A 115,343-nucleotide genomic window follows, 5' to 3' on the forward strand; every position below is an offset into this window, starting at 1 on the left:
CAAAATACCCGGGATGTTTTTACAGGCCGGATAAGGTGTTCACACCGCCATCCGGCATATATGCGCTGTTCTGCCGGATGACTATTCCCTCCGTATATTCCTAAATCGTTTTCCTGCTAACTAAAATATCGATCTCTGTCACAAAATAAATAATAACAATTGTATAACATTTCATTTACTAAAAAAGACAGTGAAAAGTACCGACGAGCTCGGGTGGATCTTTGGCGGGAGTATATTTCTAATGACTGAAAGCAGTGTAACTGTAAACGGGTCGCTGGCAAGCAGTGACACCCGTCGTCGCGTATGGGCAATTGTGGGGGCATCATCAGGGAATCTGGTCGAGTGGTTTGATTTCTATGTCTATTCCTTCTGCTCTCTCTACTTTGCGCACATCTTTTTTCCTTCGGGAAATACCACCACTCAGCTTTTACAGACAGCCGGGGTTTTCGCCGCAGGCTTCCTGATGCGTCCCATTGGCGGCTGGCTTTTTGGTCGGATTGCCGATAAGCATGGTCGTAAGAAATCAATGCTTCTCTCTGTTTGCATGATGTGTATGGGCTCGTTAGTCATTGCCTGCCTGCCGGGGTATGCCACGATCGGCACCTGGGCTCCGGCTCTTCTGCTGTTGGCTCGTCTGTTTCAGGGGCTGTCTGTTGGAGGAGAATACGGAACCAGTGCGACCTATATGAGTGAGGTAGCTGTTGAAGGCCGCAAAGGTTTTTACGCATCGTTCCAGTATGTCACTCTGATCGGCGGTCAGTTACTGGCACTGCTGGTTGTGGTTATCTTGCAGCAAACGCTGGAGGAATCTTCCCTCAGAGAATGGGGATGGCGTATTCCTTTTGCATTGGGCGCCGTACTGGCCGTTGTCGCGCTTTGGTTGCGTCGACAGTTGGATGAAACCTCAAAACAAGAAACCCGCGCGCTGAAAGAGGCTGGATCGCTCAAAGGACTATGGCGTAACCGTAAAGCGTTTATCATGGTACTGGGATTTACCGCTGCGGGCTCGCTGTGTTTCTATACCTTCACAACCTATATGCAGAAGTATCTGGTGAATACCGCTGGTATGCATGCCAATGTCGCCAGCGGAATCATGACGGCGGCGCTGTTTGTCTACATGCTAATTCAACCCCTGTTTGGCGCCCTTTCAGATAAAATCGGCCGACGGACATCAATGCTCTGCTTTGGCGCTCTGGCTGCGCTATTCACCGTACCTATTCTGTCAGCATTACAGAATGTCACGTCACCTTACGCAGCCTTTGGGTTGGTGATGTGCGCCCTGTTGATCGTGAGTTTCTACACCTCAATCAGTGGGATCCTGAAGGCGGAAATGTTTCCTGCCCAGGTGCGGGCATTGGGGGTAGGGCTTTCTTATGCGGTGGCGAATGCGCTGTTCGGCGGTTCTGCGGAATATGTTGCGCTGTCTCTGAAGTCCGTTGGTATGGAGACATCATTCTTCTGGTATGTGACCATTATGGCTATCGTGGCATTTCTGGTGTCGCTGATGCTGCACCGCAAGGGAAAAGGGTTACGTCTCTAGTTCCGCGCCATTTGCCAGACGGCGTAACCCGTGGTTGCGCCTGCGACATCCCAGGAGAAATCTTTCCAGCTCCAGCCGCTCCCTCCGGGGCGGCTGTCCCACATCTCTTTTGACGCACCGAGACTAATGGAGAACAGCAGCCCAACGGTTGCACTGCGATCGTGGCTCATTCCCTGATGCCGGGCATACTCATTCCCGGCGGCGGAAAGCATGGCTGATGCAATGAAGTGTTGCGCTTTATCCTGCCCGCTCCAGCTGTCATTGGACATATGGCTACAGCCTGAGAGCAACAACATGCCAAAAAGTATAAGGAAACGCACCGTGACCCTCACAGGAAAAACCCCGTCGCAGGGACGGGGCTTTTTGATTTACAGAATACGGCTGATTAATCTGTCGATTCGAATACGACGGAGTCTGCGGATGAGTTTACGGACTTTAACCGGATAGTCAGCGATGCTTTGTAGATCGCGGTAATGCTTAACAACCGTGGTGTGAGTGCGGATAAGCTCCAGCTCTTTCTCTCTCTGGGGAGCAAGTTCCTGTTTTGGATCGTGAATCAGAATTGCGTTTTCCAGATCCAGACGCCATGCTCGCGGGTTAAGGTTGTTCCCGGTGAGCAGCATCCACTTATCATCAACCCACATTCCTTTCAGGTGATAAGTATTGTCGTCATCTTTCCACAAACGCACTACGAGCTGATCGGTATTGACGTAATACTGCAAGCGGCTGAGGAAGCGACGCAGGTTAATCTCGTAGAGATAGGGAAGCGCGCCGATGATTTTAAACGGTTCATCCTCAGGGATATAAAAGTCGTTGGCGGTTTTATCACCCACGATAATCTCAACCTTTTTCCCTTCGCGCAGCAGTTGGATGATGTTGCGAACCAGCAGCGCAGGCAAGTTGAAATAAGGTGTGCAAATTGTGAGCTTATGCTCTGCGCAGGGCATAAGATGGAAAATGGTCTTGTTCAGCAGGCTCGATTTTCCCAGCCCAACCAGTGGTGTAACGGAAAGTTGCTCGTTGTCGGCATCGCCCTGGAAATGGTATGACGCATCGCGCAATTCCTGGCGATACAAACGAATGTCGTTTTTAATCTCCGGGCTTTTCGGACGCTGGGCACTGTCCAGGCGATTTACGCCGCGACCGTTAAGCAGATTCTGCGTGACCCACTCATACATGATGTCGGCCATCTTTGCATTACGAATCAACTGGTAACGATCATAACGATATTTATCATGCTGATGCAGATAGACGTCGTTCAGGCTGGCACCGCTGTAAAGGACGCTATCATCAATGATAAAGCCTTTAAAATGCAGTACGCCAAGCGCTTCACGCGTGTTAATCGGCACGCCGTAGACAGGAATATCGATGCCTGGGTTTTCTTGCGCCATTCGGCAATACCAGTCAGCGTTGGTATTAGACGCGGCTGCGCCAATACGTCCACGCTGAGCGCGATGCCAGTCGACAAGTACCCGAACATCCAGCTCAGGACGCTGCCGTTTAGCCTCATAGAGCGCGTCGAGTATGCCCTTGCCGCCGTCATCCTGTTCAAGATACAGGGCAATAATGCAAATACGCTGCGTCGCGCTGGCTATCTTCTCCAGCAGAGTCTCCCTGAAATTAGCGGGAGCATAAAAGAAATCTACATCATCAACTGGCTGAGAGATCTTAGGTAGTTGGGCAAGGTGTTGTTGATGTTTATTACGCTTAAATTTTGACAACATCACAGTGCATTTCTTCTCTGTTCATTGAAGGGTCCTCTGTGCTATGCAGACGACATAAGCGAGCAATGATAACACCAGTACCCGTTAAAGTGGTCAACATTTCCAGTACCTTACTCACGATTCCTCGTATTGGGCCAGATTCAGCGTCAGCCCAACAATCCCCTCTTCGAGCTGGATATCAACATCAAACCCGAGCTTTCGGGCCAGTGCCACCATGCCGCGATTGTTTGGCATCGTAATGCCATTCAGGCGTCTCAGTCCGTGATCTCGGGTATAAGCAATCAATTTTTCCATTAATCGCCGGCCTAATCCTAACCCTTTGAGATCTGAGCGAACCAGCACGGCAAATTCTGCATCAATGTTATCCGGGTCGGAGATAGCGCGCGTTACCCCGAGGATCTCTTCAGTTTGATCAATACGGCGCACGGCAACAAATGCCATTTCCCGATCGTAGTCGATCTGCGTCATGTTGGCTAAATCTTCATGAGTAAATTCATTGATCTCGCTAAAATAACGGTAATACAAATCCTCTTTTGTCACCTGAGAAATGAACTGCTGTAGATAAGGCTCATCTTCCGGCAGGATAGGGCGAAACAGGCAACGTTCGCCGTTTTTCATCTCAACCCACTCTTCAAGCTGCTGCGGATAGGGGCGAATAGCGAGTCGGCTCTCGTTGTCGCCATCATAAGGGGCGATATCCAGCGTGACGTCCAGCGCGGTAAACTCGCCAGCAGAAGCCAGCAAGGGATGGATATCCAGACGCTGAATTTCCGGGCAATCGACAATCAGGTTCGAGACCTGTACCAGCAGCTGGCTTAACCCTGTGATATCCAGCGGGCGTAGCGCGCTCCGGCCACGAATTTTTTTACTTTTGATTCCCTGAATAACCAAATAGCGCGCCAGATTCATGTTTAACGGCGGCAGCGCGACGACGGCCTGCTCTTCGGGTCGCCACTCTACGCCGCCTTCGCCAAGCATAATCAGCGGCCCAAAGACCGGGTCGTGTTCGACGACGACGCGAAGTTCCTGCGCGCCGGCACGGTTCGCCATACTCTGGACTAACAGACCGTGAATGCGCGCCTGAGGCCAGGCCATTTTTACACGATCGAAAATGGCATTCGCGGCTTGCTGAACTTCCGTTGCCGTGCGCAGATAGAGCATTACCCCCTGAACTTCCGATTTATGCGGAATATCCGGCGAACGCAGTTTTAACGCTACCGGGTAGCCAATTTGCTCGGCGATATGCACTGCTTCCGCGCTGTCGCCAGCAATCCAGGTGGGAAGCGTGTGTAACCCATACGCCTGCAGGATGGGCTGAACTTCATGGGTATCCAGCGATGTTGCGCCCTCTGCAATCGCCTGCTGTAACAGGTTATGCGCTTGAGCCGTGTCTGAGGTCAGGTTGCCTGGCAACACCGGGGTTTCCCGTAATTGCTTCTGGTTACGCCGGTATTCCACCATGTGCATAAAGGCAGTGATGGTGCCTTCCGGTGTTCGATAGGTAGGTAATCCCGCTTCACTGAACATTTTGCGGGCTTCCTGAGAGGAAAACTCGCCGCACCAGTTGGTGAGTAAGGTGACGAATTTCCCTCTGGGATGATGTTTTACCGCTTCAATGAGCGCGTGTGCGCTCTCGGTGCCTGGTGCGGCGGCGCTGGGTGAGTGGATCACCATCAGCGCATCAAAATCCTGGCTGGCGAGTAAGATATTCAGCGTTTTGACGTAGTGTTCACAGCTGGCATCATCACGCAAATCCAGCGGGTTGGCGATATCGACGTGAGCAGGTAGCGCTTCGCTTAGCTTAAGGCGGGTCTCTTCGCTCAGGGTGGCGAGCTTGCCGTTGCGCGACCACAGCTCATCCAGCGCCAGCGCGGCGGGCGCAGCGCCATTGCTGATGATCATCAACCTGTCGCCACGTAATGGCCGCATATGGCTCAGCGTTTCGACCGCCGAAAAGAGTTCGTGAGTATCCTGCACGCGTAAAAGCCCCGCACGCTGGATGGCGGCATCCCATGCCGGGTCCATGCCGACACTGGTATTTAACAAACGTTGCGCCGCTGGGCTGCGACCGCTTTTAATCACCAGAATGGGTTTATTTCGCGATGCGCTACGGGCGGCGGAGACAAAGCGTCGCGCGTCGCTCAGATGTTCGAGATAGAGCAAAATGGCGCTGGTTTTACTGTCGCGCGCCAGATAATCCAGCAGTTCATCAACATCAATGTCCAGACTGTCGCCAAGCGCGATAAAATAAGAAAAGCCCATCTCCCGTTGTTGCGCCCAGTCGAGAATCGTATTGGAGACGGCGGCGGATTGCGAAATAAACGCGAGTTTTCCACGTTTGATCGGAACCGGAGAGAAACTGGCGTTAAGCCCTTGCCAGGGGGCGAGTAAACCCAGGCTGTTTGGGCCGAGTAGTCGCATTTTATAGCGTTGGGCACATGCCAGAAGTTCAGCGTGCTGCGCTGCGGGCGCCGACAAAATAATGCAGGTTTTACAGCCTTTTTCCCCCAGCGCCTCCAGCAACGCGATATTACGGCTGGCGTTGGTGCACAGAACGGCGAGATCCGGTGTAAAAGGCAAACTGGCGACGTCGGGCCAGGCCAGGACGCCTAAGACGGCTTTCCATGCGGGCGTTACAGGTAATACCGGGCCATTAAAGCCTCCTGCCAGCAGGTTACGCATCATCAGGTAACCTGCGCGATTGGGCTTCATCGACGCCCCTAGCACCGCTATCGATTTTGGTCGCAGTAGTGCTTCCAGTCCTCTCTGACTCATGCCGGTCTCCCTTACGCAGAAGTGACCGAATGATTTTAAACGCTTTCTGCTGTTTCTGTTGTGACGCTTCCCTGATGTTGCGTTTTTCCTGCCATATAGCGCGTTTTAAAGCGTGAGAAGTGATCGCCTAAATGGGTTGCCGCAGCCGTGTCGCCCGCCAGATCCAGCAGCGCTATTGCCACTTCGGCAGTGCAATACTGCCCTTCGGCATGAACTTCTCGCAGGTGATAGGCGGAAAGACGCGATAAATCAACGGAAATAATCGGCAGGTTATCGAGATAAGGGCTTTTACGGAACATTTTGCGCGCTTCCGGCCAGGTGCCGTCGAGCATGATAAACAGCGGTGGTTTTCCGGCTGGTGGCGTGAAAATGACCTCGCGTTCTTCCCCGGCATAGGAGGCGGGGAATACGACCATCGGCTGATAATCCGGGTTGTTAACCAGATCGAGCAGCGCCTGCGGCGGTTCGGTACGCGACCATTGAAAGGCCGTTGTTTCCGGCAGAATATCGGCAATCAGACGCCCCGTATTGCTGGGTTTCATTGGCTCGGTATCAAACATCACCAGACAAAAACGGCTTGTCGCCTGAGAAGGCGAGAGGGTATCGCACAGGCAGAGTTTCAACGGGAGCAGACAGCGCTGACAGCGACGAATGCGGTTTCCTCTGGCAAGAAAAGGACGCGTGGCGCGTGCGAGGCGTTCGGCGCGTAACTGGAGAACAGCGTTATCAGTCATGGAAGAATACAGTGAAAAACGCTATTGTCGCAGAGGTGAAAACGGGGCACAAGATGCGCCCCGTGGAGATTACAGCGATTCGTTCAGCCAGCTGTCAAATGGCGCTTTAGGAACTGCGCCATTTAACATGTCGATGACTTCGCCGTTCTTAAAGATCATGATGGTCGGGATGCTGCGGATACCGAAACGGGCGCTGAGTTCACGTTCCGCTTCTGTGTTAACTTTCACAAAACGCACCTTACCGCTGCGCTCTTCCGCGACATCTTCAAAAATCGGGGCAAAGTTACGGCATGGGCCGCACCACGGCGCCCAGAAATCGACCACCACAGGGAGATCGTCTTTCAGCAGCTTATCCAGCGTTTCACCGGTCGCATTAATCACCTCTCCATCGAACAGGTCGTGACCACAGCGTCCACATTTTGCCGCATCCTGAATACGATCATCGGGAATGCGGTTGATTGCCTGGCAGCTGGTACAAACGGTATTCATAACTAACCTCTGGATGAGTAGGGTAGACTTTTCCGGCAATTACGCCGATATGTTTCCAATATGTTACATATTATCGATGAGACTGTTTTAAACAACAATGTGTTTTATTCAATGAGTACAATAGTCATTAGCTTTTAAATGAAATAATGGCTAACCGGGTGCACATCGGGTAATCTTCGCGCTTCGCGCAGCGCTGGTGGAGAAAAGCATGAACGATGAATTAAAGAACAAAAGCGGCAAGGTCAAAGTGATGTATGTCCGCAGTGATGATGACTCTGATAAACGCACCCATAACCCGCGTACCGGGAAAGGGGGAGGTCGTCCAGGAAAGTCTCGTACTGACGGTGGCCGTCGCCCCGCCCGCGATGCTCGTGATGAAAGAAGCGGTCAGATTCGCGATCGTAAACGTGAAGACTCACCGTGGCGTACCGTTTCCCGTGCGCCAGGCGATGACACGCCTGAGAAAGCCGATCACGGTGGAATCAGCGGTAAAAGTTTTATCGATCCTGAAGTTTTACGTCGCCAGCGTGCGGAAGAGACCCGTGTCTACGGCGAAAATGCCTGTCAGGCCCTGTTCCAGAGTCGCCCGGATGCGATTGTTCGCGCATGGTTCATTCAGAGCGTGACCCCTCGCTTTAAAGAAGCGTTACGCTGGATGGCGGCTAACCGCAAAGCGTACCACGTTGTGGATGAAGCTGAACTGGCGAAAGCCTCTGGAACTGAGCACCACGGCGGCGTTTGTTTCCTGATTAAAAAGCGTAACGGTACGACCGTTAAGCAGTGGGTAAGCCAGGCGGACGCGCAGGATTGCGTGCTGGCGCTGGAAGATGTGGCTAACCCGCACAACCTTGGCGGCATGATGCGTAGCTGTGCGCACTTTGGCGTAAAAGGTGTGGTGGTACAGGACGCGGCGCTTCTTGAATCCGGTGCGGCGATCCGTACGGCGGAAGGTGGCGCGGAGCATGTTCAGCCGATCACGGGCGACAGCATTGTGGATGTGCTGGATGATTTCCGTCAGGCGGGTTATACGATCGTCACCACGTCCAGCGATCAGGGCAAACCGTTGTTTAGTACGGCGCTGCCAGCGAGAATGGTGCTGGTGTTAGGGCGTGAGCTGGAGTCCCTGCCGGAAGCCGCGCGTGAACCTGGCGATCTGTGCGTGAAAATTGATGGCACCGGAAATGTTGAAAACCTCAACGTCTCTGTCGCAACCGGCGTATTGCTGGGCGAATGGTGGCGTCAGAATAAAGCATAATCAGGTGTAAGTGCCTGATGGCGCTGCGCTTATCAGGCCTACGGCAATGATTCGTAGGCCGGGTAAGGCGAAGCCGCCACCCGGCGCAAAGCAAAAACTTATTCGCTCTCTGCCGGTAATACCGGCATCCAGTCAATCGGCTTCTCGCCGTGCTGCTCCAGCCACTGATTCGCCAATACAAAATGGTTACAGCCAAAGAATCCCCGATGTGCCGACAACGGCGACGGATGCGGCGCTCTCAACACGTAATGGCGCTGGCGATCGATAATCGCCCCTTTCTTTTGTGCGTGCGAACCCCAGAGTAAAAAGACGACCCCTTCACGATGTTCGTTAACAAGGCTGATCACTTTGTCTGTAAAGGTTTCCCATCCCAGACTGGCGTGAGAATGCGCCTGGCCTGCGCGGACGGTCAGCACGGTATTTAATAACAATACCCCCTGACGCGCCCAGCTCTCCAGATACCCATGAGCAGGGCGGGTAAAGCTCGGTATGGACGTTTCCAGTTCTTTATACATGTTCAGCAGAGAAGGCGGTGTGGCAATACCCGGACGAACAGAAAACGCCAGACCATGCGCCTGCCCAGGGCCGTGATAAGGGTCTTGCCCCAGAATCACCACTTTGACATCACCGAGTTCAGTGAAGCGAAACGCGTTAAATACATCCTTCTGTGGAGGATAGACTGTCATTCCTGACTGACGTTCGCCCGCAACGGTATGAAGTGTGTTAACAAAATAGGGCTGCTGCTTCTCATCTGCCAGCACATCGTGCCAGGTTAAATCGGTGGCCATCTCGCTCTCCTGCGAATTTTTCAATCTGCATAGCTTAACTGCTTCTTTCTATGGTGCAAAATCGCGTGTGTCACAAACCCGGCTACCCCTTAAAGATAGTTGAAAATTTATGTAAAAAGTTTATGTGTGGACGTGGCGTAAGTTGATGTAAAACAATAAATTCCATGCAACACCCTCTTTGTGGTGTGGTTTTTATTGATTTAAATCAAAGAATCAAGGGTGTGTGAGGGGTATATATACACTCAAGCAACAATGGTTTTACCAATTGGCCGCGAACAGGCCGATCATAATCAAACACTTTTGCCGGGGAGGCATCACATGATTACAGGTATCCAGATTACTAAAGCCGCTAACGACGACCTGCTGAATTCTTTCTGGTTGCTGGACAGCGAAAAAGGCGAAGCACGTTGCATCGCAGCGAAAGCCGGTTTTGCCGAAGATGAAGTGGTTGCAGTGAACAAACTGGGTGAAATCGAATACCGTGAAATTCCGATGGAAGTAAAACCGGAAGTTCGCGTTGAAGGCGGTCAGCACCTGAACGTTAACGTTCTGCGTCGCGAAACGCTGGAAGATGCCGTTAAGCACCCGGAAAAATATCCGCAGCTGACCATCCGTGTTTCTGGCTATGCCGTGCGTTTTAACTCCCTGACGCCGGAACAGCAGCGCGACGTTATCGCTCGTACCTTTACTGAAAGCCTGTAAGGCTGACTGATAACATAAAAACGCCGGGTTAGCCCCGGCGTTTTTTTTACTCTTCGTTGGACTGCTTCTGCGCGTCCGTACCCGTACCAGCAGGCTTGCGGCGTTTACCAATGTTTTTGGTATCACGGTGACGTTTCTTCACGCGCGGCTTCTCTTTTTCTTGTTTTTTCTTCTCAGCACGTTTAGCCAGCACTTTCTTGGACGGCTTGCCGGTCAGTTTTTCGCTTGGCGCACGAGTGGTTGGACGCAATTCATCAATGACGCGCGCTTTCAGCGTCTCTTCAATATAGCGACCCACTTTTCCCAGCAGCAGATGGTCATGCGCTTCTACCAGGGAAATCGCCGTTCCTTTACGCCCTGCACGTCCGGTACGGCCGATACGGTGCAGATAGGTATCGCTGCTGCGTGGCATATCGAAGTTAAAAACATGGCTTACATCAGGGATATCAATCCCGCGAGCGGCGACGTCGGTTGCGATCAGCACGTTCACGCGGCCATCGGTCAGACGTTTGATCGCTTCGTTACGCTTACCCTGTACCATCTCGCCTTCGAGATAGCAGTTATTGATGCCTGCTTCGCGCAGCCAGCCTGCCAGCTCATGTACACGCTCACGTTTACGCACGAAGACGATAGAGCGGGTGGCTTCAGGTTGTTTTAACAGGTGTACCAGCAAAGCGGTTTTGTGCTGAATGTCATCGGCACGGTAGTACCATTGATGAATCTTTTTGCGTTCGCGGGTAGACGGGGTCGCTGAGACCTCGACCGGATCTTCCAGCAGACGTTCCGCAAAATCGTTAATCGCGCCGCCTTCCAGCGTAGCGGAGAACAGCATGGTCTGTTTGCGCCAGCGGGTTTCACCTGCGATATGCTCGATATCCTGGGCGAAGCCCATGTCCAGCATACGGTCGGCTTCATCAAGAATCAGCGTTTCAACCGCGCGGCAGTCAAAGTTTTCTTCTTTAATATATTGCAGCAGGCGACCCGTGGTGGCGACCACAATATCCTGGTTCTCGCTGAACACCTCGGCATGGTTCATATAAGCCACGCCGCCGGTGATTGTCGCAATATCCAGATGGGTGTGTTTCGCCAGTTCACGGGCGTGATCGGCAACCTGCATCGCCAGTTCGCGGGTCGGCGTAAGGATCAGAATACGCGGCGGACCGGATTTTTTACGCGGGAAGTCGAGCAGGTGCTGCAACGCTGGCAGCAGGTATGCCGCCGTTTTACCGGTGCCTGTCGGCGCAGAACCGAGTACATCACGTCCATCGAGCGCAGGCGGAATGGCGGCAGCCTGAATGGCGGTCGGGCGAGTAAAGCCTTTATCCTGGAGGGCATCCAGCAGGCTTTCATCGAGTTCAAGTTCGGAAAAAGTCGTTACAGTCATGTTCTACCTCTGTGTGGGGCGCTGATTATAGACGTTACGGCTGCAATCTTCATCTGTTTGTATGGATATCGCTTCTCAGGTATTGTTTTCACCCTACGCTATTGCCGTTTTTCCAGGAAGGTTGTTCTTTCATGTCCCAGTCTACATCCACACTTCGTCGTAATGGATTTACCTTTAAGCAGTTTTTCGTGGCGCACGATCGCTGCGCGATGAAAGTCGGTACTGATGGTATTTTATTGGGAGCATGGGCACCAGTCGCAGGCGTAACGCGGATCCTCGATATTGGTACCGGCAGCGGTCTGCTGGCGCTGATGTTGGCGCAGCGTACCGACGAAAGCGTCACCATTGATGCCGTTGAACTGGACAGCGAAGCGGCGACGCAGGCGCAGGAGAATATCGCCCACTCACCGTGGCCGCAGCGGATAACGGTGCATACGGAAGATGTCCGGCAGTGGGTGCCGCGCCAGACCGCGCGCTTTGATCTTATCATCAGTAACCCGCCTTATTATGAACAAGGGGTGGAATGCGCAACGCCGCAGCGAGAGCAGGCGCGTTATACCACCACGCTCGATCACGAAGCGTTACTTACCACTGCGGCTGACTGTATTACGGAAGAGGGATTTTTCTGCGTGGTGCTGCCGGAACAGACTGGCAACATCTTCACGCAGCAGGCGTTAAGCATGGGCTGGCATTTGCGTTTACGTACCGACGTAGCCGAAACGGAGTCGCGATTGCCTCATCGGGTACTGTTGGCATTTTCCCCGCGAACGGGGGAATGCTTTAGCGATCGCCTGGTGATTCGTGGGCCAGACCAGCTTTACTCTGAAGGGTACACGGCGCTGACCCAGGCGTTTTATTTGTTCATGTAAGCGTTGAGCGGCGAAAGCACCGACGGGCCGGATTCCGGCAGCAATGCGGGGTAATCCAGCGTATAGTGCAGGCCACGGCTCTCTTTACGCATCATCGCGCAGCGCACAATCAGTTCCGCGACCTGCACCAGGTTGCGCAGCTCCAGCAGATTATTCGATACGCGGAAGTTAGCGTAATATTCGTCGATTTCCTGTTGCAGCATCGTAATGCGTCGCAGGGCGCGCTCCAGACGTTTGGTGGTGCGCACAATGCCGACATAGTCCCACATAAACAGACGTAGCTCATGCCAGTTATGCTGGAGCACGACCAACTCATCCGGGTTTTCAACGCGACTTTCATCCCAGGCCGGAAGCGTGCTAACGCTACGGGCATACGGCATACGTCTGTCGATATCCTCTGCCGCTGACCAGCCATACACCAGACACTCCAACAGGGAATTGGACGCCATGCGATTCGCGCCGTGCAGGCCGGTATAGCTTACTTCGCCAATGGCATACAGACCGTCCACATCGGTTCGGCCAAAATCGTCGACCATCACGCCGCCGCAGGTGTAGTGGGCGGCAGGTACGACCGGAACCGGCTCTTTAGTCAGATCGATTCCCAACCCCAGCAATTTTTCATAAATCATTGGGAAGTGCTGACGCACAAATGCTTCCGGTTTATGGCTGATGTCGAGGAACATGCAGTCTGCGCCGAGACGCTTCATTTCGTGGTCAATGGCGCGAGCGACGATATCGCGCGGAGCCAGTTCGCCACGCTCATCAAAATCAGGCATAAAGCGCGTGCCGTCCGGGCGTTTGAGATGCGCCCCTTCGCCACGTAGCGCTTCCGTCAGCAGAAAGTTTCGTGCCTGAGGATGATACAGCGCGGTAGGGTGGAACTGATTAAATTCAAGATTCGCGACGCGGCACCCGGCGCGCCAGGCCATCGCGATACCGTCGCCGGAAGAGATATCCGGGTTGGTGGTGTACTGATACACTTTCGATGCCCCGCCTGTCGCCAGAACGACTGACTTCGCGTGGCATGTTTCGACCGATTCTTTATTCCGATTCCAGATCCAGGCGCCGACGACGCGGCGTGTTCCTGGCAGGCCGATTTTATCGGAGATGATCAGATCGACGGCGTTACTCCGCTCCAGTACGCGAATATTCGGATGGTTCTGTGCCTTGCTGACCAGGGTGGTTTCCACTTCTTTACCAGTGGCGTCAGCCGCATGCAGGATACGGCGATGACTATGGCCGCCTTCACGGGTCAGATGGTAGCTCTCTTCCCCGTTCGGTTGCACCTGGGTGTCAAATAATACACCCTGATCGATAAGCCACTGTACGCAAGAGCGGGCATTGCTGGCGACAAACTCCACCGCGTGGCGATCGCAAATACCGGCCCCGGCGATCAGCGTATCTTCAACATGCGAATCGATACTGTCCGTCTCGTCGAAAACGGCGGCAATGCCACCCTGAGCATAAAACGTTGAGCCTTCGCTCACCGGGCCTTTACTCAGGACTATCACCTGATGTTTTTCAGCCAGGCGCAGCGCCAGAGAGAGTCCGGCAGCACCGCTGCCAATAATCAGCACGTCACAGGAAAGTTCAGGAGTCGTAGTCATAGCATTTGTTTAATTTACTAAACAGTGTTTGGGCAGCATAGCACCATACTGCGCGATACAGCACGTTTTATTTTTGAATGTGTTGCAATGGCTAAACATTAAAGGAAAATTCAAGGGGAAGTAAAACAAAGAAAATATTTTGCGAAGCAGGCCGTTAGCGCCAGATTATGTGATGAAATAAAGTGGCTGTTGGGTTACTCTTCAAGCGGCTAAAAGGGCATTTCTATACAGATAGTGCGTTGTTCAGACTCTGTAGACTTATAATGAGAGATAATGATCTGTCTACAACATGACAAACAAAAACAGATGCGTAACGGAACTTTACGAAAAAGAGACACTCTAAGCTGTTGCTTGCTCATAGTGCAGTTTATGGAGTGGCGTTTCGAGAGCGCGTGGAAATTTGGTTTGGGGAGACTTTACCTCGGATGAGCGAGCAGTTAACGGACCAGGTCCTGGTTGAACGGGTCCAGAAGGGAGATCAGAAAGCCTTTAACTTACTGGTAGTGCGCTACCAGCATAAAGTGGCGAGCCTGGTTTCCCGCTATGTACCGTCGGGCGATGTTCCCGATGTGGTGCAAGAGTCATTTATTAAGGCCTATCGCGCGCTGGATTCTTTCCGGGGGGATAGCGCTTTTTATACCTGGTTGTACCGTATTGCCGTCAATACGGCGAAGAATTACCTGGTTGCTCAGGGACGCAGGCCGCCTTCCAGCGATGTTGATGCGATTGACGCAGAAAACTTCGAAAGTGGCGGCGCATTGAAAGAAATTTCGAACCCTGAGAACTTAATGTTGTCAGAAGAGCTGAGACAGATAGTTTTCCGAACTATTGAGTCCCTCCCCGAGGATTTACGCATGGCAATAACCTTGCGGGAGCTGGATGGCCTGAGCTATGAAGAGATAGCCGCTATCATGGATTGTCCGGTGGGTACGGTGCGTTCACGTATCTTCCGTGCGCGGGAAGCTATTGATAATAAAGTTCAACCGCTTATCAGGCGTTGACGATAGCGGGATACTGGAAAAGGTATTAGGCATGCAGAAAGAAAAACTTTCCGCTTTAATGGATGGCGAAACGCTGGACAGTGAGCTGCTGAAAAAACTGGCTCACGACCCGGAAATGCAAAAAACATGGGAGAGTTATCACCTGATCCGCGATTCCATGCGGGGTGATACCGCTGACGTTCTCCATTTCGATATTTCCGCCCGCGTAATGGCCGCCATCGAAAATGAGCCGGTACGCCAGACGGCGCCGCTGATTCCTGAGGCCCAGCCCGCACCGCACCAGTGGCAGAAAATGCCATTCTGGCAGAAAATGCGTCCGTGGGCGGCGCAGCTCACTCAAATGGGTGTGGCTGCATGCGTATCACTTGCAGTTATTGTTGGCGTCCAGCACTATAATGGACAATCTGAAACGTCCCAGCAGCCCGAAACGCCGGTATTCAATACATTACCGATGATGGGCAAAGCCAGTCCGGTGAGCCTGGGAGTACCTTCTGACGCGACGGCTAACGGCGGTCAGCAACAGCAGGTGCAGGAGCAGCGTCGTCGCATTAATGCCATGTTGCAGGATTACGAACTGCAACGCCGACTGCACTCCGAACAGCTTCAGTTTGAGCAGGCGCAAACACAGCAAGCCGCTGTACAGGTGCCAGGAATTCAAACTTTAGGAACGCAATCGCAGTAATGAAGCAACTTTGGTTTGCCATGTCACTTGTGGCGGGTAGCCTGTTCTTCTCTGTTAACGCCTCGGCCAATACTGCGTCCGGGGCGTTATTGCAGCAGATGAATCTGGCCAGCCAGTCACTGAATTACGAGCTGTCATTCGTCAGCATCAATAAACAAGGCGTTGAGTCTCTGCGTTATCGACATGCACGCCTGGACAATCGTCCTCTTGCACAACTGTTGCAAATGGATGGCCCGCGCCGGGAAGTGGTGCAGCGTGGTAACGAAATCAGCTACTTCGAACCCGGGCTCGAACCGTTCACCCTGAACGGCGACTATATTGTCGATTCTCTGCCGTCCCTTATCTATGCCGACTTTAAACGTCTTTCTCCCTGGTATGACTTTATTTCCGTAGGCCGCACCCGCATTGCCGACAGGCTGTGTGAAGTCATTCGTGTTGTCGCGCGCGACGGCACCCGTTACAGCTATATTGTATGGCTGGATACCGAAACAAAGCTGCCGATGCGGGTGGATCTCCTTGACCGGGATGGTGAAACGCTGGAGCAGTTCCGCGTGATTTCCTTCGCCGTGAATCAGGACGTCGGTAATAGCATGCAGATGCTGGCAAAAGCGAATTTGCCGCCATTGCTTTCTGTTCCTGTGGGGGAAAAGGCGAAGTTCAACTGGAGCCCGACGTGGTTGCCGCAAGGGTTTAGCGAAGTCTCCAGCAGCCGACGTCCGCTGCCTACAATGGATAATCTGCCTATCGAGTCACGCCTCTATTCTGACGGCCTGTTCAGTTTCTCTGTGAACGTGAATCGTGCGACGCAGAACAGCACCGATCAGATGCTGCGAACCGGGCGCAGAACGGTCAGCACCAGCGTACGTGAAAACGCTGAAATTACGATTGTCGGCGAACTTCCGCCGCAAACCGCGAAACGCATTGCGGACAATATTAAGTTCGGGGCGGCACAATGATTAAAGAGTGGGCGACCGTTGTCTCCTGGCAAAATGGCCAGGCACTGGTGAGCTGCGACGTCAAAGCATCGTGCAGCAGTTGCGCCTCACGGGCCGGATGCGGCAGTCGCGTGCTGAATAAACTCGGGCCGCAAACCACACATACCATTGTGGTGCCAAGTGCCGAACCGCTGACGCCTGGTCAAAAAGTGGAACTGGGCATTGCCGAAGGCAGCCTGCTGGGGTCAGCAATGCTGGTTTACCTGTCGCCGCTGGTTGGGCTGTTTATCTTCGCTGCGTTGTTCCAGGTACTGTTTGGTTCTGACATTGCCGCGTTGAGCGGCGCGGTGCTGGGCGGCGTCGGGGGTTTTCTGATTGCGCGCGGCTACTCGCGTAAACTGGCTGAACGTGAGGCCTGGCAGCCGGTCATTCTTAACGTTGCTCTCCCGCCTGGTCTGGTCCGCGTTGAAACACCATCTTCCGAAACGAACCCGTGATATTTTTGCCGGATGGCGGCTTCGCCTGATCCGGCCTGTGAACGATAAGCAGACCCCCAGGCCCGATAAGCTCGCGCCATCGGGCATCATGCCTCCCTTACGACGTTTTACATCAGAAAAGCGATGCCGTTTCCGGTTCCCGCTATCCTTGCTGTATGAACATTTCCTCGCCTCAGTGTTGTAGTGTAGAATGCGGCGTTTCAGTTAAACAGACGTTAAGCTCAGAACAGCGACTTCTAAGAGCCTGCTCAGGCAGGCGTAAGGCACAATAATTACTCTATATGAAGAACATACGTAACTTTTCGATCATTGCTCATATCGACCACGGTAAATCGACGCTGTCTGACCGCATTATCCAGATCTGCGGTGGCCTGTCTGACCGTGAAATGGAAGCGCAGGTTCTCGACTCAATGGATCTTGAGCGTGAGCGCGGTATTACTATCAAAGCGCAAAGCGTGACGCTGGATTACAAAGCGGCTGATGGTGAAACCTATCAACTGAACTTTATCGACACCCCAGGCCACGTTGACTTCTCATATGAAGTTTCCCGCTCACTGGCGGCGTGTGAAGGCGCACTGCTGGTGGTTGACGCCGGGCAGGGCGTCGAAGCGCAAACGCTGGCGAACTGCTATACCGCGATGGAAATGGATCTCGAAGTGGTGCCGGTTCTGAACAAGATTGACCTGCCAGCCGCCGATCCTGAGCGTGTGGCTGAAGAGATCGAAGACATTGTCGGCATTGATGCGACCGATGCCGTTCGCTGCTCGGCAAAAACCGGCGTAGGCGTACAGGATGTGCTGGAACGCCTGGTGCGCGATATCCCGCCGCCGGAAGGCGATCCAGAAGGCCCGCTGCAAGCGCTGATTATCGACTCCTGGTTCGATAACTACCTCGGCGTAGTGTCGCTGGTGCGTATTAAAAACGGCACCATGCGTAAAGGCGACAAAGTCAAAGTGATGAGCACCGGGCAGGTTTATAACGCTGACCGTCTGGGGATCTTCACGCCGAAGCAGATTGACCGTACCGAACTGAAGTGCGGCGAGGTAGGCTGGCTGGTTTGCGCAATTAAAGACATTCATGGCGCCCCGGTTGGCGATACATTAACGCTGGCGCGTAACCCGGCAGAGAAAGCGCTGCCGGGCTTCAAAAAAGTGAAGCCGCAGGTATACGCCGGTCTGTTCCCGGTGAGTTCTGATGACTATGAGAACTTCAGGGATGCGCTCGGCAAGCTGAGCCTGAACGACGCCTCTCTGTTCTACGAGCCGGAAAGTTCAACCGCGCTGGGCTTCGGCTTCCGCTGTGGCTTCCTGGGTCTGCTGCACATGGAGATCATTCAGGAGCGTCTGGAACGTGAATACGATCTGGATCTGATCACCACCGCGCCGACCGTTGTGTACGAAGTGGAAACCACGGCGAAAGAGATTATCTATGTCGATAGCCCGTCCAAGCTGCCGCCGCTGAATAACATCTATGAACTGCGCGAGCCGATTGCCGAGTGTCATATGCTGCTGCCTCAGGCATACCTGGGCAACGTCATTACGCTGTGTGTCGAGAAGCGCGGCGTCCAGACCAACATGGTGTACCACGGTAACCAGGTGGCGCTGACTTATGAAATCCCGATGGCGGAAGTGGTGCTCGATTTCTTCGACCGCCTGAAATCAACGTCTCGTGGTTATGCGTCGCTGGATTATAACTTCAAGCGCTTCCAGGCGTCCGATATGGTGCGCGTCGACGTGCTGATCAACAACGAACGTGTCGATGCGCTGGCGCTGATCACTCACCGTGGTAATTCGCAGAGCCGTGGTCGTGAGCTGGTGGAGAAGATGAAAGAGCTGATCCCTCGTCAGCAGTTCGACATTGCGATTCAGGCAGCGATTGGCACGCATATTATTGCGCGTTCTACCGTGAAGCAGTTGCGTAAAAACGTTCTGGCCAAGTGTTACGGCGGTGATATCAGCCGTAAGAAAAAGCTGCTACAGAAACAGAAAGAAGGTAAGAAGCGAATGAAGCAGATCGGTAACGTCGAACTGCCTCAGGAAGCGTTCCTCGCCATTCTGCATGTCGGTAAAGACAGCAAATAATCCTAAGGAGTTGGCATGGCGAATATGTTTGCCCTGATTCTGGTGATTGCCACACTGGTGACGGGCATTTTATGGTGCGTTGATAAATTTATCTTCGCGCCAAAACGTCGGGAACGTCAGGCAGCGGCACAGGCCGCTGCGGGTGATTCACTGGATAAAGCCACGTTGAAAAAAGTGGCGCCTAAGCCGGGCTGGCTGGAAACAGGGGCTTCGGTTTTTCCGGTACTGGCGATTGTGCTGGTGGTGCGTTCATTTATCTATGAACCTTTCCAGATCCCGTCGGGTTCGATGATGCCGACGCTGTTAATCGGTGACTTTATTCTGGTGGAGAAATTCGCCTATGGAATTAAAGATCCGATTTACCAGAAAACGTTGATTGAAACGGGTCATCCGAAACGCGGTGATATCGTGGTCTTTAAATACCCGGAAGATCCGCGCCTGGACTACATTAAACGCGCTGTCGGCCTGCCGGGTGACAAAGTGACGTACGATCCGGTAGCCAAAGAGGTTACTGTACAGCCAGGGTGCCGTTCCGGTCAGGCGTGTGAAAACGCGCTGCCGGTGACTTACTCTGACGTTCAGCCCAGCGATTTCGTGCAGACCTTTGCCCGCCGTAATGGGGGAGAAGCCAGCAGTGGGTTCTTCGAAGTGCCGTTAAACGAAACGAAAGATAACGGCATTCGTCTGGCGGAGCGTAAAGAGACGCTGGGAGACGTAACCCACCGTATTCTGACCGTACCGATCGCGCAGGATCAGGCGGGGATGTATTACCGTCAGCCGGGGCAGCAACTGGCGACCTGGATCGTACCGCCAGGACAATACTTCATGATGGGTGATAACCGCGATAACAGCGCGGACAGCCGTTACTGGGGATTTGTACCGGAAGCGAATCTGGTTGGTAAAGCGACCGCGATCTGGATGAGTTTCGACAAACAGGAAGGTGAATGGCCGACCGGCGTACGCTTAAGCCGTATTGGTGGGATCCATTAATTTCTGATAATCGTTCATGTTGTCGTCATTGCGGCGACAACATGAATTATTTATTGGATAAATCTCCGCAGACTAACGACATCCCCTGTCGTTGTGTATAGAATATTCCCCCGAAGTTTTAGGTTGGCGCCGTCAGGTTGCCACGGCACACTAAACAGCGTTGGTTTCCTCAGGTCTGTTTCGTGTGCTGAATTGTTGACGCATTCATTTATTGGTATCGCATGAACCCCATCGTAATTAATCGGCTTCAACGGAAGCTGGGCTACACTTTTACTCATCAGGAGCTGTTGCAGCAGGCATTAACCCACCGCAGCGCCAGCAGTAAACACAATGAGCGTTTAGAATTTTTAGGCGACTCGATTTTGAGCTTTGTTATCGCCAACGCGCTTTATCACCGCTTCCCGCGTGTGGACGAAGGTGATATGAGCCGTATGCGCGCCACGCTGGTGCGCGGCAATACGCTGGCGGAATTGGCCCGTGAATTTGATCTGGGTGAATGCCTACGTTTAGGGCCAGGTGAACTGAAAAGCGGCGGCTACCGTCGTGAATCTATTCTGGCGGATACCGTAGAAGCGTTAATCGGCGGCGTTTTTCTCGACAGCGATATTCAAACCGTCGAGAAGTTGATCCTTAACTGGTATCAAACGCGCCTGAATGAAATCAGCCCGGGCGATAAACAAAAAGATCCGAAAACGCGTTTGCAGGAATATTTGCAGGGTCGTCATCTCCCGCTGCCGTCTTATCTGGTGGTGCAGGTGCGCGGCGAAGCACACGATCAGGAATTTACTATCCACTGCCAGGTCAGCGGCCTGAGTGAACCGGTGGTTGGCACGGGTTCGAGCCGTCGTAAGGCGGAGCAGGCTGCCGCCGAACAGGCGCTGAAAAAACTGGAGCTGGAATGAGCGAAGATAAAAGCTATTGCGGATTTATTGCCATCGTCGGACGTCCGAACGTAGGCAAATCCACCCTGTTGAACAAGCTGCTCGGACAGAAGATCTCGATCACGTCCCGTAAAGCGCAGACCACGCGTCACCGTATCGTCGGTATCCATACCGAAGGGGCGTACCAGGCTATCTATGTTGATACGCCGGGGCTGCACATGGAAGAAAAACGCGCCATCAACCGCCTGATGAACAAGGCGGCAAGCAGCTCGATTGGCGACGTTGAGCTGGTCATTTTTGTCGTGGAAGGCACCCGCTGGACGCCGGACGACGAGATGGTGCTGAATAAACTGCGCGACGGTAAAGCGCCGGTCATTCTGGCCGTTAACAAAGTGGATAACGTACAGGAAAAGGCCGATCTGCTGCCGCACCTGCAATTCCTGGCAAGCCAGATGAACTTCCTCGATATCGTGCCTGTTTCTGCGGAAACTGGCATGAACGTGGATACCATCGCTGGTATCGTGCGTAAGCACCTGCCGGAAGCGACTCATCACTTCCCGGAAGATTACATCACCGATCGTTCACAGCGCTTTATGGCGTCTGAAATCATCCGTGAAAAACTGATGCGTTTCCTCGGTGCCGAACTGCCGTATTCCGTAACCGTTGAGATTGAACGTTTCGTTTCTAACGAACGCGGCGGTTACGATATTAACGGCCTGATCCTCGTTGAGCGCGAAGGGCAGAAGAAGATGGTCATTGGCAACAAAGGGGCCAAAATCAAGACCATCGGTATCGAAGCGCGAAAAGACATGCAGGAAATGTTCGAAGCGCCGGTACACCTGGAACTGTGGGTGAAAGTGAAATCCGGCTGGGCCGATGATGAGCGTGCGCTGCGCAGTCTCGGTTATGTAGACGACCTCTGAGTTAGCACTACGTGGAAGGCTGGCAGAGAGCTTTCGTCCTGCATAGTCGCCCCTGGAGCGAAACCAGCCTGATGCTGGACGTCTTCACGGAAGAGTCGGGACGCGTGCGTCTGGTTGCCAAAGGCGCACGCTCTAAACGTTCCAGTCTGAAAGGCGCATTACAACCTTTTACGCCACTGTTGCTCCGCTTTGGCGGGCGCGGCGAGGTGAAAACCTTACGCAGCGCTGAAGCGGTCTCTCTGGCGCTCCCCTTAAGCGGCATCACGCTTTATAGCGGTTTGTACATCAACGAACTGCTTTCCCGCGTTCTGGAATACGAAACGCGCTTCTCTGAACTCTTTTTTGATTACCTGAACTGTATTCAGTCGCTGGCTGGCGCGACCGGTTCGCCCGAACCTGCGCTTCGCCGTTTCGAGCTCGCCCTGCTGGGGCATCTGGGCTACGGCGTGGATTTTCTGCATTGCGCAGGGAGCGGCGAGACGGTCGATGACTCCATGACCTACCGCTATCGCGAAGAGAAGGGATTCATGGCCAGCGTGGTCATTGATAACAGCACCTTTACCGGGCGGCATCTGAAAGCGCTGGATGCACGAGAATTTCCTGATGTTGATACGTTGCGCGCGGCGAAACGCTTTACCCGCATGGCGCTAAAGCCGTATCTTGGTGGTAAGCCGTTAAAAAGCCGGGAACTGTTTCGACAATTTATGCCGAAACGGCCAGGGCGGGCAGAAAATACGAATAATGATTAACGAGGATTGTCATGGCTGAATTACTGTTAGGCGTCAACATTGACCATATTGCCACTTTACGCAATGCGCGTGGTACTGCTTACCCGGACCCGGTACAGGCGGCGTTTATCGCCGAGCAGGCGGGGGCGGATGGTATAACCGTACACCTGCGCGAGGATCGTCGCCATATTACCGACCGTGATGTACGCATTTTGCGCCAGACGCTGGATACGCGTATGAATCTGGAAATGGCGGTGACTGAAGAGATGCTGGCGATTGCCGTTGAGACGAAGCCGCATTTTTGCTGCCTGGTGCCGGAAAAACGTCAGGAAGTGACCACCGAAGGCGGACTGGACGTCGCGGGTCAGCGTGACAAAATGCGTGATGCCTGCAAACGGCTGGCAGATGCAGGCATTCTGGTATCGCTGTTCATTGATGCCGATGAAGAACAGATTAAAGCCGCTGCGGACGTTGGCGCACCGTACATTGAAATCCATACTGGCTGTTATGCGGATGCCAAAACGGATGCTGAGCAAGCGCAGGAACTGGCGCGCATCGCCAAAGCGGCGACGTTTGCGGCAAGCCTGGGGCTGAAAGTGAACGCCGGTCATGGCCTGACCTATCACAATGTGCAGGCCATTGCCGCACTGCCGGAAATGCATGAACTGAACATCGGTCATGCCATTATTGGGCGGGCGGTCATGAGCGGCCTGAAAGAGGCGGTCTCCGAGATGAAACGCCTGATGCTGGAAGCGCGCGGCTAATGGCGATTCTGGGGTTAGGCACGGATATTGTGGAGATCGCCCGCATTGAGGCGGTGATCTCCCGTTCTGGAGAACGCCTGGCAAGACGCGTGCTTAGCGACAACGAATGGGCTATCTGGGAGACGCATCAGCAACCGGTGCGTTTTCTCGCCAAGCGTTTTGCGGTAAAAGAGGCGGCGGCAAAAGCGTTCGGCACCGGCATTCGCAACGGGCTGGCGTTCGATCAGTTTGAAGTGTTTAACGATGAGCTGGGTAAACCGCGTTTGCGTTTGTGGGGCGAGGCGTTGAAACTGGCGGAGAGGCTGGGCGTGGCGCATATGCATGTGACATTAGCGGATGAACGTCATTACGCCTGTGCGACGGTGATCATCGAAAGCTAGATTCGGGTCTTTGTAGGCCGGATAAGGCGTTTACGCCGCCATCCGGCCTGGTGTCATTCTATCAGGGTGGGTTACAGCTTATCCGCGTGATGCATCAGAACAAACTTATCCCACAGCTGTTCTTCCGTTTCGACATGCGCCGGGTCTTTGAGAATGGTATTGGGGATCGGGCACACCTTCTGGCAGGTCGGCGTTTCGTAATGGCCCACGCATTCGGTGCATTTGTCGCTGTTAATCTCGTAAATGCTGTCGCCCATTGAAATCGCCTCATTCGGGCATTCAGGCTCGCACATATCGCAATTGATACACTTTTTAGTGATTAACAGGGCCATCAGGAAACTCTCAAAACATCACAAACCGGGCGGGCATTATACGCGCATTCTTTGCTCAGACCAGTTTTTTTACCAGGGCCTCACTGTGGCGAATACGCTCCGGCGCGCGCCCCAAATCCTGCTGTACCAGCGCCATAAAGAGCAAATCCGTCAACATCGTCTGCGCATGCGTAGAGGAGATTGCGGCGCTGCGCGTGGCCTGCTCTTCGGCGATCGTATACAGGCAACGGGTGGCACGTTGTTGCAGGGCATTCGGTGTAAAGCCGGTGATCGCCAGAACCTTTCCCCCCACCCGCAACGTTTCATCCGCCGCCATATTCAACTCTCTGCGCTCGCCGCTATAGGAGATAGCCAGCAGGAGATCGTCCGGCGCCAGCGCCTGCACGGTGGCTAACAGTGCATGCATATCGTGTTCGGCGACGACATTGAATCCTATCTTCATCAGCTTCCAGGCGAAGTTCTGCGCCACCAGGCCCGATGTGCCAATACCGGTTATGACAACACGCCGGGCATTGCGCAGCATCATGACGCTTTCGAACAATTTCTCTTCACTGTTAACATCGAGCGTTGCGTGCATTGCGGCGACATTTTCCTCGATCAATTTTTCGCCGACAAGCCGCATCGGATCGTCGCCCCGGATCTGGTTATGTACCGGAATAGAGTGAGGATTTGGATTGCTGGCCAGCGCTTCGCTGATCGCCAGCTTCAGTGCCGGAAAGCCTTTAAAGCCCAGTTTCTGCGCGAATTTCACCACGCTGGACTGACTGACGCCCGCCTCGACGGCAAGCTGTTGTGAGCTGAGATGCCGTGTATCATCCGGCTGAGCAAGAATATAATCAGCAAGCTTTTTATCGCTTTGTGCGAGGTCCGGATAACGCTGACGTATACGAATCAAACAGTTCATGAGGACTCCTGGCGAAAAACATGACGGGGATCATAAAAAGATTTTCCCTCGCCCGAAAGAATATAATATTCCATTATTATAGTTATTATGAATTAAAAATTCCTAAGGAACAAAAATGAATCTCGGCTCGTTAGTTTCAGAAACCCGCAATCCACAGACTATGGATCTTGACGCACTCCCTACGCTTGAGCTGGTTCATCGTTTTAATCAACAGGATACGCTTGTAGCGCAAGCAGTAAAAGAGACGCTGCCAGACGTTGCCCGCGCGGTAGATGCCGCCGCCGACGCCTTAAAGGCGGGAGGGCGCATTATTTATATGGGCGCAGGCACCAGCGGACGCCTTGGCGTTCTGGACGCCTCCGAATGCCCACCAACGTTTGGCGTACCGCACGGGCTGGTGATCGGGCTGATTGCTGGCGGGCCCGGCGCGCTGCTGAAAGCGGTGGAAGGCGCGGAAGACAGTCAGCAGTTAGGGGAGGACGATCTCCTGGCGCTTAACGTGACCGCGCAGGATCTGGTTGTCGGGCTGGCGGCGTCCGGTCGTACGCCGTACGTCATTGGCGGGTTGAAATACGCGCGTCAGGTGGGCTGCGTCACGGTGGCTATCTCCTGTAATCCCGATTCTCCCATCGCGCGTGAGGCTGACATCGCCATCTCGCCGGTCGTTGGGCCGGAGGCGCTAACCGGTTCGACGCGACTGAAATCCGGTACTGCGCAAAAACTGGTGCTCAATATGATCTCCACCGGGGCGATGGTGAAGTTCGGCAAGGTGTACCAGAACCTGATGGTAGACATGAAAGCCACCAACGTTAAGCTCGTCGACAGAGCGTGCCGGATGGTGGTTGAGGCTACCGGGATTACGCGTGAAGAGGCCGAAGCGCTGCTTAAGCAGACAGATTTCGAGGTTAAGCCGGCCATTCTGATGGCGCTTACCGGGCTGAATGCCGAAGACGCAAGGGCGAAATTGTCCGCTCACCAGGGATTTCTACGGGCGGCGTTAGAACGCTAACGTTACCGGAAAATTGAGGTTCTATCTGTTAGGCTATCTGGTAACGATTATCGCCGGGTTTCGGTTAACCCGGCTATTGGGCTTCAACAATCCAGAGGAGTAGGGTTTGGTTAATCACGAGCGTCGTGTCGTATTTTTTGATTTGGACGGTACGTTGCACCAGCAGGATATGTTTGGCAGTTTCCTGCGTTATCTGTTGCGTCGCCAGCCGCTGAATGCGTTGCTCGTGCTGCCGTTATTGCCGGTTATCGGGATTGGCTTGTTGATTAAAGGTCGGGCGGCGCGTTGGCCGATGAGCCTGCTGTTATGGGGCTGTACCTTCGGTCACAGTGAAGCGCGGCTCAAGGCGCATCAGTCGGATTTCGTTCGCTGGTTTCGCGATAACGTCACGGCGTTTCCGGTTGTTCAGGAGCGCCTGACGACCTATCTGTTAAGCTCTGACGCTGATATCTGGCTGATTACCGGCTCTCCGCAATCGCTGGTGGAACAGGTCTATTTCGATACGCTCTGGCTGCCGCGCGTGAACCTGATCGCCAGCCAGATGCGGCGTGGCTACGGCGGCTGGCTACTGACTATGCGCTGTCTGGGGCACGAGAAGGTCGCCCAACTGGAACGCCAGATTGGTGCGCCGTTACGTCTGTACAGCGGCTACAGCGACAGTAAGCAGGATAACCCGCTTCTCTATTTTTGCCAGCATCGCTGGCGCGTCACGCCGCGAGGGGAGCTCCAGCAACTCGAATAGAGTTAACGATAGCGCCCATGTATAATGCGCCCGCTTTTATTACCGGAGTGTCTCCTTTGTCTGATGTTGAATTTAGCCACGAATACTGGATGCGTCATGCGTTGACGCTGGCGAAACGCGCCTGGGATGAGCGTGAAGTGCCGGTTGGCGCGGTATTGGTGCATAACAATCGCGTCATTGGCGAAGGCTGGAACCGTCCGATAGGTCATCATGATCCCACTGCGCACGCTGAAATCATGGCGCTACGTCAGGGCGGGCTGGTGCTTCAGAACTACCGTTTGCTGGATACCACGCTTTACGTGACGCTGGAGCCGTGCGCGATGTGTGCGGGAGCAATGGTACACAGCCGCATTGGTCGGGTGGTATTTGGCGCTCGCGACGCGAAAACCGGCGCGGCAGGGTCGCTGATGGACGTATTGCATCATCCGGGCATGAACCACCGCGTAGAGATCACCGAAGGTGTGTTACGCGATGAGTGCGCAGCGCTGCTCAGTGATTTCTTCCGCATGCGTCGCCAGGAGATCAAAGCGCTAAAAAAATCTTCGCAAGAATCGTTGTAGGGCGGCCAGGGCGCGAAAGCGTCCAGCCCTGTGAGATTAGTTTCCGTCTTTCTTCTTCAGTGAAAACGGCAAAGAAGGAGAGTGTGACAGGTAGTTCGATGACGGCTGCGATAAGAAAGAAGAGAAAGGAAATGTCTCCGTGTCAAACTCGGTCGGAGACACTGCCGGGTAATCCTGCGCCAGCTTTATCGTTTCTGCCGCCTGCTTCTCTTTTTCTTGCAGATAGCCGACCAGGCTAATCTGATACTTCCGAATATTTTCCACATAAGCGTAGGCTTCATGCCCGCGCGCATAGCCGTACGTCAGCTTGCTGTAATATTGTTTCTGGCTGAGCAGCGGCAGCCGTTGTTTTACATCGGCCCAGCTATCCGGGTTGCCCCTGGTTTTGACCGTCAACGCACGAGCGTCAAGCATATGCGCATAGCCCATGTTATAGGCGGCGAGCGCAAACCAGATACGCTCCTCTTCCGGCACGGTTTCAGGCACTTTACCCATCATATCCTGGATATAACGCACACCGCCGCTGATGCTTTGTTCCGCATCGGTACGATCCGTCAGTCCCAGACTTTGCGCGGTGTTTTTGGTGAGCATCATCAGACCGCGAACGCCCGTCGGGGAGGTGGCCAGCGGGTCCCAGTGCGACTCCTGATAGGAAATTGCGGCCAGCAGGCGCCAGTCTATCTCCTGCGCGTATTTTTCAAACAACGGCTGGAGATCGGGCAGTACGCCGTCCACGGCCCGCAGGAAGGTGCGGGTATCGACATAATCAAAATCGTCGCCGTGCCCCAGATACTTCTCTTCCATACGCGCCAGTGAGCCGTCTTCATTAATAGCGTTGAAGAAATCGAGCAGCGCAGCGGAAAGCGTGTTGTCATCGTCCAGTTGGCTAAACCAGGTGACAGGCTGCTCATCGGTGACATCCAGCGCGACGGCCAGTTCAGGATGTACGCGCTGGAACAGGCTGATCGCGACAGAATCGGCAATGGTATAGTCCAGATTGCCGCTGATGACTTCGCTGAGCAGCGCCGCTGTCCCTTTTTTGTCATCGACTTTCCAGCTCAGATCGGGAAATTTTGTCTCTTTCAGCGCCTGCAAGTCATTTACCACGACATGCCCTGGCGCGATAGAGAGCTGGCTTTCATTCACCGTGGCCAGCGTGCGAGGCCGGTATTGTCCTACCCGGTAAACCAGCTGTTGCGAAACGGAATAGTAGGTCGGGCCGGGTTGATAATTCTTCACGCGCTCGCTGTTGTAAACCAGTCCTGCCGCCAGCAGATCGGCGTTGCCGTTATCTAAATCGTCAAATAGCTGGCTGATATTCTGGCGTACGGTAATTTTCAGCTTTACGCCAAGATAGCTGGCGAACTGCTGTGCCAGTTCGTAATCCAGACCGTACTTTTTTCCGTTAATGCGGGCATAGGTCAGCGGCGACTCTATTGTTGAGACGCGTAACTCTCCCCGCGATTGGATCGCGGCGATACGATTGTCGGCTTTGCCGAACCAGGGGATTGATGGCCAGAGGGCCGCTGCCAGCAGCAGAGTCAATATGCCGATGAACAGATAATTAATCTTTAATTTTTTCAATTAGTTAATTCTCTGAATCGTGCGTAATCTCAGCCTGCTAATGTCATTTTGGTGGGTTAAAATCATCATGAATGTGCGGCATTTTGCGCAACAATGCGCCAGTTGGCAACTAATTAGAATGATTGGCCGCACCGTATGATAAGAAAAGGCGGCGATTTTATTTCGACGCAAACGGTTTCGTCGGGGCGTCAGATTCTTTATAATGTCGCCCGTTTCCCCCCTTGCGCACACTTAAAGCGCCTCAGGCGCTTCGAAGACGAGAGACTTATGATGGAAATTCTGCGTGGTTCGCCTGCACTGTCTGCATTCCGTATTAACAAACTGCTGGCGCGTTTTCAGGCGGCCAATCTTCAGGTCCACAATATTTACGCTGAGTATGTCCATTTTGCTGACCTGAGCGCCCCCTTAAACGAGGATGAGCACGCGCAACTTGCACGTTTGCTGAAATATGGGCCGAGCTTAAGCAGCCATACCCCTGAAGGAAAGCTGCTGCTGGTCACGCCGCGTCCTGGCACCATCTCCCCCTGGTCTTCCAAAGCGACTGATATCGCCCATAACTGCGGTCTGCAACAGGTAAGCCGCCTGGAGCGTGGCGTTGCATACTACGTTGAAGCCGCTACGCTCACGGCTGAACAGTGGCAGACGATTGCCGCTGAACTGCACGACCGGATGATGGAGACCGTGTTCTCTTCTTTATCTGATGCGGAAAAACTGTTTGTTCATCACCAGCCTGCGCCGGTTGCCAGTGTGGATCTGCTGGGTGAAGGGCGTCAGGCGCTGACTGACGCCAACCTGCGTCTGGGTCTGGCGCTGGCGGATGACGAAATTGATTACCTGCAAGACGCCTTCACGAAGCTGGGGCGCAATCCGAACGATATCGAGCTGTATATGTTCGCGCAGGCAAACTCCGAACACTGTCGCCATAAGATTTTTAACGCTGACTGGATTATCGACGGGAAACCGCAGCCGAAGTCGCTGTTTAAGATGATCAAAAACACCTTTGAAACCACGCCGGATCATGTGTTGTCTGCCTATAAAGATAACGCGGCGGTGATGGAAGGTTCTGACGTGGGACGCTACTTCGCTGACCACGAGAGCGGTCGCTATGACTTCCATCAGGAGCCTGCGCATATCCTGATGAAGGTGGAAACCCATAACCACCCGACGGCGATCTCGCCGTGGCCGGGCGCGGCGACCGGTTCCGGTGGTGAGATTCGTGATGAAGGCGCAACCGGACGCGGCGCGAAGCCAAAAGCGGGTCTGGTGGGCTTCTCTGTGTCTAACCTGCGTATTCCGGGTTTTGAGCAGCCGTGGGAAGAAGATTTTGGTAAACCAGAGCGTATCGTTACCGCGCTGGACATTATGACCGAAGGCCCGCTGGGCGGCGCGGCGTTTAATAATGAATTTGGTCGCCCGGCGTTGAACGGGTACTTCCGTACTTACGAAGAAAAAGTAAACAGCCACAACGGCGAAGAGCTGCGCGGCTACCACAAGCCGATCATGCTGGCGGGCGGGATTGGCAACATCCGCGCCGATCACGTACAGAAAGGCGAGATCGTCGTTGGCGCGAAGCTGATCGTGCTCGGTGGGCCGGCGATGAACATTGGTCTGGGGGGCGGGGCGGCGTCCTCTATGGCTTCTGGTCAGTCGGATGCGGATCTCGATTTTGCCTCCGTACAGCGTGATAACCCGGAAATGGAACGTCGCTGCCAGGAAGTGATCGACCGCTGCTGGCAGTTAGGCGATGCCAACCCGATCCTGTTTATTCACGACGTCGGGGCCGGCGGTCTCTCCAACGCGATGCCGGAGCTGGTGAGCGACGGCGGGCGCGGCGGTAAATTTGAGCTGCGCGATATCCTCAGCGATGAGCCGGGCATGAGTCCGCTGGAAATCTGGTGTAACGAGTCTCAGGAGCGTTATGTGCTGGCCGTGGCCGCCGACCAGTTGCCGCTGTTTGATGAGTTGTGCAAGCGTGAGCGCGCGCCGTATGCGGTGATCGGTGAGGCCACCGAAGAACAGCATCTGTCCCTGAACGACCGTCATTTCGATAATCAACCGATCGATCTGCCGCTGGACGTGCTGCTGGGTAAAACGCCGAAAATGACCCGCGACGTGCAGACGCTGACAGCGAAAGGCGATGCGCTGGATCGTGCTGATATCACGATTGCTGACGCGGTTAAACGGGTTCTGCATCTGCCGACCGTGGCGGAGAAAACATTCCTGGTGACCATCGGCGACCGTACCGTGACCGGTATGGTGGCGCGCGATCAGATGGTCGGCCCGTGGCAGGTGCCGGTGGCGAACTGCGCGGTGACCACCGCCAGCCTCGACAGCTACTATGGTGAAGCGATGTCTATCGGTGAACGTGCGCCGGTAGCGCTGCTGGACTTTGCCGCTTCCGCCCGTCTGGCCGTTGGCGAAGCGCTGACGAACATCGCCGCGACCCAGATTGGCGATATCAAACGCATCAAGCTGTCCGCAAACTGGATGGCGGCGGCCGGTCACCCGGGTGAAGATGCCGGTCTGTATGACGCGGTGAAAGCGGTAGGCGAAGAACTCTGCCCGCAGCTTGGCCTGACGATTCCGGTGGGCAAAGACTCTATGTCGATGAAAACCCGCTGGCAGGAAGGCAACGAGCAGCGCGAAATGACCTCGCCGCTGTCGCTGGTGATTTCCGCGTTTGCCCGCGTGGAAGATGTGCGTCATACCATCACGCCGCAGCTCTCGACCGAAGATAACGCGCTGCTGCTGATCGATTTGGGTCAGGGGCATAACGCGCTGGGCGCAACGGCGCTGGCGCAGGTGTATCGTCAACTGGGCGACAAACCGGCAGACGTGCGCGATGTGGCGCAGTTGAAAGGCTTCTATGATGCGATTCAGGCGCTGGTGGCGCAGCGTAAACTGCTGGCGTATCACGACCGTTCCGACGGCGGCCTGCTGGTCACGCTTGCCGAGATGGCCTTTACCGGTCACTGCGGCATCCAGGCTGATATTGCAACATCTGGCGACGATCGTCTGGCGGCGCTGTTTAACGAAGAGCTGGGCGCAGTGATTCAGGTACGGGCGGCCGATCGCGAAGCGGTCGAGGCGCTGCTGGCGAAGCACGGTCTGAGTGACTGCGTACACTATTTAGGTCAGGCCGTTTCCGGCGACCGTTTTGTGATTGAATCCAATGGGCAGGTTGTCTTCAGCGAAAGCCGCACCACGCTTCGTACCTGGTGGGCGGAAACGACCTGGCAGATGCAGCGCCTGCGCGACAACCCGGAATGTGCCGATCAGGAACATGACGCAAAAACCAACGATGCCGACCCGGGTCTGAACGTGAAATTGTCGTTCGATATCAATGAAGATATCGCCGCGCCGTATATTGCTACCGGCGCGCGTCCGAAGGTTGCCGTACTGCGCGAACAGGGCGTGAACTCCCACGTTGAGATGGCGGCGGCGTTCCATCGCGCGGGCTTTGACGCGATTGATGTGCATATGAGCGATCTGCTGGCTGGCCGTATTGGACTGGGTAATTTCCAGGCGCTGGTTGCCTGTGGCGGTTTCTCTTACGGTGACGTGCTGGGCGCGGGTGAAGGCTGGGCGAAATCGATTCTGTTCAACAATCGCGTACGCGACGAGTTCGAAACGTTCTTCCACCGCCCGCAGACGCTGGCGCTTGGCGTATGTAACGGTTGCCAGATGATGTCTAACCTGCGTGAACTGATTCCGGGGAGCGATCTGTGGCCGCGTTTTGTGCGTAACCATTCTGACCGTTTTGAAGCGCGCTTCAGCCTGGTGGAAGTGACCCAAAGCCCGTCTCTGCTGTTGCAGGGAATGGTTGGCTCACAGATGCCTGTCGCGGTGTCCCACGGTGAAGGGCGCGTTGAAGTGCGTGACGATGCGCATCTGGCAGGGCTGGAAAGCAAAGGTCTGGTTGCGCTGCGTTATGTCGATAACTTCGGTAAGGTTACGGAAAACTACCCGGCCAACCCGAACGGATCGCCAAATGGCATCACCGCCGTTACCACGGAAAACGGTCGTGCAACCATTATGATGCCGCACCCGGAGCGCGTCTTCCGCACCGTCAGCAACTCCTGGCACCCGGAAAACTGGGGCGAAGACAGCCCGTGGATGCGTATTTTCCGCAATGCGCGTAAGCAGTTAGGTTAATCCGCACGTAAATGGCCCGATAAGCAAAGCACTATCGGGCCTGGACATACGCGTAGGCCGGATAAGGCGAAGCCGCCATCCGGCAAGGAAGCTTCCGTGAGGGAGCTTTTTTTTGCCCTGCCATCAACCATAAAGGTGTCGGGAAATGCCGACATCAGTAGATTGTTTGTGTCTCCAAAAGGAGACATTTAACTCATTGATTTACAATGATAGCGTAAGGTTTGTTTTTAGGTGTCTCTGAATGGTGACACCTTGCTGAAATTTTGTTCGTTTTGTAACGGTGATTATTTCTCTATAAAACCAAATAAAATCATAATGTTAATTATTTGTTTTTAAAATTGGCACACTTACTGCATAATAGTAACCAGTGGCTCATTCACCTTCTTATGTCAGCCCCTTCGGGAAGCGCTACATAAACTTCGAATGACGCACAACAAGGTGCCTGCCGTCCAACTTCTGATAATAGCGTTGCTTTATCAACCACCGGGCGAAACGTCGAGTTAGGCACCGCCTTATTCCATAACAAAGCCGGGTTAATCCCGGCTTTGTTGTATCTGATGTTCCCCTCGGTTAGCATCCTTGTATCCTTATCCGATGAGAGTAACGCCTTGAAGCGCTGGTCTGTTTTCCCCCGGTCCTTGCGACAACTGGTTATGCTGGCATTTCTGCTGATTCTGTTGCCTTTGTTGGTACTGGCCTGGCAGGCCTGGCAAAGTCTCAACGCGCTCAGCGCCCAGGCGGCGCAGACTAACCGTACCACGCTGATAGATGCCCGGCGCAGCGAAGCGATGACCAACGTGGCGCTGGAGATGGAGCGCAGCTACCGGCAATATTGCGTGCTCGACGACCGTACGCTGGCGAAGGTGTATCAGAGCCAGCGAAAACGCTACAGCGAAATGCTGGACGCGCATGCGGGAGTATTGCCGGACGCTAAACTTTACCAGGCGCTACGCGATGATCTGAACGGTCTTGCACAATTACAGTGTAAAAATAGCGGCCCTGACGCTACCGCCGCCGCGCGGCTGGAAGCTTTTGCCAACGCCAATACGGAAATGGTGCAGGCAACGCGCACGGTGGTGTTCTCGCGCGGGCAGCAGTTACAGCAGGAAATCGCAGAGCGCGGACAATTCTTTGGCTGGCAGGCGCTGGTGCTGTTTCTGGTCAGTCTGGCGATGGTGCTGCTTTTTACAAGGATGATCATTGGGCCGGTGAAAGGGATAGAACGGATGATTAACCGGCTGGGAGAAGGGCGCTCTCTGGGGAATACCGTGTCGTTTACCGGGCCGCGCGAGCTGCGTTCGGTGGGGCAGCGCATTATCTGGTTGAGTGAACGTCTGTCCTGGCTGGAATCCCAACGGCATCAGTTTTTACGTCACCTGTCGCATGAGCTGAAAACGCCGCTGGCCAGTATGCGCGAAGGGACAGAGCTGCTGGCCGATCAGGTCGTGGGGCCATTGACGTCGGAGCAAAAAGAGGTCGTCGGCATTCTGGACGATAGCAGCCGCAACTTACAGAAGTTGATTGAGCAACTGCTTGATTACAACAGGAAACTGGCAGACAGCGCGATTGAGATGGAAACCGTGGAGCTTGAACCGCTGGTGGATATGGTGGTTTCCGCTCACAGTTTGCCTGCGCGCGCTAAAATGATGCATACCGAGGTCAGGCTGGCTATCGACAGCTGTCTGGCCGAGCCGATGCTATTAATGAGCGTGCTGGACAATCTTTATTCCAATGCGGTGCACTATGGCGCTGAATCCGGTAACATTTGTATTCGCAGCAATGTATATGGTTCAAAGGCGCACATTGATGTGATCAATACGGGCACGCCGATCCCGGAAGCGGAAAGAGCCATGATTTTTGAACCCTTTTTCCAGGGAAGCCATCAGCGTAAAGGTGCGGTGAAGGGGAGCGGATTAGGGTTAAGTATCGCCAGGGACTGCATCCGTCGTATGCAGGGGGAACTGTATCTGGTCGATGAGAATGCGCAAGAAGTTTGCTTCCGTATCGAACTGCCGCTATCTGCATCGAAAAACCACTAAAAATGAAGCTAAGCCTGGTGAGTATGCCACACGTTTTTGTTCGAGTTCTGAAGCGATTATTTCCCCGAAGAGGATGGTTAGCGAGTGTGCCTTGCCTGGTGCTGATGGGGTGCGCGCCACATGCCGCGAAGCATGTCGTAAATGATGCGTCGCAGGAAAAAATTCCACCGTATCAGCTGGCGGATTATCTCTCTACCGACTGTACGGATATCTGGTTACTCAAAGGGCCATCGACGGATAACAATCCGCTTTACTGGCTGCGGGCGATTGATTGTGCCGATCGCCTGTTGCCTGTTCAGTCACGCAATGAAGCGCGGGCGCTGGAAGATGGCAGCTGGCAGAACACGTTCAAACGCGGGATTCTGCTGGCGGATGCTAAAATTACGCCCCTTGAACGGCGCGATATGGTCACTCGCCTCGATGCGCTAAGCGCGCAAATTCCCGCTCAGGTGCGCCCGCTCTATCAGCTCTGGCGCGACGGCCAGGCGCTACAGTTACAGCTTGCCGAAGAGCGTCAGCGTTACAGTAAACTCCAGCAAGCGTCGGATAGCGAGCTTGATACGTTGCGTCAGCAGCATCAGCACTTACAGGCGCAGCTCGATCTCACGACGCGCAAGCTGGAGAATCTGACTGATATTGAGCGCCAGCTCTCCACGCGCAAACCCGCAGGCAACTACAATCCTGACGCGACACACGGAAATGACAAACCCGCAGCGCCTGACGACGGCGCATCTTCCGCACTGCCACAAGATGAGGTAACGCCATGATAAGCCGCAAACCGGCACATCTGCTGCTCGTGGACGATGACCCGGGGCTGTTGAAACTGCTTGGGATGCGCCTGACCAGCGAAGGCTACAGCGTCGTGACGGCGGAAAGCGGTCAGGAAGGGCTGCGCGTACTGAATCGCGAGAAAGTGGATCTGGTTATTAGCGATCTGCGGATGGATGAAATGGATGGCATGCAGCTGTTCACGGAAATCCAGAAAGTCCAGCCTGGCATGCCCGTTATCATTTTGACCGCACACGGCTCTATTCCTGATGCCGTGGCGGCGACGCAAAAAGGCGTGTTTAGCTTTCTGACCAAACCGGTCGATAAAGATGCGCTGTATCAGGCCATTGATGACGCGCTTGAACAATCGGCGCCGGCAATGGACGACAGCTGGCGCGAATCAATCGTTACGCGCAGTCCGTTGATGATACGCCTGCTGGAACAGGCGCGGATGGTGGCGCAATCGGATGTCAGCGTGCTGATTAACGGGCAAAGCGGCACCGGGAAAGAGATTTTCGCGCAGGCTATCCATAACGCCAGCCCGCGCAGCAGTAAACCTTTCATCGCCATTAACTGCGGCGCGCTGCCGGAACAGCTACTGGAGTCCGAACTGTTTGGCCACGCGCGCGGGGCGTTTACCGGCGCGGTCAGCAATCGCGAAGGGTTATTTCAGGCGGCGGAAGGCGGCACGCTGTTTCTTGACGAAATCGGCGATATGCCCGCGCCGTTACAGGTTAAGCTGCTGCGCGTTCTGCAAGAGCGCAAAGTCAGACCGCTTGGCAGCAATCGCGATATCGATATTGATGTGCGCATTATCTCCGCAACGCACCGCGATCTGCCTAAGGCGATGGCGCGGGGTGAATTTCGCGAAGACTTATATTACCGTCTGAACGTGGTGAGTCTGAAGATCCCGACGCTGGCGGAGCGTACGGAAGATATTCCGCTGCTGGCGAATCATCTTCTGCGCCAGTCAGCAGAGCGGCATAAACCGTTTGTGCGGGCGTTTTCAACGGATGCGATGAAGCGTCTGATGACCGCAAGCTGGCCGGGAAACGTGCGTCAGTTGGTGAACGTTATTGAGCAGTGCGTGGCGTTAACTTCCTCGCCGGTCATCAGCGACGCGCTGGTAGAGCAGGCGCTGGAAGGCGAAAATACGGCGCTGCCGACGTTTGTTGAGGCGCGTAATCAGTTTGAGCTTAACTACTTGCGTAAACTGCTGCAAATCACCAAAGGGAATGTCACCCATGCGGCGAGAATGGCAGGGCGTAACCGGACGGAATTTTATAAGCTGCTCTCGCGCCATGAGTTAGATGCAAACGATTTCAAAGAGTAGTTTTCATGCCGTAAAGTAGCGTGAATTATGTTACGTTTATCAGATTAAAAGACAGGCGACCTTTTCAAGGAATAGCATGAAAAAGATTGATGCGATTATTAAACCCTTCAAGCTGGACGACGTCCGTGAAGCGCTGGCTGAGGTAGGCATTACCGGTATGACGGTTACCGAAGTGAAAGGCTTTGGGCGTCAGAAAGGCCATACCGAGCTGTACCGTGGCGCGGAATATATGGTGGATTTTCTGCCGAAGGTGAAAATTGAAATCGTGGTGACCGACGATATCGTGGATACCTGCGTTGACACCATTATTCGCACCGCGCAGACGGGGAAAATCGGTGACGGTAAAATTTTCGTCTTTGACGTTGCGCGCGTGATTCGTATTCGTACCGGCGAAGAAGACGACGCGGCAATTTAAGCCGCGTCGTGCTTGCCGGATGGCGGTGTAAACACTTTATCCGGCCTACAAAATCCCGTAGGCCTGATAAGCGCAGCGCCATCAGGCATGACTTAATTACAGCACTTTATGTGGGCCGAAGCATTCGTAATGAATGTTTTCGCTTTTCACGCCCAGCCCTGTCAGCTGCTTCGCAGCAAACTGCATAAAGCCGACCGGACCGCACAGATAAAACTGCATTGCCGGATCGCTGATCGCACTTTCCAGTTTGTTCAAATCCATCAGACCTGTGCTGTCGAACGCGCCATTCGCACGATCGGCTTCTGTCGGTTCGCGATACCAGGTATGTGCGGTAAAGCGCGGCAGGGTTTTACCCAGCTCGCTCACTTCATCTGCAAACGCATGCACGTCGCCGTTTTCCGCCGCGTGGAACCAGTTCACCTGCGCGGTGTGGTTGGCTTTGGTCAGCGTATCCAGCATGGCCAGCATTGGAGTCTGGCCTACGCCTGCGGAAATCAGAGAAACAGGCGTGTCCGTTGCGACATCCATGAAGAAATCACCTGCCGGAGCGGCTAAGTGGACGATATCGCCGACGCTTGCGTGGTTGTGCAGCCAGCTGGAAACCTGACCGCCATCTTCACGCTTAACTGCGATGCGATAACCTTTACCATCCGGCTTGCGGGTCAGGGAATACTGACGGATCTCCTGATGCGGGAAGCCTTCCGGTTTCAGCCAGACCCCCAGGTATTGACCCGGATGATATTCTGCGACCGGGCCGCCATCGACCGGTTCAAATTCAAAGCTGGTAATCAGGGCGCTGCGCGGCGTTTTCGCGACGATGCGGAACGGACGAGTGCCTTCCCAGCCGCCATTCTTGCTGGCGTTTTCGCTGTAGATTTGCGCTTCGCGATTGATAAAGACATTGGCCAGAACGCCATACGCTTTACCCCAGGCATCCAGCACTTCCTGGCCTGGGCTGAACATTTCGTCCAGCGTTGCCAGCAGGTGGCCACCAACGATGTTGTACTGTTCTGGTTTGATCTGGAAACTGGTGTGCTTCTGGGCGATTTTTTCTACCGCAGGCAGCAGCGCAGGCAGGTTTTCGATATTGCTGGCATAGGCCGCGATGGCGTTAAACAGCGCTTCACGTTGATCGCCATTTCGCTGGTTACTCATGTTAAAAATTTCTTTGAGTTCAGGGTTGTGGGTAAACATGCGATCGTAGAAATGGGCGGTCAGTTTTGGACCGGTTTCAACCAGCAGGGGAATGGTGGCTTTTACTGTGGCGATGGTTTGAGCGTCAAGCATACTGTCTTCCTTTATCTGAGACTTTAATGATGTATGTCAAATACATCTTATAAAAAATAACCCTGTATTGTAAATGGTTCTTTGTAACTTTGCGTTTTTAACGTTACAACGTGAAAAATCTGCATCACAAACCTGAAAAGAAATCCGTTGAAATTCGTAAGGTCTTCATTCGACAAAGCCTTGTACAGTATGAAGGTAATCGTTTGCGTAAAATCCTTTGTCAAGACCTGTTATCGCAGAATGATTCGGTTATACTGTTGGCCGTTGTCCCACGGGATTGCCTTTTTAGGCCAAAATTTATCGTTAGCTGAGTCAGGAGATGCGGATGTTAAAGCGTGAAATGAACATTGCCGATTATGATGCCGAACTGTGGCAGGCTATGGAGCAGGAAAAAGTACGTCAGGAAGAGCACATCGAACTGATCGCCTCCGAAAACTACACCAGCCCGCGCGTGATGCAGGCGCAGGGGTCTCAGCTGACCAACAAATACGCTGAAGGATATCCGGGCAAGCGCTACTACGGCGGTTGCGAATATGTGGATGTCGTTGAGCAACTGGCGATTGACCGCGCGAAAGAACTGTTTGGCGCAGACTACGCCAACGTCCAGCCGCACTCTGGTTCTCAGGCTAACTTCGCGGTCTACACTGCGCTGCTGCAACCGGGCGACACCGTTCTGGGTATGAACCTGGCGCAAGGTGGCCACCTGACTCACGGTTCTCCGGTAAACTTCTCCGGTAAACTGTACAACATCGTGCCTTACGGCATCGATGAGTCCGGTAAAATTGACTACGAAGAGATGGCGAAGCTGGCTCAGACTCATAAACCGAAGATGATCATCGGCGGCTTCTCTGCTTATTCCGGCGTCGTTGACTGGGCAAAAATGCGTGAAATTGCCGACAGCATTGGCGCGTACCTGTTTGTTGATATGGCGCACGTCGCGGGTCTTATCGCCGCAGACGTTTATCCGAACCCGGTTCCGCATGCTCACGTTGTGACCACCACCACGCACAAAACCTTGGCGGGTCCGCGCGGCGGCCTGATCCTGGCGAAAGGCGGTGACGAAGAGTTGTACAAAAAACTGAACTCTGCCGTTTTCCCTAGTGCTCAGGGTGGCCCGCTGATGCATGTGATCGCCGGTAAAGCGGTGGCGCTGAAAGAAGCGATGGAACCGGAGTTCAAAGTCTACCAGCAGCAGGTTGCCAAAAACGCCAAAGCGATGGTGGAAGTGTTCCTGAACCGTGGCTACAAAGTGGTTTCCGGCGGTACAGAGAACCACCTGTTCCTGCTGGATCTGGTGGACAAAAACCTGACCGGTAAAGAAGCTGACGCCGCGCTGGGTCGTGCCAACATCACCGTTAACAAAAACAGCGTGCCAAACGATCCGAAGAGTCCGTTCGTTACTTCCGGTATCCGTATCGGTTCTCCGGCCATTACGCGTCGCGGTTTTAAAGAAGCAGAAGCCAAAGAACTGGCTGGCTGGATGTGCGATGTGCTGGACAACATCAACGATGAAGCGGTTATCGAGCGCATCAAAGGCAAAGTGCTGGACATCTGCGCACGCTTCCCGGTTTACGCGTAAGCGATACGCCAGGCATCGTGAAAAAGGCTTCCTGCGGGAAGCCTTTTTTATTTCCGGGTCACGCCGTGCGGGCGAATCCAGGCGCGACTTTGATACCCGGTTATATGAATAATTTTAATACCACGCCGGTGGTTTTTCGTTCGACAAGCGGATCTCCTTTCATCGCAGGGTGTCGGACTTATACTCAGAGCGCGTTTAGCTGTGATTCGACGTACAGATAGCCGATCCCCATCAACTGTTGCGAACGACTGAGTGTGCCAAAGCCGATCCGGGTGGACCTTGCCTGCGGGTTATCGCCATGATCAAAGGGATTAAACCCCGTTTGCTGCACCAGCGTATTCAGCCAGCTTTCGCCAAAGGCGCAACTGCGGCCATAAATCCAGATTTGGTTAATATTCAGGATATTCAGAAAGTTATATAAACTCAGTCCAATCGCGCTGGCGGCGTGTTCCACCCAGGCCTGGATGCGGACATCGCCCTGTTGCCAGGCGGTAATCAGTTGATCGATGGTGATAGTTTCTGGGTCGCAATCCGCCGTGGGCTGCGTTTTCATCCACCGTCGGGCCTGTTTTTTAAGCGCGCTGAGCGAGGCCACGGTTTCCAGACAGCCGTAGCGGCCGCAATCACAGGCTACCCCGTCCGGGTTGACGATGGTATGTCCGATCTGACCGCTGCCATACAAACTGCCGCGCCAGATGTTGTCGTTGATGACGAAGGAGGAACCAATCCCGTAATCGACGTTAATGACGCAGAAATCGCGGTTTGCCGCCGGGTTTTGCCACTTCTCCGCCAGCGCCAGCATCACGCAGTCATTGTCTAACCGCACCTGTACGCCGAGCATCTCCTCCAGCAAATATTTAATCTCAACCGGGGTTTTCCACGGTGCCTGCGGCATGGTTTTTGACGCCCCGGTAATGGGATCGACCTGACCGTGAACGCCTAATGCCAGATTGATGGTCACGTCGGGATAGCGCTGACGATATTCCCGCCAGTGCGCGGCAAGCGCGGTCAGCAAGGCTTTTGGCGAACCGGCATTGATCTCCGCATGGCGCCAGTCGCCCACGGCGACCAGACGCGCATCTGCCAGCTGGCTGGTGATGCTGGTGGGCGTCACGTTCATGCACAGCGTCCAGTCTCCCTGTTCGGGCAGGTGATAGCTGCCGCTACTCAGCCCTCGTTGGCTTAACGTCTCCCGGGAATGGCAAATTCTTCCCTCATCGATCAACTCCTCCAGAATATTGCTGACCGCCGGAATCGACAGGCCGCTGAGCTGCGCCAGCCGGGATTTACTGAGCTGTTTTTCACGCCACAGGTGCGACAGAAAGATCTGCTTGTTGGCTTGCCTGACCCGGGCGTTATTGAACCCTGTACGCTGCATACACTTAACTCCCTTAACTATATTGCGTGAGCATTGCGTATTTTAACGCCAGTTATCTGCCCCAGAATAGCAGCAAGGTGAAATTTTACTTTTGTTTGTTTAGTGGAGAATGACATGTACGGTTCAGTTAAGGTCTGGCAGGAAACACTCTCACTCCCTACGTGGACAACCGGCGAAGAAGATCCGAACCCGATGTTCCTGGAAAAGCGGGTTTATCAGGGGTCTTCAGGCGCGGTTTATCCTTATGGCGTCATCGATACGCTGACCGGTAAACGTGAAATGCGCGAGTATCAGGCAGTCTGGATGGAGAATGATTTTATTCGCATCATGCTGTTGCCGGAGCTGGGCGGACGTATTCATCGCGCGTATGACAAAGTACAGCAGCGTGATTTTGTTTACTACAACGAAGTGGTGAAACCCGCGCTGGTCGGGCTGCTGGGGCCGTGGATCTCCGGTGGGATTGAATTTAACTGGCCGCAGCATCACCGTCCAACCACATTTATGCCGGTGGATTTTACCTGTCAGCAGGGCGAACACGGAGAACAAACCGTGTGGATGGGGGAAGTGGAACCCATGCGCGGCTTGCAGGTGATGACCGGATTTACGCTGTACCCCGATCGGGCATTAATTGAAATCACCGGAAAAGTCTTTAACGGCAACGCTACGCCGCGCCATTTTTTATGGTGGGCAAACCCGGCGGTGAAAGGCGGAGACGACCACCAGAGCGTCTTCCCGCCGGACGTTACTGCCGTATATGACCACGGTAAACGGGATGTCTCCGCCTTTCCGATCGCGACGGGCACTTATTACAAAGTGGACTACTCCGCCGGCGTGGATATCTCGCGTTATAAAAATGTACCGGTGCCGACCTCTTATATGGCTGAAAAGTCAGATTATGATTTTGTCGGCGCCTGGCATCATGGCGAACGAGGGGGACTGCTGCATGTGGCCGACCACCATATTTCGCCGGGTAAAAAACAGTGGACGTGGGGATACGGTGATTTTGGCGTGGCCTGGGATCGCAACCTGACCGATGACAACGGCCCGTACATTGAACTCATGACCGGGGTCTTCACCGACAACCAGCCTGATTTTACCTGGCTTGCGCCGTATGAAGAGAAAGTCTTCGTGCAAAATTTCCTGCCCTACAGTGAACTGGGCATGGTGCAAAACGCCAGTACGCAGCTTGCGCTGCGCCTTGAGCGAGAAGGGAACCAGCTTTCATCCGGCGTTTATGCCGTTGCGCCGCTACATGACGTTCAGGTAACGCTTTGTGCCCAGGGGCAACCGTTCTTTGAAAAAACACTCACGCTGGAACCCGGTCAAAGCTGGCGCGCCGATCTTTCTGACGCGGGCCACGCGCGGGTGAAAATGACCGTTGCCCGTCGTGATGGCGTCACGCTGCTGGCGTATGAGGAGCATATCGCGGAGGACTTGCCGTTGCCGAAAGCGGCCTGCGCGCCCGAACTACCAGAGGCGCTGTCCTGTACTGATGAGCTCTATTTTATTGGTCAGCATCTGGAGCAGTACAACCATGCCAGCCGCTATGCAGAAGAGTATTACCAGCGAGCGCTGGACGTGGACCCGCATGACTATCGCAACAATGTCGCGCTGGGCACGCTGGCGCTGAATCGTGCGGACTGGGCGCAGGCAGAGCGCTGTGCGAAGTCTGCCTTACAGCGGGCGCATAAGCTCAATAAAAATCCGCGTGATGGGGAAGCGAGTATGCTGCTGGCCGCCGCGCTGGAACGCCAGGGCAAGGACGACCTCGCCCGTGAGCACTACTACAAAGCCAGCTGGAGCGGCAACTGTCGTGACGCGGCCTTCTGGTCGCTGGCGCGAATCGCCATGAAGCGGAATGATTACGCCGATGCGCTGGAGAAAGTGAATCTGAGTTTGCGCTTTAATGGCAGCAATAATCTGGCGATGGGGCTGAAAGCACTGGCTCTGGCCGGACTCGGGCGCACAACCGAAGCGCTGGCGTATATTTCACAGCAGCTTATTGAGTACCCGCTGAGTTATACCCTGCATTATGCGCGCTGGGCTATCCGTCAGGATGAGGCGGCGAAAGAGGCGCTTATCGCCATTACCGGGCGCCGTGGCGCCAACGCCTGCGAGCTGGCGGGCTGGCTGGTCTCTTGTGGGCAAAAAGAGGCCGCCCGCGCGGTGCTGACGCTGCTCGACAGCCAGGAGACGCTGCCCATGCTGTGGCGCGCGTCGCTGAGTGATGATCCGCAACCGTTTATTGCGCTGGCTCGCGACTGTTTGCACAACCGCGTTCGTTTTCCCAACACGCTCGACGAAGTGCAAATGCTGCAAACGCTGTCGGATTGCGCCTTCGCTCGCTATCTGCTGGGTTGTTTCTGGTACAGCAAGCGTTGTTATGAAGAGGCGGTGAATTGCTGGCAGTTTACGCTGGAGCAGGAACCGAATTTCGCGCCGGCGCATCGGCTGCTGGGGATTTACGCCTGGAACAAACAGCACGATGCGCAGAAAGCGCTGAAATACCTGTCTCAGGCGGTTGCGCTGGAGCCGAAGAATGCCCGCTTCCTGTTTGAGCTGGATTATCTGAACAAACTGATGGCAGCGCCAGCCGAGGCGCGTTTACAACGGCTGGAGGCCAGCAAAGAGATTGTTTTCCATCGCGACGATCTGACCGTGGAATTGCTTAGCGTATGGAATAGCCTCGGTCGCTACGAAGCGGCCGCCGGGGTGTTGCGCGAACGTGTTTTTCACCCCTGGGAAGGCGGGGAGGGCAAAGCCACCGGGCAATATTTACTGAATCAGATCCATCAGGCGCTGGAGGTTATTCGCCGTGGCGAGCTGCAAAACGCCACCGTTTTGCTTCAGCAGGCGTTGCACTATCCGCACAATCTCGGCGAGGGGCGTTTACCGGGACAAACGGATAATGACATCTGGTATTTGCTGGGCTATTGCGCGCGCCAGCAAGGTCATCATGATGAGGCGCAGCGCTATTTCACCCGCGCGACTCGCGGAGGCAGCTCGCTGGACGCGGGACGTTACTACAATGACCAGCCGGTGGATTATCTCTTCTGGCAGGGGATGGCGCTGAAAGCGTCAGGTGACTGCACTGAAGCGAACCTTCTTTTCCAGAGTTTCCTGCAATGGGTGGAGACGCAGCGTGACAAGGTTCCCGACGTCGATTTCTTCGCCGTATCGTTACCGGATCTGGTGGTGCTGGATACACCCGCGCAGGAGAAACACCAGCAGCACTGTCTGTTCATTACCGCGCTGGGCCATCTGGGGCTGGGTGATATCCCGGCGTGCCAGCAGGCGCTAAACGCGCTCCTGCAACGCAATCCGACGCATGACAAGGCGCAGCTGCTGCGCCATGCGCTCAACGTACCGTTATTTCAATAGACCCTGAACAGGTGGAGGCGACTCCACCTGAAACCTGCTGTTCCCTGCGTTTCCCTGAAAGAGGAATCATAATGAATAACACGCAGACACATTTAAGAATCGGTTATGTCTGGACTATCTGTCTGGTTGCCGCCTGCGGCGGCTTGCTGTTTGGCTATGACTGGGTGGTGATTGGCGGCGCCAAACCGTTCTACGAAGCCTATTTTTCAATTACCGATCCCGCGCAGTCCGGCTGGGCGATGAGTTCAGCGCTGGTCGGCTGTATCTTTGGCGCACTGATGTCCGGCTGGTGCGCTGATAAATTTGGGCGAAAAATGCCGCTGATTCTGGCCGCGATCCTGTTCAGCGCATCGTCCTGGGGAACCGCTGTCGCCAGCAATTTCGATATGTTTGTGATTTACCGTATCGTTGGCGGCGTAGGAATCGGCCTGGCGTCCGCCCTTAGCCCGCTGTACATCGCGGAAGTCAGCCCGGCGGAGAAGCGTGGACGTTTTGTGGCGGTCAACCAACTCACGATCGTGATCGGCGTGCTGGCGGCTCAGCTCATTAACCTGATGATTGCTGAACCGGTGGCGACCGACGCGACCCGGCAGGCGATTGTTGAAAGCTGGAATGGGCAGATGGGCTGGCGCTGGATGTTTGGCGCGGAACTGGTGCCTGCGCTGGCGTTTCTGGTTCTGATGTTCTTTGTGCCGGAATCACCGCGCTGGCTGGTCAAAGCGGGCAAACCTGAACGCGCCCGCGCCATGCTGCAACGGATTGGCTCAGCGGAGTATGCCGGGCAGACGTTGCGGGAAATAGAACATACTCTGCTGAAAGACAACCACAAAGTGGCCTGGTCAACGCTATTGCAGCCGCAGATTAAACCGATTGTCATCATCGGTATGGTGCTGGCCGTCTTCCAGCAATGGTGCGGGATCAATGTGATCTTCAACTATGCGCAGGAGATCTTCGCTTCCGCAGGGTTTGATATCAACGGAACGTTAAAATCCATTGTCGCCACAGGGATCATTAACCTCGTCTTCACCCTCGCAGCGCTGCCGCTGGTCGATAAAATTGGTCGCCGAAAACTGATGCTGTTTGGCGCTTCAGGACTCACGGTGATTTATGTACTGATTGCCGCCGCTTACGGGATGGGGATTATGGGCTGGCCGGTTCTGGTGCTGGTGCTGGCGGCTATTGCGATTTACGCTCTGACGCTGGCGCCTGTCACCTGGGTTCTGTTGTCGGAAATCTTCCCGAACCGCGTCCGTGGTCTGGCGATGTCGCTGGGGACGCTGGCGCTCTGGATTGCCTGCTTCCTGCTGACCTACACGTTCCCGCTGCTTAATGCGGGGCTGGGAGCGGCGGGCAGTTTCCTGCTTTACGGCGTTATCTGCGCGATGGGGTATTTCTACGTGCTGCGCAATGTGCCTGAAACGAAAGGCGTGACGCTGGAAGCGCTGGAAGAGCAACTGGCGGCGCGGCATGTGAAATCCAGCCCGTCAACTCAACAGCGAAGCGCACGGTAATGGACGATACGCTGACATTACAAAACACGCATCTGCGGATGCGTGTTGATCCACAGGGCGGCAGATTGTTGAGTTTATTTTCATTAGCGCATCAGCAGGCCGTTTTACGTGAAGGATGCGGCGTAAAACCCGGCGAATGCGGCCTGTTCCCCATGCTGCCGGTCGCCAATCGCGTTGCCGAAAACCGTTTTCTGTTCCGCGGAGAGGAGGTGAATCTTCCCCGGCATGAGGAGGATGCCGTTTTCTTTCTGCACGGTGACGGCTGGCTCAGGCGCTGGGATACGATTGCCGTTCATGAGGATGCCTGTCATCTGCGTTCAGGTCGTCAAATGGCGTGCGGTTATGATTATGTCGCGGATCTTCACTATCAGCTGAACGCTTCTGTGCTTCATGCCTCGCTGACGATAACGCACCGGGGGGAACGACCGATGCTTTATGGTTGCGGATTCCACCCGTACTTTGCTTTTGATCGTCACAGTACCGTGCAGTTTGCCGCCAGTGGTTACTGGCCGGAAGGTAAGCAGCATCTGCCGCAGGAATGGCAGAGCGATATTCCCCGGCAGGCGGATTTTTCCGGCGCGCAATATGGCGAGGATGCGTGGCTTAACGTAGGGTATTCCGGCTGGAGCGGGCGGGCGATCGTGCAGCGTGATGTGATGAAGGTCACGCTTTTATCGCAAACGCCCTGGCTTATGCTATTCAGAATGCAAGGGGAGTCATTCTTGTGTCTGGAACCGCAGTCGCACCCGGTAAATGCCCACAACATGCCGGGGCAACCGGGACTCCAGGCTTTAGCTCAGGGAGACCAGTGCCATTTCGCGATGCAAATCGCTGTTGTTTAGGCCAAAAAAGATGTTATTCGCCTGTTAATGCTCTCTTGCGCCAGCCTGCATTTATCGCCAGACTATCGCCTCCATACGGGAGGGAATCATGGTTTTGCACTCCACGCGCTGGCTGGCGCTCGGTTATTTTACCTACTTCTTTAGCTACGGTATTTTTCTGCCATTCTGGAGCGTCTGGCTTAAAGGCCTGGGACTGACGCCGGAAACCATCGGTCTCCTGCTGGGGGCGGGGCTGGTGGCGCGTTTCCTCGGTAGCCTGTTGATTGCGCCACGGGTGAGCGATCCTTCCCGCTTGATTTCTGCGTTACGCCTTCTGGCGCTGCTGACGCTGGTGTTTGCCCTCGCATTCTGGGCAGGGACGCACGTTGCGTGGCTGATGGTGGTGATGATCGGTTTTAACCTCTTCTTCTCGCCGCTGGTGCCGCTCACCGATGCGCTGGCCAATACCTGGCAAAAACAGTTAACGATGGACTATGGCCGGGTGCGTTTGTGGGGGTCTATTGCGTTTGTGATCGGCTCGGCGTTGACCGGGAAACTGGTGAGCCTCTTTGATTATCAGGCGATTCTGGGGCTATTGACGCTTGGGGTGGCCTCGATGCTGCTAGGTATGCTGCTGCGACCGAGCGTATTGCCGCAGGGGGAAAGCCGTCACCAGGAGAGCGCGGGCTGGCCTGCCTGGCGTACGCTCGTCGTCCAGAGCTGGCGCTTTCTCGCCTGCGTGTGCCTGCTGCAAGGCGCGCATGCCGCTTATTACGGCTTCAGCGCGATTTACTGGCAGGGGGCGGGCTATTCCGCCTCGGCAGTGGGGTATTTGTGGTCGCTGGGCGTGGTGGCGGAAGTGGTTATTTTTGCGCTGAGCAACAAACTGTTCCGCCGTTTTAGCGCTCGCGATCTGCTATTGCTCTCCGCCGTATGCGGCGTCATCCGCTGGGGATTAATGGGCTGGAGCACCGCGCTGCCGTGGCTGATAGCGATCCAGATTCTGCATTGCGGCACCTTTACCGTTTGCCATCTGGCCGCGATGCGTTACATCGCCGCTCGCCAGGGAAGCGAAGTGATTCGTCTACAGGCGGTCTATTCTGCCGTGGCGATGGGCGGCAGCATCGCCATCATGACCGTATTCGCCGGATTCCTGTATCAGCATTTAGGGAACGGCGTATTCTGGGTGATGGCATTGGTGGCGTTGCCTGCTATTTTCTTACGGCCTAACGTCGCCGCGTCATCATGATTCCAGTATTTTGCGGATCTGCTGCTGTTGGTGTGCGGTAAGCGACAGGTCCGCATGAATCAACGGCGGCGAAAAGAGCGGCAGCGGTGTGGCATACGGGGTGACAATCAGCGCCACGCCGCGCGGCGAACCTTCTTTCTGGAAGGCCTGCGTCGGCACATGCTTAATATTGAGCGGCAGGAGCGTCAGTTCTCGTAATTGCTGCTCAATATGTGCCTCCAGTTCGCCGTTATTGCCTGTCAGTAACACGATCTGCTTTTCGTGCAGGTCGTTCTCCTGCATCAGCCATGCGCCAAAAATCACCGCGACCAGTCCTGTCTCTTCATCAGAGAAACGCACACCGTATTCGCTTTCAAACCCGGCGAGGGCGTCACGCGTGGTGCGCACCAGCCGAGGGTAGAGGCGACTGAACTCTTCCGGCAGCGTGTTATCAATACCAATGGCGAATAAACTTCGGCTCAGCGCCTGGGCAAGGTGCACATAGAGTTGGTCGTTAAGTCCCTGTTCGTCGCTGAAGCGCACCTGCCCCATTTCCCGAAAGCGCAACACCAGCCGGGCGACAGCCAGGCGCAGGCGGCGATCCTGCTGATGGTTGTCGTGGATAGGGTCGGGGATGCGAATCATGGAAAACAGTAAAGCCATAAACAGCGTTTCGTCGGGCGGCGCGTTTTGCATGACGCGGCGCTGCCAGTGACGGCCAATCTCCAGCGCGAGCGGGTATTCGGCGCAGGACTGCGCCCACTGTTTCTGTAGCGGATTAAACGCCGGTGCGATGCCCGCATGATGCTGTAGCAGGCAATATTGTAAAAACAGCCGCAGAAACTGCACATCCCGGCATTCAAACGGTTTTTGCAGCCGCCGCGAGCAAAGGTTGATCAGCGCATGCAGATTGGTATCGTCATACAACGTACGCGCGATCCCTCTCCGTTTAAGCTCGGTTTTTAATGCCGGCGTAAACTGTTGCGTAATGAAGGTCGGGCATATGCGTAAGCCGCGTCTGAGCCAGTGTAAAAGGCACAAACGTTGGTTGAGCGCAGCCCCCTCGATTCGGTAGCGTCCGTTCTGACCCGTTGTGATGGCGAGTCGATGATAGCGCTGGATCTCCAGGCCTGTTTCGGTGATATCCTCACGGGCAATTTCATCATCGACGCCATTGAGCGCGCTGAATGTTTCCGTGGTGGCGATTTGCCCCGGCTGGAAAAGCGTCAGTAAAACCCGGCAGCGGCGCTGGGGAGCAGAAAGTACAGACGGCGGAGTAAGCGTTGGCATCATCTGTCTGGTCTCCCGTTAGTTTGTTTGATAAGGATAGCTAAAGTTTGTGCGTGGAAATGGTTATAAGAGGGCTTTACGCCAGGAATGCTGGCGAGCATCACAGAATTTTTAACGTGAGGAACAGATGCAATTAGTTAAACGCAGCGCTTTAACACTCTTTCTCGCTGTTTTATCTTTCACAGCGCAGGCGCACCCTCATAGCTTTATTCGATTGCAGACGCAGCTGGTGAGTGAAAACGATCGGTTTGTGGCGCTAAAAATGCGCTGGACGATGGATGAAATCACCTCCGCCGACCTGCTTTACGACGCGGGAGACGCGAAGCCCGGTTCGGAGATATGGAAAAAGCTGGCGGCGGAAGTGATGGCGAACGTGCTCGGCCAGCACTATTTCACCGAAGTGTGGCATAACGGACAAAAGGTCAAGTTTAAAAATCGCCCGATGGAATACGGAATGGAACGGGAAGCGCACCAGGCGGTGTTGACGTTTGTCCTGCCGTTGGCTGAACCGCAGCCGCTGAGCGGCCAGACTTATACTTTCTCGACCTTCGATCCCACATACTATGTGGATATGAGCTACGCCAACGATCGGGACGCCTCGTTGCCGCAGGCGTTAAGCACACAATGCAGCATGAGCGTACATACGCCGACGCCGAGTGAAGAGACTCTCAGTTTTGCGCAGTCGCTGGATAAAGAAGACGCGCCGCCGGAGGATATGGATTTGGGTAAACAGTTCGCGCAGAAGGTAACGGTGCAATGTCAGTAATCTCCCAACAACGCCCGCGCTCCCGACGCTGGCTGCCGCTGTGGCCGCTGGCGGTATTTCTGTTGCTGGCCATCGCGGGCGGGCTGTGGTTATGGCAGGCCTGGCCACAGGTGATGGTGAAAAGCATTGCCTGGCAGCGGGAAGTGAATCAGCAGATGAGCGCCTTATTAAAAGCGGTGGCGGCGAATCCGGCGCAGGCGGGCGGTTCGCTGCTGTTGTTTAGCTTTCTGTATGGCGTACTCCATGCGCTGGGGCCGGGTCATGGAAAAGTGGTGATTACCACATGGCTGGCGACGCATCCATCAAAGCTGAAATCAAGCATCGGCCTGACGCTGGCCTCATCGTTGTTGCAGGGGCTGGTGGCCATTGCGCTGGTGGTTGTGGTGCTGACGGTATTGCAGCTTCCGGCGAGGCAGTTACATCTGAGCAGCTTCTGGCTGGAGAAGGGCAGTTATGCGTTAGTCGGCGTGCTGGGAATATTGCTTTGCTGGCGGGCGCTAAAGACGCTTCGCGTGCTGCTGCGCAAGCCGAAATTTATCTCATTTACGCCGCATCATGTTCACCACGAACATTGCGGCTGTGGGCATCAGCATCTGCCGAACCCAGAGCAACTCAGGAATGGCGATGACTGGCGCGCGCGGCTGATGATTATTCTGTCGATGGGGATGCGCCCCTGTTCCGGCGCGATTATGGTGCTGCTGTTCAGTAAAGTTATTGGCGTCTTTAGTTGGGGAATGGCGTCGGCGCTGGCGATGGCGGCGGGAACTTCGCTGACCATTACCTCTCTGGCGTTGCTGGTCCACAGTTTCCGCACGCTGGCGGTAAAATTAAGCGGCAATAAAACGCCGGTATTGTGGCGGCAAGTGGGATGGACAACGCTGGCGTTAGCCGGTGGCGTGATTTTGGTTGTGGCGGCGGTGGTGATGTGGATGAGTGCGGTGCCGGTGGGCAGGGGATTAAGACCGTTTTAGCACAGTTGTAGGATGAATGCCTGATGGCGCTTCGCTTATCAGGCCTACGGGAAACTCCCCTGGTAGGCCGGATAAGGCGCTAGCCGTCATCCGGCATCAAACGATTAACGCTTCAGCGCATCACTCAATTCGTCGCGCATGCTTGCCAGCATCGCTTTAACCACGCGCGGGTTACCGGCCACGATGTTACCGGTCGTCATGTAGTTATGGCCGCCGGTAAAGTCGCTGACGATACCGCCCGCTTCACGCACCAGCAGTTCGCCACCGGCGAAATCCCACGGACGCAGACCGATCTCAAAGAAACCGTCAACGCGACCCGCAGCCACATACGCCAGATCCAGCGCAGCAGAACCGGTGCGACGGAAGTCAGCGCATTCGGTGAACAGTTTGCTAACGATATTGATGTAGGTGGTCGCATACTGTTTGGCTTTGAACGGGAAACCGGTCGCCAGGATGGTGCCATCCAGGTCGCGCGCGGTGCTGCCGCGCAGACGGTAACCGTTCAGCTGTGCGCCCTGACCGCGAGTGGCGGTGAACAGTTCGTTACGCATAGGATCGTAAACTACCGCGACTTCAGTACGGCCTTTGATGCGTACGGCGATAGATACCGCGAAGTGCGGCAGACGTTTGATAAAGTTGGTGGTGCCATCCAGTGGATCGATAACCCATTGAACATCCTGATCGGTACCTTCATGTTCACCGCTTTCTTCGGTAATGATGGTGTGCTGTGGGTAAGATTTGCGGATCGTTTCGATAATAATCGCTTCGGCGGCTTTATCGACGTTGGTCACAAAATCATTGCTGCCTTTCTGGCTGGTTTCTACTGAGTCAGGCGTTTCGTAGTGTTTGGCAATTACATTACCCGCCTTGCGCGCTGCGCGCACGGCGATGGTCAGCATCGGATGCATCGGTCTCTCTCACTGGATGTTAAAGAACGGGAAAACGGCGCAGAGTATAGCAGCGAGTTCGGAATATGTCTCCGTTTTATGATAATATGCCCGAATAATCTTTAGCCGAAGAAAGACAATGCTGCAAAATATTCGAATTGTGCTGGTGGAAACCTCTCACACCGGCAATATGGGTTCTGTTGCCCGCGCCATGAAAACAATGGGTTTAACAAACCTGTGGCTGGTCAATCCGTTGGTCAAGCCGGACTCCCAGGCTATCGCGCTGGCGGCTGGTGCCAGCGATGTGATCGGCAATGCACAGATCGTCGATACGCTCGATGACGCGCTGGCAGGGTGTAGCCTGGTGGTCGGCACCAGTGCGCGTTCCCGCACGCTGCCGTGGCCGATGCTGGACCCGCGCGAATGCGGTCTGAAAAGCGTGGCGGAAGCCGCGAATACGCCGGTTGCGCTGGTCTTTGGCCGCGAGCGCGTTGGCCTGACCAACGACGAACTGCAAAAATGCCATTACCATGTGGCGATTGCCGCAAACCCGGAATACAGCTCGCTCAACCTGGCGATGGCGGTACAGGTGATCGCCTACGAAGTGCGTATGGCCTGGCTGGCAACGCAGGAAAACGACGAGGCGGCGGAACATGAAGAGACGCCATATCCGCTGGTGGACGACCTGGAACGTTTTTACGGCCATCTGGAGCAGACGCTGCTTTCAACCGGCTTTATCCGTGAAGGCCATCCGGGGCAGGTCATGAACAAACTGCGTCGTCTGTTTACGCGTGCGCGCCCGGAAAGCCAGGAACTGAACATCCTGCGCGGCATTCTTGCTTCTATTGAGCAGCAGAATAAAGGCAAGTAAGCGTGTTGATGCCGGATGGCTGCACGATTTGCAGGCCGAATATTGTAGGCCGGATAAGCGAAGCGCCATCCGGCAAACAGAAACGGCACTGAAGGTTAAATACCTGACTAAATTAGTCAAGTAAATAGTTGACTGATTTAGTCGGGAATGTCAGACTTGACCCTGCTATGCAATGCCCCCATTTTACAATAAAAAACCCCGGGCAGGGGCGAGTTTGAGGTTAAGTAAGACATGAGACTGACATCTAAAGGGCGTTATGCCGTGACCGCAATGTTGGACGTTGCGCTCAACTCCGAAGCGGGCCCGGTACCGTTGGCTGATATTTCTGAACGTCAGGGAATTTCCCTTTCTTATCTGGAACAGCTGTTTTCACGTTTGCGTAAAAATGGTCTGGTTTCCAGCGTACGTGGCCCAGGCGGTGGTTATCTGTTGGGTAAAGACGCAGGTAGCATCGCGGTTGGCGAAGTGATTAGCGCTGTTGACGAGTCGGTAGATGCGACCCGTTGTCAGGGCAAAGGCGGCTGTCAGGGCGGCGATAAATGCCTGACGCATGCGCTGTGGCGTGATTTGAGTGACCGTCTGACCGGTTTCCTCAACAATATTACCTTAGGCGAACTGGTGAATAACCAGGAAGTTCTGGATGTGTCTGATCGTCAGCACACCCATGACGCGCCACGTAGCACCCGCACGCAAGACGCAATCGACGTCAAACTGCGCGCGTAATTTACCCGCCCTGTTTCGGGGCGCTGCTGCGTTGGCCGCGCTTGTTCACCCCAGTCACTTACTTATGTAAGCGCCTGGGTTTCACAAGCTTGTCGCCTTGCTGCACCGCAAAACAGTTAGGGTAAAAAATTATAATAGATTTCAGAATCAGGCCGGGGCGTTTACTCGCCCCGTGTACTCGGTCGTACATCCAGCCGGTTGCCTGATTCCTTGCATTGAAGCGATGTACGGAGTTTATAGAGCAATGAAATTACCGATCTATCTCGATTACTCCGCAACCACGCCGGTGGACCCGCGTGTTGCCGAGAAAATGATGCAGTTTTTGACCCTGGACGGAACCTTTGGTAACCCGGCCTCTCGTTCACACCGTTTCGGCTGGCAAGCTGAAGAAGCGGTAGATATCGCCCGCAACCAGATCGCAGAACTGGTTGGCGCCGATCCGCGTGAAATCGTCTTTACCTCCGGTGCGACTGAATCCGACAACCTGGCGATTAAAGGTGCGGCCAACTTTTATCAGAAAAAAGGCAAGCACATCATCACCAGCAAAACCGAGCATAAAGCCGTGCTGGATACCTGCCGTCAGCTTGAGCGCGAAGGGTTTGAGGTTACTTACCTGGCGCCGCAGAGCAACGGCATTATCGATCTGAAAGAACTCGAAGCGGCGATGCGCGATGACACCATTCTTGTGTCCATCATGCACGTTAACAACGAAATCGGCGTGGTGCAGGATATCGCGACTATCGGCGAAATGTGCCGTGCGCGTGGCATTATCTACCACGTTGACGCCACCCAGAGCGTGGGCAAACTGCCTATCGACCTGAGCCAGCTGAAAGTAGACCTGATGTCCTTCTCCGGCCACAAAATCTATGGCCCGAAAGGGATTGGCGCGCTGTATGTGCGTCGTAAACCGCGTATTCGTATCGAAGCGCAGATGCACGGCGGCGGTCACGAGCGCGGTATGCGTTCCGGTACGCTGCCTGTACACCAGATCGTCGGTATGGGCGAAGCTTACCGTATCGCGAAAGAAGAGATGGAAACCGAGATGGCGCGTCTGCGCACGCTGCGTAACCGTCTGTGGAACGGCATCAACGATATCGAAGAAGTTTACCTGAACGGTGACCTGGAACAGGGCGCGCCGAACATTCTCAACGTCAGCTTTAACTACGTTGAAGGCGAATCCCTGATTATGGCGCTGAAAGATCTGGCGGTGTCTTCAGGTTCCGCCTGTACGTCCGCAAGTCTGGAACCGTCCTATGTGCTGCGCGCACTGGGCATGAATGACGAGCTGGCGCATAGCTCTATCCGTTTCTCTTTAGGTCGTTTCACTACTGAAGAAGAGATCGACTACACCATTGAGCTGGTGCGCAAATCCATCGGTCGTCTGCGTGACCTTTCCCCGCTGTGGGAAATGTTCAAACAGGGCGTGGATTTGAACAGCATCGAATGGGCTCATCATTAATCGGTATCGGAATCAGGAGAATTTATAATGGCTTACAGCGAAAAAGTAATCGATCATTACGAGAATCCACGCAACGTGGGTTCCTTTGACAACAGCGACGAAAACGTAGGCAGCGGCATGGTGGGTGCACCGGCTTGCGGCGACGTGATGAAGTTGCAGATTAAAGTCAACAATGAAGGTATCATTGAAGACGCGCGTTTCAAGACTTACGGCTGCGGTTCCGCTATCGCGTCCAGCTCCCTGGTCACCGAATGGGTGAAAGGGAAGTCCCTGGACGAAGCGCAAGCGATTAAAAATACCGATATCGCAGACGAGCTTGAACTGCCTCCGGTGAAAATTCACTGCTCCATTCTGGCAGAAGACGCAATTAAAGCCGCTATTGCGGATTACAAAAGCAAACGTGAAGCAAAATAAGAAGAGTTGAGGTTGTTATGTCGATTACACTTAGCGACAGTGCTGCAGCGCGAGTAAATACCTTTCTGGCAAACCGTGGTAAAGGGTTTGGCCTGCGCCTGGGGGTGAGAACCTCCGGCTGTTCAGGTATGGCTTATGTACTGGAATTTGTTGATGAACCGGCGGCAGAAGACACCGTGTTTGAAGACAAAGGCGTAAAAGTCGTGATCGACGGTAAGAGCCTGCAATTTCTGGACGGTACGCAGTTAGACTTCGTAAAAGAAGGTCTGAACGAAGGGTTTAAATTCACCAACCCGAACGTAAAAGACGAGTGTGGTTGCGGCGAAAGCTTCAACGTGTAACGTGCTTACCGATAACCCCACCGTGGTCACCTGCGCGTGGGGTTTGTTTTACCTGACTTCCTGAAACATCAGAGAGTCGATGCCCTGAGAATGTTATGGACTACTTCACCCTCTTTGGCTTGCCAGCCCACTATCAACTCGATACCCAGGCGCTGAGCCTCCGTTTTCAGGATCTTCAACGTCAGTATCATCCTGATAAATTCGCCAGCGGTACGCAGGCTGAGCAACTCGCCGCCGTACAACACTCCGCGACCATTAATCAGGCCTGGCAAACGCTGCGTCACCCTTTGACGCGCGCCGAATATTTACTGTCACTACACGGCTTTGATCTGGCCAGCGAGCAGCATACGGTGCGCGATACCGCGTTTTTGATGGAACAGCTGGAACTGCGTGAAGAGCTTGATGAAATAGAACAGGCAAAGGACGAAGCGCGACTGGAAAGTTTCATCAAGCGCGTGAAAACAATGTTTGATGCCCGCCATCAGCTGATGGTGGAACAGTTGGACAACGAGACGTGGGACGTGGCGGCGGACACCGTGCGTAAACTGCGTTTTCTCGATAAACTGCGAAGCAGCGCCGAACAACTCGAAGAAAAGCTGCTCGATTTTTAATTCCCGGAAGCGAATATGGCCTTATTACAAATTAGTGAGCCTGGTCTGAGCGCTGCGCCGCACCAGCGTCGTCTGGCGGCAGGCATCGATTTAGGTACTACCAACTCATTGGTTGCGACCGTTCGCAGCGGCCAGGCAGAAACGCTGGCCGATCACGACGGTCGCCATCTGTTGCCGTCAGTCGTTCACTATCAGCAGCAGGGCCACACGGTCGGTTACGCGGCGCGCGCGAACGCGGCGCAGGACACGGCTAACACCATCAGCTCGGTAAAACGCATGATGGGCCGCTCGCTGGCGGATATTCAGACGCGCTATCCCCATCTGCCGTATCAGTTCCAGGCCAGTGAAAATGGTCTGCCGATGATTGAAACGGCGGCAGGTCTGCTCAACCCGGTACGTATTTCTGCCGATATCCTGAAAGCGCTGGCGACGCGGGCGACGGAAGCGTTGTCGGGCGAGCTGGATGGCGTGGTTATTACCGTGCCCGCTTACTTTGACGATGCACAGCGTCAGGGAACGAAAGACGCGGCGCGTCTGGCGGGGCTGCACGTCTTGCGTCTGCTCAATGAACCTACGGCGGCGGCGATCGCCTACGGTCTGGACTCCGGCAAAGAAGGCGTTATCGCGGTTTACGACCTCGGCGGCGGCACCTTCGATATCTCTATTTTGCGCCTGAGTCGCGGCGTGTTTGAAGTGCTGGCGACCGGCGGTGATTCCGCGCTCGGCGGCGACGACTTCGACCATCTGCTGGCCGATTACATCCGTGAGCAGGCGGGCATTGCCGATCGCAGCGATAACCGCGTCCAGCGTGAACTGCTGGATGCCGCCATCGCGGCAAAAATCGCGCTGAGCGATGCCGATTCCGTTAGCGTCAATGTGGCGGGCTGGCAGGGCGACATCACCCGTGAACAGTTTAATGACCTTATCGCCGCTTTAGTTAAACGTACTCTGATGGCCTGTCGCCGCGCATTGAAAGATGCGGGCGTTGAGGCGCAGGAGGTGCTGGAAGTGGTGATGGTCGGCGGCTCCACTCGTGTGCCGCTGGTGCGCGAACGCGTGGGCGAATTTTTTGGTCGTCCGCCGCTGACGGCAATCGACCCGGATAAGGTCGTCGCCATTGGCGCGGCGATTCAGGCGGATATCCTCGTCGGCAACAAGCCGGACAGCGAAATGCTGCTGCTGGACGTGATTCCGCTGTCGCTGGGGCTGGAAACTATGGGTGGCCTGGTGGAGAAAGTGATCCCGCGTAACACCACCATTCCGGTGGCGCGTGCGCAGGACTTCACCACCTTTAAAGATGGTCAGACCGCGATGTCGATCCATGTCATGCAGGGCGAGCGCGAGCTGGTGCAGGATTGCCGTTCGCTGGCGCGCTTCGCGCTGCGCGGGCTCCCGGCGATGCCAGCGGGCGGGGCGCATATCCGCGTCACCTTCCAGGTGGATGCCGATGGCCTGCTGAACGTCACCGCGATGGAAAAATCCACCGGCGTTGAGGCGTCTATCCAGGTCAAACCGTCTTACGGTCTGACGGACAGCGAAATCGCCACCATGATTCAGGATTCAATGAGCTTTGCCGAGCAGGATGTAAAAGCCCGTATGCTGGCAGAGCAAAAAGTGGAAGCGGCGCGCGTGCTGGAAAGCCTGACCGGCGCGCTCGCTGCTGATGCCGCGCTGCTAAGCGCCGCAGAACGTCAGGTCATTGATGATGCCGCCGCGCACTTGAGCGAGGTTGCGCAGAGCGATGATGTTGACGCGATAGAACAAGCCATTAAAAACGTAGACAAACAAACCCAGGAATTCGCCGCTCGCCGCATGGACAAATCTGTTCGTCGCGCGCTGCAAGGCCATTCCGTGGACGAGGTTTAATATGCCAAAGATTGTTATTCTGCCTCATCAGGATCTCTGTCCCGATGGCGCAGTTCTGGAAGCTGAGACCGGCGAAACCATTCTTGACGTTGCCCTGCGTAACGGTATCGAGATTGAACACGCCTGTGAAAAATCCTGTGCCTGCACGACCTGCCACTGCATCGTGCGTGAAGGTTTCGATTCCCTGCCGGAAAGCACGGAAGACGAAGACGATATGTTGGATAAAGCCTGGGGTCTGGAGCCGGAGAGTCGTTTGGGCTGTCAGGCGCGTGTCACCGATGAAGATTTGGTGGTCGAAATCCCACGTTACACAATCAACCATGCACGCGAGCATTAACAGAGGGTAGTATGGGACTGAAGTGGACTGATAGCCGCGAAATCGGCGAGGCGCTGTACGACGCGTTCCCCGATCTCGATCCTAAGACCGTTCGTTTCACCGACCTGCATCAATGGATTTGCGATCTTGAGGATTTTGATGATGACCCGCAGGCATCAAATGAAAAGATCCTTGAGGCTATCCTGCTGGTCTGGCTGGACGAAGCTGAATAAATAAACGGGCTGCCCACGGGTGGCCCGTTTTCCTGTATGCGCGAAGAAGGAAAAGAACAATGACTGAAGCGATGAAAATTACGCTCTCCACCCAACCGGCTGACGCTCGCTGGGGAGACAAAGCCACATACAGCATCAATAACGACGGCATTACCCTGCACCTGAACGGTAAAGATGATTCCGGCTTAATCCAGCGCGCGGCGCGTAAAATTGACGGCCTGGGCATTAAACACGTACAACTGACCGGCGCTGGCTGGGATGTGGAGCGTAGCTGGGCATTCTGGCAGGGTTACAAAGGGCCGAAAGGCAGCCGCAAGGTCGAGTGGCCAGATCTTGACGATGAGAAGCGGAAGGAACTAGATAACCGTCTGGCGATCATTGACTGGGTGCGTGACACCATTAACGCGCCGGCGGAAGAGCTGGGGCCGGAACAGCTGGCGCAGCGTGCCGTTGATCTGCTGTGCAGCGTCGCGTGCGATCACGTCTCTTACCGCATTACCAAAGGCGAAGATCTGCGCGAGCAAAACTACATGGGGCTGCATACCGTTGGCCGGGGTTCCGATCGCGCGCCGGTGCTGCTGGCGCTGGATTACAACCCAACCGGCGATAAAGACGCGCCGGTTTACGCCTGTCTGGTGGGCAAAGGCATTACCTTTGACTCCGGCGGTTACAGCATCAAGCAAAGCGCATTTATGGACTCGATGAAGTCCGATATGGGCGGTGCGGCAACGGTAACGGGCGCGCTGGCATTTGCGATTACCCGTGGTCTGAACAAACGCGTGAAGCTGTACCTGTGCTGCGCGGATAACCTGATCAGCGGCAACGCGTTTAAACTGGGCGATATTATTCATTATCGCAACGGTAAGAACGTGGAAGTGATGAACACGGATGCGGAAGGGCGCCTGGTGCTGGCGGATGGCCTGATCGACGCCAGTGCGCAAAAACCAGAGCTGATCATCGATGCGGCGACGCTGACCGGCGCCGCGAAAACCGCGCTGGGTAACGACTACCACGCGTTGTTCAGTTTTGATGACGCGCTGGCGGGGCGTCTGCTGGCGAGTGCGGCAGAAGAAAATGAACCGTTCTGGCGTCTGCCGCTGGCGGAGTTCCACCGCAATCAGTTGCCTTCTAACTTTGCGGAACTGAACAATACCGGTAGCGCGGCGTATCCTGCCGGGGCGAGCACCGCTGCGGGCTTCCTGTCGCACTTTGTCGAAAACTACCAGCAGGGCTGGCTGCACATTGACTGCTCTGCAACCTACCGTAAAGCGCCGGTTGAGCAGTGGTCGGCAGGGGCGACCGGTTTGGGTGTGCGCACCATCGCTAACCTGTTAACAGCATAATTATGTAGGCCGGATAAGCGTTAGCGCTATCCGGCAAGATAACGGCGGGGGCGCTTCGCTTACCCGCCCTACACGCATCTCTATTGTGATCCTTATGTCCGAAACAAAAAACGAATTAGAAACCCTGCTGGAGAAGGCGGCGACTGAACCCGCGCATCGTCCGGCATTTTTCCGTACCTTACTGGAGTCCACCGTCTGGGTGCCAGGCACAGCGGCTGAAGGCGAAGCGATTGTTGACGATAGCGCGCTGGATTTGCAGCACTGGGAAAAAGAAGACGGCACGACGGTCATCCCGTTTTTTACCTCTCTGGAAGCCTTGCAGCAGGCGGTAGAAGACGAGCAGGCATTCGTGGTGATGCCGGTGCGCACGTTATTTGAAATGACGCTCGGCGAAACGCTCTTCCTGAACGCAAAACTGCCTACCGGTAAAGAGTTTATGCCGCGTGAGATCAGCCATCTGATCGGCGAAGAGGGCAATCCGCTGAGTACACAGGAAGTGCTGGAAGGCGGTGAATCGCTGATTCTGTCTGAGGTGGCGGAACCACCTGCGCAGATGATCGACTCCCTGACCACGCTGTTTAAAACCATCAAACTGGTTAAGCGCGCCTTTCTTTGCACTATTAAAGAGAGCAATGACGCTCAGCCGAATCTGTTGATTGGCATCGAAGCGGATGGCGACATCGAAGAGATCATTCATGCGGCGGGCAGCGTGGCGACTGATACCTTGCCCGGCGATGAACCGATTGATATCTGTCAGGTGAAAAAAGGTGAGCAGGGCATCAGCCACTTTATTACCGAGCACATCGCGCCGTTCTACGAGCGCCGCTGGGGCGGGTTCCTGCGCGATTTCAAACAGAATCGGATTATCTGATCCCGGTAGCCGGATGGCGTTAACGTCATCCGGGACAACCCGCGCGGTAGGCCGGATAAGCGCAAGCGCCATCCGGCACATTACAAAACGTTAGGCCGGTTCTACCGGTAAATCATTACGCGCACCCCATTCGCTCCATGCGCCGTCATACAACGCGACATTGGGCACATCCAGCGTGGCGAGCGCCAGCACCACGACCGCTGCGGTGACACCTGAACCGCAGCTGGCGATAATTGGTCTGTCAAAACTGACGCCGTGACTGAAGAAAATGACGTCCAGTTCATCGGTCGTTTTTAACTCCCCTTCACGCACCAGCTCCGTCCAGGGCACGTTCAACGCGCCGGGGATATGGCCACGCTTCAGACCCGGACGCGGTTCATCGGCTTCGGCATTAAACCGTGGCGCCGGGCGGGCATCAACGATTTGCGCGGTTCTTTCATGGCTCGCCAGGAGTACATCGGTCAGACGCACAACCTTCTCCGCCGTGAATTTAACGTCAAATTCCCCTTCCGGGAGTTCCACTTCGCCTTCCTGAAGCGGCAGCTCATCGCGCTGCCAGCCTGCCAGACCACCGGCAAGAATTGAGACGTTTTCTACGCCAAACGTTCGCAGCATCCACCACGCGCGCGGGGCGGAAAACAGGTTGCCTTCATCGTAGACCACCAGATGTCTGTCCTGGTGTACGCCCAGTTCACGCATCGCCACTGCGAAGGCTTCCGGGCGCGGCATCATGTGCGGCAGCGGCGAGGTGTGATCGGAGAGCGCTTCAATATCGAAAAAGAGTGCTCCGGGGATGTGGCCTGAACGATATTCACCCGTAACATCCCTGTCTTCCTGTCCGGGAGGCGCCATGCGGGCGTCGATAATTTGAATTTGCGGATCGTCGATATGCTCTGCCAGCCAGTCGGCGGCGACAAACCAGGAGGTGGACATAGGCGTCTCCATCTTTTGCCATAATAATGCCAAATTGTCGGACGTTTACCGCAAAGGGACAAGTAAAAGAGGCTGATTTGGCTGGTGAAACCACATTTCTGATGAAAAAATCAGAACTTATATAACGAATACTGGCTTTCACAACGGGAAATCTCACGCATAATAGTTACTCTACGTTGCTAACGGGCCACTGTGGCCAGGGATGAAAGAATGAAACACATACGCGTAGCCGCTTGCATGCTCATGCTGGCGTTGGTGGGGTGCGATAACAACGATAACGCGCCAACGGCGGTGAAAAACGATGAGACGCCCGCCGCGCAATCCGCTCCGACGAAAGATCCGGCACAACTGCAAAAGCTGGCGCAACAGAGCGAAGGTAAAGAACTGACGCTGCTGGACGCCTCCGAAGTCCAGTTGGACGGCGCGGCGACGCTGGTGCTGACGTTCTCCATTCCGTTAGATCCTGAACAAGATTTTGCCCGCACCGTACATGTGGTCGATAAAAAAAGCGGCAAGGTTGATGGCGCCTGGGAGCTGTCGCCGAATCTGAAAGAGCTGCGCTTGCGCCACCTGGAACCCAACCGCGATCTGGTGGTGTCCGTTGAACGTGATTTAACGGCGCTGAATAAAACCGCCTTTGGCCGCGCGTATGAAAAAACCATTACCACGCGGGACGTTCAGCCGAGCGTCGGCTTTACCAGCCGTGGCTCGCTGCTGCCGGGAAAAGTGGTGGAAGGCTTGCCGGTCATGGCGCTGAACGTGAACGACGTGGATGTAAACTTCTTTAGCGTGAAGCCTGAGTCGCTGGCGGCATTCGTCAGCCAGTGGGAATACCGCAATGCTCTTTCGAACTGGGAATCTGACAACCTGCTCAAAATGGCGGATCTGGTCTATACCGGGCGTTTTGATCTCAATCCTGCGCGTAATACGCGTGAAAAACGCCTGCTGCCGCTGAGTGACATTAAGCCCCTGCAACAGGCGGGCGTGTACATTGCGGTAATGAATCAGGCCGGACATTACAACTACAGTAATCCTGCCACGCTCTTTACCCTCAGCGACATTGGCGTTTCCGCCCACCGTTATCACAATCGCCTTGATATCTTTACGCAGAGTCTGGAAAACGGCGCGGCGCAGCAGGGGGTTGAGGTTGCTCTGCTTGATGAGAAAGGTCAGACGCTGGCGCAAGCCGCCAGCGATGCGCAGGGGCATGTACAACTGGAAAATAGTCAGCAGGCGGCGCTGTTGCTGGCGCGAAAAGACGGACAAACCACGCTGCTGGATCTGAAACTGCCCGCGCTGGATCTGGCGGAGTTCGCGATTGCGGGCGCGTCGGGCTACAGCAAGCAGTTCTTTATGTTCGGCCCGCGCGATCTGTATCGTCCTGGAGAAACGGTGATCCTCAACGGACTGCTGCGCGACAGCGACGGTAAAACCTTGCCCGATCAGCCCGTCAAACTGGAAGTGGTAAAGCCGGACGGCCAGGTGCTGCGCACCGTTGTCAGCCAGCCTGAAAACGGGTTATACCGCTTTACGTATCCGCTGGATAGCGGTGCGCCAACCGGTATGTGGCACATCCGCGCGAACACGGGCGATAACCAGCCCCGGATGTGGGATTTCCATGTCGAAGATTTTATGCCGGAGCGAATGGCGCTTAATCTCAGCACGCAGAAAACGCCGTTAGCCCCGTCGGAAGAGGTGACGTTCTCCGTTGTTGGTTACTACCTGTACGGAGCGCCTGCCAATGGCAACACGTTACAGGGGCAACTCTTCCTGCGCCCGCAGCGTGAAGCGGTACAGGCGCTGCCAGGCTTCCAGTTTGGCGATATTGCGGAAGAAAACCTTTCCCGCAGCCTGGACGAAGTCCAGCTTACGCTGGATGAAAATGGCCGTGGCGACGTCTCCGCCAACAGCCAGTGGCAGGAAGCGCATTCGCCGTTACAGGTGATCCTACAAGCAAGCCTGCTGGAATCAGGCGGTCGCCCGGTCACTCGCCGTGCGGAACAGGCTATCTGGCCTGCCGATACCTTGCCGGGTATTCGTCCGCAATTCGCCTCTAAAGCGGTGTATGACTATCGTACTGACGCCACGGTTAACCAACCCATCGTGGATGAGGGCGGTAACGCCGCCTTTGATATTGTCTACGCCGATGCGCAAGGCAATAAAAAAGCCGCTTCGGGTTTGCAGGTTCGTTTTATCCGTGAACGGCGCGATTACTACTGGAACTGGTCGGAAAGCGAAGGCTGGCAGTCGCAGTTTGATCAAAAAGATCTGGTTGAAGGGGAGCAGACGCTGGATCTCAGCGCCGATGAAACGGGCAAAGTGAGCTTCCCGGTTGACTGGGGATCGTATCGTCTCGAAGTGAAAGCCCCGAATGATGCGATCAGCAGCGTGCGCTTCTGGGCAGGTTACAGCTGGCAGGATAACAGCGACGGCAGCGGCGCGGCGCGCCCGGATCGCGTCACCCTGAAGCTGGATAAACCCACCTATCGTCCTGGGGACACCATCAAACTGCATGTCGCCGCGCCGGTGGCGGGTAAAGGCTACGCGATGGTGGAATCAAGCGACGGCCCGCTCTGGTGGCAGGAAATAGATGTACCTGCCGAGGGCCTCGACCTGTCGATTCCCGTCGATAAAGCCTGGAATCGACACGATCTCTACCTGAGCGCGCTGGTTGTGCGTCCGGGCGATAAGTCGCGTTCAGCGACGCCGAAACGCGCGGTTGGGCTGCTGCACCTGCCGTTGGGGGATGAAAATCGTCGTCTGGATCTGACGCTGGAAAGCCCGGCTAAAATACGTCCAAACCAGCCGCTGACGGTGAACGTCAAAGCCAGTGCTAAACATGGCGAAACGCCAAAACAGATCAACGTACTGCTCTCTGCGGTGGACAGCGGAGTGTTGAATATCACCGATTACGTTACGCCAGATCCGTGGCTGGCATTCTTCGGGCAAAAACGCTATGGCGCGGATATTTATGATATCTACGGTCAGGTGATTGAAGGGCAGGGACGCCTGGCGACGCTGCGTTTTGGCGGCGACGGCGATGAACTCAAACGCGGCGGCAAACCGCCGGTCAACCATGTCAACATCGTGGCGCAGCAGGCGCTGCCGGTCACGCTCAATGAGCAGGGCGAAGGTTCCGTTACGTTGCCGATTGGTGATTTTAACGGCGAGTTACGCGTTATGGCCCAGGCATGGACGGCAGAGGACTTCGGCAGCAGTGAAAGCAAGGTGATTGTTGCCGCTCCGGTGATTGCGGAACTGAATCAGCCGCGCTTTATGGCGGGCGGCGATACTTCGCGCCTGACGCTGGATGTCACTAACCTGACAGACAAACCGCAGACGTTGACGATTGAACTCGCCGCCAGTGGGTTACTGGAACTGGTGAGTCAGCAACCTGCTCCGGTAAACCTGGCGCCGGGCGTGCGTACGACCTTGTTTATCCCGGTACGCGCAAAAGAAGGGTTTGGCGAGGGAGAATTGCAGGCCACGCTGACCGGCCTGAACCTGCCTGGCGAGACGCTTCCCGCTCAGCATAAGCAGTGGAAAATTGGCGTGCGTCCGGCCTGGCCTGCGCAGACGGTAAATAGCGGAACGGTGCTTCAGGCGGGGGAAACCTGGCATGCGCCCGCCCAAAATCTGGAGAACTTCTCGCCGGTAACGTTGCAGGGGCAGCTGTTGCTTAGCGGCAAACCGCCGCTGAACCTGGCGCGCTATATTCGGGAGCTGAAGGCTTATCCGTATGGTTGTCTGGAGCAAACCGCCAGCGGCCTGTTCCCGTCGCTCTATACCAACGCGGCGCAACTGAAGGCGTTGGGGATCGCGGGCGATACTGATGAAAAACGCCGTGCGGCAGTCGACACGGGGATCTCCCGGATGCTGCAAATGCAGCGTGATAACGGCGGTTTTGCCCTGTGGGATAACAACGGGCCGGAAGAATACTGGCTTACCGCATACGCGATGGATTTCCTCGTGCGCGCTGGCGAGCAAGGGTACAGCGTTCCGGCCGATGCGATTAACCGGGGAAATGAACGCCTGCTGCGCTATTTGCAGGACCCGGGCATGATGTCGGTGCGCTATAGCGACGATACCCAGGCCAGCAAATTTGCCGTTCAGGCGTATGCGGGACTGGTGCTGGCGCGTCAGCAAAAAGCGCCGCTTGGCGCGCTGCGTGAAATCTGGGAACGCCGGAGTCAGGCCGCGTCGGGCTTGCCGCTTCTGCAACTGGGCATTGCGCTGAAAAATATGGGCGATGCCAGCCGCAGTGAACAGGCGTTGACGCTGGCTCTGAACACGCCGCGCCGTGACGCGCAGCAATGGATGGCGGATTACGGTAGCCCGTTGCGTGATAACGCGCTCATGCTGTCGCTGCTGGAAGAAAATAAACTGCAACCCGAGGCGCAAAATACGCTGCTGACGACGCTTTCTGAACAGGCATTTGGTCAGCGCTGGCTTTCGACGCAGGAGAGTAATGCGCTGTTCCTTGCTGCGCGCACGCTACAGGATCTGCCGGGGACATGGCAGGCGCAGACCTCGCTCGCTGACCAGCCGTTGACGGGCGATAAAGCGCAAACGCGTAATCTGGATGCCGATCGGCTTTCCGCGTTGCAGGTGACCAACAGCGGCGACCAACCGCTGTGGCTGCGTCTGGACAGCAGCGGATACCCGCAAACGGCGCCCGTACCTGCCAGCAATGTGTTGCACATCGAGCGCCAGATTCTGGGAACCGATGGTCAGAGTAAATCGCTCAGTTCCCTGCGCAGCGGTGAACTGGTGCTGGTCTGGCTCGAAGTGAAAGCGAGTCAAAACGTGCCAGACGCGCTGGTGGTCGACCTGCTGCCTGCCGGTCTGGAGCTGGAAAACCAGAACCTGGCAAACAGCAGCGCCAGCCTGCAAGACAGCGGCAGTGAAGTGCAAAACCTGTTAAATCAGATGCAGCAGGCGGATATTCAGCATATGGAATTCCGTGACGATCGCTTTGTCGCGGCGGTGGCGGTTAACCAGGGGCAGCCGGTGACGCTGGTATATCTGGCGCGCGCGGTGACGCCGGGAACCTATCAGGTTCCTGTCCCGCAGGTGGAGTCAATGTATGTTCCACAGTGGCGGGCGACGGGATCAACCGAGGGGCTTTTGATTGTCACGCCATAAATGATCGTCCTGCGCAGTCTACGCGGTGGCTGGCGCTGGCTGGCCATCGCTCCATTTCTGATGATTCTGACAGTCTGGGCGGCGGACAAAATCTGGCCGCTGCCGCTGCATGAGGTCAATCCGGCACGGGTGGTGGTGGCGCATGACGGCACACCGCTGTGGCGCTTTGCCGATGCGGAGGGGATCTGGCGCTATCCCGTGACGATTGAAGACGTTTCTCCCCGCTATCTTGACGCGTTAATCAATTACGAGGACCGCTGGTTCTGGCAGCATCCGGGCGTGAATCCGTTTTCGGTACTGCGTGCCGCCTGGCAGGATCTGTCGTCAGGACGCGTGATTTCCGGCGGCAGTACGTTGACCATGCAGGTGGCGCGATTGCTGGACCCGCATCCGCGAACCTTTGGCGGTAAATTTCGCCAGCTCTGGCGCGCGCTCCAGCTGGAGTGGCACCTGTCCAAGCGCGATATTCTGACGCTGTATCTGAACCGTGCGCCGTTTGGCGGAACGTTGCAGGGCATCGGCGCCGCCAGTTGGGCTTATCTGGGTAAACCACCGGCGCAACTGAGCTATTCGGAAGCGGCGTTGCTGGCGGTTTTACCGCAGGCGCCGAGCCGCTTGCGTCCCGATCGCTGGCCGGAACGCGCGCAAGCGGCGCGCAATAAAGTGCTGGAGCGGATGGCGGCGCAGGGCGTATGGTCGGCCCGGCATGTTCAGGAGGCCCGCGAAGAACCCGTCTGGCTGGCGCCCCGACAAATGCCGCAACTGGCGCCGCTGTTCTCACGCATGATGCTGGGCAAAAGCAACAGTGACAAAATCGTCACTACGCTGGATGCCGGGTTGCAGCGTCAGCTTGAAGAACTGGCGCAAAACTGGAAGGGACGGCTTCCGGCGCGCAGTTCGCTGGCGATGATCGTTGTCGATCATACCGATATGAGCGTGCGTGGTTGGGTTGGATCGGTGGATATGAATGATGACAGTCGTTTTGGTCATGTGGATATGGTCACTGCGATCCGATCGCCGGGATCGGTGCTTAAACCCTTTGTCTATGGGCTGGCGCTGGATGACGGGTTGATCCATCCCGCCTCGCTGTTACAGGATGTGCCGCGCCGTACCGGCGATTATCGTCCGGGAAACTTTGACAGCGGGTTTCATGGCCCCGTCAGCATGAGCGAAGCGCTGGTTCGTTCGTTAAATTTGCCTGCGGTACAGGTGCTGGAAGCATATGGCCCAAAACGTTTTGCGGCAAAACTGCGTAACGTTGGCCTGCCGCTGTATCTGCCTGCGGGCGCGGCCCCTAATCTTTCCCTGATTCTGGGCGGCGCGGGCGCAAGGCTTGACGAGATGGTGGCGGCATACAGCGCGTTTGCCCGTCATGGCAAGGCGGCAACATTGCGCTTGCAGCCCGGGGATTCGTTGCAGGAGCGTCCGCTGATGTCGCCGGGTGCGGCGTGGATCATCCGGCGGGTGATGGCCGATGAAGCGCAGCCGTTGCCGGATAGCGCCCTGCCGCGCGTAGTGCCGCTCGCCTGGAAAACTGGCACCAGCTATGGCTATCGCGACGCGTGGGCGATAGGTGTTAGCTCCCGCTACGTGACTGGCATCTGGACGGGCAGGCCCGACGGCACACCCGTTGCCGGACAGTTTGGTTTTGCCAGCGCGGTGCCGCTGCTTAATCAGGTGAATAATATGCTGATGGCGCGCGCCGCGACGCAGCCTGAAGATCCGCGTCCGGCGTCGGTGAGCCGGGGCGTTATCTGCTGGCCGGGCGGACAGGCGCTTTCGGCGGGAGACAATAACTGCCGCCGTCGACTGGCGACCTGGCTGCTGGAAAACAGCCAACCGCCGACGCTGCTGTTACCTGAACAGGAAGGGATTAGCGGCATTCGTTTTCCTGTCTGGCTGGATAATGACGGAAAACGCGTCGCCGCCGATTGCGCCCAGGCGCGGGAGCAGACGTTGATTGTCTGGCCGTTGCCGCTGGAGCCCTGGTTGCCCGCTGCTGAACGCCGCGCTGCGCGACTGCCGACGGCTTCGACGGCCTGCCCGCCGCTGGGGCAGAATGCGCCTTTACCTCTACAGTTAACGGGCGTGCGTGATGGCGCGATAGTGAAACGGTTACCCGGCGCTTCCGGGGTGGATTTATCGATTCAGAGCAGTGGTGGCGCGGGGGCGCGCTGGTGGTTCCTCAATGGTGAGCCGTTGGGAGAACGCGAGCGGAATATTACGTTACATCTTGCCGAAAAAGGTGAGTATCAATTACTGGTTATGGATGCTGCTGGACAGATTTCTGCGCTGCGATTTATTCTGCAATAGACCTGATAGCAACAGTTTGTTGCTAATACTCATCTTATTTTAAAAAAATGTTACCTTCATCCATAGGCAATAACCCGGATGCTCTTTATAATCCGCGCCAGGTCGTACAAGCATATATACAACAGCAGAACACATTACAGAGGTAATCATGGCGATTGAACGTACTTTTTCCATCATCAAACCAAATGCGGTGGCAAAAAACGTTATTGGCAACATCTTTGCGCGCTTTGAAGCAGCAGGGTTCAAAATTGTCGGTACGAAAATGCTGCACCTGACCGTTGAGCAGGCGCGCGGTTTCTATGCCGAGCACGATGGTAAGCCGTTCTTCGACGGCCTGGTCGAGTTCATGACCTCTGGCCCGATCGTGGTTTCCGTACTGGAAAGCGAAAATGCCGTGCAGCGTCACCGCGACCTGCTGGGCGCAACCAACCCGGCTAACGCGCTGGCGGGCACCCTGCGTGCCGACTACGCGGACAGCTTCACCGAAAACGGCACCCACGGTTCAGATTCTCTGGAATCCGCTCAGCGTGAAATCGCCTATTTCTTTGGTGAAGGCGAAGTGTGCCCGCGCACTCGTTAATAAATCAGTGATGTAGTATGTAGGCCGGATAAGACGCATCTGCGTCGCCATCAGGCAGTCGCGCAATGCCGGATGGCGCTGATGCTTATCCGGCCTACGACTTATCAGGTCTACGACGCTGCTCTGCCTTTACACATTATTTTCGCTAATGTCCCGCGCAGGCGTGGCATCCTTGCGATAGAATTTGTACAATGCAGCGCCCCAGGACGAGCACCGCTCACTGGGGCGCTTCTTTTTTCAACCCTCCAGGGGCCATAACGTGTAATAACGAGGCCGGAATAGAATATGTCTGAACAAATTGTCACGTCTGAAATCATCACCCCGGTTGTTCCTGATAAAAATGGAAAAATTAACCTGCTGGATCTGAACCGTCAGCAGATGCGGGAGTTTTTTAAAGAATTAGGTGAAAAACCCTTCCGCGCCGATCAGGTGATGAAGTGGATGTACCACTATTGCAGCGATAACTTTGATGAGATGACCGACATCAACAAAGTGTTACGTGGCAAACTGAAAGAGGTGGCGGAAATCCGCGCGCCAGAGGTGGTGGAAGAACAGCGTTCTTCAGATGGCACCATCAAATGGGCGATTGCCGTTGGCGATCAGCGCGTGGAAACGGTCTACATCCCGGAAGACGATCGCGCCACGCTGTGCGTCTCTTCACAGGTTGGTTGCGCGCTGGAGTGTAAATTCTGCTCAACTGCGCAGCAGGGCTTTAACCGTAACCTGCGCGTCTCTGAAATTATCGGCCAGGTGTGGCGTGCGGCGAAAATCGTCGGCGCGGCGAAAGTCACCGGGCAACGCCCGATCACCAACGTGGTGATGATGGGCATGGGTGAACCGCTGCTGAACCTGACCAACGTTGTACCGGCGATGGAAATCATGCTGGATGATTTCGGTTTCGGTCTGTCTAAACGCCGGGTTACGCTGTCGACGTCAGGCGTTGTTCCGGCTCTGGATAAACTGGGCGACATGATTGACGTTGCGCTGGCGATCTCTTTGCATGCGCCGAACGATGAAATTCGCGATGAAATTGTACCGATCAACAGAAAGTACAACATCGAAACGTTCCTCGACGCGGTTCGCCGTTATTTGCAGAAATCCAATGCGAATCAGGGACGCGTCACAATTGAATACGTCATGCTGGACCACATCAACGATGGAACGGAACATGCGCATCAGCTGGCGGAACTGCTGAAAGATACGCCGTGTAAGATTAACCTGATTCCGTGGAACCCGTTCCCGGGCGCGCCGTATGGCCGGAGTTCCAACAGCCGCATCGATCGTTTTTCTAAAGTGTTGATGAGCTATGGTTTCACGACCATTGTGCGTAAAACACGCGGCGATGATATCGATGCCGCTTGTGGTCAGCTTGCCGGGGATGTGATTGACCGTACCAAACGTACTCTGCGTAAGCGTATGCAAGGTGAGGCTATCGACATTAAGGCGGTCTGATACGGCTTGCGCCATTGTGTGTTTTGTGTACAGTGGCGCAATGTTGGTTGAATGATGCCTCAAGTTGTACTTATCTGGTCAATATTAACGGTGCGTTTTTGTCAACTTTAGGGCAGTATGTAGCGGTGCAACAATAGTTTAGCCTTAAGGATTAAGCTGTTTTGTCATAAGTAGCCTGACAGTCTTATACTGTCCAACTAAGGTTAACTGACCAGATGTTTCGCGGTGCGGGTGGGCATTGTGTCTCACCGGCGCCTGAACCCCAATTTACGTACCAGCAGCTGTAGCGAATGAATACTGAAGCCACGCACGACCAAAATGAAGCACAATCCACCGGCGTTCGTCTGCGCAATGCCCGTGAACAACTCGGACTCAGCCAGCAGGCGGTTGCAGAGCGACTTTGCCTGAAGGTTTCCACGGTACGCGATATTGAAGAAGATAAGGCCCCGGCCGATCTCGCTTCAACGTTTTTGCGCGGGTATATCCGCTCTTATGCGCGTCTGGTGCACATCCCTGAAGAAGAACTGCTGCCCGGTCTGGAAAAACAGGCGCCGGTTCGTCCTTCCAAAGTCGCGCCAATGCAGAGCTTCTCTTTAGGTAAGCGTCGTAAAAAGCGCGATGGCTGGTTGATGACGTTCACCTGGCTGGTGCTGTTTGTGGTGGTTGGCCTGACGGGGGCCTGGTGGTGGCAAAACCATAAGGCGCAGCAGGAAGAACTCACCACGATGGTCGATCAATCCTCTGCTGAACTGAATGCCGGCGGCGATAGCGCCCAGAGCGTACCGCTGGACACCAGCGAAGCCGCAAGCCAGGATTCGACGCCAGCGCCAACTGCGCCTGTTGACTCTACGGCGACAAACGCCGTGCCGCAGACGCCGGATGCGTCCGCGACGACCACGGCGCCTGCCGCAGACGCTCAGCAGAATGCGGTCGTTGCGCCTTCTCAGGCGAATGTGGATACCGCAACCACGGCGCCTGCCGCGCCGGGTGATGCGGCGTCATTGCCGACCGATCAGGCGGGCGTGGCTACGTCAGCGGTCGATCAGAACGCGCTGGTGATGAACTTTACCGCCGATTGCTGGCTGGAAGTCACCGATGCGACAGGTAAAAAACTGTTTAGCGGAATGCAGCGTAAAGATGGCAATTTAAACCTAACCGGTCAGGCGCCTTATAAGCTTAAAATTGGCGCCCCGGCTGCGGTACAGATCCAGTATCAAGGAAAACCTGTCGATCTGAGCCGTTTTATCAGAACTAACCAGGTTGCGCGTCTGACCCTTAATGCCGAACAATCACCGGCGCAGTAACAGACGGGCAACGCGGGAGATTTTTCATGCATAACCAGGCTCCAATTCAACGTAGAAAATCGAAACGTATTTACGTTGGGAATGTGCCGATTGGCGATGGCGCCCCCATCGCCGTACAGTCAATGACCAATACGCGCACGACGGATGTGGAAGCGACGGTCAATCAAATTAAAGCGCTGGAACGTGTTGGCGCGGATATCGTCCGCGTCTCCGTGCCGACAATGGATGCCGCAGAGGCGTTTAAGCTTATCAAGCAGCAGGTTAATGTCCCGCTGGTTGCTGATATCCACTTTGACTATCGCATTGCGCTGAAAGTGGCGGAATATGGCGTGGATTGCCTGCGAATCAACCCAGGCAACATCGGTAACGAAGAGCGTATTCGTACCGTTGTCGACTGCGCCCGCGATAAAAATATCCCTATCCGTATCGGCGTAAACGCCGGATCGCTGGAAAAAGATCTACAGGAAAAATACGGTGAGCCGACGCCGCAGGCGTTGCTGGAATCGGCGATGCGCCATGTGGATCATCTCGATCGCCTGAACTTCGATCAGTTTAAAGTCAGCGTGAAAGCCTCGGATGTTTTCCTCGCGGTAGAATCCTATCGTCTGTTGGCGAAACAGATCGAACAACCGTTGCATCTTGGGATCACCGAAGCGGGCGGCGCGCGCAGCGGCGCGGTGAAATCGGCGATTGGCCTCGGTTTACTGCTGTCGGAAGGCATTGGCGATACGCTGCGCGTCTCTCTGGCGGCCGATCCGGTAGAAGAAATTAAAGTGGGCTTCGATATTCTGAAATCGCTGCGCATTCGTGCGCGTGGGATCAACTTTATCGCTTGCCCAACCTGTTCCCGTCAGGAGTTCGACGTCATCGGCACGGTCAACGCGCTGGAACAACGCCTTGAAGACATCATCACGCCAATGGACGTTTCCATCATCGGCTGTGTGGTGAACGGGCCGGGCGAAGCGCTGGTTTCGACGCTGGGCGTAACGGGCGGCAACAAAAAAAGCGGCCTGTATGAAGACGGCGTGCGTAAAGACAGACTCGACAACGATGATATGATTACGCAGCTTGAAGCCCGTATCCGCGCGAAGGCCAGCATTATGGACGAAGCGCGTCGAATCGACGTGCAGCAGGTTGAAAAATAATAACGCGATGGGAAGCGGCGCGCTTCCCGTGTATGATTGAACCCGCATGGCTCCCGTATCGTTTGGGAAGCGCTGAGGGTTCATTTTTATATTCAGAAAGAGAATAAACGTGGCAAAAAACATTCAAGCCATTCGCGGCATGAACGATTATCTGCCTGGCGAAACCGCCATCTGGCAGCGCATTGAAGGCACACTCAAAAACGTGCTCGGCAGCTACGGTTACAGTGAAATCCGTTTGCCGATTGTAGAGCAGACCCCGTTATTCAAACGCGCTATCGGTGAAGTCACTGACGTGGTTGAAAAAGAGATGTACACCTTTGAGGATCGTAATGGCGACAGCCTGACGTTGCGTCCTGAAGGGACGGCGGGTTGCGTACGCGCCGGTATCGAACATGGTCTCCTGTACAATCAGGAACAGCGCTTGTGGTATATCGGGCCGATGTTCCGCCACGAGCGTCCGCAGAAAGGGCGTTATCGTCAGTTCCATCAGTTGGGTGTCGAAGCCTTCGGTCTGCAAGGGCCGGATATTGATGCGGAGCTGATTCTGCTGACCGCGCGCTGGTGGCGTGCGTTGGGTATTGCTGAACATGTGAATCTGGAGCTGAACTCCATCGGTTCGCTTGACGCGCGCGCCAACTATCGTGATGCGCTGGTGGCATACCTTGAACAGCATAAAGAGAAGCTGGACGAAGACTGCAAACGCCGCATGTACACCAACCCACTGCGCGTGCTGGATTCCAAGAACCCGGACGTTCAGGCGCTGCTCAACGATGCGCCTGCTCTGGGCGACTATCTGGATGACGACTCCCGCGAGCACTTTGCCGGTCTGTGCAAACTGCTGGAAGCGGCGGGTATCGCTTACACCGTCAACCAGCGTCTGGTTCGCGGCCTTGATTACTACAACCGCACCGTATTTGAATGGGTAACCAACAGTCTGGGTTCTCAGGGCACAGTGTGCGCCGGCGGTCGTTATGACGGTCTGGTGGAGCAACTTGGCGGTCGCGCAACCCCGGCGGTGGGCTTTGCGATGGGTCTGGAACGACTTGTTTTGTTAGTTCAGGCAGTTAATCTGGAATTTAATGCCGATCCTGTTGTCGATATATACCTGGTAGCCTCAGGCGCGGATACGCAGTCTGCGGCGATGACACTGGCGGAGCGCCTGCGTGATGAAAATCCGGGCGTGAAACTGATGACTAACCACGGCGGCGGCAACTTTAAGAAACAGTTTGCCCGTGCCGATAAATGGGGCGCCCGCGTTGCACTGGTGCTGGGTGAGTCCGAAGTGGCTGACGGCACCGTTGTAGTGAAGGATTTACGCTCTGGTGAGCAAACGGCAGTCGCACAGGATAGTGTGACCGCACATTTGCGCACGTTATTGGGTTAAGGAGAAGGACAGCGTGGAAATTTACGAGAACGAAAACGACCAGGTTGATGCGATTAAACGCTTCTTTGCTGAAAATGGCAAAGCGCTGGCTGTTGGGGTGATTTTAGGGGTTGGCGCACTGCTCGGTTGGCGCTACTGGACCAGTCATCAGACGGAGTCCGCACGCTCTGCTTCTCTGGCATATCAAAATGCGGTGACCGCGGTGAGCGCGGGCAAACCGGATAGCATCTCCGCTGCGGAGAAATTCGCCACGGAGAATAAAAATACCTACGGCGCGTTAGCTTCTATGGAACTGGCGCAGCAGTTTGTTGATCAAAATGAACTTGAGAAAGCCGCAGCCCAGCTACAGCAAGGACTGGCGGCCACCAGCGATGAGAACCTCAAAGCGGTGATTAATCTGCGTCTTGCCCGCGTTCAGGTGCAGCTCAAGCAGGCCGATACCGCGCTGAAAACGCTCGATACCGTAAAAGGTGAAGGATGGGCTGCGATTGTCGCCGATCTGCGTGGCGAAGCGTTGTTGAGCAAAGGCGATAAACAAGGCGCGCGTAGCGCATGGGAAGCAGGCGTGAAAAGCGATGCCAGCCCGGCGCTGAGTGAAATGATGCAGATGAAAATCAATAATTTGTCCATCTGAGAGGGACCCGATGCAATTGCGTAAATTACTTCTGCCAGGACTGCTTTCTGTTACGTTATTGAGCGGTTGTTCACTGTTTAGTGGCGAAGAAGATGTTGTCAAAATGTCCCCGTTGCCGACGGTGGAAAACCAGTTTACGCCGTCTACCGCATGGAGTACGTCTGTAGGTAGCGGTATCGGCGAGTTTTATTCCAACCTGCACCCGGCGTATGCCGATAACGTGGTCTACGCGGCTGACCGTAAAGGCACCGTAAAAGCGGTAAACGCGGATGACGGGAAAGAAGTCTGGTCCGTGAACCTGGCGGAGAAAGACGGCTGGTTCTCCAGAGCGCCTGCGTTGCTGTCTGGCGGCGTAACGGTCTCCGGCGGCCATGTCTATATTGGCAGCGAAAAAGCGCAGGTTTATGCGTTGAACGCGGCTGACGGTACGACGGCATGGCAGACGAAAGTCGCCGGTGAAGCGTTATCTCGCCCGGTTGTCAGCGATGGCCTGGTGCTTATTCATACCAGCAACGGTCAGTTGCAGGCGCTGAATGAGGCGGACGGCGCGATCAAATGGACCGTGAACCTCGACATGCCGTCGCTTTCGCTGCGCGGTGAGTCCGCTCCGGCTACCGCGTATGGCGCCGCCATTGTGGGTGGTGATAACGGTCGCGTCAGCGCCGTGCTGATGCAGCAGGGCCAGATGATTTGGCAACAGCGTATTTCCCAGGCGACCGGTTCGACTGAAATCGACCGTCTGAGCGATGTCGATACCACGCCGGTTATCGTCAATGGCGTCGTTTACGCGCTGGCTTATAATGGTAACCTGACGGCGCTGGATCTGCGCAGTGGTCAGATTATGTGGAAACGTGAACTGGGCTCGGTGAATGATTTCATCGTTGACGGCGATCGTATCTACTTGGTGGATCAGAACGACCGTATTCTGGCATTGACCACCGACGGCGGTGTGACGCTGTGGACGCAAAGCGATCTGCTGCACCGCCTGCTGACATCGCCTGCGCTGTATAATGGCAATCTGGTGGTAGGCGATAGCGAAGGCTATATGCACTGGATTAACGTTGAGGATGGTCGTTTTGTGGCTCAGCAAAAAGTGGATAGCTCCGGCTTCCTGACCGAACCGGTCTCTGCCGATGGCAAACTGCTGATCCAGGCGAAAGACGGTACGCTGTACTCTATTACGCGTTAATCGTCACGGCCGCACGCTTTGAAAAACGGCTCCTGGTGCAGGGGCCGTTTTACTGTTTTTAACAACGGCGTAAAAATCGCGCGCGTTGTTTGATGATTTTTTAAATGAGGCTTTAAACATGGTACCTGTGGTCGCGCTTGTCGGGCGCCCTAACGTCGGAAAATCCACGTTATTTAACCGTCTAACTCGCACCCGAGATGCGCTGGTTGCGGATTTCCCGGGTCTGACTCGTGACCGTAAGTACGGTCGTGCGGAGATTGAAGGCCGCGAGTTTATCTGTATTGATACCGGCGGTATTGATGGCACCGAAGACGGTGTGGAAACCCGCATGGCGGAACAGTCGCTGCTGGCGATTGAAGAGGCTGATGTTGTGCTGTTCATGGTGGATGCGCGTGCTGGCCTGATGCCAGCGGATGAAGCGATCGCCAAACATCTGCGCTCCCGCGAAAAACCCACGTTCCTTGTGGCAAACAAAACTGACGGGCTCGATCCCGATCAGGCGGTTGTCGACTTCTATGCGCTGGGTTTAGGTGAAATTCACCCGATTGCAGCTTCTCACGGTCGTGGCGTGCTCAGCCTGCTGGAGCATGTTCTGCTGCCGTGGATGGACGACGTCGCCCCGCAGGAAGAGGTGGATGAAGACGCCGAATACTGGGCGAAACTGGCAGCGGAAGAGAACGGGGAAGAGGAGCCGGAAGATGACTTCAACCCTCAGGATCTGCCAATCAAACTGGCGATTGTCGGTCGTCCGAACGTAGGTAAGTCCACACTGACTAACCGTATTCTGGGTGAAGACCGCGTAGTGGTCTATGACATGCCGGGAACGACGCGCGACAGTATCTATATTCCGATGGAACGCGACGAGCGTGAATACGTGCTGATTGATACCGCAGGCGTACGTAAGCGTGGGAAAGTCACCGATGCGGTAGAAAAATTCTCCGTCATTAAAACGTTGCAGGCGATTGAAGATGCCAACGTGGTGATGCTGGTTATTGATGCGCGCGAAGGGATTTCCGATCAGGACCTGTCACTGCTGGGCTTTATCCTTAATAGTGGGCGCTCACTTGTCATCGTCGTGAACAAATGGGACGGTCTGACCCAGGAAGTGAAAGAGCAGGTGAAAGAGACGCTGGACTTCCGTCTGGGCTTTATCGACTTTGCGCGCGTACACTTTATCTCTGCGCTGCATGGTAGCGGCGTGGGCAACCTGTTTGAGTCCGTACGTGAAGCGTATGACAGTTCAACCCGTCGCGTCAGCACCGCCATGCTGACCCGCATCATGACTATGGCGGTTGAAGATCACCAGCCGCCGCTGGTTCGCGGTCGCCGCGTGAAGCTGAAATATGCCCACGCCGGGGGATATAATCCGCCAATCGTGGTGATTCACGGCAACCAGGTGAAAGACCTGCCGGACTCTTACAAGCGCTATCTGATGAACTACTTCCGCAAATCGCTGGACGTGATGGGAACGCCTATCCGTATTCAGTTTAAAGAAGGGGAAAACCCGTATGCGAATAAGCGCAATACGCTGACCCCGACCCAGATGCGTAAGCGTAAACGTCTGATTAAGCACATTAAGAAAAGCAAATAATCGTCGCTGACGTTGATAAAACCCGCGCCTGTCGCGGGTTTTTTTGTTTTGTTCCAGCTGATGGTTTCCCTGTGTGATGTCAATGACTATTCGTTTTCTTCCAACTTTAAATCTAAGAAAGTAGACAATTGTCGAATTTTCATCTTAAAGTCCAGGGGTTGGTACTAGACAAAACTGGCTCCAGGTTATCAAATGGTTAAATAACCCTTCGCCGCATGTAAAAAAATCGGCCAGATACGTAACTGGTCGGCGTGCATTGCGGTGTTTATAAGCACAACGACATACCTTTTCGGGAGAATTATGCAATCCTCTGTTAATCAAAAAGAAAGCCGAACGTTCTTCGGCCATCCTTATCCGCTCGGTTCGCTGTTCTTCACCGAGATGTGGGAACGTTTCTCGTTTTACGGCATCCGTCCGTTACTGATCCTGTTTATGGCTGCGACCGTCTATGACGGGGGCATGGGACTGGCGCGTGAAAACGCCTCCGCGATTGTCGGTATCTTTGCCGGTACGATGTATCTCGCGGCGTTGCCGGGTGGCTGGCTGGCGGATAACTGGCTCGGCCAGCAGAAAGCGGTCTGGTACGGCTCGATTCTGATTGCGCTCGGCCACCTGTCGATTGCGCTCTCTGCCGTGATGGGCGACAACCTGTTCTTTATTGGCCTGATGTTTATCGTGCTCGGTTCTGGCCTGTTCAAGACCTGTATCTCGGTCATGGTGGGGACGCTGTATAAAAAAGGCGATGCGCGTCGTGACGGCGGTTTCTCGCTGTTCTATATGGGCATCAATATGGGGTCGTTCATTGCGCCGCTGATCTCCGGCTGGCTGATTAAAAGCCACGGCTGGCACTGGGGCTTTGGTATCGGCGGCATCGGGATGCTGGTGGCGTTGATCATCTTCCGCGTGTTTGCCGTTCCGGCAATGAAACGCTACGACAGCGAAGTGGGGCTGGACTCCACCTGGAACAGCCCGGTAGTGAAGAGAAACGGCGTGGGCGCATGGCTGCTGGCGCTGGCGGTAGGCGTGGTGGTTATCGTTGCGCTGATCGCTCAGGGCGTGATTGTGATTAACCCGGTCGCGGTAGCCAGCATGCTGGTGTACGTGATTGCGGCGTCTGTTGCGCTCTACTTTATCTACCTGTTTGTTTTTGCGGGCCTGAACCGTAAAGAGCGCGCACGACTGCTGGTCTGCTTTATCCTGCTGGTTTCAGCCGCATTCTTCTGGTCTGCGTTTGAGCAAAAGCCGACCTCATTCAACCTGTTCGCCAACGACTACACTAACCGCATGATCGGCGATTTTGAGATCCCGGCCGTATGGTTCCAGTCGATCAACGCCCTGTTTATCATCCTGCTGGCGCCGGTGTTCAGCTGGGCATGGCCAAAGCTGGCGAGCATGAACATTCGCCCGAGCAGCATCACCAAGTTTGTTATCGGTATTCTGTGTGCGGCGGCGGGCTTTGGCCTGATGATGCTGGCGGCGCAGAACGTGCTGAATAACGGCGGGGCGGGCGTATCGCCGTTCTGGCTGGTAGGCAGCATTCTGATGCTGACGCTGGGCGAGCTGTGCCTGAGTCCGATCGGTCTGGCGACCATGACGCTGCTGGCGCCGGAAAGAATGCGCGGTCAGATGATGGGGCTGTGGTTCTGTGCGAGCGCGCTGGGTAACCTGGCTGCGGGCCTGATTGGCGGCCATGTGAAGGCCGATCAGCTCGATATGCTGCCGGACCTCTTTGCGCGTTGCTCCGTCGCCCTGCTGATTTGCGCTGCGGTGCTGATCGTGCTTATTGTTCCGGTTCGTCGTATGCTGGAAAATACACAGACTAAAAATGAGCAGAAGCCGGTCACTAACGCCTGATGCAACATCCGATCTGGCCGGGGCGTGAGTGACGCCCCGGCAGTTCAACGAACGAGACGGGAACAGGCGTTCAGGGATTTATTGGTCATGGGCTTTGATGCTCAGCCCGCAACATATCAAAGGAGTTACCGTGTCGATTACCTGCCCGGATTGCCATACAGAGCTGGAACCGCAAAACGGTGCGGCGCATTGCGACAGCTGCAATAAAGATATTGAACTTGAAGCGCGCTGCCCGGAGTGCCATAAGCCGCTCCAGGTGTTAAAAGCCTGCGGCGCGGTGGATTATTTCTGCCAGAATGGTCATGGGCTGATCTCTAAAAAGCGCGTGGAGTTTGTGCCGCTTTAATCCGTCTTTTTCCTGCGCGTTTTCTTCGCGGTCGTCACGCCTTTCACTTCGCTTTCCACCCAGCCGTCTGACAGCCGGGTGGTGAGCACATCACCGGCTTTCACCTGTCTGGTTTGCTTCAGCACCTTGCCGTCCGTCGCTGTGGTTACGCTATAACCGCGCGCCAGCGTGGAGAGCGGGCTGACGGCTTCAAGATGCGTTACCGCATTGCCAAAGCGTTCGCGTGTAGCGCTCAGACGTGCGCGCACGTTCTCGGCCAGACGATACTCCAGCTGCTGAATACGCGTTTGCGCGCGATAAATTCGCGGCTGCGGGTTTTGCTGGTTTAAACGCTGGAGGACACGTTGCTGGCGCGAGGCCGCGCGTTTGAGTTGATTATCCAGCGCGAAGTTCATCCGCTGGCGCAATCTTTCCAGCATCGTCTGCTGGCGCGCCAGGCGCAGTTGCGGGTGTTGCTGCTGTAACCGATGGAAAAGCTGCGTAAAACGGCGGTTGCGGTTTGCCAGATAGTAATCCATCGCCATCCCGAGGCGTTGTTGCGCGGACTGAATCTGGCGCAGCAACTCCTGCTGATTACGGCTGACTATCTCGGCGGCTGCGGAAGGCGTCGGCGCGCGCAGGTCGGCAACAAAATCGGCGATGGTGACGTCGGTTTCATGGCCGACGGCGCTAACGACCGGAATGCGGCTGGCGAAAATTGCCCGCGCGACGCGTTCATCGTTAAAGCTCCACAGATCTTCCAGTGAACCGCCGCCGCGCCCGACGATCAGCACGTCGCATTCATTTCGGGCGTTAGCCCGTTCAATGGCGCGAACAATCTGGCCCGGCGCGTCATCACCCTGAACAGCGGTCGGGTAGATGATAACCGGCAGGGAGGGATCGCGGCGTTTCAGGACATGAAGAATGTCATGTAAAGCGGCACCGGTTTTTGAGGTGATCACCCCGACGCAGTGAGCGGGCGAGGGGAGCGGTTGTTTATACTGCTGATCGAACAGCCCTTCAGCCTGCAATTTTGCTTTCAGCAGCTCATACTTCTGCTGGAGCAGGCCCTCACCCGCAGGCTGCATGCTTTCAACGATGATCTGATAGTCGCCGCGCGGCTCATACAGGGTGATATTGGCGCGAACCAGCACCTGTTGCCCGTGCTGCGGGCGAAAAGTGACGCGGCGGTTGCTGTTACGGAACATCGCGCAGCGTACCTGGGCGGTGTCATCCTTTAGCGTAAAGTACCAGTGACCGGAGGCGGGCTGCGTGAAATTAGAGATTTCACCGCTGATCCATACTTGCCCCATTTCCTGCTCAAGCAGCAGACGAACCGTCTGATTAAGGCGGCTTACGGTAAAGATTGAGGAGGTCTGAGAGGATAACATGTGAGCGGGATCAAATTCTAAATCAGCAAGTTATTCAGTCGATAGTAACCCGCCCACAGGGGATCGCAAGCATTATTTGCAAAAAAGTGTGGATGCAATCGGTTTCGCTCTGTATAATGCCACGGCAATATTTATCCACCCCCAGGTTAGAGATATTGCCCATGCTACGTATTGCTAAAGAAGCTCTGACGTTTGACGACGTCCTCCTCGTTCCCGCTCACTCCACCGTTCTGCCGAATACTGCCGACCTCAGCACGCAGTTGACGAAAACCATTCGTCTGAACATTCCTATGCTCTCCGCAGCAATGGATACCGTGACGGAAGCGCGCCTTGCAATCGCCCTGGCACAGGAAGGCGGCATCGGTTTTATCCACAAAAACATGTCTATCGAGCGTCAGGCGGAAGAAGTTCGCCGCGTGAAGAAACATGAATCCGGCGTGGTCACCGACCCGCAAACCGTTCTGCCAACCACCACGCTGCGTGAAGTGAAAGAACTGACCGAACGTAACGGTTTTGCTGGCTATCCGGTTGTCACCGAAGATAACGAGCTGGTCGGTATCATTACCGGTCGTGACGTGCGTTTTGTCACCGACCTGAGCCAGCCTGTCAGCGTGTATATGACGCCGAAAGAGCGCCTGGTTACGGTGCGCGAAGGTGAAGCGCGTGAAGTGGTTTTTGCCAAAATGCACGAAAAACGCGTTGAGAAAGCGCTGGTTGTGGATGACAGCTTCCATCTTATCGGCATGATCACCGTAAAAGATTTCCAGAAAGCGGAACGTAAACCGAACGCCTGTAAAGATGAGCAGGGTCGTCTGCGCGTTGGCGCGGCAGTCGGCGCGGGCGCGGGCAACGAAGAGCGCGTTGACGCGCTGGTTGCCGCTGGCGTTGACGTACTGCTGATCGACTCCTCTCACGGCCACTCCGAAGGCGTTCTGCAACGCATTCGTGAAACCCGCGCCAAATACCCGGATCTGCAAATCATCGGCGGCAACGTAGCAACCGGCGCAGGCGCGCGCGCGCTGGCAGACGCTGGCGTCAGCGCGGTGAAAGTGGGTATTGGTCCTGGCTCTATCTGTACGACCCGTATCGTCACTGGCGTAGGCGTTCCGCAGATCACCGCGGTTTCTGACGCGGTTGAAGCGCTGGAAGGCCTGGGCATTCCGGTTATCGCCGATGGTGGTATTCGTTTCTCCGGCGATATCGCCAAAGCGATCGCCGCAGGCGCAAGCGCGGTAATGGTCGGTTCCATGCTGGCGGGTACTGAAGAATCCCCGGGCGAAATCGAACTGTACCAGGGCCGTTCTTACAAATCCTACCGTGGTATGGGTTCTCTGGGCGCGATGTCCAAAGGCTCCTCTGACCGTTACTTCCAGAGCGATAACGCGGCAGACAAACTGGTGCCGGAAGGTATCGAAGGCCGCGTAGCGTATAAAGGCCGCCTGAAAGAGATCATTCACCAGCAGATGGGCGGCCTGCGCTCCTGTATGGGTCTGACCGGCTGTGGTACTATCGACGCGCTGCGTACCAAAGCGGAGTTTGTACGCATCAGCGGTGCGGGTATTCAGGAAAGCCACGTTCATGACGTGACCATCACCAAAGAGTCCCCGAACTACCGTCTGGGCTCCTGATTTTCTTCGCCCGACCTCGTGTCGGGCGATTTATTTAATCTGTTTCACTTGCCTCGGAATTAGCGTCAATGACGGAAAATATTCATAAACATCGCATTCTCATCCTGGATTTTGGTTCTCAGTACACTCAGCTGGTTGCGCGTCGCGTGCGTGAACTCGGCGTTTACTGCGAACTGTGGGCGTGGGATGTTACGGAAGCACAAATTCGCGAATTCAACCCAAGCGGTATTATTCTTTCCGGCGGCCCGGAAAGCACCACTGAAGAAAACAGCCCGCGCGCGCCGGAGTATGTGTTTGAAGCTGGCGTGCCGGTATTCGGCGTGTGCTACGGCATGCAGACGATGGCGATGCAACTGGGCGGCCATGTTGAAGCATCCAATGAACGTGAATTCGGTTACGCGCAGGTGGAAGTGAGAACCGACAGCGCGCTGATTCGCGGCATTGAAGACTCCCTGACCGCAGACGGCAAGCCGCTGCTGGACGTGTGGATGAGCCACGGCGATAAAGTTACCGCTATCCCGTCTGACTTTGTCACCGTTGCCAGCACCGAAACCTGCCCGTTCGCCATTATGGCTAACGAGGAAAAACGTTTTTACGGCGTGCAGTTCCACCCGGAAGTCACGCATACCCGTCAGGGTATGCGCATGCTGGAACGCTTTGTGCGTGATATCTGCCAGTGTGAAGCGCTGTGGACTCCGGCGAAGATCATCGACGATGCGGTAAATCGCATCCGTGAACAGGTTGGCGACGACAAAGTGATCCTCGGCCTGTCTGGCGGCGTTGACTCTTCCGTTACCGCGATGCTGCTACACCGTGCCATCGGTAAAAACCTGACCTGCGTATTCGTTGATAACGGCCTGCTGCGTCTGAACGAAGCCGAGCAGGTAATGGACATGTTCGGCGATCATTTTGGTCTCAACATTGTTCACGTTCCGGCGGAAGAACGTTTCCTGACCGCGCTGAAAGGCGAAAACGATCCAGAAGCGAAACGTAAGATCATCGGTCGCGTATTCGTTGAAGTCTTCGATGAAGAAGCGTTCAGACTGGAAGACGTGAAATGGCTGGCGCAGGGCACTATCTATCCTGACGTTATCGAGTCCGCCGCTTCCGCCACCGGTAAAGCACACGTCATCAAATCTCACCACAATGTGGGCGGCCTGCCGAAAGAGATGAAGATGGGGCTGGTTGAGCCGCTGAAAGAGCTGTTCAAAGACGAAGTGCGCAAGATTGGTCTGGAACTGGGCCTGCCGTACGACATGCTGTACCGTCACCCGTTCCCGGGGCCGGGTCTGGGCGTACGCGTGCTGGGCGAAGTGAAGAAAGAGTACTGCGACCTGCTGCGTCGTGCGGATGCTATCTTCATCGAAGAGCTGCACAAAGCAGATCTGTACAACAAAGTGAGCCAGGCGTTCACCGTGTTCCTGCCGGTTCGTTCCGTTGGCGTAATGGGCGATGGCCGTAAATACGACTGGGTTGTCTCCCTGCGTGCGGTAGAAACCATCGACTTTATGACCGCGCACTGGGCGCACCTGCCGTATGATTTCCTCGGCCGCGTCTCTAACCGCATCATCAACGAAGTCAACGGCATCTCCCGCGTGGTGTATGACATCAGCGGTAAGCCGCCAGCAACGATTGAGTGGGAATAACCTCCCGCTTCATGACCACTGCGTTGTAATGAATAAAGACCCTCTGCCTGTGCAGGGGGTTTTTCTTTACCAGACTGAGGCACAGCGCTACCTGTCCGGCGAATGCATATGCAATCCAGAAAACAGTATGTTTATGTGAGCAGGAAAAGTTTAGCGTTGAGCAGGCGTCTCGACTGAAAGAGTGGACTGTTGAGCTTCTTTTTTATCCTGATGATGATGCCAGGCACCGATAGAAGAGTAGACGAAGCGTCCGAAGAAGAAGAGAAAACTGATAAACAGTACGATACGGGTCATTCGACTGTTAAATCGATGTCGTTTTCGCATACTGGTTGCCTGACTCACAAAAGGTTCCTTAGGGTATGCCCAGCATAGTGGGCGATGGGTACATTAAGGCACATTGTAAAGGAATGGTCAATTGTCGATTATGTAAAAATACGTCAGTTGATTTATCTCTTATTGTTATGGAAGATAATTTTAGTATTTACATTAATAATAAATTAATGATAACGAAGCAGAAAAAACGTAATTATTAGTTACTGAGAAGAAAATTGATTGATATATATCAAATGTTGCTTCCCGTTGATAACTAGAATCAAGACACATATTGTGACGTTGTTTTTATTATTATTTTAAAGTCAGGTGGGATGCCTGTCTGAAGCACCTTGCAGGAAGCGAGGGTTTTTGCTGAGCATCTATGAAACTAAATCAGACCTATATCAAAATCAGAGATAAATGGTGGGTGCTGCCTCTCATTTTACCCTCTTTGCTGTTGCCCATATTAAGCATTGCCAATACCTACGCGCATACCAATACGGGTTCCGGCAATGTCACGCTTTTTTATCTTCCCCTGGCATTCACCATTAGCCTGATGTCATTTTTTGACTGGGCAGCATTACCGGGCATTGCGGTCGCAATCTTCTGGAATCGTTATCCGATAGTGGGATTGTATGAGACGCTCTCCATTATCGGACATTTCATTATCCCGGTCGTGCTCTGCTGGGGCGGGTATCGCGTGTTTACTCCCCGGCGTAATCAGGTGTCTCATGGCGATGCTCATCTGATGTTTCAGCGGATGTTCTGGCAGGTGTTTTGCCCGGCGACGTTATTTCTGGTGCTCTTTCAATTTGCCGCCTTCCTGGGAATGTATGCGAGCAAATCAAGCATGATGGGCGTAATGCCTTTTAATATCAATACATTGATTAACTATCAGGCTTTGCTGGTGGGAAATCTTATCGGCGTTCCGCTGTGTTATTTTATTATTCGTACTGTCCGCAATCCGCTATATCTGCGTGGATATTATGCGCAGCTGAAACAACAGTTTGATAAGAAAGTCACAAAGAAAGAGGTTGTTATCTGGTTACTCGTGCTGACATTGCTCATGACAATGCTTTGCATGCCATTGAATGAAAATAGTTCAATATTTAGCACTAACTATACCTTGTCATTATTATTGCCGGTAATGCTATGGGGAGCGATGCGCTACGGTTATCGATTTATTTCGCTGATATGGTCGGCTGTTCTCATTACCGCAATTCATTATTACCAGAGCTACATGCCTTATTATTCCGGGTATGACACACAACTCACTATTACGTCTTCAAGCTACCTGGTTTTCTCTTTTATTGTGAGCTATATGGCGGTGCTGGCGACGCGCCAGAGAATCGTCAGCGGTCGGGCGCGTCGGCTCGCGTATCTTGATCCCGTCGTGCATCTGCCTAACCTGCGGGCGCTAAATCGCGCGCTGAAAAATTCGCCCTGGTCAGCACTCTGTTTTTTACGCGTGCCCGGCCTGGAATTACTGGGGAAGAACTATGGCGTTATGCTGAGAATTCAGTACAAGCAAAAGCTCTCCCACTGGATAAACACCTTGCTGGCGCCCGGTGAGTGCGTGTATCAGCTGTCGGGGCATGATTTGATTCTGCGTCTGAATATGGAGTCGCATCAACAGCGCATTGAAGCGCTGGACAACCATATCAAGCAATTCCGTTTCATGTGGGATGATATGCCGCTCCAGCCGCAGGTTGGGGTCAGCTACTGCTATGTGCGCTCTCCGGTCAGCCATATCTATCTGTTATTAGGCGAATTAAGTACCATCGCCGATCTTTCTCTGATGACCAACAAACCGGAGAATATGCAGCGGCGTGGCGCAATGCATTTGCAGCGGGACCTGAAAGATAAAGTGGCGATGATGAACCGCTTGCAGTATGCGCTGGAGCACGATCATTTTTGCCTGATGGCGCAGCCGATTTCAGGCATTCGCGGCGATGTTTACCATGAAATACTGCTGCGACTGAAAGACGATAATGGCGGCATGATCAATCCCGATGGTTTTCTGCCCGTTGCTCACGAATTTGGCCTGTCGTCCAGCATCGATCTGTGGGTGATTGAAAATACCCTGCGCTTTATGGCGGAAAACCGGGATAAGCTGCCAGCCCACCGTTTTGCCATCAATCTGTCACCAACGTCGGTATGCCGCGCCCAGTTTCCGATTGATGTCAGTAACCTGCTGAGCCAGTACGAAGTTGAAGCGTGGCAACTGATCTTTGAAGTGACCGAAAGCAATGCGTTCACCAATGCCGAACAGGGTCAGGCAACGTTGTCACAGTTGCAACAGTTAGGTTGCCAGATAGCGATTGATGATTTTGGAACCGGTTATGCCAGTTATGCGCGGCTGAAAAATGTGAGCGCGAATATTCTCAAGATCGATGGCAGCTTTATTCGCAATATCGTCTCTAACAGTCTCGATTATCAGATTGTGGCGTCCATTTGCCATCTGGCGCGAATGAAGAATATGCAAGTGGTGGCGGAATATGTGGAAAGCGAAGAAATTCGTAGCGCGGTGAGCGCGTTGGGGATCGATTACCTTCAGGGCTATTTGCTTGGCGAACCCAGGCCGCTGGCGGCGACGCTGGAAGAGGTGCAGGCACCATTGTCTGGTGCCTGAGGCGAAATTACGCCGCGATAGTGGGCGAACTCTCTTCTTCGATTTTGAGACGCCAGCCCGTGACCGCTTCCCAGTATTGCTGCTCTTTTTCCAGATCGAGCAGGACGAGCGCGTTTTGGCTAAACCAGTCATGCGGGAAGCGCAACGTCCAGTGATTGTCGTCAGTTTTAAGCCGTAGCGTTGGCGGCGTTGTGGTGGCCTGGCGCTGATTATTCAGCAGAACGCCCAGGCGCAATAGCTGAATCAACGGCAGGAATTGTTTTTTCTTGAACAGCGTAAAGCGGGGCAAGTCATCCAGCTTAACGGCTTTACGATGATAACGGACTAATGTCGCCATCATCAGTTGCTGTTCCTGGTTAAAACCCGGCAAATCGCTGTTTTGCAGAATATAGGCAGAGTGGCGGTGCAGGCCGCTGTGGTTGATGTTCAGCCCCACCTCATGCAGCATTGCAGCCCACTTCAGTAACGCTTCCAGCTGCGGATGCGCCAGCTTTGGCTGTTGCGTCTGCCACTGTTCATACATCTGCATGGTTGTCTCCAGCACGCGCCGGGCCTGATCGCTGTCGATGTTATACTGATTCGCCAGGCTTTTGGCAGTACGGCTGCGCACATCCTGATGACGGAAGCGGCCTTCCATTTCGTACAGCACGCCTTCGCGCAGCGCCCCGTCGGAAAGGCGGAGTTCGCGGATCGCCAGCGCATCAAAAACGCCGCACAGAATGGCCAGACCCGGTACAAAGACCGCTTTTCGCTCTTCAGACAGACCCGGCAGGCTCAGCGCTTCAAAGGAGCGGTGCCTGAGCACTTCAGCCATCAGTTTATCCAGCCGTTCTGGCGTAATGAAGCCGTCCTTCTCACCCATTTCCAGCAGCACTTCATGGGCGGCTTTGATGGTGCCAGACGCGCCTAGCGCGACGTTCCAGCCCTGAATGCGGAACTGCCAGGTTAACGTCTCCAGTTTTTGCGCAGCGGCCATTCGGGCGCGCTGGAAATTTTCCGGGCTGATGGCGCCGCCAGGAAAATAGATTTGTGCGAAACTGACGCACCCCATGCGACGGCTTTCGACCAGTTTGGGCTCGAAGTTTTCGCCGATGACTAACTCCGTCGAACCCCCGCCGATATCGATCACCAGCTTGCGGCCTTTTTCCGGCTGCGTATGCTCCACGCCCATAAAAATCAGGCGGGCTTCTTCGTTACCGGAAATGATTTCGATCGGGTAGGGGATGACCTTCTCCGCGCGCTTCAGAAAATCGGTGGCGTTCAGCGCCTGGCGCAGGGTATGGGTGCCTACGATACACACGCTTGACGGGGAGAATCCCTGTAGGCGTTCGGCGAATAACGATAAGCAGCTTAACCCGCGTTCTATCGCTTCTTCACTTAACATATTGTCTTCGCCGAGACCATCCGCCAGATGTACGCGCTGTTTCAGCCGACCGATGATCTGCATGGCGCCATCCACCACGCGGGCAATGACCATATGAAAACTGTTCGAACCGAGGTCGACCGCCGCGAACTCCTGCGGCCGGGGTGTCTTGTCATGTATTGGCATAGCGTTAGTCAGGTTGCTCGAGTGATTTGATGTAGTCGTAAATCGCCAGTTGCGACTGCACCTTGCGACGATTTCCGCGCGGCACGTAGCGATTACTCAGTTCTTTATCTATGTAGCGGGCTTTTACCGTGTCGCTAAACAGGATGTCAATAATATCCAGCACGCGTTGCTTAAGGCACGGGTCGAGCAGCGGCGCAGCAACTTCGATACGGTAATCGATATTTCTCGTCATCCAGTCAGCGGAGGAAAGATACACCTGCTTATCGCCGCCGTTGGTAAAAATATAAACCCGGTCATGTTCGAGATAGCGATCCACGATACTGATCACGCGGATATTGTCGCTAATGCCTTCCAGATTTGGAATCAGCGAACACATCCCACGAACCAGCAGATTGACCGGCACACCCGAGCTGGATGCAGCGTACAGACGGTCGACCAGCCCCTTGTCCACCAGGTTATTCAGCTTCAGCGTAATGCCGGAGGGGAGACCTTGCTGGGCGTTGGCGATTTCTTTATCGATCATCTCGTACAGCAGGCGTCGTGAGTTCTGCGGAGAGACCAGCAAATAGTCGAACGTCACCGGGCGGTAAGGGTTCTCGATAAAGTTGAACACGCGACGGACTTCGTTCGTGATACGCGCATCGGCGGTCAGTAAGGAATAGTCGGTGTACAGGCGTGCCGTTTTTTCGTTGAAGTTCCCTGTGCCGATGTGAGCATAACGCACTACCTCATCGCCTTCTTTACGCGAGATGAGGAACAGTTTGGCGTGAATTTTCAGGCCTGGCGCCGAGAAGATCACATGTACGCCTGCTTCGGTCAGCCGCTTCGCCCAGTGGATATTCGCCTCTTCATCGAATCGCGCCTGCAATTCTACCACCACGGTGACTTTCTTGCCGTTATGGGCGGCGTGAATCATCGAGTCGATGATGCGTGAATCCTTCGCCACACGGTAGATGTTGATTTTGATCGCCAGCACGCTGGGGTCAAAGGAGGCCTGGCGCAGCAATTCCAGCACATGTTCGAAAGTGTGGTACGGATAATAGAGCAGAACGTCGCGCTCGCGAATAGCGTCGAACCCGTTGCGGAACTTCTCTTTATCAAACCAGAGATGGCGCAATCGCGGCAGCGGCTTGTTCACCAGATTGGCTTTGCCCACGTTGGGGAAGCTAATGAAGTCTTTGAAGTTGTGATACCGGCCGCCGGGTACGATGGAGTCGTAGCGGGAGATGGTCAGCTTTTCACGCAGCACTTCCACCAGCGCGTTTGGCATATCGCGCTGATAAACAAAACGCACCGGCTCGGCGGTCAGGCGTTGTTTCAGGCTGGAGGACATCAGCTCCATCAGGCTCGATTCCATCTCGTGCACCAAATCGTATTCGGCATCACGGGTCATCTTCATTGAGTAGGCATTCAGCGCGTCGTAGTCAAAGAAGCCTTTGAAGATGTCGTCCAGGCAGTAGCGCAAAATGTTATCCAGCAGGATCATCGGCTTACGGCGACGCGGCGCTTCCGGCGGCAGATTCACAAAACGCGGCACTTTGTCGGATGGAATTTCCAGCAGCGCGTAGCGGATAGCATCGCCACGAATAATCTCTACGGCCAGATAGGTGTAATCATCTTTCAGAAACTGAACTAAATCCGTCTCGCGATTGATCAGAATTGGCGTGATGTGTTGGCGTAAGTAATGTTTAAAATAATGCCGCAGCCAGCTTTGCTGGTTGGCCGACAGTTGGCGTTCGTTGATTAAGAAGATCTGATTACGCGCCATTTCCAGCAGCAATTCGTTGTACAGGCTGTCGAATTCCTGGTCGGCTTTTAGTACCCGGGACTGGATCTTACCTAGCAGATGGCGAGAATGAGAATTAGAACCCTGTTCTTCGCTGATTATGATGCGACGTTTCAGTTCGGCGAAACGAACTTTATAGAACTCGTCAAGGTTATTGGAATAGATGCCCAGGAAGCGCATGCGTTCAATAAGCGGATTTGATTTATCCGCAGCTTCCTGGAGCACGCGTTCGTTGAACGCTAACCAACTTAGCTCTTTCTCGATGTATAGTTTTTCCTGACCCATTACAACTCACACTCCGTTTTATTCACGGGACACTGCCTGATTATTATGGCGAGCATTGCGCTCAGATGTCCAACTGTGCCAGAAAAATATGACAATAAACCGTCAGATAAGCAAAGAGATGAGGGGAATTCCTGAGGCGTAGGCCGGATAAGGCGTTGACGCGCCACCCGGCATTGAAACGTTGGATTGCCTGATGGCGCTTCGCTTACCCGTCCTGCGAGGGAATGTTATTACTCGGCGGCATAGCCTTGCGGCGGCAGGCGATTGCCATCCAGCCAGGCGGCGTTATCACGCATTTCCAGACGGCCATCCACAAACCAACTGACGACCAGCGGATAGATAGCGTGTTCCTGCGTCTGAACGCGGGCCGTAATTTCATCTTCGCTGTCGCCTTCAAAGACCGGAATCTTCGCTTGCAGAATAACCGGGCCGCCGTCCAGTTCATCGGTAACAAAATGGACAGAGGTTCCGTGTTCTTCATCGCCGTTTTCCAGCGCCTGACGGTGCGTATGCAACCCCGGGTATTTTGGCAGCAGGGAAGGGTGAATATTGAGTAGACGCCCCTCATAGTGGGCGACGAACGCGGGGCTCAGGATGCGCATATAGCCCGCCAGCACCACGAGATCGGGGGCGTAAGCGTCTATTTCACGCATCAGTTCGCGGTCAAACGCTTCACGGCTGGCGAATTGATCGGCCGTTAACGCATGTGCCGGAATTCCGGCCTCACGTGCGCGTTCAAGGCCGAACGCGTCGGCCTTGTTACTGAATACTGCCCGAAGGGTGCCTTTGATTTTTTTCTCTTTGCAGGCATCGATAATCGCCTGCAAATTGCTTCCGTTGCCGGAAATAAGCACCACAAGATTCATCATTGAATAACCACGCGCTGTTCGGAATCAGAGGCTTTAATGATACCGATTTTCCAGGCGTTTTCACCTTTTGCTTTCAGCAGGGCGAGGGCGTTATCCACTTCCGCTTCCGGCAGGGCGATCACCATCCCGACGCCGCAGTTGAAGGTGCGATACATTTCATGCTGGCTGACGTTGCCCGCGGTTTGCAGCCAGTTGAAGACGGCTGGCCATTGCCAGGAAGATTCGTCAATCACCGCCTGGGTGTTGTCCGGCAATACGCGAGGAATATTTTCCCAGAAACCGCCGCCGGTCAGGTGGGCGATGGCGTGCACATCGACTTTTTCAATCAGTTCCAGAATGGACTTCACATAAATGCGGGTTGGCGCCAGCAGGTGATCGGCTAACGGTTTGCCTTCCAGCTCGGTGTTTTCCGGGTCGCAACCGCTGACTTCAACGATCTTGCGCACCAGAGAATAGCCGTTGGAGTGCGGGCCGCTGGAGCCAAGGGCAATCAGCACATCGCCATCGGCCACTTTGGAACCGTCGATAATTTCTGATTTTTCCACCACGCCGACGCAGAAACCGGCGACATCGTAATCTTCGCCATGATACATCCCTGGCATTTCAGCGGTTTCGCCGCCGACCAGTGCGCAGCCTGATTGCAGACAACCTTCGGCAATACCGTTGATCACGCTGGCGGCAGTATCGACGTCCAGCTTGCCGGTCGCGTAGTAATCCAGGAAGAACAGCGGCTCCGCGCCCTGAACGACCAGATCGTTGACGCACATCGCCACCAGGTCGATCCCGATGGTGTCGTGGCGTTTCAGATCCATCGCCAGACGCAGTTTTGTCCCTACGCCGTCAGTGCCGGAAACCAGTACAGGCTCACGATATTTTTGCGGCAATGCGCACAGCGCGCCGAAGCCACCCAAACCACCCATGACTTCCGGGCGGCGAGTTTTCTTCACTACGCCTTTGATTCGATCAACCAGAGCATTACCAGCGTCAATATCAACACCGGCATCTTTATAGCTAAGAGAGGTTTTGTCGGTCACTGCTTAGGTCCCCACGCGTTACTTGCGGTGAAAATTAAATTCGGCGCAATTCTAACAGGGAAAGCAAACGTTTGCGAGCCTGCTCTGCATCCGTTTTTATCTGCCGATTTTTTCAGCGTTTTACCGTTGTGTACCCATTTGTTTGAACTGCTCCACGAAAATGAAACCGGGTTCATTACCGTGCTTGAAACCTGCGCCAGTTATGCACAGTATCGTACTGAAACCGGTTTCTTTTTTGCTTCGGGTTGTCAGCGTAGCGGCGTTAACATTGCAATTACAATGAGGGAAACGTATGTCTGGATTTAAAGCGAATTTCATGTGGGGCGGCGCCGTTGCCGCTCACCAGTTAGAAGGCGGCTGGCAGGAAGGCGGAAAGGGGATTAGCGTGGCGGATGTGATGACCGCCGGTGCGCATGGCGTTCCGCGGGAAATTACCGACGGCGTGATCGCCGGGAAAAATTATCCTAACCATGAGGCTATCGATTTCTATCACCGCTACAAAGACGATATTAAGCTCTTTGCTGAGATGGGCTTTAAATGTTTTCGTACCTCTATCGCCTGGACGCGCATTTTCCCGCAGGGGGATGAATTACAGCCGAATGAAGCGGGTTTGCAGTTTTATGACGCCCTGTTTGATGAATGCCTGAAGTACGGTATTGAACCGGTGATTACGCTGTCGCATTTTGAAATGCCTTACCATCTGGTCACGGAATATGGCGGCTGGCGTAACCGTAAGCTGATCGATTTCTTCGTGCGCTTCGCGAAAGTGGTATTTACCCGCTATCAGCACAAAGTGAAATACTGGATGACCTTCAATGAGATCAACAACCAGGCCAATTATCACGAAGATTTCGCGCCGTTCACCAACTCGGGGCTGAAATACCTGCCGGGCGAAGATCGTGAACCGGTGATGTATCAGGCGGCGCACTATGAGCTGGTCGCCAGCGCGCTGGCGGTGAAAGCGGCGCGGGAGATCAACCCGGCATTGCAGGTTGGCTGCATGATCGCCATGTGTCCGATCTATCCGCTGACCTGCGCGCCGGACGATATGATGATGGCGATGAACGCGATGCACCGTCGCTACTGGTTTACGGATGTGCATGTGCGCGGGAAATATCCGCAGCATATCCTCAACTACTTTGCGCGTCGGGGCTTTGCGCTGGATATCACCGATGAAGATCGCGCGGCGTTGTTACAGGGCTGCGTCGACTATATCGGTTTCAGCTATTACATGTCTTTTGCCACGAAAGCGACCGCAGATAACCCACAGCTCGATTACGACGAAACGAAAAGTCTGGTCTCCAATCCGTATGTGCAGAAGTCGGACTGGGGCTGGCAGATCGATCCTGTGGGGTTACGCTACTCGCTCAACTGGTTCTGGGATCACTACCAGCTACCGCTGTTTATTGTCGAGAACGGCTTTGGGGCGATAGATATTCAGCAGGGAGATGGTTCCGTTGACGATCGGTACCGTATCGACTATCTCGCAGCGCACATTCGTGAAATGAAAAAAGCCGTTGTGGAAGATGGCGTTGATTTGATGGGCTACACCCCGTGGGGCTGCATTGATTTGGTGTCGGCGGGGACGGGCGAGATGAAAAAACGTTATGGCTTTATCTATGTCGATAAAAATAATGACGGCAGCGGGACGTTAGCGCGCCATCCGAAGAAATCTTTTGCCTGGTATCAAAATGTAATTAAAAACAACGGAGAAAATATTTAAGATTCAATACGTTGTTATTCAGCCCCGCCATCTGTGCGGGGCGTGTTTTATACTCATTCTCCAGACGTATGTCACTTTGGTTGATCCATGTCAAGCATACGTTGTGTTGCGCCAGAGAGGAAAAGCGGTATAATCCGGCGATTTTTTTTGTGGTTGCCACTCGTCTGAGGAAAGGAGAAGAGTATGAAGATCGTGGAAGTCAAACACCCACTCGTCAAACACAAGCTGGGTCTGATGCGTGAAAACGACATTAGCACTAAACGCTTTCGTGAACTCGCCTCGGAAGTAGGCAGCCTGCTGACCTATGAAGCGACCGCAGACCTGGAAACCGAAACGGTAACCATCGACGGCTGGAATGGCCCGGTTGAAATCGAACAAATCAAAGGTAAAAAAATCACCGTGGTTCCTATCCTGCGTGCCGGTCTGGGCATGATGGAAGGCGTCCTGGAGCATGTGCCGAGCGCGCGTATCAGCGTGGTGGGCATCTACCGTAACGAAGAAACGCTGGAGCCCGTTCCGTACTTCCAGAAACTGGTATCCAACATCGATGAGCGTATGGCGCTGGTAGTTGACCCGATGCTGGCAACCGGCGGTTCAATGATTGCGACGATCGATCTGCTGAAAAATGCAGGCTGCCACAGCATTAAAGTGCTGGTGCTGGTTGCTGCGCCGGAAGGCATTGCGGCGCTGGAGAAAGCACACCCGGATGTTGAGCTGTACACCGCATCGATTGATAAGGGACTTAACGAGCACGGATACATTATTCCGGGCCTCGGCGATGCCGGCGATAAGATCTTTGGTACGAAGTAAGTGAATGAATAATAAAGAGCCGACTTTAAGAGTCGGCTTTTTTTTGAATAAAACACTCATAACATACAACACTCAGAGGAAAACACTATGACGCGCCGTGCTATCGGGGTAAGTGAAAGACCGCCGCTTTTACAGACAATCCCGCTTAGTTTGCAGCATTTGTTCGCCATGTTTGGCGCAACCGTGCTGGTGCCAGTCCTGTTTCATATCAACCCGGCTACCGTTCTGCTGTTTAACGGCATCGGTACGTTGCTGTATCTCTTTATTTGTAAAGGTAAAATTCCTGCATATTTAGGGTCGAGCTTTGCCTTTATTTCGCCGGTTCTGCTGCTGTTGCCGCTGGGGTATGAAGTGGCGCTGGGTGGTTTTATCATGTGCGGCGTGCTGTTCTGCCTGGTCTCTTTTATCGTGAAGAAAGCCGGAACCGGCTGGCTGGACGTGATGTTCCCGCCTGCGGCGATGGGCGCAATCGTTGCCGTTATCGGTCTGGAACTGGCGGGCGTGGCTGCGGGTATGGCCGGGTTACTGCCTGCTGAAGGGCAATCCCCGGATACCAAAACCATTACCATCTCCCTTGTGACCCTGGCGGTGACGGTCTTTGGCTCCGTGCTGTTCCGGGGTTTCCTGGCCATTATCCCGATCCTGATCGGCGTGCTGGCAGGCTATGCGCTGTCATTTGCAATGGGAGTGGTGGATACCGCGCCGATTGCCGAAGCGCACTGGTTCGCGCTGCCGACGTTCTATACGCCGCGCTTTGAATGGTTTGCCATTCTGACAATTCTGCCAGCGGCGCTGGTGGTGATTGCCGAACACGTAGGCCACCTGGTCGTGACGGCGAACATCGTTAAAAAGGATCTGGTTCGTGACCCTGGCCTGCATCGTTCGATGTTTGCCAACGGGTTATCAACGATGATTTCCGGGTTCTTCGGTTCTACGCCGAACACCACCTACGGTGAAAACATCGGTGTTATGGCGATCACCCGCGTGTACAGCACCTGGGTTATCGGCGGCGCGGCGATTTTTGCCATTCTGCTCTCCTGCGTGGGTAAACTGGCTGCTGCGATTCAGATAATCCCGCTGCCGGTAATGGGCGGCGTATCGCTGCTGTTGTACGGCGTGATCGGCGCATCCGGTATTCGCGTATTGATTGAATCAAAAGTCGATTACAACAAAGCGCAGAACCTGATCCTGACCTCGGTGATTTTGATCATCGGCGTCAGCGGCGCGAAAGTGCATATTGGCGCGGCTGAACTGAAAGGAATGGCGCTGGCGACCATCGTTGGGATCGGCCTGAGCCTGATCTTCAAACTGATCAGCGTTCTGCGCCCGGAAGAAGTGGTGCTGGATGCGAAAGACGCGGATACGCCGCAGCAATAATCCTGAAACCGGGCAGTGCTGCTGCCCGGTTCTATCGTGATGGAATTCTGTGGTAAACTCATCGCGATTTTATGGAATCCTGGATTGAGGTATCTCTGAACACTCCGGCACAGCTCTCTCTGCCACTTTATCTTCCTGACGACGAAACTTTCGCAAGTTTCTGGCCGGGGGATAACGCCTCTTTACTGGCTGCACTGCAAAACGTGCTGCGTCAGGAACATAGCGGATATATTTATCTCTGGTCGCGTGAAGGCGCGGGCCGTAGCCATCTGCTGCACGCGGCGTGTGCTGAACTGTCGCAACGCGGCGACGCGGTAGGCTATGTGCCGCTGGATAAGCGCACCTGGTTTGTACCGGAAGTGCTTGACGGCATGGAACATTTGTCGCTGGTGTGTATTGACAATATTGAATGTGTCGCCGGAGATGAACTGTGGGAAATGGCGATCTTTGATCTCTATAACCGCATCCTTGAGTCGGGAAAAACGCGCCTGCTGATCACCGGCGATCGTCCTCCACGTCAGTTAAAGCTGGGATTACCCGATCTGGCTTCTCGTCTGGACTGGGGGCAAATCTACAAGCTGCAACCGCTCTCTGATGAAGACAAACTCCAGGCGTTACAACTGCGCGCCAGACTGCGTGGGTTTGAACTGCCGGAAGATGTCGGGCGTTTTCTGTTGAAGCGGCTGGATCGTGAGATGCGTACGCTATTTATTACGCTGGATCAGCTCGATCACGCCTCAATCACCGCACAGCGTAAACTCACCATTCCGTTCGTTAAAGAGATTCTGACGCTGTAACGCTGCCATTTTTGCCCGGTGGCCGGGCAAAAAACTCAGGCAATATCTTCCAGTAAGTGCTCAACCAGCAGTGGAATCGGCCTGCCGGACGCGACGCTTCTGCCGTTTTCTCGCCATAGCGCCGTACCGCTAATGTCCAGATGTGCCCACGGGATATCCGACGGGCAAAAATGATGCAGTAACCAGGCTGCGGAAGCGCTGATTGCCGCATTGTTCGTCGGCGTATTACAGAGATCGGCTATGGCGCTTTCGGTCTGCTTTTTCAGTCGTGCATCCAGAGGTAAAGACCAGACTTCATCTCCGCACTGCCGTCCTGCTTCTGTTAGCGCCTGTCTTAACGCATCGTCCTGAGTCATCAGCCCGCTGAGTTCGTAGCCAAGCGCTTTCACCACCGCACCGGTCAAGGTTGCCATGTCGATGATATAACGGGCCTGCGGTTGTCGTTGGCTCGTCCATGCAATGGCGTCGGCCAGCACCAGTCGTCCTTCGGCGTCGGTGTTATTGATTTCCATTGTCATACCGTTGCAGGCGCGAGCAACGCTGCCTGGCTGCATTGCGTTCGGGCCGATTGCGTTTTCAGCCAGCGCCAGTACGCCCATTATGCGTACGGGCAGTTTTAACTCCGCAACCGTCAGGAGCAGTCCCAACACGTTGGCTGCGCCACACATGTCATATTTCATGGTGTACATACCCGCGCCCTCTTTCAGCCACAGGCCACCGGTATCAAACGTTATCCCTTTACCTATGTAGCAACGTACCGGGCCGTCACTTATGCCGTTGTAATGAATGGCAAGCAAACGCGGTGGACAGGTCGCTCCTTTGCCAACCGCATGGAGCAGTCCGAGGCCTTGTTCAACAATTTGTTTTTCATCAAGGACTTCACAGTGCAACGCAGGAAAAGAGGCGCACAGGGTTTGTGCCTCGTTGACCACGAACTGCGGCGTACAGCAATCGGAGGGGGTATCCGCCAGCCGCCTCGCAGCGACCATGCCGTTGGCAATGGCCTGCTGTTGCCTGAACACTTTTTCACGTTTCTCGTATTGTTCTGGCTGGCAGAACGCGGTGATATGGCGGATGCGAGTGGCGGTGGCATCCGTTTTTTTCAATTGTAAATCATTGAGCGTATACGCCTGATTAAACAGAAAACGCAGCAGCAGCGCCAGTACAGTGTCGTTTATTTCGGTGACATCAATCAGCACATTTTCGCTGACTGGCGAGGCCAGCAGCGGTCGTATCGCATTGAGTAAACTTTCGGTCAGGTTGTCCTGCCAGAGCGCATCAGGCAACAGGGTAATTCGCGTAAAAGGCGCGCAGCCGAAGCGGGTATCCGCTACTTTATCTTGCGCCAGTACGCGCATTTCCGCGAGCAGAGCGGAATCCGGCAATAAAGAACAGCCAGGAGGCGCGATAAGATGGCCTTGTGGTTGAACCTCTGCGGGTGAGCAAATCAGTTGGTATGAAATCATTTCTCTTCCTCGACTGGAGCACGTATCCGTGCGGCATAGTCTTGCATCCATTCTTCATCGACGGGGTGATAATGGGTCTTCTCGTGCTGGCGTTCGGCGCGAAATACGGTGAGCGGTTGGCGTGCGGTAGCGACAACGAACGAGAATGTTTTGATGTTAGTGGCTGCGCCAAACTCGCCTTTACGGTTCATGCAGACCACCGAGAGGTCGCCTGTGCGACCAAATCGCGACATCAATTTATCTTCCAGCTCAAACACGACAGAATCAGCCGCTTGTTGCGGTGTCATCCCCTGCGCCATGCGACGAACAATTTCATAGCTGGCGCAGCCTTTCATCAGATCTTCACCGACGCCCGTTGCCGTCGCCGCGCCGACTTCACTGTCGCAATAGAAGCCGGAACCAATAACCGGAGAGTCGCCAATGCGGCCGCGTTTTTTCATAAACAGGCCGCTGGTGGAGGTGGCAACGCTCATCGACCCCAGTTTATCCAGACCAATAATGCCGACCGTATCGTGGCCGTTATATGGACTTAAGCCTTTATCCAGCGTCTCCCGGCAGCGTTTTTGATAGTGCTGGATGGCTCTGTCGGTGAGCATGGTTTTATCCGCAAACCCCTGGCTCAGTGCCCATTCACGCGCACCCTGGCCAACCAGCAGACAGTTATAGCGCTGACGGCTTAACGCATGTGCGACGCGCACCGGGTTGGCAATATCCACCAGGTTCCCGACCGCCCCAAACGCGAGGGTATCGCCGTCCATATAGGCGGCATCCAGTTCGACCTCGCCATTTTCAGTAGGCAGTCCGCCATAGCCCACGGATTTATAAAACGGAAAGTCCTCAACGGTCGCGACGGCGTCTACCACCGCCATTGCGACCGGGTTTCCCGCAGCCAGTGCAGACGCGGATTCCGCCACACCTTCAAGCGCCATTCGCCAGGTTGCGATAATTCCCCACATGGTTTACTCCTGTTTTGCAAGTGGTGCATCGGACTGTGTTACGGCAGCCAGTTCCGCTGCGCGGTACTGTTTATCGACGATCCGCATAAAGGGCAGATACAGCATTGCGCCAATCAGCAGGTTAATGAGCTGCATGACGCTGCCGCTAATATGTCCGGTAACGATAAAACCGCTAATGACTGGCGGCAGCGTCCACGGAATAAAGACGCCCGTAGTGACGGCGACTGCGCCGAGCTTCATCGCGGTATACTGTACGGTGACCAGCACCAGCGGCACCAGGTTGAAGGGGATCAGCATTATCGGATTCATTATCACCGGCAGACCGAACAGAATCGGTTCGTTGATGTTGAACACAGACGCTCCGGCACCGAGCCGCGCCACTTCCCGCATGTTTTTACTGCGCGCAAAGAAAAGCATGGCTAACACCAGCGACAACGTTGCACCCGCACCGCCCATCCAAATCATGTCAAAAAACTGTTCCGTAATGATGTGTGGGGGTGTGGTGCCAGCCTGAATAGCCGCAATGTTGTCGGTCTGGTTTTCCATCCACAGCGGGCGGATGATGCCGTTAACCATTGAGCCGGAGTTAATACCGACCGACCACAAAATAGTGATGCTGAACACTGTCATCAGCGCGCCAAAGTAAGAGGTGCCGTAATGACGAACCGGTGTGGCGACCACTTCGTAAATAAACTGATGGATGGTCTGGTAATGGGTGTTTTCAAACAAGATGCGAATGCTCAGTACCAGTATCATGACCAGTAAGGCGGGGATCAGCGCGGCAAAAGATTCTTGCACCGCCGGTGGCACACCTTCTGGCATTTTGATCACCAGATTTTTACGCTTTAGCCAGCAGAAAAGTTCAGTCCACAGCAGCGAACCGATCATCGCGACGAACAACCCTTTTGTGCCAATCCATTCTACGGGGATCACGGTAATACCGCCGTTTTCCGCCACTTTGATAAACGGTGTAAGGATCAGAAAACAGACCAGCGCCAGAATGCCGCAGGAGATGCGATCTTCGCCGTAGTGTTCCGCCAGACGAAATGCGACCAGGAAACTGATAAACAGCGACATCGTTGAGAACACCGCGTTAAACGGGATCTCAATAATCGCACTCCAGCTCTCGCCAAAAGCCTGAGACATAAACTGCTGATAGTTTTGATTCGGAAACGAGGAGATCACCAGCAGAATAGAGCCGACGATAATAAACGGCATAAACGAAACGTATGCGCCACGAATCGCGCCGAGATGCCGCTGCTGAGCGGTTTTCGCCGCCAGAGGCATCAGTTTTGCTTCAAGAAATCCCAGAACATTGTTCATTGTGAACTCCGTACAAGATTAACTCACGTTGTGTGTGCTATGCATGAGGATTATCTGCGAAGGCGTGTGAACGAAAGGTGAAATAGCTCACAATGTGATCGCGATTAACATATAAATCTCATAAGATTAATTATCTAAAAATCGACAGGGATTCTTGCGATGGAAATAAAATTGCACGCCAATGCCACTACCACACCGCGTATTCGTCGCTATCTTCAGCAGTCTGAAAAAAGCGACAGAGAGCTTGCCGCCGAGCTTGGGATTTCTGTTACGACAGTAAGGCGATGGCGACATCGTGATCGGGTTAGTGATGGGCAAACTACGCCGAAGACGATATACAAGGCGATGAGACAAGAGCAGATTGTTTTGGTGAACGCCTTGCGTGACGCAACAGGTGCGCCGCTGGATGACCTCTTATTGTTGGTGAACGAGGTGCTGGGCATTGTTGTGTCGCGCGCGACGTTGAATCGTTATCTTAAACCGGCGACACCTCAGCGACAGCGGGCGTCGTTACAAGGGAAAAAAGCGTTAAAATCCGGGATGCTGCCGAATCATCTGGCGCTGTATCACCTTCCACTCTCGTTACATATGGACGACGGTGGCGAACATCATTTGTTCTGGGCGCGCGAGCCGATGAGCGGCTGGTGCTTTGCCCGACTGTATGCGGGTATTTCACCGCAGCGGGTCGTGGTCTGGCTGGATGAATTGCTGGAAACCTGCCCGGCTGATATACAATCTATTGAGACAAATATTTCTGATCGCATATGCCCGCAGCTAAAAACGCACCTGGCGACGCGCGGCATGTCATGCCAAATAACCGGTACGATTCCCGGTTGGGTGCCGGTGACAATACCGCTGAATGAGATTGTTCCCCGGCTAAATAGTGAATCTGCCAGCGAGTTGCTTATCCGCTTATGTGAATGCTACAACCGTGGTAAGACACAGAAAAAACTGGGGGATTGTACGCCGCAGGACTTTCTGGAAACGCTGCGGCGCATGGATTAGCTCACGATTTCCAGCACCTGCTCCGGCGGGCGGCCAATACGAGCCTGACCGTTGGCGACGACAATCGGTCGCTCCATCAGTTTCGGGTTTTCCACCATCGCCTGAATCAGCGCCTCTTCGCTCAGATGGCCGTCGGCCAGATTGAGAGACTTGTAGAGATCTTCTTTCTGGCGCATCAGTTCGCGTGCGCTGGACATCCCTAACATACGCAGCAGTTCACGCAGCGTCGCCGCGTCGGCAGGTGTTTCCAGGTAAAGCACCACTTCCGGTTCAACGCCGTTGGATTTCAGCAGGCTCAGCGTGTCGCGACTCTTTGAACAACGCGGGTTGTGGTAGATTTTTACTGCATCTGACATGATTTCTCCTTTCGCGCGAACTGTAGGCCGGATAAAACGCGATAGCGTCGCCACCCGGCAACAGAACGAATACTACATTTTGGTGTATGGCTTAAAGCGTTCCTGCAACTGGCGCAGCTGGTCGATACGGGCATCGTAACGCGCCTGTTGCTGGCTGCCCAGCTTGACCTGAGAACTTGCGCTGCTGAGCATAGAGATCGCCTGATCCAGTCGCCCGGCCAGCGCATAGCCTTCGGCGCGCGCCGCCAGCTCCTGATCGCGGTTATTGAGCGCCGCTTCAGCCTGCGCCAGGAGATCCCAGCCGTTGCCGTCGTCTTTATTGTTGAAAGTGTAGCGATTGAGGATGGTCGTGGCTTCTCTGGCTTGCCCGCCCTGTAAATAAGCATTCGCCAGGTTTAGCTGCAATACCGGGTTTGCGCGCAGATCGCGGGCATTTTTCAGACGGTTAATCGCTTCGCTGGTTTTCTTCTGCCCCAGATCGATATCGGTCGCCAGGTCGAGATACCACGCGTTATTCGGTTCAGCCGTCAGCAACGGTTGCAGCGCTTTGCGAGCTTCGTCGTACTTGCTGGCTTCCATCGCCTGTAGCGCCCGGCCATATTGCGCCGCACGCTGTTGGCGCACGTTTCCTTTTTCCCATGCGTCGAGCAGGTCGCTGGTAAGCTGATTACGGCCAGAATTGTACATCCCCAGCGTACGCGCCTTCGCCAGATAAAAATCTTCCGACGATTCCACTACCACCGGGCGCATCTGGTTTGCACGGTTGCGGGCATCCGCCAGACGGCTTTCCGGCAGGGGGTGCGTCAGCAAAATTTCGGGAGGACGCGTGGAGTAGCGCGCCTGGTCGAGCAGTTTTTCCAGGAACGTCGGCATCGCTTGCGGATCGAACCCTGAACGTTGCAGCACCTGAATACCGATTCGGTCTGCTTCCTGTTCGTTTTGATGGGTGAAGCTGATCATCCCCTGACGCGTTCCCGCCAGCGTACCGGTCAGCGCCGCCATACCGGCCTGCGGGCTGGCCATCGCCAGAAGAATAGAGCCTAAGGCGCCGACCCAGGTTAGCGGAGCGCTGCGCTTTTGATCTTCCATCGCGCGCGCCAGATGGCGTTGGGTTACGTGGGAAATTTCGTGCGCCATCACCGAGGCTAACTGACTTTCGTTGTCGGAATAGCGAAAGAGCGCGGAATGCAGCACAACGTTGCCGCCGAAAAAGGCGAAGGCGTTAATTTCGTCGTTGTTAATCAAAAAGAAATGGAATGGCGTTTTCACGGAGTCTGCATGAGAGACTAAACGCATCCCCAGCGCGTTGATGTACTGACTTAACAGCGGATCGTTGATCAACGGCGCGCTGCCGCGCAACTGGCGAACGTAATAGTCGCCCATTTGCATTTCCTGACCGATAGAAAGCGTGCTTCCTGCTGAGGTCCCCATATCCGGTAGCGTGTCTGCGGAATCTGCAAACGCGGGGGCTACCTGACCGATAGTCAGCGCAGCGATGAGGGTAGCAACCAGGTTTTTCTTCAACAGCCTGAACATAGACCTCTGTCCTGTTTTCTTTAATATAGCCATTTGACCGATGCCGCGACGTATCGTTCCGCCACGCCAGCACAGGGAGTGTAACTGCGAAACCCGGTGGTGAATACCCCGCTCAAATGACTTTTCAGTTTCCTGAATCAGCAACAAAAAGCGAAGTCTTTTTTGTGACATTTAGATACAATTCGGGATCGCAATCCCGCTATTGAGGTTCAGGGAACGGTTTCTATGCTTGAGATGTTGATGCAGTGGTATCGCCGTCGTTTTAGCGACCCGGAGGCGATCGCCTTGCTGGTTATCCTGGTTGCCGGTTTTGGCATCCTTTTCTTTTTCAGTGGGCTTCTGGCGCCGTTGCTGGTGGCTATTGTCCTCGCTTACCTGCTGGAGTGGCCTACGGTCCGTCTGGAGGCGATTGGCTGCTCCCGGCGTTGGGCCACCTCAATCGTACTGATTGTGTTTGTCGGCATTTTACTGCTGATGGCGTTTGTCGTGATGCCGGTGGCCTGGCAGCAGGGGATCTATTTGATTCGCGATATGCCGGGTATGCTCAATAAGCTCTCTGATTATGCCGCCACGTTACCCCGTCGTTACCCGGCGCTGATGGATGCCGGGATCATTGATGCGATGGCGGAAAATATGCGCACCCGGATGCTGACGTTAGGTGATTCGGTTGTGAAATACTCCCTGGCCTCTCTGGTCGGGTTGTTGACGCTGGCGGTGTATCTGGTGCTGGTGCCGCTGATGGTCTTCTTCCTGATCAAGGATAAAGAGCAGATGCTGAATGCCGTGCGCCGGGTGCTGCCGCGCAATCGCGGACTAGCCGGGCAGGTCTGGATGGAGATGAACCAGCAGATCACCAACTATATTCGCGGCAAAGTGCTGGAGATGGTGGTGGTTGGCGTGGCGACCTGGCTTGGCTTCCTGCTCTTTGGTCTCAACTACTCGCTGCTGCTGGCGGTTCTGGTTGGATTCTCGGTATTAATCCCCTACATCGGCGCGTTCGTGGTGACCATTCCGGTGATTGGCGTGGCGTTATTCCAGTTTGGCCTCGGAACGGAGTTCTGGAGCTGCTTCGCCGTGTATCTGATCATTCAGGCGCTGGATGGAAACCTGCTGGTGCCGGTACTGTTTTCAGAAGCCGTCAACCTGCACCCGCTGGTGATTATTCTGTCGGTGGTGATTTTCGGCGGCCTGTGGGGCTTCTGGGGCGTGTTCTTCGCCATCCCGCTGGCGACGTTAATTAAAGCCGTGGTACATGCCTGGCCGGACGGACAGGTCAGCGACGGTTAAGCACGATTATCACTCTGCCCGGTGGCGCAACGTCATCGGGCGTTCCACGTTTTATCCGCTTTCTCCTTTCCTGAACGTTTTCCGAATGTGCTGTCCCGCCCTCCTTTTTTGCTTTCAACTTACCGGTATAGATGGTTTTTTAATCTCACAAGGACAAGACCAACCGGAGAAAAAAATGGGTCATCAGATGCACACGCAGCAAAAAGTGGGGTGGGGCGGTTATCTCGCCTTTTTTATTACCATTATCCTTTTTTCAGGCATGTTCGCGAAAAGTACAGAATGGTGGCGAGTGTTTGATTTTACCGTGCTCAATGGCGCGTTTGGCCTGGTTAACACGGCAGGCGACACGGCGGTTTCATTTCGCGGCACTGGCGGTACCGGGGCGAGAGACGGCTTTTTATTCGCACTGGAGCTGGCGCCATCGGTTATTTTATCGCTCGGCATTATTTCCGTGACGGAAGGGCTGGGCGGACTGCGCGCCGCGCAGCAGTTGATGACGCCGATACTCAGGCCGATCCTGGGCATCCCCGGCATTTGCTCTCTGGCGCTTATCGCCAATTTGCAAAATACGGATGCCGCCGCCGGGATGACCAAAGAGCTGGCGGAAGAGGGCGTGATTACCGAACAGGAACGGGCGATTTTCGCCTGCTGGCAGACAAGCGGCAGCGCGATTCTGACGAACTACTTCTCATCAGGCGCCGCGCTATTTGCCACGATAACCGTACCGGTTATTACGCCGCTGGCGGTCATTTTAGTCTTCAAATTTATCGGTGCGAACCTGTTGCGGGTGTGGATCGCGCAGCTTGAACATCGTCGTATGAAACAGGAGGCCTGAAATGAGCGCACAGGTACGTAAAAACGTCATGGATCTGTTTATCGACGGCGCGCGGCGCGGTTTTACCATCGCCACCACCAGCCTGTTGCCCAACGTCGTCATGGCCTTTGTCATTATTCAGGCGCTGAAGGTGACGGGGTTGCTGGATATCGTCGGGCGAGTGTGTGAACCGGTAATGGCGCTATGGGGTTTGCCGGGAGAATCGGCGACCGTTCTGCTGGCTGCGGTGATGAGTATGGGCGGCGGCGTGGGCGTCTGCGCCAGCCTGGTGGTTACTGGCGCGCTGTCCGGTCACGATGCCACTGTGCTGTTACCCGCCATTTACCTGATGGGCAACCCGGTTCAAAATGTAGGGCGCTGCCTGGGAACGGCGGGCGTTCATCCGCGTTATTACCCGCATATTATTGCGGTGTGCGTGATTAATGCCCTGGTCTCTATTTGGGTAATGCAGGCTATTGTTTAAAAAGGACTATCATGGACTGTTCCATTCTTAATCTGACGCTTTTTCAGCGCGGACACGTATATGCCCCGGACGATCTGGGCCAGCAGGACATTCTGGTTGCCAACGGCAAAATTGTCGCTATTGCGCCGACTATCGCTGCGGAAGACTTCCCCGGTTGCCAGCAGGTCGATCTCCACGGTGATATCGTCTGCCCGGGATTTATCGATCAGCATGTTCATCTCATCGGCGGTGGCGGCGAAGCCGGGCCGCATACCCGTACGCCAGAGGTGCGGCTGTCACGGTTGGTTGAAGCTGGTATTACCTCCGTTGTCGGGCTGCTGGGAACGGACGGCATCACCCGTCATCCTGAATCTCTGCTGGCGAAAACGCGCGCGCTGGAATATGAAGGGATCAGCGCATGGATGTTAACGGGGGCGTATTCTCTGCCTTCGCCAACCATTACCGGGAGCGTCGATCGCGATGTGGCGTTGATTGATAAAGTGATTGGCGTGAAATGCGCCGTCTCCGATCATCGTTCTTCGGCGCCGAATTCCGCCGCGCTGGCGACAATGGCGGCGCAGTCCCGCGTGGGGGGATTACTGGGCCAGAAGCCGGGAATCAGCGTCTTTCATATGGGCGACAGCCCACACATGCTGGAACCGCTGTACGATATTCTCGCCAATGCCGATGTCCCCATCACGAAACTGCTGCCGACGCATGTTAACCGCGCCGAACCGCTGTTCCAGGCGGCGCTGGAGTACGCGCTTGATGGCGGCTACATCGATATTACCAGCAGCATTGATGAACCGATCGATCCGGCGACGGCCATCGTGACAGCCTTGCGCCATGAGGTTCCGCTGTCGCGCATTACCCTGAGTTCTGATGGCAACGGCAGCCAGCCGGAATTTGATGAGCATGGAAATTTGACGGGCATTGGCGTGGCGGGTTTTGAGTCGCTGATCGGCACGCTGCGTCAGTTAGTTACGCAGCATAAACTGCCGCTGGAGCAGGCGCTGCGTCCGCTTACCCGCACCGTTGCGGAATTTCTCGGCTTTGAGCATAAAGGACGTCTGGCGGCGGGTTGTGACGCCGACATTCTGGTGCTGAATCAGGCGCTGGAAGTCAGCTATCTGTGGGCGAAAGGCAAAGCGGTGGTGAAAGATGGCAAAGCGTGCGTGAAAGGAACGTTTGAATAAACGACGCGTATGCCGGATGGCGGCGTAAACGCCTTATCCGGCCTACGGGGTTGTGCGAATCAGGCCTGATAAGACGCGTTAGCGTCGCATCAGGCTTTATCCGGCAAAACGTAAATCAGGCGTTTTCTTTCAGCCAGTTCAGCACCACATCGTGGTGGTTACTGGTTTTAAAGTCGTCAAATACGTGTTCGATCTTGCCGTCAGCGTCGATCAGGAAGCTGATGCGATGGATGCCGTCGTAGGTTTTCCCCATAAAGGATTTTTCCCCCCAGACGCCGAATTGCTCGCAGACCTGATGATCCTCATCGGACAGGAGCGTAAAGTTAAGCAGCTCTTTTTCGGCGAAACGAGACAGTTTTTCAGGTTTATCGGTGCTGATCCCCAACACGTCTACGCCTGCTTTTTTCAGATCGTCCATGTTATCGCGTAAACCACAGGCCTGTACGGTACAGCCGGGCGTCATGGCTTTAGGGTAGAAATACACCAGTACGCGCTGTCCCTGGAAGTCGGTCAAATTTACTTGTTCTCCGTCTTGATCCGGCAAGCTAAATTTCGGTGCGATGTCACCGGCTTTCAGTGGATTCATTACTTAACTCCATCCTGTTCATCATGTTGTGAGTAATTAACAACGTTAATACTGCCTTGCGCATTGAGTTCTGTACATAGTGCTTTAAAGGCATGCTCAATATTTACGGCATCATGAGATGCCGGACTGTGCGCGGTGATTTGAACAAACAGCTGTGCAGCCTTTTCATTTTCAGCAGGTTGCGTGCGGGAGACCAGCTCAGCGATGTTCATCTGATGGCTGTCGAAAAGCGCGGTAAAACGTTCAATTAAATGCGGAGAATCTTCCACCTCGACCTGTACCCATACCGTTGCGGGCATGGCCGGACGGGGGCGAGCAGTGGTGCGCTTCATCACAATCAATAAATCCAGCTCTGCGCCTTTCAACGGCAAGGTTGATTCAATCAGGGTGATGGCGTTCCAGGAGCCAGACAGCAGCATGATAAACGTGAATTCATCGCCCAACATGGCCAGTCGGCTGTCTTCGATATTACAGCCGCAGCTGCTGACATGGCGGGTGATAGTATTCACAATTCCCGGGCGATCGGCACCCAGCGCAGTGATAACCAGGTAATGTTGTGATGACGATGTCAAACCGGTTCTTCCTTTGAGAGGTGAGGTAATCATAAGGAAAGCATAAAAAAAACCTGCATACAATAATCAGAAGGGCTATGGTCTCTTGCTTTTATTGTCGTACCAAACGTACCATTGAGAAACTTGTTTGCACAGAGGATGGCCCATGTTCACGGGAAGTATTGTCGCGCTTGTTACACCGATGGATGAAAAAGGTAATGTCTGCCGGTCAAGCCTGAAAAAACTGATTGATTATCATGTCGCCAGCGGTACCTCGGCGATTGTTTCTGTTGGCACCACCGGCGAATCCGCCACGCTGAGCCATGACGAGCATGGCGATGTGGTCATGATGACGCTGGAGCTGGCGGACGGGCGTATTCCGGTTATCGCCGGAACGGGCGCGAACGCGACGGCGGAGGCCATTAGCCTGACGCAGCGTTTCAACGACAGCGGCGTTGTCGGTTGCCTGACAGTGACGCCTTACTACAACCGCCCGACTCAGGAAGGTCTGTTCCAGCATTTCAAAGCCATCGCTGAACATACTGACCTGCCGCAAATTCTGTATAATGTGCCGTCCCGTACAGGCTGCGATATGCTGCCGGAAACCGTCGGCCGTCTGGCGAAAGTAAAAAATATTGTCGCAATCAAAGAGGCGACAGGGAACTTAAGTCGGGTTCACCAGATCAAAGAGCTGGTTTCAGACGATTTTATTCTGCTCAGCGGTGATGATGCGACCGGGTTGGACTTCATACAGCTCGGCGGTCATGGCGTGATTTCCGTTACCGCGAACGTTGCGGCGCGTGATATGGCGGAAATGTGCAAACTGGCGGCGGAAGGTCGTTTTGCCGACGCGCGGGTGATTAATCAGCGTCTGATGCCGTTACATAACAAACTATTTGTCGAACCCAATCCGATCCCGGTGAAATGGGCATGTAAGGAGTTGGGACTTGTGGCGACCGATACGCTGCGCTTGCCGATGACGCCGATCACCGATACGGGTCGTGAGATTGTCAAAGCGGCGCTCAAGCATGCCGGTTTGCTGTAAAGTTTAGGGAGATTTGATGGCTTACTCAGTACAAAAGTCGCGCCTGGCCAGGGTTGCGGGTGTTTCGCTCATTATGCTGCTCGCGGCTTGTAGCTCTGACTCGCGCTACAAGCGCCAGGTGAGCGGTGATGAATCCTATCTGGAAGCCGCGCCGCTTGCTGAACTTCATGCGCCAGCAGGGATGATTCTGCCGGTAACGACGGGCGACTATAACATTCCGGTGACCAACGGCAGCGGCGCTGTCGGCAAAGCGCTGGACATTCGTCCGCCTGCTCAGCCGTTAGCGCTGGTGACCGGCGCGCGTACCCAGTTTACGGGCGATACCGCAACCTTGCTGGTAGAAAATGGTCGCAATACCAACCTGTGGCCGCAGGTTGTCAGCGTGATTCAGTCCAAAAACTACACGATTGAAAAACGTGATGACGCCAGCCAGACCCTGACGACCGATTGGGTTGAATGGAACCGTCTGGATGAAGACCAGCAGTACCGTGGACGTTATCAAATCTCGGTGAAACCGCAGGGTTATCAGCAGGCTGTAACGGTGAAACTGGTGAATCTGGAACAGGCTGGCAAGCCTGCCGCAGATGCCGCTTCGCTACAGCGTTATAGCGCTGAGATGATGAACGTAATCTCGGCGGGTCTGGATAAAACCGCCACCGACGCTGCGAACGCCGCGCAAAACCGTTCTGCCGCCACGATGGATGTGCAGAGCGCCGCAGATGACACCGGTTTGCCAATGCTGGTCGTCCGTGGGCCGTTCAACGTGGTGTGGCAGCGTCTGCCAGCCGCGCTTGAAAAAGTGGGCATGAAAGTGACCGACAGCACGCGTTCTCAGGGCAGCCTGGCAGTGACCTACAAACCGCTGTCTGACAGCGGCTGGCAGGATCTGGGCGCAACCGATCCGGGTCTGTCGTCCGGCGACTATAAATTGCAGGTGGGCGATTTAGACAACCGCAGTAGCCTACAGTTTATCGATCCGAAGGGGCATACCCTGACGCAGAGCCAGAACGACGCGCTGGTTGCCGTCTTCCAGGCAGCGTTCAGCAAGTAAAAATTGAGGGGCTGGAGCAATCCAGCCCTTTTTTCTGATATGATACGCAAACGTGTGCGTCAGCAGAAAAACGCAATTTTTACCGTAATTTCGCCCCCAGGCTGTAGGTCGGATAAGGCAATGCCGCCATCCGGCAAAGTGTGGCAGAAAATGAATTTTTATCGTTAATTCACACCAGGAGTAATAAAGATGCAAAAGCAAGCTGAGTTGTATCGTGGTAAAGCGAAGACCGTATACAGCACGGAAAACCCGGACCTGTTGGTGCTCGAATTCCGCAATGATACGTCAGCAGGGGATGGCGCGCGCATTGAACAGTTTGATCGCAAAGGGATGGTGAACAACAAGTTTAACCATTTCATCATGACCAAACTGGCAGAAGCGGGCATCCCGACCCAGATGGAGCAGTTGCTGTCCGATACCGAGTGTCTGGTGAAAAAGCTGGATATGGTGCCGGTCGAGTGCGTGGTGCGTAACCGTGCGGCTGGTTCTCTGGTCAAGCGTCTGGGCATTGAAGAAGGCATCGAACTGAACCCGCCGCTGTTCGACCTGTTCCTGAAAAACGATGCGATGCACGATCCGATGGTCAACGATTCTTACTGCGAAACCTTCGGCTGGGTGAGCAAAGAGAATCTGGCGCGCATGAAAGAGCTGACCTACAAAGCCAACGACGTGCTGAAAAAGCTGTTTGACGATGCCGGTCTGATCCTGGTCGATTTCAAACTGGAGTTTGGTCTGTACAAAGGCGAAGTAGTGCTGGGCGATGAATTTTCCCCGGACGGTAGCCGCCTGTGGGACAAAGAAACGCTGGATAAAATGGACAAAGACCGTTTCCGCCAGAGTCTGGGCGGCCTGATCGAAGCCTATGAAACCGTCGCACGTCGCCTGGGCGTGCAGTTAGATTAATTCTTCCCCCGTCAGCATCAACCGGAGAGTCAACGCTCTCCGGTTTTTCTCTACCACCATTATTCTAATGGTAATCTTGCGCTGAACCGCCTACGATCATCATCATAATGAATAGTATGTTGAGGTGATTATGCGCTGGCAAGGGCGTCGTGAAAGTGACAATGTAGAAGACAGACGCAATAGCTCCGGCGGCCCGTCAATGGGCGGGCCGGGTTTTCGTTTGCCCAGCGGCAAAGGCGGAATTATTCTGCTGATTGTCGTGCTGGTGGCGGGCTATTACGGGGTGGATCTTACCGGTTTAATGACCGGGCAGCCGATTTCTCAGCAGGAAACGACGCGTTCTATCAGTCCAAATGACGACGAGGCCGCGAAGTTTACCTCTGTCATTCTGGCGACCACAGAAGATACCTGGGGTCAGCAGTTTGAGAAAATGGGGCGCACATATCAGCAGCCTAAGCTGGTGATGTACCGTGGCGCGACGCGCACAGGATGCGGTGCGGGTCAGTCCGTGATGGGGCCGTTCTATTGCCCGGCGGATGGCACGGTCTACATCGATCTTTCCTTCTACGATGACATGAAAAACAAACTGGGCGCGGATGGCGATTTTGCCCAGGGTTACGTTATCGCCCACGAAGTGGGGCACCATGTGCAAAAACTGTTGGGCATCGAACCGAAGGTCCGTCAGCTGCAACAGACCGCATCGCAAGCGGAAGTGAACCGACTCTCCGTACGTATGGAGCTACAGGCGGATTGCTTCGCGGGCGTCTGGGGGTACAACATGCAGCAACAGGGCGTGCTGGAATCCGGCGATCTGGAAGAAGCGTTGAATGCGGCGCAGGCGATTGGCGACGATCGTCTGCAACAACAAAGTCAGGGACGCGTGGTGCCGGACAGCTTCACTCACGGCACTTCCGAGCAGCGCTATACCTGGTTTAAACGCGGTTTTGATAGCGGCGATCCGGCACAATGTAATACCTTCGGCAAAGGTTTTTAACATACCGGGGCAGGGATGTCTGACAATGACGCATTGCGGGCGCTAACCGCACAAATGGCGCAGGAAGGGATTCGTCGGCTGCTGGTGCTCAGCGGCGATGCGTCCTGGTGTCGTGAACGGGCGCTGGCGCTGCGAGAAGCATTGGCTGGCGACTGGCTGTGGGTGGCAACCGATGCGCCCGCCGCGCCGCACTGTACGCCGCAGGCGTTACAAACGCTACTGGGACGCGAGTTCCGCCACGCGGTTTTTGATGCGCAGTTAGGGTTTGATGCCTCGGCATTTGCGGCGCTGAGCGGCACGCTGCGAGCCGGAAGCTGGCTGGTGCTGCTGACGCCGCCGTATTCTGCATGGGAATCCCGTCCCGATGCGGACTCGCTGCGCTGGAGCGACTGCCCGCAGCCTGTTG

Annotated in this window: 101 protein-coding genes and 4 pseudogenes (1 of these 105 running past the window's edge); 75 read left to right on the top strand and 30 right to left on the bottom strand. The window is 54.8% G+C overall.

Translation table 11 applies throughout. The annotated features are described in order from the left end of the window. Positions 1-241 precede the first annotated feature (241 nt). Entirely contained in the window at positions 242-1,540 is a 1,299-nt protein-coding gene (locus tag OGY62_RS15140) for an MFS transporter (RefSeq protein ID WP_047461905.1), read from the top strand. Here OGY62_RS15140 and OGY62_RS15145 read toward each other — a convergent pair. The 5 genes from OGY62_RS15145 to trxC form a co-directional block, all read right to left on the bottom strand. Further along, positions 1,537-1,860: a YfiM family lipoprotein gene (locus tag OGY62_RS15145; protein WP_153257780.1), complete on the bottom strand. Its 324-nt coding sequence runs from the start codon at positions 1,858-1,860 to the stop codon at positions 1,537-1,539. The genes OGY62_RS15140 and OGY62_RS15145 overlap by 4 nt on opposite strands. 48 nt (positions 1,861-1,908) lie before the next feature. Beyond that, complete coding sequence (gene pssA / locus OGY62_RS15150; RefSeq protein WP_012131199.1) at positions 1,909-3,264, bottom strand: CDP-diacylglycerol--serine O-phosphatidyltransferase; 1,356 nt, start codon at positions 3,262-3,264, stop codon at positions 1,909-1,911. A 114-nt stretch (positions 3,265-3,378) separates the two neighbouring features. Continuing rightward, a complete protein-coding gene (locus tag OGY62_RS15160; protein WP_047461908.1) occupies positions 3,379-6,039 on the bottom strand; it encodes a bifunctional acetate--CoA ligase family protein/GNAT family N-acetyltransferase in 2,661 nt (886 codons plus the stop codon). A gap of 35 nt (positions 6,040-6,074) precedes the next feature. Continuing rightward, positions 6,075-6,773: a tRNA-uridine aminocarboxypropyltransferase gene (tapT, locus tag OGY62_RS15165; protein WP_286460249.1), complete on the bottom strand. Its 699-nt coding sequence runs from the start codon at positions 6,771-6,773 to the stop codon at positions 6,075-6,077. A 69-nt stretch (positions 6,774-6,842) separates the two neighbouring features. Beyond that, positions 6,843-7,262: a thioredoxin TrxC gene (gene trxC / locus OGY62_RS15170; protein WP_047461913.1), complete on the bottom strand. Its 420-nt coding sequence runs from the start codon at positions 7,260-7,262 to the stop codon at positions 6,843-6,845. 208 nt (positions 7,263-7,470) lie between these two features. Between trxC and OGY62_RS15175 the strand changes: the two genes are divergently transcribed. Then, entirely contained in the window at positions 7,471-8,517 is a 1,047-nt protein-coding gene (locus OGY62_RS15175) for a tRNA/rRNA methyltransferase (protein ID WP_104868329.1), read from the top strand. Between the two features lie 98 nt (positions 8,518-8,615). Here OGY62_RS15175 and ung read toward each other — a convergent pair whose 3' ends face one another. Further along, positions 8,616-9,305: a uracil-DNA glycosylase gene (ung, locus tag OGY62_RS15180; protein ID WP_286460250.1), complete on the bottom strand. Its 690-nt coding sequence runs from the start codon at positions 9,303-9,305 to the stop codon at positions 8,616-8,618. A gap of 318 nt (positions 9,306-9,623) precedes the next feature. On the opposite strand from ung, the gene grcA reads away from it, so the two are divergent. Continuing rightward, a complete protein-coding gene (gene grcA / locus OGY62_RS15185; RefSeq protein ID WP_012131205.1) occupies positions 9,624-10,007 on the top strand; it encodes an autonomous glycyl radical cofactor GrcA in 384 nt (127 codons plus the stop codon). 46 nt (positions 10,008-10,053) lie between these two features. On the opposite strand, the gene srmB is transcribed toward grcA, so the two are convergent. After that, complete coding sequence (srmB, locus tag OGY62_RS15190; RefSeq protein WP_012131206.1) at positions 10,054-11,391, bottom strand: ATP-dependent RNA helicase SrmB; 1,338 nt, start codon at positions 11,389-11,391, stop codon at positions 10,054-10,056. Positions 11,392-11,522: 131 nt separating this feature from the next. Here srmB and trmN point away from each other — a divergent pair, with 131 nt between their 5' ends. Then, a complete protein-coding gene (trmN, locus tag OGY62_RS15195) occupies positions 11,523-12,260 on the top strand; it encodes a tRNA(1)(Val) (adenine(37)-N(6))-methyltransferase TrmN (protein ID WP_104868330.1) in 738 nt (245 codons plus the stop codon). Here trmN and nadB read toward each other — a convergent pair. Beyond that, positions 12,245-13,867, bottom strand: a complete 1,623-nt coding sequence (gene nadB / locus OGY62_RS15200) for an L-aspartate oxidase (RefSeq protein WP_286450217.1) — start codon at positions 13,865-13,867, stop codon at positions 12,245-12,247. The genes trmN and nadB overlap by 16 nt on opposite strands. Before the next feature lie 273 nt (positions 13,868-14,140). Here nadB and rseD point away from each other — a divergent pair, with 273 nt between their 5' ends. From rseD to acpS, 12 genes are all read left to right on the top strand, one after another. After that, complete coding sequence (rseD, locus tag OGY62_RS15205) at positions 14,141-14,296, top strand: rpoE leader peptide RseD (RefSeq protein WP_123907454.1); 156 nt, start codon at positions 14,141-14,143, stop codon at positions 14,294-14,296. Then, entirely contained in the window at positions 14,293-14,868 is a 576-nt protein-coding gene (gene rpoE / locus OGY62_RS15210; RefSeq protein WP_006176728.1) for an RNA polymerase sigma factor RpoE, read from the top strand. Before rseD ends, rpoE begins: the two co-directional genes overlap by 4 nt. 31 nt (positions 14,869-14,899) lie before the next feature. Further along, the gene (gene rseA / locus OGY62_RS15215) at positions 14,900-15,550 is read left to right on the top strand and encodes an anti-sigma-E factor RseA (RefSeq protein ID WP_286460251.1); all 651 of its coding nucleotides are present in this window, start codon (positions 14,900-14,902) and stop codon (positions 15,548-15,550) included. Further along, the gene (gene rseB, locus OGY62_RS15220) at positions 15,550-16,506 is read left to right on the top strand and encodes a sigma-E factor regulatory protein RseB (RefSeq protein WP_012131210.1); all 957 of its coding nucleotides are present in this window, start codon (positions 15,550-15,552) and stop codon (positions 16,504-16,506) included. The genes rseA and rseB overlap by 1 nt, the downstream gene beginning before the upstream one ends. Then, positions 16,503-16,982 carry a SoxR-reducing system protein RseC gene (rseC, locus tag OGY62_RS15225; RefSeq protein ID WP_200030597.1) on the top strand — a complete coding sequence of 160 codons (480 nt, stop codon included), beginning with the start codon at positions 16,503-16,505 and terminating at the stop codon, positions 16,980-16,982. The genes rseB and rseC overlap by 4 nt, the downstream gene beginning before the upstream one ends. A gap of 281 nt (positions 16,983-17,263) precedes the next feature. Beyond that, positions 17,264-19,063, top strand: coding sequence for a translation elongation factor 4 (gene lepA / locus OGY62_RS15230; RefSeq protein WP_047461945.1), 1,800 nt, complete (start codon positions 17,264-17,266; stop codon positions 19,061-19,063). Between the two features lie 15 nt (positions 19,064-19,078). Further along, positions 19,079-20,053: a signal peptidase I gene (gene lepB, locus OGY62_RS15235; protein ID WP_012131213.1), complete on the top strand. Its 975-nt coding sequence runs from the start codon at positions 19,079-19,081 to the stop codon at positions 20,051-20,053. Between the two features lie 221 nt (positions 20,054-20,274). Beyond that, positions 20,275-20,955 carry a ribonuclease III gene (gene rnc / locus OGY62_RS15240; RefSeq protein WP_024130107.1) on the top strand — a complete coding sequence of 227 codons (681 nt, stop codon included), beginning with the start codon at positions 20,275-20,277 and terminating at the stop codon, positions 20,953-20,955. Further along, positions 20,952-21,857: a GTPase Era gene (gene era / locus OGY62_RS15245; protein ID WP_012131214.1), complete on the top strand. Its 906-nt coding sequence runs from the start codon at positions 20,952-20,954 to the stop codon at positions 21,855-21,857. Before rnc ends, era begins: the two co-directional genes overlap by 4 nt. A gap of 11 nt (positions 21,858-21,868) precedes the next feature. Continuing rightward, positions 21,869-22,606 (top strand): DNA repair protein RecO, encoded by a 738-nt coding sequence (gene recO / locus OGY62_RS15250; RefSeq protein WP_275055601.1) that lies wholly within the window; start codon positions 21,869-21,871, stop codon positions 22,604-22,606. Between the two features lie 11 nt (positions 22,607-22,617). Beyond that, positions 22,618-23,349 (top strand): pyridoxine 5'-phosphate synthase, encoded by a 732-nt coding sequence (pdxJ, locus tag OGY62_RS15255; protein ID WP_114848589.1) that lies wholly within the window; start codon positions 22,618-22,620, stop codon positions 23,347-23,349. Next, the gene (gene acpS / locus OGY62_RS15260; RefSeq protein WP_047461950.1) at positions 23,349-23,729 is read left to right on the top strand and encodes a holo-ACP synthase; all 381 of its coding nucleotides are present in this window, start codon (positions 23,349-23,351) and stop codon (positions 23,727-23,729) included. The genes pdxJ and acpS overlap by 1 nt, the downstream gene beginning before the upstream one ends. 71 nt (positions 23,730-23,800) lie before the next feature. On the opposite strand, the gene yfhL is transcribed toward acpS, so the two are convergent. Both yfhL and OGY62_RS15270 read right to left on the bottom strand, forming a co-directional pair. Further along, a complete protein-coding gene (gene yfhL, locus OGY62_RS15265; protein ID WP_012131218.1) occupies positions 23,801-24,061 on the bottom strand; it encodes a 4Fe-4S dicluster ferredoxin YfhL in 261 nt (86 codons plus the stop codon). A gap of 55 nt (positions 24,062-24,116) precedes the next feature. Then, the gene (locus tag OGY62_RS15270) at positions 24,117-24,965 is read right to left on the bottom strand and encodes a MurR/RpiR family transcriptional regulator (RefSeq protein ID WP_012131219.1); all 849 of its coding nucleotides are present in this window, start codon (positions 24,963-24,965) and stop codon (positions 24,117-24,119) included. A gap of 115 nt (positions 24,966-25,080) precedes the next feature. Between OGY62_RS15270 and murQ the strand changes: the two genes are divergently transcribed. The 4 genes and pseudogenes from murQ (at position 25,081) to tadA (ending at position 27,276) form a co-directional block, all read left to right on the top strand. Further along, the gene (gene murQ, locus OGY62_RS15275; protein WP_024130109.1) at positions 25,081-25,974 is read left to right on the top strand and encodes an N-acetylmuramic acid 6-phosphate etherase; all 894 of its coding nucleotides are present in this window, start codon (positions 25,081-25,083) and stop codon (positions 25,972-25,974) included. Between the two features lies 1 nt (position 25,975). Then, positions 25,976-26,077, top strand: a pseudogene (locus OGY62_RS15280) (PTS transporter subunit EIIC); the annotation flags it as partial. 3 nt (positions 26,078-26,080) lie between these two features. Beyond that, positions 26,081-26,716: a phosphatidylglycerophosphatase C gene (yfhb, locus tag OGY62_RS15285; protein WP_230010236.1), complete on the top strand. Its 636-nt coding sequence runs from the start codon at positions 26,081-26,083 to the stop codon at positions 26,714-26,716. Between the two features lie 17 nt (positions 26,717-26,733). Next, the gene (gene tadA, locus OGY62_RS15290; protein ID WP_286460252.1) at positions 26,734-27,276 is read left to right on the top strand and encodes a tRNA adenosine(34) deaminase TadA; all 543 of its coding nucleotides are present in this window, start codon (positions 26,734-26,736) and stop codon (positions 27,274-27,276) included. A gap of 36 nt (positions 27,277-27,312) precedes the next feature. Here the strand turns inward: tadA and mltF are convergent, their stop codons facing one another. Continuing rightward, on the bottom strand, positions 27,313-28,860 hold the full coding sequence (gene mltF / locus OGY62_RS15295) for a membrane-bound lytic murein transglycosylase MltF (protein WP_286460253.1): 1,548 nt from the start codon (positions 28,858-28,860) through the stop codon (positions 27,313-27,315). 267 nt (positions 28,861-29,127) lie between these two features. Here mltF and purL point away from each other — a divergent pair, with 267 nt between their 5' ends. The 5 genes from purL (at position 29,128) to glnB (ending at position 37,570) form a co-directional block, all read left to right on the top strand. Continuing rightward, entirely contained in the window at positions 29,128-33,015 is a 3,888-nt protein-coding gene (gene purL, locus OGY62_RS15300; protein ID WP_286460254.1) for a phosphoribosylformylglycinamidine synthase, read from the top strand. 608 nt (positions 33,016-33,623) lie between these two features. Beyond that, positions 33,624-35,054: a two component system sensor histidine kinase QseE/GlrK gene (gene qseE, locus OGY62_RS15305; protein WP_286460255.1), complete on the top strand. Its 1,431-nt coding sequence runs from the start codon at positions 33,624-33,626 to the stop codon at positions 35,052-35,054. Positions 35,055-35,077: 23 nt separating this feature from the next. Then, positions 35,078-35,821: a two-component system QseEF-associated lipoprotein QseG gene (gene qseG / locus OGY62_RS15310; RefSeq protein ID WP_071258081.1), complete on the top strand. Its 744-nt coding sequence runs from the start codon at positions 35,078-35,080 to the stop codon at positions 35,819-35,821. Further along, complete coding sequence (gene glrR, locus OGY62_RS15315; protein ID WP_024130114.1) at positions 35,821-37,155, top strand: two-component system response regulator GlrR; 1,335 nt, start codon at positions 35,821-35,823, stop codon at positions 37,153-37,155. The genes qseG and glrR overlap by 1 nt, the downstream gene beginning before the upstream one ends. Before the next feature lie 76 nt (positions 37,156-37,231). Continuing rightward, entirely contained in the window at positions 37,232-37,570 is a 339-nt protein-coding gene (glnB, locus tag OGY62_RS15320; protein ID WP_002914032.1) for a nitrogen regulatory protein P-II, read from the top strand. Here glnB and OGY62_RS23415 read toward each other — a convergent pair. Beyond that, positions 37,567-37,662: pseudogene (locus OGY62_RS23415) on the bottom strand (hypothetical protein); the annotation flags it as partial. The gene glnB and the pseudogene OGY62_RS23415 overlap by 4 nt on opposite strands. 4 nt (positions 37,663-37,666) lie before the next feature. Beyond that, a complete protein-coding gene (gene hmpA, locus OGY62_RS15325; RefSeq protein ID WP_012131231.1) occupies positions 37,667-38,857 on the bottom strand; it encodes an NO-inducible flavohemoprotein in 1,191 nt (396 codons plus the stop codon). 325 nt (positions 38,858-39,182) lie between these two features. Here hmpA and glyA point away from each other — a divergent pair, with 325 nt between their 5' ends. Beyond that, a complete protein-coding gene (glyA, locus tag OGY62_RS15330; RefSeq protein ID WP_024130115.1) occupies positions 39,183-40,436 on the top strand; it encodes a serine hydroxymethyltransferase in 1,254 nt (417 codons plus the stop codon). An 80-nt stretch (positions 40,437-40,516) separates the two neighbouring features. Further along, positions 40,517-40,603 (top strand): annotated as a pseudogene (locus OGY62_RS15335) (hypothetical protein); the annotation flags it as partial. A 17-nt stretch (positions 40,604-40,620) separates the two neighbouring features. Here OGY62_RS15335 and OGY62_RS15340 read toward each other — a convergent pair. Continuing rightward, the gene (locus OGY62_RS15340) at positions 40,621-41,814 is read right to left on the bottom strand and encodes an ROK family transcriptional regulator (RefSeq protein ID WP_047461977.1); all 1,194 of its coding nucleotides are present in this window, start codon (positions 41,812-41,814) and stop codon (positions 40,621-40,623) included. A 114-nt stretch (positions 41,815-41,928) separates the two neighbouring features. Between OGY62_RS15340 and OGY62_RS15345 the strand changes: the two genes are divergently transcribed. From OGY62_RS15345 to OGY62_RS15360, 4 genes are all read left to right on the top strand, one after another. Continuing rightward, a complete protein-coding gene (locus OGY62_RS15345; RefSeq protein ID WP_286460256.1) occupies positions 41,929-45,195 on the top strand; it encodes a DUF5107 domain-containing protein in 3,267 nt (1,088 codons plus the stop codon). A 71-nt stretch (positions 45,196-45,266) separates the two neighbouring features. After that, positions 45,267-46,706 (top strand): sugar porter family MFS transporter, encoded by a 1,440-nt coding sequence (locus tag OGY62_RS15350; RefSeq protein WP_049009092.1) that lies wholly within the window; start codon positions 45,267-45,269, stop codon positions 46,704-46,706. Next, positions 46,706-47,548, top strand: a complete 843-nt coding sequence (locus OGY62_RS15355; protein WP_286460257.1) for an aldose 1-epimerase — start codon at positions 46,706-46,708, stop codon at positions 47,546-47,548. The genes OGY62_RS15350 and OGY62_RS15355 overlap by 1 nt, the downstream gene beginning before the upstream one ends. Before the next feature lie 88 nt (positions 47,549-47,636). Beyond that, positions 47,637-48,776 (top strand): 3-phenylpropionate MFS transporter, encoded by a 1,140-nt coding sequence (locus OGY62_RS15360; protein WP_047461985.1) that lies wholly within the window; start codon positions 47,637-47,639, stop codon positions 48,774-48,776. Here the strand turns inward: OGY62_RS15360 and csiE are convergent. Next, the gene (gene csiE, locus OGY62_RS15365; protein WP_286460258.1) at positions 48,771-50,048 is read right to left on the bottom strand and encodes a stationary phase inducible protein CsiE; all 1,278 of its coding nucleotides are present in this window, start codon (positions 50,046-50,048) and stop codon (positions 48,771-48,773) included. The genes OGY62_RS15360 and csiE overlap by 6 nt on opposite strands. A 124-nt stretch (positions 50,049-50,172) precedes the next feature. On the opposite strand from csiE, the gene OGY62_RS15370 reads away from it, so the two are divergent. Both OGY62_RS15370 and OGY62_RS15375 read left to right on the top strand, forming a co-directional pair. Continuing rightward, positions 50,173-50,811 (top strand): DUF1007 family protein, encoded by a 639-nt coding sequence (locus tag OGY62_RS15370; protein WP_286460259.1) that lies wholly within the window; start codon positions 50,173-50,175, stop codon positions 50,809-50,811. After that, complete coding sequence (locus OGY62_RS15375) at positions 50,802-51,782, top strand: nickel/cobalt transporter (RefSeq protein ID WP_286460260.1); 981 nt, start codon at positions 50,802-50,804, stop codon at positions 51,780-51,782. Before OGY62_RS15370 ends, OGY62_RS15375 begins: the two co-directional genes overlap by 10 nt. Positions 51,783-51,886: 104 nt before the next feature. On the opposite strand, the gene suhB is transcribed toward OGY62_RS15375, so the two are convergent. Further along, positions 51,887-52,690, bottom strand: a complete 804-nt coding sequence (gene suhB, locus OGY62_RS15380; protein ID WP_024130116.1) for an inositol-1-monophosphatase — start codon at positions 52,688-52,690, stop codon at positions 51,887-51,889. Between the two features lie 118 nt (positions 52,691-52,808). Between suhB and trmJ the strand changes: the two genes are divergently transcribed. From trmJ to sseB, 11 genes are all read left to right on the top strand, one after another. Next, complete coding sequence (gene trmJ / locus OGY62_RS15385) at positions 52,809-53,540, top strand: tRNA (cytosine(32)/uridine(32)-2'-O)-methyltransferase TrmJ (protein WP_071258072.1); 732 nt, start codon at positions 52,809-52,811, stop codon at positions 53,538-53,540. 231 nt (positions 53,541-53,771) lie between these two features. Then, positions 53,772-54,263 (top strand): Fe-S cluster assembly transcriptional regulator IscR, encoded by a 492-nt coding sequence (gene iscR, locus OGY62_RS15390; protein WP_012131246.1) that lies wholly within the window; start codon positions 53,772-53,774, stop codon positions 54,261-54,263. A 244-nt stretch (positions 54,264-54,507) separates the two neighbouring features. Beyond that, a complete protein-coding gene (iscS, locus tag OGY62_RS15395; RefSeq protein ID WP_024130117.1) occupies positions 54,508-55,722 on the top strand; it encodes a cysteine desulfurase in 1,215 nt (404 codons plus the stop codon). A 27-nt stretch (positions 55,723-55,749) separates the two neighbouring features. Beyond that, positions 55,750-56,136, top strand: a complete 387-nt coding sequence (gene iscU / locus OGY62_RS15400; RefSeq protein ID WP_002913991.1) for a Fe-S cluster assembly scaffold IscU — start codon at positions 55,750-55,752, stop codon at positions 56,134-56,136. A gap of 17 nt (positions 56,137-56,153) precedes the next feature. Then, positions 56,154-56,477, top strand: coding sequence for an iron-sulfur cluster assembly protein IscA (gene iscA / locus OGY62_RS15405; RefSeq protein WP_004104506.1), 324 nt, complete (start codon positions 56,154-56,156; stop codon positions 56,475-56,477). 95 nt (positions 56,478-56,572) lie between these two features. Next, positions 56,573-57,088 carry a co-chaperone HscB gene (gene hscB / locus OGY62_RS15410; protein ID WP_012131249.1) on the top strand — a complete coding sequence of 172 codons (516 nt, stop codon included), beginning with the start codon at positions 56,573-56,575 and terminating at the stop codon, positions 57,086-57,088. 15 nt (positions 57,089-57,103) lie between these two features. After that, positions 57,104-58,954 (top strand): Fe-S protein assembly chaperone HscA, encoded by a 1,851-nt coding sequence (gene hscA, locus OGY62_RS15415; protein WP_219936743.1) that lies wholly within the window; start codon positions 57,104-57,106, stop codon positions 58,952-58,954. A 1-nt stretch (position 58,955) separates the two neighbouring features. Continuing rightward, positions 58,956-59,291, top strand: a complete 336-nt coding sequence (gene fdx, locus OGY62_RS15420; protein ID WP_012131251.1) for an ISC system 2Fe-2S type ferredoxin — start codon at positions 58,956-58,958, stop codon at positions 59,289-59,291. Between the two features lie 11 nt (positions 59,292-59,302). Further along, on the top strand, positions 59,303-59,503 hold the full coding sequence (gene iscX, locus OGY62_RS15425; protein ID WP_012131252.1) for a Fe-S cluster assembly protein IscX: 201 nt from the start codon (positions 59,303-59,305) through the stop codon (positions 59,501-59,503). 59 nt (positions 59,504-59,562) lie between these two features. Beyond that, positions 59,563-60,846, top strand: coding sequence for an aminopeptidase PepB (gene pepB, locus OGY62_RS15430; protein ID WP_286460261.1), 1,284 nt, complete (start codon positions 59,563-59,565; stop codon positions 60,844-60,846). Positions 60,847-60,940: 94 nt separating this feature from the next. Further along, a complete protein-coding gene (sseB, locus tag OGY62_RS15435) occupies positions 60,941-61,717 on the top strand; it encodes an enhanced serine sensitivity protein SseB (RefSeq protein WP_012131255.1) in 777 nt (258 codons plus the stop codon). Between the two features lie 90 nt (positions 61,718-61,807). Here sseB and sseA read toward each other — a convergent pair whose 3' ends face one another. Next, positions 61,808-62,650: a 3-mercaptopyruvate sulfurtransferase gene (gene sseA, locus OGY62_RS15440; RefSeq protein WP_286460262.1), complete on the bottom strand. Its 843-nt coding sequence runs from the start codon at positions 62,648-62,650 to the stop codon at positions 61,808-61,810. A gap of 210 nt (positions 62,651-62,860) precedes the next feature. Between sseA and OGY62_RS15445 the strand changes: the two genes are divergently transcribed. The 12 genes from OGY62_RS15445 (at position 62,861) to OGY62_RS15500 (ending at position 81,587) form a co-directional block, all read left to right on the top strand. Further along, positions 62,861-67,795: an alpha-2-macroglobulin family protein gene (locus tag OGY62_RS15445; protein ID WP_286460263.1), complete on the top strand. Its 4,935-nt coding sequence runs from the start codon at positions 62,861-62,863 to the stop codon at positions 67,793-67,795. Then, positions 67,796-70,108: a peptidoglycan glycosyltransferase PbpC gene (gene pbpC / locus OGY62_RS15450; RefSeq protein ID WP_286460264.1), complete on the top strand. Its 2,313-nt coding sequence runs from the start codon at positions 67,796-67,798 to the stop codon at positions 70,106-70,108. A 148-nt stretch (positions 70,109-70,256) separates the two neighbouring features. Next, positions 70,257-70,688 (top strand): nucleoside-diphosphate kinase, encoded by a 432-nt coding sequence (gene ndk, locus OGY62_RS15455; RefSeq protein WP_012131261.1) that lies wholly within the window; start codon positions 70,257-70,259, stop codon positions 70,686-70,688. A gap of 285 nt (positions 70,689-70,973) precedes the next feature. After that, entirely contained in the window at positions 70,974-72,140 is a 1,167-nt protein-coding gene (gene rlmN / locus OGY62_RS15460; RefSeq protein WP_012131263.1) for a dual-specificity RNA methyltransferase RlmN, read from the top strand. 290 nt (positions 72,141-72,430) lie between these two features. Next, positions 72,431-73,444 (top strand): cytoskeleton protein RodZ, encoded by a 1,014-nt coding sequence (gene rodZ / locus OGY62_RS15465; RefSeq protein WP_115608968.1) that lies wholly within the window; start codon positions 72,431-72,433, stop codon positions 73,442-73,444. A 26-nt stretch (positions 73,445-73,470) separates the two neighbouring features. Beyond that, positions 73,471-74,589: a flavodoxin-dependent (E)-4-hydroxy-3-methylbut-2-enyl-diphosphate synthase gene (ispG, locus tag OGY62_RS15470; RefSeq protein WP_012131265.1), complete on the top strand. Its 1,119-nt coding sequence runs from the start codon at positions 73,471-73,473 to the stop codon at positions 74,587-74,589. A gap of 109 nt (positions 74,590-74,698) precedes the next feature. Next, positions 74,699-75,973, top strand: coding sequence for a histidine--tRNA ligase (hisS, locus tag OGY62_RS15475; protein ID WP_024130119.1), 1,275 nt, complete (start codon positions 74,699-74,701; stop codon positions 75,971-75,973). A 13-nt stretch (positions 75,974-75,986) separates the two neighbouring features. Beyond that, on the top strand, positions 75,987-76,607 hold the full coding sequence (locus tag OGY62_RS15480; RefSeq protein ID WP_012131267.1) for a YfgM family protein: 621 nt from the start codon (positions 75,987-75,989) through the stop codon (positions 76,605-76,607). A 10-nt stretch (positions 76,608-76,617) separates the two neighbouring features. Further along, the gene (gene bamB / locus OGY62_RS15485; protein WP_047462014.1) at positions 76,618-77,796 is read left to right on the top strand and encodes an outer membrane protein assembly factor BamB; all 1,179 of its coding nucleotides are present in this window, start codon (positions 76,618-76,620) and stop codon (positions 77,794-77,796) included. Positions 77,797-77,914: 118 nt separating this feature from the next. After that, on the top strand, positions 77,915-79,387 hold the full coding sequence (der, locus tag OGY62_RS15490; RefSeq protein ID WP_047462015.1) for a ribosome biogenesis GTPase Der: 1,473 nt from the start codon (positions 77,915-77,917) through the stop codon (positions 79,385-79,387). Positions 79,388-79,687: 300 nt separating this feature from the next. Continuing rightward, the gene (locus OGY62_RS15495; RefSeq protein WP_012131270.1) at positions 79,688-81,241 is read left to right on the top strand and encodes a peptide MFS transporter; all 1,554 of its coding nucleotides are present in this window, start codon (positions 79,688-79,690) and stop codon (positions 81,239-81,241) included. Positions 81,242-81,371: 130 nt separating this feature from the next. Then, positions 81,372-81,587 (top strand): zinc ribbon domain-containing protein, encoded by a 216-nt coding sequence (locus tag OGY62_RS15500; RefSeq protein ID WP_058669111.1) that lies wholly within the window; start codon positions 81,372-81,374, stop codon positions 81,585-81,587. On the opposite strand, the gene xseA is transcribed toward OGY62_RS15500, so the two are convergent. Beyond that, on the bottom strand, positions 81,584-82,957 hold the full coding sequence (gene xseA / locus OGY62_RS15505; RefSeq protein ID WP_071258058.1) for an exodeoxyribonuclease VII large subunit: 1,374 nt from the start codon (positions 82,955-82,957) through the stop codon (positions 81,584-81,586). The two genes, OGY62_RS15500 and xseA, sit on opposite strands and share 4 nt — an antisense overlap. Before the next feature lie 161 nt (positions 82,958-83,118). On the opposite strand from xseA, the gene guaB reads away from it, so the two are divergent. Further along, positions 83,119-84,585 carry an IMP dehydrogenase gene (gene guaB, locus OGY62_RS15510; RefSeq protein WP_012131273.1) on the top strand — a complete coding sequence of 489 codons (1,467 nt, stop codon included), beginning with the start codon at positions 83,119-83,121 and terminating at the stop codon, positions 84,583-84,585. Between the two features lie 68 nt (positions 84,586-84,653). Continuing rightward, positions 84,654-86,231: a glutamine-hydrolyzing GMP synthase gene (gene guaA / locus OGY62_RS15515; RefSeq protein ID WP_058667885.1), complete on the top strand. Its 1,578-nt coding sequence runs from the start codon at positions 84,654-84,656 to the stop codon at positions 86,229-86,231. Positions 86,232-86,381: 150 nt separating this feature from the next. On the opposite strand, the gene OGY62_RS15520 is transcribed toward guaA, so the two are convergent. Further along, the gene (locus OGY62_RS15520; protein ID WP_012131276.1) at positions 86,382-86,573 is read right to left on the bottom strand and encodes a YfgG family protein; all 192 of its coding nucleotides are present in this window, start codon (positions 86,571-86,573) and stop codon (positions 86,382-86,384) included. Positions 86,574-86,692: 119 nt separating this feature from the next. On the opposite strand from OGY62_RS15520, the pseudogene OGY62_RS23420 reads away from it, so the two are divergent. After that, positions 86,693-86,761: pseudogene (locus OGY62_RS23420) on the top strand (hypothetical protein); the annotation flags it as partial. Positions 86,762-86,925: 164 nt separating this feature from the next. After that, positions 86,926-89,175 carry a sensor domain-containing phosphodiesterase gene (locus OGY62_RS15525; RefSeq protein ID WP_049008619.1) on the top strand — a complete coding sequence of 750 codons (2,250 nt, stop codon included), beginning with the start codon at positions 86,926-86,928 and terminating at the stop codon, positions 89,173-89,175. 7 nt (positions 89,176-89,182) lie between these two features. Here the strand turns inward: OGY62_RS15525 and ppx are convergent, their stop codons facing one another. The 4 genes from ppx to purM all read right to left on the bottom strand — a co-directional run bounded on the left by ppx (position 89,183) and on the right by purM (position 94,698). After that, positions 89,183-90,724, bottom strand: coding sequence for an exopolyphosphatase (ppx, locus tag OGY62_RS15530; protein ID WP_012131279.1), 1,542 nt, complete (start codon positions 90,722-90,724; stop codon positions 89,183-89,185). A 4-nt stretch (positions 90,725-90,728) separates the two neighbouring features. Further along, positions 90,729-92,795, bottom strand: a complete 2,067-nt coding sequence (ppk1, locus tag OGY62_RS15535; RefSeq protein ID WP_012131280.1) for a polyphosphate kinase 1 — start codon at positions 92,793-92,795, stop codon at positions 90,729-90,731. 230 nt (positions 92,796-93,025) lie between these two features. Next, on the bottom strand, positions 93,026-93,661 hold the full coding sequence (gene purN, locus OGY62_RS15540; protein ID WP_077956824.1) for a phosphoribosylglycinamide formyltransferase: 636 nt from the start codon (positions 93,659-93,661) through the stop codon (positions 93,026-93,028). Continuing rightward, positions 93,661-94,698: a phosphoribosylformylglycinamidine cyclo-ligase gene (gene purM / locus OGY62_RS15545; RefSeq protein WP_024130122.1), complete on the bottom strand. Its 1,038-nt coding sequence runs from the start codon at positions 94,696-94,698 to the stop codon at positions 93,661-93,663. The genes purN and purM overlap by 1 nt, the downstream gene beginning before the upstream one ends. Positions 94,699-94,725: 27 nt before the next feature. On the opposite strand from purM, the gene OGY62_RS15550 reads away from it, so the two are divergent. From OGY62_RS15550 to OGY62_RS15570, 5 genes are all read left to right on the top strand, one after another. Then, positions 94,726-95,004 carry a hypothetical protein gene (locus OGY62_RS15550; RefSeq protein WP_115625798.1) on the top strand — a complete coding sequence of 93 codons (279 nt, stop codon included), beginning with the start codon at positions 94,726-94,728 and terminating at the stop codon, positions 95,002-95,004. Further along, positions 94,991-96,421 carry a 6-phospho-beta-glucosidase gene (locus OGY62_RS15555; RefSeq protein ID WP_114848606.1) on the top strand — a complete coding sequence of 477 codons (1,431 nt, stop codon included), beginning with the start codon at positions 94,991-94,993 and terminating at the stop codon, positions 96,419-96,421. The genes OGY62_RS15550 and OGY62_RS15555 overlap by 14 nt, the downstream gene beginning before the upstream one ends. 183 nt (positions 96,422-96,604) lie before the next feature. Continuing rightward, complete coding sequence (gene upp / locus OGY62_RS15560) at positions 96,605-97,231, top strand: uracil phosphoribosyltransferase (protein ID WP_012131286.1); 627 nt, start codon at positions 96,605-96,607, stop codon at positions 97,229-97,231. A gap of 87 nt (positions 97,232-97,318) precedes the next feature. Then, positions 97,319-98,608, top strand: coding sequence for a uracil permease (gene uraA / locus OGY62_RS15565; protein ID WP_012131287.1), 1,290 nt, complete (start codon positions 97,319-97,321; stop codon positions 98,606-98,608). A gap of 95 nt (positions 98,609-98,703) precedes the next feature. After that, positions 98,704-99,405, top strand: coding sequence for a DnaA inactivator Hda (locus OGY62_RS15570; protein ID WP_213164963.1), 702 nt, complete (start codon positions 98,704-98,706; stop codon positions 99,403-99,405). A 35-nt stretch (positions 99,406-99,440) separates the two neighbouring features. Here OGY62_RS15570 and OGY62_RS15575 read toward each other — a convergent pair whose 3' ends face one another. Genes OGY62_RS15575 through celB form a run of 3 tightly spaced genes read right to left on the bottom strand, consistent with a single transcriptional unit; the run spans position 99,441 to position 103,150 of the window. Beyond that, a complete protein-coding gene (locus OGY62_RS15575) occupies positions 99,441-100,871 on the bottom strand; it encodes a leucyl aminopeptidase family protein (protein WP_286460265.1) in 1,431 nt (476 codons plus the stop codon). Continuing rightward, positions 100,868-101,827, bottom strand: coding sequence for a glycosylasparaginase (locus OGY62_RS15580; RefSeq protein WP_012131290.1), 960 nt, complete (start codon positions 101,825-101,827; stop codon positions 100,868-100,870). Before OGY62_RS15580 ends, OGY62_RS15575 begins: the two co-directional genes overlap by 4 nt. A gap of 3 nt (positions 101,828-101,830) precedes the next feature. Continuing rightward, positions 101,831-103,150 (bottom strand): PTS cellobiose transporter subunit IIC, encoded by a 1,320-nt coding sequence (gene celB, locus OGY62_RS15585; RefSeq protein WP_110493959.1) that lies wholly within the window; start codon positions 103,148-103,150, stop codon positions 101,831-101,833. A 159-nt stretch (positions 103,151-103,309) separates the two neighbouring features. On the opposite strand from celB, the gene OGY62_RS15590 reads away from it, so the two are divergent. Continuing rightward, positions 103,310-104,155 (top strand): XRE family transcriptional regulator, encoded by an 846-nt coding sequence (locus tag OGY62_RS15590; protein WP_286460266.1) that lies wholly within the window; start codon positions 103,310-103,312, stop codon positions 104,153-104,155. On the opposite strand, the gene arsC is transcribed toward OGY62_RS15590, so the two are convergent. Next, positions 104,152-104,511, bottom strand: a complete 360-nt coding sequence (gene arsC / locus OGY62_RS15595; RefSeq protein WP_153257765.1) for an arsenate reductase (glutaredoxin) — start codon at positions 104,509-104,511, stop codon at positions 104,152-104,154. The genes OGY62_RS15590 and arsC overlap by 4 nt on opposite strands. 72 nt (positions 104,512-104,583) lie before the next feature. Next, the gene (gene bepA, locus OGY62_RS15600) at positions 104,584-106,047 is read right to left on the bottom strand and encodes a beta-barrel assembly-enhancing protease (RefSeq protein ID WP_286460267.1); all 1,464 of its coding nucleotides are present in this window, start codon (positions 106,045-106,047) and stop codon (positions 104,584-104,586) included. Between the two features lie 225 nt (positions 106,048-106,272). Here bepA and OGY62_RS15605 point away from each other — a divergent pair, with 225 nt between their 5' ends. The 4 genes from OGY62_RS15605 (at position 106,273) to iadA (ending at position 109,807) form a co-directional block, all read left to right on the top strand. Beyond that, complete coding sequence (locus OGY62_RS15605; RefSeq protein WP_012131296.1) at positions 106,273-107,334, top strand: AI-2E family transporter; 1,062 nt, start codon at positions 106,273-106,275, stop codon at positions 107,332-107,334. A 175-nt stretch (positions 107,335-107,509) separates the two neighbouring features. After that, a complete protein-coding gene (locus tag OGY62_RS15610; RefSeq protein WP_049009692.1) occupies positions 107,510-108,169 on the top strand; it encodes a nucleoside recognition domain-containing protein in 660 nt (219 codons plus the stop codon). A 1-nt stretch (position 108,170) separates the two neighbouring features. After that, positions 108,171-108,632, top strand: a complete 462-nt coding sequence (locus OGY62_RS15615; protein WP_047462074.1) for a YjiG family protein — start codon at positions 108,171-108,173, stop codon at positions 108,630-108,632. 11 nt (positions 108,633-108,643) lie between these two features. Then, the gene (gene iadA / locus OGY62_RS15620) at positions 108,644-109,807 is read left to right on the top strand and encodes a beta-aspartyl-peptidase (protein WP_200030503.1); all 1,164 of its coding nucleotides are present in this window, start codon (positions 108,644-108,646) and stop codon (positions 109,805-109,807) included. Positions 109,808-109,922: 115 nt separating this feature from the next. On the opposite strand, the gene bcp is transcribed toward iadA, so the two are convergent. Together bcp and OGY62_RS15630 are read right to left on the bottom strand one after the other, a co-directional pair. After that, entirely contained in the window at positions 109,923-110,393 is a 471-nt protein-coding gene (gene bcp / locus OGY62_RS15625) for a thioredoxin-dependent thiol peroxidase (protein ID WP_012131300.1), read from the bottom strand. Further along, positions 110,393-110,965, bottom strand: a complete 573-nt coding sequence (locus OGY62_RS15630) for a glycine cleavage system transcriptional repressor (protein WP_024130128.1) — start codon at positions 110,963-110,965, stop codon at positions 110,393-110,395. Before OGY62_RS15630 ends, bcp begins: the two co-directional genes overlap by 1 nt. 145 nt (positions 110,966-111,110) lie before the next feature. Between OGY62_RS15630 and dapA the strand changes: the two genes are divergently transcribed. From dapA to OGY62_RS15655, 5 genes are all read left to right on the top strand, one after another. Beyond that, positions 111,111-111,989, top strand: a complete 879-nt coding sequence (dapA, locus tag OGY62_RS15635) for a 4-hydroxy-tetrahydrodipicolinate synthase (protein WP_012131302.1) — start codon at positions 111,111-111,113, stop codon at positions 111,987-111,989. A 16-nt stretch (positions 111,990-112,005) separates the two neighbouring features. Further along, positions 112,006-113,040, top strand: a complete 1,035-nt coding sequence (gene bamC / locus OGY62_RS15640) for an outer membrane protein assembly factor BamC (protein WP_012131303.1) — start codon at positions 112,006-112,008, stop codon at positions 113,038-113,040. A 189-nt stretch (positions 113,041-113,229) separates the two neighbouring features. Beyond that, positions 113,230-113,943, top strand: coding sequence for a phosphoribosylaminoimidazolesuccinocarboxamide synthase (purC, locus tag OGY62_RS15645; protein WP_012131304.1), 714 nt, complete (start codon positions 113,230-113,232; stop codon positions 113,941-113,943). 130 nt (positions 113,944-114,073) lie between these two features. Then, entirely contained in the window at positions 114,074-114,937 is an 864-nt protein-coding gene (gene ypfJ, locus OGY62_RS15650; RefSeq protein WP_286460268.1) for a KPN_02809 family neutral zinc metallopeptidase, read from the top strand. A gap of 15 nt (positions 114,938-114,952) precedes the next feature. Next, a protein-coding gene (locus tag OGY62_RS15655) for a tRNA(Met) cytidine acetyltransferase TmcA (protein ID WP_286460269.1) crosses the window boundary here: on the top strand, positions 114,953-115,343 show its start. It continues 1,625 nt past the right edge of the window; the window shows 391 of its 2,016 coding nt (coding positions 1-391); it begins with the start codon at positions 114,953-114,955; its stop codon lies off the right edge, out of view.

The sequence above is a fragment of the Citrobacter sp. CK198 genome, assembly GCF_030333295.1.
GTDB lineage: Bacteria > Pseudomonadota > Gammaproteobacteria > Enterobacterales > Enterobacteriaceae > Citrobacter_B > Citrobacter_B koseri.

Excerpts from the sequence above, each read along its gene's own strand:
- lepB (WP_012131213.1), top strand. The coding sequence starts at position 19,079 with ATGGCGAATATGTTTGCCCTGATTCTGGTGATTGCCACACTGGTGACG.
- OGY62_RS15580 (WP_012131290.1), bottom strand. The coding sequence starts at position 101,827 with ATGTGGGGAATTATCGCAACCTGGCGAATGGCGCTTGAAGGTGTGGCG.
- yfhL (WP_012131218.1), bottom strand. The coding sequence starts at position 24,061 with ATGGCCCTGTTAATCACTAAAAAGTGTATCAATTGCGATATGTGCGAG.
- era (WP_012131214.1), top strand. The coding sequence starts at position 20,952 with ATGAGCGAAGATAAAAGCTATTGCGGATTTATTGCCATCGTCGGACGT.
- OGY62_RS15605 (WP_012131296.1), top strand. The coding sequence starts at position 106,273 with ATGCTTGAGATGTTGATGCAGTGGTATCGCCGTCGTTTTAGCGACCCG.
- upp (WP_012131286.1), top strand. The coding sequence starts at position 96,605 with ATGAAGATCGTGGAAGTCAAACACCCACTCGTCAAACACAAGCTGGGT.
- rnc (WP_024130107.1), top strand. The coding sequence starts at position 20,275 with ATGAACCCCATCGTAATTAATCGGCTTCAACGGAAGCTGGGCTACACT.
- OGY62_RS15615 (WP_047462074.1), top strand. The coding sequence starts at position 108,171 with ATGAGCGCACAGGTACGTAAAAACGTCATGGATCTGTTTATCGACGGC.
- trmJ (WP_071258072.1), top strand. The coding sequence starts at position 52,809 with ATGCTGCAAAATATTCGAATTGTGCTGGTGGAAACCTCTCACACCGGC.
- glnB (WP_002914032.1), top strand. The coding sequence starts at position 37,232 with ATGAAAAAGATTGATGCGATTATTAAACCCTTCAAGCTGGACGACGTC.
- guaA (WP_058667885.1), top strand. The coding sequence starts at position 84,654 with ATGACGGAAAATATTCATAAACATCGCATTCTCATCCTGGATTTTGGT.
- rseD (WP_123907454.1), top strand. The coding sequence starts at position 14,141 with ATGATCTGTCTACAACATGACAAACAAAAACAGATGCGTAACGGAACT.
- ung (WP_286460250.1), bottom strand. The coding sequence starts at position 9,305 with ATGGCCACCGATTTAACCTGGCACGATGTGCTGGCAGATGAGAAGCAG.
- iscS (WP_024130117.1), top strand. The coding sequence starts at position 54,508 with ATGAAATTACCGATCTATCTCGATTACTCCGCAACCACGCCGGTGGAC.
- OGY62_RS15175 (WP_104868329.1), top strand. The coding sequence starts at position 7,471 with ATGAACGATGAATTAAAGAACAAAAGCGGCAAGGTCAAAGTGATGTAT.
- hscA (WP_219936743.1), top strand. The coding sequence starts at position 57,104 with ATGGCCTTATTACAAATTAGTGAGCCTGGTCTGAGCGCTGCGCCGCAC.
- qseG (WP_071258081.1), top strand. The coding sequence starts at position 35,078 with ATGCCACACGTTTTTGTTCGAGTTCTGAAGCGATTATTTCCCCGAAGA.
- pdxJ (WP_114848589.1), top strand. The coding sequence starts at position 22,618 with ATGGCTGAATTACTGTTAGGCGTCAACATTGACCATATTGCCACTTTA.
- OGY62_RS15370 (WP_286460259.1), top strand. The coding sequence starts at position 50,173 with ATGCAATTAGTTAAACGCAGCGCTTTAACACTCTTTCTCGCTGTTTTA.
- uraA (WP_012131287.1), top strand. The coding sequence starts at position 97,319 with ATGACGCGCCGTGCTATCGGGGTAAGTGAAAGACCGCCGCTTTTACAG.
- OGY62_RS15525 (WP_049008619.1), top strand. The coding sequence starts at position 86,926 with ATGAAACTAAATCAGACCTATATCAAAATCAGAGATAAATGGTGGGTG.
- ndk (WP_012131261.1), top strand. The coding sequence starts at position 70,257 with ATGGCGATTGAACGTACTTTTTCCATCATCAAACCAAATGCGGTGGCA.
- purC (WP_012131304.1), top strand. The coding sequence starts at position 113,230 with ATGCAAAAGCAAGCTGAGTTGTATCGTGGTAAAGCGAAGACCGTATAC.
- OGY62_RS15345 (WP_286460256.1), top strand. The coding sequence starts at position 41,929 with ATGTACGGTTCAGTTAAGGTCTGGCAGGAAACACTCTCACTCCCTACG.
- OGY62_RS15360 (WP_047461985.1), top strand. The coding sequence starts at position 47,637 with ATGGTTTTGCACTCCACGCGCTGGCTGGCGCTCGGTTATTTTACCTAC.
- rpoE (WP_006176728.1), top strand. The coding sequence starts at position 14,293 with ATGAGCGAGCAGTTAACGGACCAGGTCCTGGTTGAACGGGTCCAGAAG.
- bepA (WP_286460267.1), bottom strand. The coding sequence starts at position 106,047 with ATGTTCAGGCTGTTGAAGAAAAACCTGGTTGCTACCCTCATCGCTGCG.
- der (WP_047462015.1), top strand. The coding sequence starts at position 77,915 with ATGGTACCTGTGGTCGCGCTTGTCGGGCGCCCTAACGTCGGAAAATCC.
- suhB (WP_024130116.1), bottom strand. The coding sequence starts at position 52,690 with ATGCATCCGATGCTGACCATCGCCGTGCGCGCAGCGCGCAAGGCGGGT.
- pssA (WP_012131199.1), bottom strand. The coding sequence starts at position 3,264 with ATGTTGTCAAAATTTAAGCGTAATAAACATCAACAACACCTTGCCCAA.
- pepB (WP_286460261.1), top strand. The coding sequence starts at position 59,563 with ATGACTGAAGCGATGAAAATTACGCTCTCCACCCAACCGGCTGACGCT.
- OGY62_RS15445 (WP_286460263.1), top strand. The coding sequence starts at position 62,861 with ATGAAACACATACGCGTAGCCGCTTGCATGCTCATGCTGGCGTTGGTG.
- fdx (WP_012131251.1), top strand. The coding sequence starts at position 58,956 with ATGCCAAAGATTGTTATTCTGCCTCATCAGGATCTCTGTCCCGATGGC.
- OGY62_RS15555 (WP_114848606.1), top strand. The coding sequence starts at position 94,991 with ATGTCTGGATTTAAAGCGAATTTCATGTGGGGCGGCGCCGTTGCCGCT.
- arsC (WP_153257765.1), bottom strand. The coding sequence starts at position 104,511 with ATGTCAGATGCAGTAAAAATCTACCACAACCCGCGTTGTTCAAAGAGT.
- iscA (WP_004104506.1), top strand. The coding sequence starts at position 56,154 with ATGTCGATTACACTTAGCGACAGTGCTGCAGCGCGAGTAAATACCTTT.
- OGY62_RS15610 (WP_049009692.1), top strand. The coding sequence starts at position 107,510 with ATGGGTCATCAGATGCACACGCAGCAAAAAGTGGGGTGGGGCGGTTAT.
- acpS (WP_047461950.1), top strand. The coding sequence starts at position 23,349 with ATGGCGATTCTGGGGTTAGGCACGGATATTGTGGAGATCGCCCGCATT.
- tadA (WP_286460252.1), top strand. The coding sequence starts at position 26,734 with ATGTATAATGCGCCCGCTTTTATTACCGGAGTGTCTCCTTTGTCTGAT.
- csiE (WP_286460258.1), bottom strand. The coding sequence starts at position 50,048 with ATGATGCCAACGCTTACTCCGCCGTCTGTACTTTCTGCTCCCCAGCGC.
- dapA (WP_012131302.1), top strand. The coding sequence starts at position 111,111 with ATGTTCACGGGAAGTATTGTCGCGCTTGTTACACCGATGGATGAAAAA.
- murQ (WP_024130109.1), top strand. The coding sequence starts at position 25,081 with ATGAATCTCGGCTCGTTAGTTTCAGAAACCCGCAATCCACAGACTATG.
- hmpA (WP_012131231.1), bottom strand. The coding sequence starts at position 38,857 with ATGCTTGACGCTCAAACCATCGCCACAGTAAAAGCCACCATTCCCCTG.
- sseB (WP_012131255.1), top strand. The coding sequence starts at position 60,941 with ATGTCCGAAACAAAAAACGAATTAGAAACCCTGCTGGAGAAGGCGGCG.
- trxC (WP_047461913.1), bottom strand. The coding sequence starts at position 7,262 with ATGAATACCGTTTGTACCAGCTGCCAGGCAATCAACCGCATTCCCGAT.
- iscX (WP_012131252.1), top strand. The coding sequence starts at position 59,303 with ATGGGACTGAAGTGGACTGATAGCCGCGAAATCGGCGAGGCGCTGTAC.
- glyA (WP_024130115.1), top strand. The coding sequence starts at position 39,183 with ATGTTAAAGCGTGAAATGAACATTGCCGATTATGATGCCGAACTGTGG.
- trmN (WP_104868330.1), top strand. The coding sequence starts at position 11,523 with ATGTCCCAGTCTACATCCACACTTCGTCGTAATGGATTTACCTTTAAG.
- srmB (WP_012131206.1), bottom strand. The coding sequence starts at position 11,391 with ATGACTGTAACGACTTTTTCCGAACTTGAACTCGATGAAAGCCTGCTG.
- purN (WP_077956824.1), bottom strand. The coding sequence starts at position 93,661 with ATGAATCTTGTGGTGCTTATTTCCGGCAACGGAAGCAATTTGCAGGCG.
- ispG (WP_012131265.1), top strand. The coding sequence starts at position 73,471 with ATGCATAACCAGGCTCCAATTCAACGTAGAAAATCGAAACGTATTTAC.
- OGY62_RS15495 (WP_012131270.1), top strand. The coding sequence starts at position 79,688 with ATGCAATCCTCTGTTAATCAAAAAGAAAGCCGAACGTTCTTCGGCCAT.
- rseC (WP_200030597.1), top strand. The coding sequence starts at position 16,503 with ATGATTAAAGAGTGGGCGACCGTTGTCTCCTGGCAAAATGGCCAGGCA.
- celB (WP_110493959.1), bottom strand. The coding sequence starts at position 103,150 with ATGAACAATGTTCTGGGATTTCTTGAAGCAAAACTGATGCCTCTGGCG.
- bamC (WP_012131303.1), top strand. The coding sequence starts at position 112,006 with ATGGCTTACTCAGTACAAAAGTCGCGCCTGGCCAGGGTTGCGGGTGTT.
- OGY62_RS15340 (WP_047461977.1), bottom strand. The coding sequence starts at position 41,814 with ATGCAGCGTACAGGGTTCAATAACGCCCGGGTCAGGCAAGCCAACAAG.
- rlmN (WP_012131263.1), top strand. The coding sequence starts at position 70,974 with ATGTCTGAACAAATTGTCACGTCTGAAATCATCACCCCGGTTGTTCCT.
- lepA (WP_047461945.1), top strand. The coding sequence starts at position 17,264 with ATGAAGAACATACGTAACTTTTCGATCATTGCTCATATCGACCACGGT.
- rseA (WP_286460251.1), top strand. The coding sequence starts at position 14,900 with ATGCAGAAAGAAAAACTTTCCGCTTTAATGGATGGCGAAACGCTGGAC.
- hscB (WP_012131249.1), top strand. The coding sequence starts at position 56,573 with ATGGACTACTTCACCCTCTTTGGCTTGCCAGCCCACTATCAACTCGAT.
- xseA (WP_071258058.1), bottom strand. The coding sequence starts at position 82,957 with ATGTTATCCTCTCAGACCTCCTCAATCTTTACCGTAAGCCGCCTTAAT.
- iscU (WP_002913991.1), top strand. The coding sequence starts at position 55,750 with ATGGCTTACAGCGAAAAAGTAATCGATCATTACGAGAATCCACGCAAC.
- iadA (WP_200030503.1), top strand. The coding sequence starts at position 108,644 with ATGGACTGTTCCATTCTTAATCTGACGCTTTTTCAGCGCGGACACGTA.
- ppk1 (WP_012131280.1), bottom strand. The coding sequence starts at position 92,795 with ATGGGTCAGGAAAAACTATACATCGAGAAAGAGCTAAGTTGGTTAGCG.
- iscR (WP_012131246.1), top strand. The coding sequence starts at position 53,772 with ATGAGACTGACATCTAAAGGGCGTTATGCCGTGACCGCAATGTTGGAC.
- OGY62_RS15270 (WP_012131219.1), bottom strand. The coding sequence starts at position 24,965 with ATGAACTGTTTGATTCGTATACGTCAGCGTTATCCGGACCTCGCACAA.
- ypfJ (WP_286460268.1), top strand. The coding sequence starts at position 114,074 with ATGCGCTGGCAAGGGCGTCGTGAAAGTGACAATGTAGAAGACAGACGC.
- OGY62_RS15375 (WP_286460260.1), top strand. The coding sequence starts at position 50,802 with ATGTCAGTAATCTCCCAACAACGCCCGCGCTCCCGACGCTGGCTGCCG.
- pbpC (WP_286460264.1), top strand. The coding sequence starts at position 67,796 with ATGATCGTCCTGCGCAGTCTACGCGGTGGCTGGCGCTGGCTGGCCATC.
- OGY62_RS15590 (WP_286460266.1), top strand. The coding sequence starts at position 103,310 with ATGGAAATAAAATTGCACGCCAATGCCACTACCACACCGCGTATTCGT.
- bcp (WP_012131300.1), bottom strand. The coding sequence starts at position 110,393 with ATGAATCCACTGAAAGCCGGTGACATCGCACCGAAATTTAGCTTGCCG.
- guaB (WP_012131273.1), top strand. The coding sequence starts at position 83,119 with ATGCTACGTATTGCTAAAGAAGCTCTGACGTTTGACGACGTCCTCCTC.
- tapT (WP_286460249.1), bottom strand. The coding sequence starts at position 6,773 with ATGACTGATAACGCTGTTCTCCAGTTACGCGCCGAACGCCTCGCACGC.
- OGY62_RS15355 (WP_286460257.1), top strand. The coding sequence starts at position 46,706 with ATGGACGATACGCTGACATTACAAAACACGCATCTGCGGATGCGTGTT.
- OGY62_RS15160 (WP_047461908.1), bottom strand. The coding sequence starts at position 6,039 with ATGAGTCAGAGAGGACTGGAAGCACTACTGCGACCAAAATCGATAGCG.
- bamB (WP_047462014.1), top strand. The coding sequence starts at position 76,618 with ATGCAATTGCGTAAATTACTTCTGCCAGGACTGCTTTCTGTTACGTTA.
- ppx (WP_012131279.1), bottom strand. The coding sequence starts at position 90,724 with ATGCCAATACATGACAAGACACCCCGGCCGCAGGAGTTCGCGGCGGTC.
- rodZ (WP_115608968.1), top strand. The coding sequence starts at position 72,431 with ATGAATACTGAAGCCACGCACGACCAAAATGAAGCACAATCCACCGGC.
- sseA (WP_286460262.1), bottom strand. The coding sequence starts at position 62,650 with ATGTCCACCTCCTGGTTTGTCGCCGCCGACTGGCTGGCAGAGCATATC.
- OGY62_RS15350 (WP_049009092.1), top strand. The coding sequence starts at position 45,267 with ATGAATAACACGCAGACACATTTAAGAATCGGTTATGTCTGGACTATC.
- nadB (WP_286450217.1), bottom strand. The coding sequence starts at position 13,867 with ATGACTACGACTCCTGAACTTTCCTGTGACGTGCTGATTATTGGCAGC.
- OGY62_RS15140 (WP_047461905.1), top strand. The coding sequence starts at position 242 with ATGACTGAAAGCAGTGTAACTGTAAACGGGTCGCTGGCAAGCAGTGAC.
- purL (WP_286460254.1), top strand. The coding sequence starts at position 29,128 with ATGATGGAAATTCTGCGTGGTTCGCCTGCACTGTCTGCATTCCGTATT.
- OGY62_RS15575 (WP_286460265.1), bottom strand. The coding sequence starts at position 100,871 with ATGATTTCATACCAACTGATTTGCTCACCCGCAGAGGTTCAACCACAA.
- grcA (WP_012131205.1), top strand. The coding sequence starts at position 9,624 with ATGATTACAGGTATCCAGATTACTAAAGCCGCTAACGACGACCTGCTG.
- rseB (WP_012131210.1), top strand. The coding sequence starts at position 15,550 with ATGAAGCAACTTTGGTTTGCCATGTCACTTGTGGCGGGTAGCCTGTTC.